We start from the raw sequence: 82,818 nt of genomic DNA on the forward strand, positions 1-82,818 counted from the left end.
CCTTCATCTCCCGCATTAATTGAGTTATTTGACGATTTACATATTTAAAGAGAATTAATTATGAATAAATTTAATTTAGGAATTTTATCATTGTTATTCATGGCATGTGTTAATCCTGTTGAAGAAACCTCGGAATATACAGTGTTAAAGTTTAATATAACTGGTTTTGAAGAAACTAATAATGATTTATATTTTTCTTCTTCATCAGCCGATTTATCTATAGATAAACCATTTAAAAAAATTTATAAAGCAAATAATAATGAACCAATAGTTGATACATTAAATCTGGAAAATGGTGTGTATTTTGTTGGAGATGGTAATAATTTTATAACCCTTGATATAATTAATGGTAGTAATCTTTCGGTGTCTTATAATATTCAGGATTTTAAAAGTACTTTAGAAATTACTGGAGAAGGGTCAGGACAAAGTAATTACCGTTTTCAAAAAAATCTTAAGAAAGAGAAAGAGTTTTACAAGGAAATGTATAAGCTAAATGAACGAGATTTTCTTGATTTGCAACGTAATGTAAAAAGTGACCTATTAAATTTTATTCAAAGTTTTGAAGGTGTTTCTGAAGACTATAAGGCTAAAGAAATCAGAAATTTACATTTTGAATATTTAACCTATTTGTCTAGATACCAATCATCTCATGCATATTACACGAAAGATGAAAGTTTTAAGGTTTCTGAAGGTTTTTATAAAGATTTTGAAGACTTAAAGTACGATAATGTTCAAGATTTTATTTTTTCAAGAGCTTACCAAGGATTAGTTTTTGATCATTACAAGGAAGTAAGTCTAGAATATTTAGATAGAAATCCAGAAATGGATAAAGATTTAGCTCTTTTACTGGCCTTAAATACCATTTCAGAAGACACCATTAAATATCCATTATTTTATAGGGTGGGTGTTCCTTTTGATACAGAATTCACACAGGAATTAACGCCTTTATACGAAGCTTTGGTAAACGCTTATTCTCAAAGGTTTAAATATTTGGAGATTGAAGAGGTAACACAGGATACTCAATTGGCCAAAGGAATGCCTTCAGCTAAATTTGTCAATTTTGAAAATTTAGGAGGCGGAACCACTTCTCTTGAGGATTTAAAGGGAAGTTACGTTTACATCGATGTCTGGGCGACTTGGTGTGCACCTTGCAAAGACCAAATACCCTTTTTAAAGAAAGCTGAAGAGATATTTCATGATAAGAATATTCAATTTGTAAGTATATCGGTAGATCAATCTAAGGATTATGAAAAACTAAAGAGGGTAGTGAATGATTTAAAATTAAAAGGTATCCAGCTTTATGCTAACGGTGAATGGAAAGACAATGATTTTATGAAGGCATATCGAATTAGTAGTATACCGAGGTTTATATTAATAGGACCAGATGGTAAAATTGTAGATGCAGATGCACCAAGACCATCTACAAGAGACTTTTTTGATTTGCTTGAGCAGTTAGAAACTTTAAAAACAAAGGGGGTAATCCTGTAGAAAATATTTAGATATGATAGGAAGAGTTTTAATCACGCTGGTAATAATGACTGGTTTATTTTCCTGTAAAGCTGAAAAAGAAAATGATTATATCATTTTGCGAGGAAAGGTTTTAAATCCACAGGCTGATGATTTAAAATTGATGAGTTTGGTTTATTCAAATAGTAAATACATTCCAATTAATGAAGATGGAACATTCATCGATACATTACAAGTAGAGGCTGATAATGTTATGCTGTATTACGGAAGTAAGCTAACATACATGTATTTGCAAGCAGGAGATAATATTGAATTAAATTTTGATAACAATAACTATGATGAAACCATAAAGTTTTCAGGAACAGGTGCTGCTTACAATAATTATTTATTAGAGAAGCAAAAGGTTTCAAAAGACATTTTAAAAGAAGTAGGCAACGTTTATTTACTTCCTGAAAATGAATTTAAAAAGAAACAACAAGAGATAGTATCAGCTTCTTTTAGGCTTTTAGAAACTACTCAAGGATTGCCAAGTGAATACATTGATAAAGAGAGGAGAAATATTAGATACAGTTATTTAAGTCGATTAAATGAGTATGAGGGTTCTCACGCCTATTATAGTAAGACTCCGGATTTTAAGGTGTCTGAAGGATTTTTAAAAGAATTTGATGAATTAGATTATAATAATGCTGAAGATTACTTTTTTTCTAGTAATTACGGTAGGTTAGTCGGTAATTATTGTACAAAATTAGCAAAAGAGTTTTCAGATTCTATTGAAATGGATCAAGACGTTGCTTACTTAAAGGCAGTCAATACTCTGTCCAATCAAACCATTAAAAATATCATGTGTTACAAAAGTGCTAAATACGGTATAACTTATACATCCGATTTAGAGGGATATTATGACGAGTATTTAAAAGGCAGTACAGATGAGGTTAATAACAAAGAAATAGAAGAAAGTTATCTGGCTTTACGAGCAGTAGCTAAGGGGCAACCATCACCAAAGTTTGAAGATTATGAAAATTTTGATGGTACAACAACATCTTTAGATGATTTAAAAGGGAAATATGTTTATATAGATGTCTGGGCTACCTGGTGTGGACCATGTAAAGCCGAGATTCCTTATTTAAAAGAAGTAGAAAAGCAATATCACGATAAGAATATAGAGTTTGTAAGCATCTCGGTAGACACTCCGGATAATCGCGATAAATGGAAAGCCATGGTTGAAGAGAAGGAGTTGGGAGGTATTCAGTTATTAGCAGACAATGCCTTTGACTCGAAGTTTGTTCAGGGTTATCTTATAAAAGGGATTCCTCGTTTTATACTATTGGATCCGCAAGGCAATATTGTAACAGCAAATGCCCCAAGACCTTCTAATGAGAAATTGGTGTCGTTATTTGAAGAGTTGAAGTTATAAGTATTGAGTTTATATCTTAATTTTTTTGGTTGAGAATTCATATTTGAGTTAGTTCCCCTTAAGTAAATGTGAATTGTGAAGGGCTGCATCTGCAGCCCTTTTGTGGTTTTTTATTAAAATGATTTAAAACTTGCGGAAAAAAACTGTAACTTTTTTCGTGTTTATGAGTCCTATAAGCATCAATCAAAAAAATCAATCATGAGACAAGATAATCAACTTTTAGTTATAATGCACTTAAGTCAGTTAGTCACTTTAGTATTAGGCTTTGGCAGTCTGCTGGTGCCTTTAGTAATTTGGTTAACCCAAAAAGATAAAGTGTACCAAATGGATGAGCATGGGAAAAATATTGTAAACTTTCAATTGAGTTTAATTGTTTACTGTTTATTATGTATTCCGTTAATGTTGCTTTGTGGTATAGGTATTATTGGTTTTATTATTATCGGTATCATATCGCTTATTTTTCCCATTATTAATGCTATTAAAGCCAGTAACGGTGAAGTTGCAAAATACCCGTTATCTCTTAATTTTATTAGTTAGTTTAGTTAGTTGAGGTAATAAAAAAACGCGCACCATTGGTGAGCGTTTTTCTTTATGTATAAAATTAAAAATCTTAGCTATTCAGCATTACCGGCATAACAAGCATGGTAATTTGCTCGCCTTCATCTAAACCATCAATAGGAGTTAAAATACCCGCACGGTTTGGCATGCTCATCTCTAACTGTACATCGTCTGAATTTAAGTTGTTCAGCATCTCTGTTAAGAAACGCGAGTTGAAACCAATTTGCATATCGTCTCCCTGGTAATCACATGTTAAACGTTCTTCAGCTTTGTTACTGTAGTCGATGTCTTCCGCAGAAATATTTAATTCGGCTCCTGCTATTTTTAAACGAATCTGGTGTGTTGTTTTGTTCGAGAAAATACTAACACGACGTACAGAGTTCGAGAACTGAGTTCTGTCTATCACTAATTTGTTAGGGTTTTCTTTAGGAATTACCGCTTCGTAGTTAGGGTATTTCCCGTCGATTAAACGACAAATTAAAGTTGAGTTTTCAAAGATGAATTTCGCGTTAGAATCGTTGTATTCAATGGTTACATCTTCTTCGCTACCAGCCAGAATACCTTTTAAAAGATTTAATGGTTTTTTAGGCATGATGAATTCAGCAACCTGACTTGCTTTAATATCTTCGCGCGTATATTTTACTAATTTATGGGCATCGGTAGCCACAAAGGTTAAACCTTCGGTAGAGAACTGGAAAAATACTCCGCTCATTACCGGACGTAAATCGTCGTTACCGGCAGCAAAAATGGTTTTACTAATTGCCGTAGCTAAAACATCACCTAAAACAACTGTTTTACTAGGGTCTTCTAAAGTTACTGCCTTAGGGAATTCTTTTCCGCTGGCATAAGCTAAAGCATATTTTCCGTGGTTAGAGCTAATTTCAACGGTGTTGTTATCTTCAATAACAAAAGTTAAAGGCTGCTCAGGGAAGGTTTTAAGCGTATCAAGTAATAAACGTGCTGGAATAGCAACACTACCTTCACTGTTGCTCTCAACTTCAAGCGTAGAGGACATGGTGGTTTCTAAATCACTTGCAGAGACGGTTAATTTAGATTGGTCTAATTCAAATAAAAAGTTATCTAAAATAGGTAAGGTGTTAGAGCTATTAATAACCCCGCCTAAAACTTGTAATTGTTTTAATAAATAAGTACTCGATACTATAAATTTCATGTTTTAACTTTATGGTTTTGGTTGATTACATGCTACCATTACAAATTAATAACTGTGCTTTAGAACACAGCTGTAACATTATGATGCGTTACATGTAAAAGAACTTAGTTTAAGTCTTGAATTATACTACTTACAAATATATTCGTTAGCCCTTAATAAAGGAAACAAACTTATTAACATTTAAGCGCCGTATTTTTTCTTTCTTACGTAATTATAAGTAAAACCAAAGATTGCAAGCAATACAAGTGGTAAGGCAATGTTTATAAGTTGCCATTTGGTTTTTTCGGCGGCTATTTTTTGTTGATTTAAAAAGGCGACATCAATACGTTTAGAACGAATGTTTATCAGGCCGCTATCGTCTAAAAGATAATTCACAGCATTCAATAAAAATTCCTTATTGCCATACTGTTGCCCAGTCCAGCGGTCGAAGCCTAATTCCTGAGGAGCACCTCTAACCACATCATTTTTAATAACATCACCATCAGCAATAACAATCATTTTTGTGGGAACACTGATGTCTTTTTCTTGTTGTAATTTGAAAGGTTTGATACGATTGCTGTAAACCGAAGGAAATTCACCTTCAAGCAACACAGCCAGTGTTTGATTGCCTTTATTGAAAAGCGAAGGGTCCTGTTCTTTGGTGACTAAATCTAAACTGATTTCTCTTGGTGTGCCTTCTAGTTTGGTTAATGGCGCACTTTCTAAAAGAATGGTTTTAGAAACGTCATTTTTTAGGGTGTCAATCTGATTCGCAAAATCGAAACGCACAAGGTTTAAATTGTTAACGATTGGATGATTGCTGTTGTTTGATGCTAACGGCGAATACGGCCATCGTAAATTCTGAAACTGAGAATTACTGCCTTCACCAATGGCTAGGGTGATAGGCGCGGAGTACAATGTACTAGTAATAACCGGGTTAATACGCACACCGTATTTAAAGAAAAAATCGGTTAGGTTTAAATCTCTTGTAACAGCAAAGTTGGTTCCTGTATCATTGTATAAGCTATCTTTTTCCATAATCACGGCATCAACCATCCAAAGGCTTTTTCCGCCGTTCATGGTATATTGGTCTAACACCAGTTTTTCCTGTTCCGAAAAGGCTTCTGTTGGTTTAGCAGCAATAATTAAATCGAAGTCATTTAACTCCTTAAGTGATTTTTGAGGATGGTTTGAAACGCTGTCTAAAGTGAAGGGCGCAATAAAATAGTATTCGCCAAGTTTTTTAATGAAATCGGCAATGTACTTATCTTCTAATTCTTTATTACCTTTTAAAACGGCGATTTTTTGATGTTTTGGTGAAACCAGCTTCTTAAAACCATCGGCGAAAGCATATTCTAAATGCTGAACGGAATTGGTTACTAATTCCTGCTGTGATGCCCCGATTTTGTTTTTTATAAGTGGAATAATAACGGTTTGCTCATTATAGCTGGCCAATGCCCAAGGGAAGATAACAGCCTGAGATGTTTTACCACTTTCCTGAACGCTTAATTGCATAGGCGTTAATCCTCTAGCGGTTAACTGCTGAATGTTTCTTTCGCGTGTCGATTCGTCTTCTAGCGGATTGATGAAGTTGAAAACAATATTGCTGTTTTCGGCAGCGAATTCTTCAAGCAGTTGCTTGGTCTCATTTTGAAGCCTTCTAAATTCCGAAGGAAAATCATCACCCTTTAAAAAAACATCAACAATAATAGGCGATTCAACATTGTCTATAATTTGAATTGCAGCTTCGCTTAAAGTGTATCGGTGGTCTTCGGTTAAATCGAAACGTTTATAAACGTTGCTGCTTACTGCATTTACAAGTATTAAGCCAACAATAAAACCGACGGTATATTTTACTTTTTTATTCAAACTTTGTTTCTAATTGGTATTGGGTGGTACTAACCACTTTATTGTTTTCAAAAATAAGTTCTAAACACTCCTGATTCATATTAAAAGCACCAGGTTTAAATCCTAGGTTATAGTTCCATTTTTCAGGAGAATTAGCTTTAATATGATCATCCCAGCCAAACCATTCACTTTTGCCTAAAAGGGATTCTACTTCTTGTTTGGTTTTTCCTAAAAACAGATGTTTTTCAACTATTTCATTGCTCATTTCGTAGCGTAAGGCTGGTTTGCTTGTCCATGCATTTGAATCGAAATGTTTTTCATGGTGATAGCTTGAAAATATGTTAATTAGTGGGTAAAACACATAGAAATAAATAACCGGAGTTAAAGCTAAAGCTAATAGTAAACTAAGCCATTTACGCTTGTCAATGGTGTTAGTAAATAACCAGGTTAAAGCGAATACTATAATTAAAAATATAACGAACAGGGGCGTTAAAATCATTGTTGTTCTTTGTTAATAGTTAATTTGGTAAGCATAATAAATAATGCTGTAATACTTAAAAAATAGACAATGTCACGAGTGTCTAAAACACCACGACTCATACTTTTATAATGAGAACTCATACCTAATTGATTGATAAAATCACTTGAAGTAAAATCGGCAACACCTTCAAATCCAATATAAAAAACGAAGCATAAAAATACAGCCAGAATAAAAGCAACAATTTGATTACTTGATAAGGTTGACGTAAATATGCCGATTGCTGTGTATGCTGCAATTAAAAATAGTAATCCAAAATAAGAGCCAAGCGTACTTCCTACATCTAAATTACCAACTGGATTTCCTAGTTGGTATATTGTATAAACGTATAAAAGTGTAGGTATTAGAGCAATAAGGATTAATACAAAAGCGCCAAAATATTTCCCTAAAACAATATTAAGATGTGAAACAGGTTTGGTTAGTAAAAGCTCTAAAGTGCCTTGTTTTTTCTCATCCGAAAAACTTCGCATCGTCACTGCTGGAATAAGGAAAATTAAAATCCATGGCGCCAATAAAAAGAAGGATGATAAATCGGCAAAGCCATAATCCAGAATGTTAAATTCGCCCTTAAAAAGCCATAAAAACAAGCTGTTCAGTAATAAAAATATAGCGATAACCAAATAGCCTATTGGTGAGGCAAAAAATGAGTTTATTTCTTTCTTTAAAATGGCGAGCATTTATAATAGTTAAAAGTTAAGTAAAGGTTCTTTTGCAAGGGTAAAATTAACAAGAAAAGTTTCAGAAAGAGATTTACAAATCACCATTTTTACAATTCTTATTAACATCTTTAATTGAGTTTAGGTAGTATCGATTCGGCAATAAAATTAATACTAACGGTATCCATTAGTGATAGTCCCATTAGGGTAGAGGCACTACCAACAGTGGCACTATTACTTTTATACACTGCAATTTCTAAAAAGTTTCCAGAATTAAACACGACCATACCACGACCTTCATCATGACGTTTTTCTTCGGGAATGTCAAAATTCACGATGTCGCTATATTTAAGATAGATTTTTTTGAATTTATGGTTACGCGCCGATATTTCGAAGGCGCGTCCTTTTTGTATAGTTTCAAAAAAGCTTCGTTTAATGTTAGTTACCACATTTCCGTAGTTGTCAATATAAATAACGCTGCCAATAATTTGAGATTTATCGTCATTTACATAAGGAATAACATTCCTAATAGGTTTAATCTTAGAAATGGTTTTGCCGATAACTTCAAGTGTGCCTCCTCGTGCAATATGGCAGGCTACTTTTACAAAAACATCCAGAACAGGAAAGCTGGATTGTATTCTGTCGTGAATATTTATTTCAACAATTTTTTCAGGTGTAATTTCAGAGCAAATCATGCTCATAATACCATTGTTGGCGCAAATAAAATAATGGTCGTCAAGCTTTAGTGCAATGTGTTTATTCTCCTTGTTAATTTCAGAATCAATTCCAATAATATGAATGGATCCTTTTGGAAAACTGGCATAGGCATTTTGAATAATATATGCTGCTTCTAAAATATTAAAGGGGGAAACACCATGTGAGATATCAACAATTCTGGCATCGGGTAATTCTGTATAGATCGCTCCTTTTGTCGCGCCAGTAAAGTAATCTTTCTCCCCAAAATCGGTTGTTAATGTAATAATCGCCATCGGCAAAATTGTTGATATGTTTTTAGTGTTACCTGACTCAAATTTGTTTATTTTTGAGTTGATACAGAGTTTCACAAAACTAATAAATCATTTGGTCTGATTAAATATTATTTTAATTTTATCTCTGTAGTAACCTAAAAATAACCGACGCTTTTGAACGAAATTATTATCGAACTTGAAGAGATCTCTCCAAAGGATTTTTTTGGAGCACAAAACACAAACATCGAACTTCTAAAAAAATATTTTCCAAAGCTTAAAATAGTAGCGCGAGGAAATAAAGTAAAAGCCTTTGGCGATGAAGAATTACTGGAAGAATTCGATCACAGAATCAATATGCTACTCAAGCATTTTGCCAAATACAACAAAATAGACGAAAACACCATCGAGCGCGTATTAACCAGCCAGAGTAGCGATGATTATAATACATCAGAGCAGAGTGGCGAAGTTATTGTTCACGGTGTAGGAGGTAAGCTTATTCGAGCTCAAACCGCCAACCAGCGTAAACTGGTAGAGACCATGCGTAAAAACGACATGGTTTTTGCTATTGGACCTGCAGGAACAGGTAAAACGTATACAGGTGTTGCCTTAGCAGTGCAAGCCCTTAAAAACAAAGAAGTAAAACGTATTATTTTAACACGTCCGGCGGTTGAAGCTGGAGAAAATCTTGGTTTTTTACCAGGAGATTTAAAGGAAAAGCTAGACCCGTATATGCAACCGCTTTACGATGCGTTGCGTGACATGATTCCTGCCGAAAAACTGGCGCTTTATATTGAAAACGGAACTATTCAAATAGCACCTTTAGCTTTTATGCGTGGTCGTACTTTAGATAATGCTTTCGTAATTCTCGATGAAGGTCAGAATACCACTCACGCACAAATGAAAATGTTCTTAACCCGTATGGGTAAAAATGCGAAGTTTTTATTAACCGGAGATCCTGGTCAGATAGATTTACCACGTCGTACCATTTCAGGATTAAAGGAAGCCCTTTTAATCTTAAAGAACGTTGAAGGTGTAGGTATGATTTTCTTGGACGATAAAGACGTTATTCGCCACCGCTTGGTTAAAAAGGTTATTGAGGCTTATAAGAGCATCGAAAACAGAGAATAATTCTTTTTAGTAGCAGTTTCCTGCTGTCGGCAGTCGCTTTTTATGCTTGTTATTTAAATGGATAACAAGCATAAAAGAGCTCCGGCATATGCCTTCATCAGGGCTAGATATAATTTCATATTTTTAAATTGTAATTATCGGGTAAATGCGAACAATTTGATAAATTTGCAGTATCAAAAAAATCAGATATTAAATAAAACCGAATTCGTGGCAAATACAGATAACACCATAATTGACACAAACTTTAATTTTCCTGGACAAAAAAATGTTTATAAAGGAAAAGTTAGAGAAGTATATAACATTAACGACGAGCAATTGGTCATGATTGCTACAGACCGTCTTTCGGCTTTCGACGTGGTGATGCCAAAAGGTATTCCTTACAAAGGGCAAATATTAAATCAGATTGCTACAAAAATGATGAAAGCAACCGAAGATTTAGTGCCAAACTGGTTAACCGCAACTCCGGATCCTAACGTAGCTGTAGGGCATTTATGTGAGCCGTTTAAAGTTGAAATGGTGATTCGTGGCTATATGTCTGGTCATGCAGCTCGAGAGTATAAAGCTGGTAGACGATTACTTTGTGGTGTGCCAATGCCAGAAGGTATGAAAGAAAACGATGCTTTTCCAGAGCCAATTATTACTCCGGCAACAAAAGCAGAAATGGGAGACCATGACGAAGATATTTCTCGTGAAGATATTTTAAAACGCGGTATTGTAAGCGAAGAAGACTATTTGGTTTTAGAAGATTACACCCGTAAATTATTTAAACGTGGTACAGATATCGCTGCAGAGCGTGGATTAATTTTAGTAGATACCAAATACGAATTTGGAAAAACTAAAGACGGTAAAATCGTTTTAATTGATGAAATTCATACGCCAGACTCTTCGCGTTATTTTTATGCTGAAGGGTATCAGGAGCGTCAGGATAAAGGGGAAGCTCAAAAGCAATTAAGTAAAGAGTTTGTTCGGCAGTGGTTAATTAGTAATAATTTTCAAGGTTTAGAAGGACAAACTGTACCTGAAATGAGTGATGAGTATATCACCTCGGTAAGTGACCGTTATATTGAGTTATATGAAAATATTACTGGTGAAACTTTTGTTAAGGCAGATGTAACCAATATTCAGGAACGTATTGAAGCTAACGTTTTAGAATACTTAAAATAATTTATCTCAAATATTGACAAAAAAAGCCCTTTATTAAAAGGGCTTTTTTTTATGGCTTTCTATAAGTTTAATTATCGTTTTTAAGCGCGTTTTTTCGAATTCTGCTTAAAGATTGTGTCGCAATACCTAAGTAACTAGCTAAGTATTTTTGAGGGATTCTGTTAACTAAATCCGGAGTTTCTCTTTGCATGCGATAATAACGCACTTCAGCTGTTTCGGTCATGCTTTCTATAAGGCGTTGTTCGATAAAATCCTGAGCTTCATTAAGCATTTTTCTGGTAAATAGGCGCCAGGAATCCAGTTTAATCAATTCGTTATACTCATCAAGGGTAATTTGCCAAATTACTGATCTTTCTATGGTTTGAGCATTGTCTTTTGTAGGCGTTTGGTTTATAAAACTCATTCGCGATGTCATGCAGTACGGAGCAGCAATAAAAAATTTGGTGATTTCTTGCTTGTTGTTGTTTACAAAATTACGCACCAAGCCTTCTTCTATAAAATAAAAATATTTACAAACTTCACCTTCAGTGACAATTGCTTCATTTTTTTTATAAACCACTCGCTTAAACATTGACTCAATAAGTTCCCAGTCTTCAGCAGGCATAGTCACATATTTTTCAATAAAGGATTTGATATTATTCATAGTGGAGTTGAGAGATGGGTTTGTAATTTGTTATAATTGAGGGTCTTGAGCGGGTGTAATTAAATTTAAATATAGAAATAAAAATTGAATCTAAGAATAATCACTGAGATTTTTCCTTTTTAAACACACCAATGATTTTACTAGAAATACTATAAACAAAATGATTGGTTTTGGCATAATGGAATGAGATAAAACAAACAACCAGTATAAAGGCCAGGGCTCCTAAGATAGCTTCTGTAGGTTCAAGCGATTTATTAAACCAACGTTTTAAACCATAACCGGTAAAGCTTCCGTAGAGTATGATGAAATGAATGACATACATCGATAAGGTTTTCTCACCAATACGAGCAATAATAGATTGCTTTAAAAAGCGTTCCAAACTATAAAAAATTCCGAAAAGAATGAATACGTTTCCTAATCGAATAAATAAATAATTATAGTCGGCACTACGTTTAAGTAATTCAATATCGGTTAAAGTATGTAGTTTTAATAAAGCCCATGTTGAGTGGTACATAAGCAAGTATCCAACAACAAAAAATGTAATAATGGTGAATATTTTAAAGCGACTCCTGTGGGCATGTCTGAAAAATACTGTTGAAATAAATGCACCGAATGCCGAGTATCCGAACCAGGGTAAAATGGTAAATACAGAGCCGTTTATTTTGGTCATATAATTAGCAATGACTAACGGCAGGTTTTCAATAACCAGATTTCTGTAAAGAGGTTCAGAAACAAAACAAAGGCATCCTATAATAGCAAGAATGACTGAAAATAAATAACTGTATTGTTTAAATAGGACATGCAAACAAACCAGTATGATTAAAGATAAACCAATACATTGTAAAACATCAATAACCAAAAAGTAGGTGTTGAAATATCCGCTAAACCAACTTATTAAATTAATACGAAGACTATAACCAATTCCTAGTAGAAGCAGTCCACGAAAAAGGCCTTTTTTTATTCGGGGCTTATCATTTCCCTTTTCATTTGCTCGTAAAAGCAGGTAGGTAAATACCAGACCGGAAATCGTGAAAAAAGTAGGAGCTGTGATACCTCTAAAATAGGACCATATATTATAAGCTGTGTTGGTACTGTCTCTGTAAACCGGGTCCAAAAGCGTATCGATAAAATGACCTTGAAGCATCATTAAAATAGCAAATGCTCTAACGGCATCAATAAAATATAGACGATTAGCTTGCACTGGTATTTGTGATTTGGTTTCGATAAAGATAGCTTTTATTAATTAAATAGAAATAGGGAGCAAATGTATAGCAAAATATAATTATTTGTATGTTTTGGAAGCTTTTAATTAGGATAATGTATTTCATTTAATATATAAGCGTAAAAGGAACAAATATTAATTGCAATTTTCAATGTAAGTATTATATTAGCGGATGTGTGATTTTTTAAGAACTATATAATTTATTGTATTAAATCCTGCAGAATAACCAACTGTAATCTTAAAATGTTATGCATATAATCGTAATAAAATCATTTTTATTAATCTTATATCACCAAATAAACTAAATATAACAACATGTCAAAAAGCAAGGCTAAAGCTTATTGGAAGGAGAATTTAAAATACCTCTTCATCCTGTTAGCTATATGGTTTTTAGTGTCCTATGGAGCTGGAATTTTATTTAAAGATATCCTTAATGAAGTACGCTTGGGAGGCTTTAAATTAGGGTTCTGGTTCGCTCAGCAAGGTTCCATTTATGTATTTGTAATTCTTATTTTCGTTTATGTTCGCCTCATGAACAAACTTGATAAAAAGTATGGTTATGATGGTGAATAGTATCTTGTTGTTAGCGTCTATGGATGTGCAGACCTGGACGTATATTATTGTCGGACTTACTTTTACAATATATATCGGAATTGCTATTTGGACTCGTGCAGGCTCTACTAAAGATTTTTATGTTGCCGGTGGAGGGGTTTCCCCACTAGCCAATGGTATGGCAACTGCTGCAGACTGGATGAGTGCAGCCTCGTTTATTTCTATGGCTGGTATTATTTCTTTTGCAGGCTATGATGGGGCAGTGTACCTAATGGGGTGGACTGGAGGTTATGTGCTTCTGGCGTTATTATTAGCTCCTTATTTACGTAAATTCGGAAAGTTTACCGTGCCAGATTTTATTGGCGATCGTTACTATTCAAATACGGCGCGATTGGTAGGCGTTATTTGTGCGCTTTTAGTGTCGTTTACTTATGTGGCAGGGCAAATGCGTGGTGTCGGTTTAGTGTTTTCTCGATTCCTGGAAGTTGATATCAATACCGGGGTTATGATTGGGATGTTTATCGTTTTATTCTACGCTGTTCTTGGTGGAATGAAAGGGATCACCTATACGCAGGTGGCACAGTATTGCGTGCTTATTTTTGCATTTATGGTACCGGCTATTTTTATATCTATTCAAATGACAGGGAATCCCATTCCGCAACTAGGTTTTGGAGGTACCTTAGCTGATGGTTCCGGAACGTATTTACTGGATAAATTAGATGGATTAAGCACCGAATTAGGTTTTTCCGAATATACCGAAGGTTCAAAATCTATGACCGATGTTTTTGCCATTACTTTGGCTCTAATGGTGGGGACAGCAGGTTTACCTCATGTTATTGTTCGCTTTTTTACAGTAAAGCGTGTTAGTGACGCCCGAAAATCAGCAGGATTAGCGTTATTACTAATTGCTATTTTGTATACCACAGCACCAGCAGTATCGGTATTTGCGAGAACGAATTTAATTGAAACCGTTTCAAACAAACCTTATGCAAGTGTGCCAGAATGGTTTAAAAAATGGGAGCTAACAGGATTGATAACGTTTACAGATAAAAATGAAGATGGCAATATTCAGTATGTTGCCGATAACGATAAAAATGAATTAGTAGTTGATAACGATATTATGGTGTTGGCCAACCCTGAAATTGCCAAGTTACCAAACTGGGTTATTGCTTTGGTTGCTGCCGGTTCGTTGGCAGCGGCATTATCGACAGCTGCCGGGTTGTTGTTAGTGATTTCAGCATCTGTATCTCACGATTTAATTAAGAAGATGGTCAACCCTAATATATCAGAGCAAGGTGAGTTGATAGCAGCACGTTTATCGGCGATTGTAGCTGTTGGAATTGCTGCCTATTTCGGAATTCATCCACCAGGCTTTGTGGCAGCAACAGTGGCTTTGGCTTTTGGTTTGGCAGCAGCCTCATTTTTTCCGGCAATCATTCTTGGTATTTTTTATAAGCGTATGAATAAGGAGGGCGCTATTGCCGGAATGGTTGTGGGGATATCTTCTATGATTTTTTACATGCTGAAATTTAAATTCGGCTGGTTTGGCGGTGGCGGAAAGGACGACTGGTGGTTTGGCATTTCGCCGGAAGGTTTTGGAACCGTGGCTATGGCTTTAAATTTTGTGGTATCTATAATCATAATGAAATTTACACCGGCACCTCCCGAAGATGTTCAGGACATTGTAGAGAACATCAGAATACCAAGCGGGGCGGGAGAAGCAACACATTAAGAGGGAATCAGTTAATGTTTGTCTATAAATAGACGTTGTCTGTAGAAAAAAATAAGTTTAATCACATAAAATATATAATTTAGAGAGTGCCTGAATTTTATAATGAGAGTTTAGGTTTTATTTAAAAATTGCAAAACAAAACATGAGTAATTATCACATAAAACATTTAGAAGAGTATTATCAAGTTTACAGAAAATCGATTAGAGAGCCAGAAAATTTCTGGGAAGAAGTTGCCGAAGAACATTTTATGTGGCGCAAGAAATGGGATAAGGTTTTAAGCTGGGATTTTTCAAAACCAGAAGTAAAATGGTTTGAAGGAGCTCAACTTAACATAACTGAAAACTGTATCGATCGTCACCTAACAACACGAGGAGATAAAACGGCGATTTTATTTGAACCTAATAGTCCTGATGAACCAGCAGAACATATCAGCTATAATCAGCTTTATAAACGTGTAAACAAGTTTGCTAACGTATTAAAGGCCCAAGGAATTAAAAAAGGCGATCGTGTTTGCATCTATTTACCTATGATTCCTGAATTAGCTATTTCTGTATTGGCTTGTGCCAGAATTGGAGCCATTCATTCTGTGGTATTTGCAGGATTTTCATCGACGGCTTTAGCAACCCGAATTAATGATAGTGATTGTAAAATGGTTATAACCAGTGACGGATCGTATCGAGGTGCTAAATCCATCGATTTAAAAGGTATCGTAGATGATGCTTTAGAAGATTGCCCGGGAGTGAAATCGGTTTTAGTGGCGAAGCGTATTCATTCAGAAATCAGTATGACTGAAGGACGTGATTTTTGGCTGCAACCACTTTTAGATGAAGCCTCAGACGAATGTCAGGCAGAAATCATGGATGCTGAAGATCCGTTGTTTATTTTGTATACATCGGGTTCTACAGGTAAACCAAAAGGGATGGTTCACACTACAGCGGGTTATATGGTCTATACGGCATATACATTCAAGAATGTGTTTCAATACAGAGAAGAAGATATTTATTGGTGTACAGCCGACGTGGGGTGGATTACCGGACATAGTTATATTGTTTACGGACCGTTAGCCAACGGTGCCACTTCAGTAATGTTTGAAGGGGTACCAAGTTACCCGGATTTCGGACGTTTTTGGGAAATTGTAGAAAAACATAAAGTCACGCAGTTTTACACGGCGCCAACTGCTATTCGTGCGCTAGCAAAAGAGGGAGTTGGTCATTTAGAAAAATTCGATTTGTCGTCTGTAAAAGTGCTTGGGACAGTTGGAGAACCAATTAATGAGGAAGCATGGCACTGGTACGATGATAATGTAGGAAAGAAAAAAGCACCTATTGTCGATACCTGGTGGCAGACCGAAACCGGAGGTATTATGATTACACCAATTCCATTTGTTACGCCTACAAAACCAACATATGCAACTTTACCTTTTATTGGTATTCAACCTGCATTAATGGATGAAAACGGACAAGAAATTAAAGGAAATCAGGTGGATGGTCGCTTGTGTATCAAATTCCCCTGGCCAAGTATGGCACGTACCATTTGGGGAAATCATCAGCGTTATAAGGAAACCTATTTTTCGGCTTACGATAATAAATACTTTACAGGTGACGGTGCTTTGCGTGATGAAGTAGGATATTATAGAATTACAGGTCGTGTAGATGATGTGATTATTGTATCAGGACATAACTTAGGAACGGCTCCTATTGAAGATGCGATTAATGAGCATCCTGCCGTTTCTGAAAGTGCAATTGTTGGATTCCCGCATGATATTAAAGGAAATGCGCTTTATGGTTATGTAACCTTGAAGGAATTTGGTGAAACCAGAGATCATACCAACCTGCGTAATGAGATCAATCAGTTAATTACTGAGCAAATTGGGCCTATTGCTAAGTTGGATAAAATTCAGTTTACAGCTGGGTTACCAAAAACGCGTTCTGGAAAAATCATGCGTCGTATCTTAAGGAAAATTGCAAGTAAAGACACTTCTAACTTGGGAGATACCAGTACGTTATTGAATCCTGAGGTGGTTCAGGATATTATTGATAATGCGTTATAGCAATTAGAAAATATTTGTAAATAAGGGCGGGTTCGATGAATTTTGAATCCGCTTTTTTTATTTTATCGATTTAGTAAATACCCCCAGTTAAGGTGTTTTTTCTTATCTAAACGGCCTAAGATTTTTAAAAACACCAATGCCGTTATGAGTGCATCTCCAGTAGCCGTGTGCCTGTCTACAGTTGGGACATTCAGTTCTTTGCACAAATAGTCTAAACTGTAAGGCTTAGTATTGTCTTGATAAATAACATGAAGGGAGCGTTTATACAAAACACCGGTATCAATAAATCGGTTTTTTAGTTTACCAAGTCCATACCTGTGTAGTATTTCGTTAATCATGCCTTTGTCAAAACCAGCGTGATGAGCTACCAGAATATCATCTTTTATATATTCTAAAAAGGCTTTTATAGCTTCAAGTTCTGATATTTTATCGACATTGTCCGAACGCATTAACTCATGAATAGCTACTGTTTCAGGCTTGAAAACGTCTTGTCTTAGGTAGAGTTCTAAAGCGTTATTTACATCTATCTTTTTTCCAACAAAAGAAACAGCACCAATTGATAATACACGATCTTCTTTCATATCGAAACCTGTAGTTTCGGTATCAAAAGCAATGAATCTGGTGTTGGAAACAGCGGTGTCTTTTTTATTTTTAAAATGACTTAGGTATGTTTCCCAAAAGTCAGGATAGTTTTTCTTTCTTATAAATAAATCGAATAGCCCCATTACACAAAGTTTTTTAAATCGAACCTTAATGTCAAGGTCTCCTGAATTTCATTAATAGGCTTAAAGCATCGGCGTAGTTTCAGCTGTTCTTCTTTTGTTAAAGTGCCTATTTCAATGAACTTTCCGGAGTTATTATGTAATAACCCTTGTTTAGTTTTAAACTTCGATAAAGCTTTAAAAGCGTAGGAACAGGATTCGTAAAGTTCTTTGTTGTTAGGTTCTAATTCAGCTAACTTTTCGTAACGCTCGTAAGTACTGTTTACGCCTTTTATTCTATTGCTAAGTGTTAGTAATCTGGCGGCGTCAATAAGTGGCATTAAAGCACGACTTTTAATGTTGAATAGGTCTTTTTGGTCTCCATTCTTTTCAACCAAAAATTGTTTGAAGAAGCCTAAAGGTGATGGATTTTTTAAAGCGTCACGACCTAAAAATCTAAAGAAAAGCTGCGTTTTTTCTAAAGTTTCGTATATCGAATCTGATAGACGGCTTGTTAATGTTTCATCCCCATAAACCGGACTAAAATCGAAGAATATAGAAGACAATAAAATAGCCTTTTCGTCGGGGTTTAATATCCAGTTAGTAAACTGATTTTTCCATTCGGTTAGCGATAAACACCATTCCGGATTTCGCGCCATCATATCGGCTTCGCAGTATTCAAAACCAATTTTGTTAAGCGATTTGTTAACGTACTTGGCTAAATCTAAAAAGTAGCTTTTAGTTTCTTCGTATTTATCGGAAGGGACATCTTCGAAAATTATAGCGTTATCCTGATCGGTAAACAAGAGTTGTTCTTTTCTTCCTTGACTACCTAAAGCCATCCAGGCAAATTTAACAGGTGGTTTGGTAGGCATCTTTTTTAATGCAATTTGTACCGCACGATTGCTAACAGCATCATTTACCTGAGCCATTAATTTAATGATGTGTGATAAAGGAATGTTTTGTTCCAGATAACTCTTAATTAAAGTCTCAGCTTTAAGTCGCGCCGTACGTAAGGTTTTGGTACGTTTCGCACGTTTTATTTCCTTCAAAATTACTGCAGGATTATTACCGAGGGTAACTAAAACATCATGATGCGTTAATACACCAATAAGCTTAGAGTTTACCGTACCGTCTTTTGTAATGCATAAATGACCAATACTGTGTTTAATCATTTGTAACTGTCCGTCAGCAACTGTAATATCTTTTTTGCTGGTAATTACCGGAGAACTCATAATGTTGGTCACCTGAGTTTCGATAGGGAATCGGCCCGTTGCAATTTTGTTTTTAATATCGCTATTGGTAATGATTCCTACCGGATGATTTTCATCGTTAATCACAATAATACAGCCAATACGATGCTTGCTCATTGTAATCGCAGCTTCTTTAAGGCAGGAATTAACAGAACAGGTAATTGGGTTTTTAGAGAAATTAGCCGTTTGAAAATTCACCATATCCTGAGACGTATTAGGTAAATAATCGACAAATATTTTACCAGTTTCTTCTGCAGTATATGGGTCGTAGGTATTGGTTGCGAAAGCTGTAATTAAAAACTTTTGAACCTGAGCATTGTCCTGCGTTACCGACTGAAAAACATCAATCGGTATCGCATAAACAATAGATTCTTCGTTTGCAGTAGCGGTAAGTTTATAATTTTCTTTAGCAATAAGCGGTCTTAAACCAAACACATCGCCACCATCACTAATGTTAATAATTTCCTGAGTGTTATTATTTGTGGTGTGGAAAAGGGTAATGGCTCCGTTTCGAGTCATATAAAAATGCTCGTGAAACGAATCACCTTTTTTGAAAAGGCTATCGCCTTTGTCCAGATAAATTATGGAAACTTGTCCAGATATTTTTAATAAGTTATCCGGTTTAATACTATTAAACGGTGGATAGTTTTTAATAAAATCGTTAACGCGTTCTGCAATGGAATTTTTCAAAAGAAAAGGAAAATTTATTTAGTTAAGTTAGGGTTTTTCCGTGTCTATCTTAAAGATAATTGTCTAGATCATTTTAAAGTCCAGCAACAACTCACCTTCAATAGATGCTTGTAAGTGGTCTCCTTTTTTAATTTCACCTGTTCCAGAAGCAGGTGTTCCTGTGAAAATTAAATCACCTGGTTCTAAAGTCATAAACTTAGAGGTGAATGCAATAATATCACTAAAGTTGTAAATCATTAAACTGGTGTTTCCAACTTGTTTTTCTTCTCCGTTAATTTTTAAATAGAAATTAATGTCGTCAAGTTTAGGAAAATTGGCAACGGGTTTAAAACCAGAAATAGGAGCAGCGCCATCAAATCCTTTTCCTAAATCCCAAGGTCCTTTAGTTTCGCGACAAGCGTTAAAAATATCTTTTGCGGTGTAGTCGATACCAACTCCTATTTCAGAGATATACGACGCAGCATCTTCTAAAGCAATGTCTTTACCTTTTTTACCAATTTTTATAACCAATTCAACTTCATAGTTTAACTGGTTTGTGAAACTAGGGTAAACTACATCGGCGTTATCTTTTACAAGGCTTGATTCTGGTTTAGAAAAAATAATCTGATTCCCAGTTTTAACAGCTGCAATTTCTTCTACAGAATTCACATAGTTTTTACCAATAGCTAGTATTTTCATTTTTAGTTTTTGTGTTATAAGTTATGGTGTAAATTTAGTAAAATAAGTGTTGAAAAGCCCTTATTAATCTGCTAGAATTTGTTCAGAATGGGTTGTTGAAAGTATTTTTTTTTGAAGCGTTTTTAAATGGTTAAAAGTTTTTCTAACTTTATGTAATACAATAAAAAAAACAAAGTCAATGAAAATTTCGGACTTGCACGATACAGAGTACAATGCGTTTTATAGAACTTACATAGGAATGATTCCAAAAGACAGGACTTTGTTAGAAGGCTTTGAAAAGGGATTAGAGGAGATTGTGGCGTTTTTTAAAGCCATTCCTGAGGATAAGTTGAATTACGCTTATGCGGAAGATAAATGGAGTGTAAAAGATGTATTTCAGCATATTATAGACACCGAGCGCGTGTTTCAATACCGTTGTTTTTGTATAGCACGCCACGATAAAACCTTGTTGCCGGGTTATGATGAAAATCATTATGCCTTACCAGCTCAGGCGAGCGCAAAAACGCTTGATGCCTTGTTGGAAGAATTCACATCGGTACGACAAAGTTTTATCGTGTTACTAAAATCACTCAGTGTAGCGGATTTACAGCAAGAGGGAAATGCCAATAATTCTCCCATAACCGCACGAGCTGCCGCCTTTGTTGTGTTAGGACATGCCTTATGGCATATGGATGTGATTAAAAACCGATATCTTCAGTAAAGTATTAGTTTCTTGATAACGAATTTCTACGTCTAATAGAAAGGAAAACCAAAACAGACATTATACCGAAAACAGAAAATCCAATAAAAAGAGGAAGTACAGAAGTACTTATGAAATTTCCAATATAATTAGCGATAGGTACGGCTAAAACCGTTGAAATAAACCCATTAATGGCAGCACCTATTCCTGCGATGTGACCCAGGGGTTGCATAGCTAAGGCTCTCAAGTTTCCGAATAAAAAACCCACCGCAAAAAACTGCATGGCAAAAAATCCGACCAGTACATAAACGCTTGGGTTTTTACCCGACCAGAATAACAGAACATATAGCAATGAAATAGCGGCATAAGCTATAGCAGAAATAAATCCAATACGAAACATTCCATATTTAACTACTAAACGGCTATTGAAAAACGTAGCCAAACCAATAGAAATAGCAAGACTGGCGAAGATATACGGAAACATTTCTGCCAGATTATATTGTGTTTCAAAAATTTGTTGCGAGGTACTTAAATACACCATAAACGACCCTGTAATAAATCCGGAAACTAAAGTAAAAGCTACGGCGTCTTTGTGTTTAAAAAATTCAACAGCACCATTGATAAAAAGGTTTAATTTAAGTTTGATACGTTTTTCTTTAGGTAAGGTCTCCGGCTGGCGTTTATAAAGCCAGAACATAATACATATTCCAAATATAAGGTTGAAATAAAAGATAGATCTCCAGCTAAAAAAGTAAGTTAAAAAAGTGCCCAAGGTAGGGGCAATAACAGGAACCAGAATGAAAAACATCACCACAATAGACATGATTTTAGCCATATAATTACCACTGTAAGAATCGCGAATCATAGATAACGAAATACTTCGTGGTGATGATAAGCCTACGCCTTGTAGTATGCGACCAAGAATCATCATTTCAAAATTTTTGGTCGTTACGCAAATAATACTTGCAATAATGAATAGTGTAAAGCCAACATAAATTACAGGCTTGCGACCAAAGCTATCTGATAATGGTCCGAAAATAAGCTGACCGAAACCAATGCCTAAAAAAATCATGGTAATTAGCAACTGATTTTTGTGTGGGTCATCAACATTTAAAGAATGTCCAATTTCGGGTAAGGCGGGCAACAAGGCATCTATGGTTAAGGCGACGATTGACATTAACGAAGCCATTAAAGCCACAAATTCAAATTTGAAAGGTTGGTTGTTTTGCATTAAACAAAGGTATATCTATAAAATAAGTTAAAAATTAATTTAGGTTAATAAAGCTGATTTATATTGTTAAATTTGTATTGAAACCTACAGTAACCTATTGATGAATATAGAACCTCTACTAAATAGCATTAGTAAATACATAAGTTTAAACGATCAGGAAATTGAATATTTTAAGTCTAAAATCTTTATTAGAAAATATTTAAAAGGTCAATATATTGTTCAGCAGGGTGACGTGTGTAAGTATGAATGTTATGTGTTGTCGGGGTGTACAAAAACCTTCTATGTTGATCAGGAAGGACACGAGCATATTATTATGTTTTCAATTGAAGACTGGTGGACTTCCGATATGGGAAGTTTTATTAGTCAGACACCTGCCGATTTTAATGTGCAGTGTTTAGAAAATTCTGAGCTCATCATGATTTCTCACGACGTGGTTGAAGATTTATATCGAGAAATCCCGAAACTGGAACGTTTTTTTAGAAAAATAGTGGAGCGTGCCTTTGTAGCTTCACAAAAACGCATCGTTAGAAACTTCAGTCTAACAGCTAAAGACCAATACCTGTATTTTAGAGAACAGTATCCGCTAATCGAGCAACGCATTCCGCAGTATATGATTGCTTCTTACCTGGGTATAACCAAAGAATTTTTAAGTAAAATTAAAAGTCAGCTTATCTTAGAGCAGTGATTCTTTGAGGAAAACCTCAGTGTTTTAGGGGTTTTTGGTAATGTTAATTTAGTTTAACATCATTTGATAATCTACTTCATTTTTATTCCTGTAGATGTTTCTGAACTTTGTCATGTTCAAAAAAAGGAAATATGCTTAGTTGCAAATTAATTGAAAAGATAAGTTCGGTAAACGATTTAATTCTACAAGGCAAAGCTCTCGAAGCCTTTGATGAATTTTATCACGACGATGTTGTTATGCAGGAAAATAACAACCCCGAAATTGTTGGGAAAGAATTGAATAGAAAAAGAGAAGAAGAATTTTTTAACGCCATTACAGAATTTAGGTGTGCTAAACCTTTAAAAGTAACGGTGGGAGAAAACATTACCATGGTAGAATGGCATTTTGATTATACTCATAAAGATTGGGGGATTAAAAATTATAATCAAATTGCTGTTCAGGAGTGGAAAGACGGAAAAATTATTAAAGAACGATTTTATTACGAATCATAAATCAAATCAAACATTAAATAAAAACAACAATGAAAAAGACAATTAAAAATTTAGCAGTAGTAGCTTTAGTAGCATTTACATCTTTTGCTTTCGCAAACAATGATGTTGAGAAAAAAGCGGTAAAAGTAGAGTCAAGCTCTGTGGTATGGAAAGGGTATAAAGTAACAGGATCTCACGAAGGAACTATTGCTTTACAATCTGGAACTTTATCTTTTGACGGAGATAAATTAGTAGGAGGAGAGTTTGTAATTGATATGGCAACTATTAATACTACAGATTTAGATGGTGAAATGAAAGGAAACTTAGACGGTCACTTAAAATCTGACGATTTCTTTGGTACTGAAAAATACCCAACTGCAAAATTAGTTTTCACTAAAGTAAAAGCTAAGGGTAAAAACTCTTATGCAGTAACAGGAGATTTAACTATTAAAGGAAAAACAGCTCCGGTAACTTTCGATATCTCTATCTACGGAAGCAAAGCAACAGCGTCTTTAAAAGTAGACAGAACTAAATACGATGTACGTTACGGATCAACTAGTTTCTTCGACGATTTAAAAGATAAAGCTATTTACGACGAGTTCGACTTAGTAACAGATTTACAGTTTTAATTAAAAATGAATGCCTCGATGCGCTTTGTGTCGGGGGATTTTTATCAGCTATACAGAGTGACTAATAGCAGAGGATTGGGTGTTCAGAGATGAACACCTTTTCTTTTTTATGAAAAAGCTATCTTTGCATCAAAATAAACAACATGTCTTTTAAAAAATTACTGGAACCTCTTAAGGAAAATTTAAAGCAAAACGAGATTGTAGAACCTAACAATCTGCAATCTAAAATTCTTTCAAAAATTAAAGGAGGAACAAGCATGTTGGTTATAGCGCCAGATAATGCAGGAAAAACAACCAGTATTGTTATAAGCGTTATTAATAAATTAAAGGCAGCTTTCGAAGATGCGCCACGCGCCTTAATTTTTGTAAAAGATAAGCAAGCCGCATTAGACTTAGAAGCGCTTTTTAATACGTATAAGAAAGGAACCGATTTACGCGTGTATTGTGCTTACGACGAGTATGATCTTGAAACACAACGTGAAGATATTTACGTAGGCGTTGATGTTATTATCGGTACCCCAAAACGCATTAATAAACTCTTTTATTTGAATAGCATCAACTTAAAAAAACTACAAATGTTTATTGTTGAAGACGCTGATTTTGTGTTTAAAGGTAACTTAACCTCCGAAATAAATAGAACACCAGAAAGTATAGGAAGATGTCAGTATTTAGTATTTACAGATCGCTACGATGCCCGTTTTGAGCGTTGGGAGGAAACATTCATGTATAATGCCGAAACAGTGATTTTGAAGAAGTAGGTGGGTTTTTTGGTTACGAAATCAACACAACCAAATTTTTATTGATTTTGTTGTAAATTCGAAGCAATGACCTTTTTTCGATCTTAGCGGCTATTTTTTCTTTTCTTTTTTTATTCTTATTTAATACGTTGTTTTTCAAAGAAAAACTGTTTGTATTTTGATTGGAATTTTATAAAATTTAGCGTTCTGTTTTCACTTGATGGAACTTCTAAGTCATATTCAAATTCAAAAGGTGTAGTGCAGTTTTTTATGATTTCTCCTATTTTATTTAAATGTTCTATTCCATTTGAAATGTCTTCTTCGTTGAATTCTTTTATATTGAAAGGTTCATTTACAGAATTTTTTTCTGAATGTGCGAATTTTTTGTTTCTCAAATTATGTAGTTTTTTAAAATAAACTGAAGATTTGAGTTCGGCGATTAATGTAATATTTTTTTGATGAGTATCATTAAATTTTTTTCCGAGGTTATCTTTTAAAGATTCGTTTAACCATATCAATGAAGATATGTTTTCTAAATTATTTTTCCTTCCTTTTTCCAATAGTTTATGGTATTCCATTATGTAACTATATTGAAGTGTTACTTTGAAATATTGAAAGGGATGACTATTTATTAATTCAAGTTCCTTTGAATTAAAGTCTGAGGAATTAAGAAGTTTAGTTTCGGTTAATGAAGTGTTACATAAATAAAATGCCCAATATACATGTTGATAACGTTTCTTTATGTGATCAGGAATATTATTTGGAGGCATATGAGTGATACTGCTATTAAATAGCGTTTGTGTTTATAATATTTATGAAGTTAAATATAAATATAATTCTTACAAAGTTCTAAGCCCTAAAATGCGAATTTTTTTGGTGTTCTTTTATGGCATTTCTCGATAGTAGAATACCAATAAACAGTGAGATAAAAGCACCTACCCAAATACCAGGTACAAAATTTATAAAAAGGAAAAAGTCGTAAGCCCCGTGAAATAGTATAGCCAATAGTAACCCAGCGATATTTAATACTAAACGGTTTTTAGAAAATTTCGCTTTTCCCATATAGTAGCCCATTAAGATACCGAATGTCGCGTGTGCAGGCACAGCTGTAAACGCTCGAACTAAAGCGGTTTGTATACCACCATCCAAAACATATACGATATTTTCGGTAGCCGCAAATCCCATAGAAACCATAACTGCATAGACAATACCATCAAAAGGTTCGTTAAAATCGGCTTTGGTCTGGGCGTAGTATTTTACAATAATGTATTTGCTGAATTCTTCGGTGAAGCCAACCACAAAAAAGGCTTTAATAAACTGTTGAAGAATACTGGTTTTATTGGGTAGAGGTAAAACAATATTAAATCCATAGTACATTATCGAAGTAATCACTATACTTACAATAGCCCCTAAGGCAAATGAAAGGAACAGGAGTTTTGGAGGTTCTTTTTCGTATTTATCTTTTGAATAAATGTAAAGTATAATGATGCATATCGGGGCAATAGCCAACAGGATTAAATTCATTTTATAAATGTTATTAAATGAATTTAATTTATGGTATTCTCTACACTCTCCAAAACCACCTCATAATATCCTTTATTCGATGGCACAAAATGGTTATTGATACCAATATGGTCTATTAGATATTGAAACTCGTCTAACGAAACCAGTTTTAAAGCTTCGACTTCTTCTTCCTGGGGGATTAAAGATTTTAAGGGCTGTTTTAACTCACAAATATAGGTGTGATGAAATTCGTTGTCTGTAATGCCTGTATCATAACTTTGAAAGCATTTAAAGAAGCCAATTTTATGTAAGTCCGATTCGGTAATATTTAAACCTATTTCTTCTTTTGTTTCACGTAAAGCTGCCTGTTCAATAGATTCTCCGGCATCAATATGTCCAGCAACCGAAACATCCCACATCAGGGGACAAATTCTTTTTTTAGCCGAGCGTTGTGAAAGTAGTATTTCACCGTTTTTGGTATAAAACCAGATGTGTACCGTATTGTGAAAATAGCCTTTCTGGTGTATCACCGATTTTAATTCTGAAAGTCCCGTAGGAATACCGTTGTCATCAACAATATCTATATATTCGTCCATCATGATATATAAAAAAGATTCCCGCTTTCGCGGGAATGTATATTAGTTAAAGTAGCTGAATGTTTCGCCGTCTTTAATGTTTAGTAAACTTTCGTAAATTAATTTAATAACGTTTTCAACATCATCTCTGTGAACCATTTCTACAGTCGTGTGCATATAACGTAACGGTAATGAAATTAAAGCAGAAGCCACACCGCCATTACTGTAAGCAAAAGCATCGGTATCGGTTCCGGTAGCACGAGATAAAGCACTACGTTGGAAAGGAATGTCTTTAGCTTCAGCTGTATCGGTAATTAAATCACGTAATTTTTGTTGTACTGCAGGAGCATATGCTATTACAGGACCTTTACCATATTCAATTTCACCCTGAACTTTCTTTTCAATCATAGGTGTTGTGGTATCGTGGGTTACGTCGGTTATAATTGCAGCATTTGGTTTAATGGTATCGGCAATCATTTCGGCTCCGCGTAATCCAATTTCTTCCTGTACAGCATTCACAATGTACAATCCGAAAGGTAGAGTTTTGTTGTTTTCTTTTAGTAAACGTGCTACTTCGGCAATCATAAAACCACCCATACGGTTATCTAAAGCACGACAAACAAATTTATCACCATTTAAAATATGGAATTCATCCGGATAGGTAATTACACAACCAACATGAACACCTAAAGCTTCAACTTCTTCTTTGGTTTTGCATCCACAGTCAATAAAAATATTGTCTGGTTTTGGTGTTTCTTCATTTCCGGATTTTCTGGTGTGAATGGCCGGCCATCCAAAAACGCCTTTTACAATACCGTTTTTAGTATGAATATTAACGACTTTACTTGGTGCAATCTGGTGGTCACTACCACCGTTACGAATGACGTAAATCATTCCGTTTTCAGAAATGTAATTTACATACCATGAAATTTCATCGGCGTGTCCTTCAATAACAACTTTATATTTTGCTTCTGGATTTATAACCCCTACAGCAGTTCCGTAAGTGTCTGTAATAAACTCATCAACATAGGGTTTAAGGTAATCCATCCATAATTTTTGACCTGTCCATTCGTACCCTGTTGGTGCTGCATTATTCAAATATTTTTCTAAGAAGTCGATAGACTTTTCGTTTAGAATACTCGTCTTTGTCATGTTTTAAAAGTTTTGCACTAAAATAAGAATATTAATAGAATTGAGGTGTTATACAAACGGAATATATTTATAGTTTTTAGAGAAATTTCACCAAAGGAATTATTAAAGAAACCTGCTTAAAAAAACGTTTTCAAAATGTAAATTAGTAATTTTGAAAAGCTAATTGCTCCAGAATTTTTATGAAGAATGTTTTAACATACTTAATTTGTTTTTTACCTGTTTTTACGTGGTCTCAAATCAATGAATTTGAACAGGATTCTACCGATGTTACCTATTTAATTATCGATGGTGATTCCATTCCTAAAAAGTCTATCGATTTAGAGGAGGTTTTTCTGTTGAATAAATTGAAATTTGATAACCGTGACGACCGTATCAGATATTTAATTCTTCGTCGTAAAACGTTAAAAGTGTATCCGTATGCAAAAATGGCTGCCGAGCGACTGGATTCTATGAATAAACGATTGGCATCTATAAAGCGAAACCGTGAGAAGAAACGATATACCAAACAGGTTCAAAAATACATTGAAGAAGAGTTTTCTGAAAAGCTGAAGAAATTCTCGCGTACCGAAGGACAAATTCTGGTAAAATTAATACATAGACAAACAGGAACCACGGCTTTCGATTTGGTAAAAGAACTCCGCAGTGGCTGGCGAGCATTTTGGTATAATACTACAGCAAGCATGTTCGATATTTCATTAAAACGTGAGTTCGATCCGGAGAATGTAAAGGAAGATTATTTAATTGAAGATATTCTGTTGCGAAGTTTTCAAAGCGGACAATTAGAAAGACAGGACTCTGCTGTAAAATATAATTTTTACGACTTAACCGATAAGTGGATCAATAATAAAACGCCTGAATAGTATGCGCGTTCAAACTGAATTTGAAGAAAAATTAAATGCAACCTCTCACGCAATAGGTGCTATTTTTGGAGTTGTAGCTTTGGTGATGCTCATTCTTTTTCAAACTAATAAAACAGCTTACAGTTTATTTTCGGTAATAGTTTATGGTTTGTCCATAATTGTTCTGTTTTCTGCTTCTACCTTGTATCATGCTGTAAAGCACGAGAAGAATAAGCATTATTTTAGAATTGTAGATCACATAGGTATTTATCTTTTAATTGCAGGAACCTATACGCCGGTTTTATTAATAACATTAACCAAAAGTCTGGGCTGGCCATTGTTTTGGATTGTCTGGGGAATAGCTGCTTTTGGTGTGGTACTTAAAATCTTTTTTACAGGACGATTCAGTGTGTTTTCAACCTTGTTGTATTTGGTAATGGGGTGGCTTATTGTATTCGATTTTACAAATCTTAGTGAAGCGATGGCTAGTAATGGGATTTTGCTATTGTTTGCAGGCGGATTAGCCTATACCGCAGGTATTATATTTTATGCTATTGAGAAAATACCATATAACCATGTCATCTGGCATTTGTTTGTTTTGGCTGGTGCCATTGGCCATTTTTTTATGATTTTCTTTTACGTAATTTAATATGATTGATATTCAGACTGCTTCGACCCACCAGGATTTTAAGACTATAGAGTCTTTAGCTGATATTATTTGGAGAGAGCATTATATTCCAATCGTTGGTAAGCCCCAAATAGATTACATGCTGGAAAAATTTCAATCGGCTGAAGCCATAAAACAGCAGGCTTTAGAAGGTATGAAGTATTTTACTTTAGTCTATTCAGGAGTACCTGTTGGGTATATTGCTATTAAACCTGAGGAAGGCGTTTTGTTTCTCAGTAAAATTTATGTTTTAAAAGATTACAGAGGTAAGGGAATCGCTAAAAGCGCCATGCAGTTTGTTGAGAATAAGGCAAAGGATTTCGATTTAAAGACTATTCGGTTAACGGTAAATATTAATAACGAAATAGCCATTAAAGCTTACGAGAAATTAGGTTTTATAAATGCAGGACCGATTGTTGCCGATATTGGCAACGGATTCATTATGGATGATTACTTAATGAAAAAGAAGGTAGACTAACCTTCAATAACATCTTTGTATTCTTCAAAAAAGGCCTCAAACAAGGTCATTTTCTCATTAAAAAATTCCATAACTTCCTGCCAGGTGTTTTTGTTATGAATGGATACTTTTTGTTCCAAAGGCACATAAATTCTGGAAATTTCCTTTTCATTATCTAAAAAGAACTGCTCGTCGTAAATAGCTTCAGGCAAGTACTCGTCCAGTAAAATTGATTTTAATGCTTCCAGCTTTTCCCAGTATTTAATGCGGTATTCCAAATCGTCTTCTAGGTCAAGAGCTACCAGAGCTTTTTTGTTGTCGAAGTAAAATTTAAAGCTAAAACCTTTTAGTTTGGTGTTATAAAGTATCCATTTTCTAGGAAACGATTTCCCGAAACTGATCCAAAACTCTTGTTTTAATTTTCTTGATTCTTCTTTACTAAACACTTCTAAAATCTTCTTTTTGTTAGATTAAATAGGCAACAATAACACCTAAAATTATAGAGATAAATTTCGATAAGTTGAATTTATGTCCGTCTGAACTTTCAAATAAAATGGTGGTCGAAATATGAAAAAATACTCCAATTACAATAGCATTAAATACTTGCGAATAATGCGCAACCGCTTCAGATGTTGTTGAAATTAAAGTTCCAAGTGGCGTCATTAAGGCAAACACTAGTAAGAAACCTGCAATTTGTATTTTTTTGTATTCCGATTGTAATAAAAACATGGTAATAATTGCGGCAACAGGAATTTTATGAATTAAAATACCGTAAACCATATCGTTATGATCGTGGATGGCAAAACCTTCTAAAAAGCTATGTAAACACAAACTAATAAATAACGACCACGGGAATGTGGTGTCTTCCTTATGAATATGAACGTGTCCGTGTTCGGCTCCTTTAGAAAATAGCTCTAAAATTAATTGCAGTAAAATACCCGAAACAATATAAACACCAGCCAGTTTAGAGTCTAAATGATGGTAAACTTCAGGCAATAATTCAAATAGGGTAAGGGCTAATAAAAAAGCACCACTAAATGATAATAATAGTTTGGTGTTAATCGATTTTTGTTTGCTGGTTAGTTGAGCTAGAACAAAACCGATAACAACTGCTAAAAAAGGAAATAAAAATTTATTCATTAAATGTATAACGCAATAAAGCGATTTATTTAAAGATCATAACTAAACGTTCAGACGTCTTAGGGCTAAATTTACGTAATTTATAATCACCAAAAACGTCAAGTAAAAATACACCGGCTTCTTCAAAAAGAGCTTCAAAATCAGCCAGAGTAAATGCTTTTACACGTTCCTGAAAATTATAATTTTCACCTTCAGCTGTAAAGCTAATATCCTTTACAATATACCCGTCGTTAACATAGCGTTTCAGGTTAAACGTAATGCCTTCTACTGTTTTGGTTTCTTCAGGCACCAGATTGTCTATGATAAATTCACTGTTCATAAAATCGATAACTCCAAAGCCAAAATCGTTTAAATCTTCTTTAATCGCTTTAATAGTATTCAGGTTATCCTCATCTTTATCAAAATACCCGAAACTGGTAAACAAATTAAAAACGGCATCAAACTTTTTACTAAATGGCTTACACATGTCGTGAACAGCAAAATGCAAACTGTCATTTTCAAACTGTTTCGCAAAAGCAATGCTGTTTTCACTTAAATCGGCACCAGTAACATCGTAACCTAACGAGTTTAAATACACCGCATGACGTCCACGTCCGCAGGCCAGGTCTAAAATGGAGCCGTCTTCCGGAAGGTTTAAATATTCAGTAAGCGTATCCATAAAATGCTGGGCTTCACTGTCGTCTCTGTCTTTGTATAAAATGTGGTAAAATGGTGTATCAAACCACGAAGAAAACCATTGCGTTGTGTCTTTGCTCATAGATGTGTTGTGGGTTCCCCGAAAAAAGTTTCGGGTCAGGCTTTCCGTTATATCTTTTTAATAAGTTCACTCACGGTCACTTATAAAAAAGGATGTCACTTCAATCCTTAACCTAAATTCAGTTTATCATTAAATTCACGCAAAATTACGCTATTTTTGCATTCTATTAAAGAAGAACACACAGTAAGTCTGATAAAAAAATGGGAGAAAATTTTGAAATGGTAGCCAAAACCTTGTTTGGTTTTGAAGATTTGTTAGAAAAGGAACTAACACAACTTGGCGCGCAACACGTTAAAAAGGGTGTGCGAAGTGTGTCGTTTGTTGGTGATAAAGGTTTTATGTATAAAGCAAATCTGGGGTTACGTACGGCGATTAAAATTTTAAAGCCTATTAAAAGTTTTACTGTAAATAGTGAGCAGGAATTGTACAACAAAATGTACGCGATGAACTGGAGCGAATATCTAAAGCCAACAGGAACTTTGGCTATTGACGCAACTATTCACTCCGATTTATTTAAACATTCGCTATTTATTGCTCAAAAAGCAAAAGATGCTATCGTCGATAAATTTAGAGACACTAGCGGACAACGCCCGAATGTAGATTTAAAATTTCCGGATTTAAAAGTAAACGTCCGCATCGATAGAAACCAGTGTACCATATCATTAGATTCTTCTGGAGATTCTTTACATAAACGTGGTTATAAATTAGCAACTAACATTGCGCCAATTAACGAAGTTCTGGCTGCCGGATTAATCATGTTATCGGGCTGGGATGGACAATCAGATTTTATGGACCCGATGTGTGGTAGTGGTACGATGTTAATTGAAGCCGCTATGATTGCTTGTAATATTCCGCCAAATTTAATGCGTAAGGAATTTGCTTTCGAACGCTGGGAAGACTGGGATGTGGATTTGTTTGAAAAGATAGAAGAGTCCTTGCTAAATAAAACGCGTGATTTCCATTATACCATTACAGGTTACGATAAAGCACCAAGTGCAGTAAAAAAAGCTCAGGAAAATATTAAAAATGCCGAGCTTGATGATTTTATTACTGTAAAGCATGAAGATTTCTTTAAAACCCAAAAGGGAGGTGAACGAAAATTGCATATGGTGTTTAATCCGCCTTACGGAGAGCGTTTAAATATCGATTTACAAGAGTTTTACAAAAGCATTGGTGACACTTTAAAACAAAGCTACCCGAATACCGATGCCTGGTTTATAACGAGTAATTTAGATGCCTTAAAGTTTGTAGGTTTACGACCATCGCGTAAAATACAGTTATTTAATGCGAAATTAGATTCGCGTTTAGTGAAATACGAAATTTACGCTGGTAGTAAGAAAGGTAAGTATATGAAGTAATAGAAATGGAAAAAGCTCGGATAAATCATTTTATCCGAGCTTTTTATTTTACATCAACTCTAAATTATTCGATATGTTATCTCGTAGTTCAGATTTGGCATTTACGGCTTCAGCATAACTATTCCATTTGGCGATAACGTTGCTTATTTCACTTATAATAGTATCTGCTTTTTTAATATTCATACTTTTAGCTACGGTTAGTAAATCTTGTCTGTTAATGTCTTTACGTTTGCCATTGACACTCAAAGCATGCTGGCTCACCCAAACACTTCCTGGACGGTAAGCAAAACAAATATCGTAAGCGGGAGCCAGTTCCCAAACGTCGTTTTGCTTTAAACGGAATGCGAAATTTTTAGTGTGATCGTCGCAGTTTTTACCAATAACATTAAATACCATACGTCTGAACATTTGCTCGGCTTGTGGGTAGGGGAGCCTTAACATACGCATGGTTTGAAACAGCTGTTCGTAGCTGTAACTATGCATATCGTTAAAGTCGTAATGTTGTATAGCACACCAGGTTTGAATGTGGTGTTTGGTATCGTTGCCTTCACGATCAAATCGCTTGGTCATAAAATGAGCCCGGTTATTTTCTTCTAAAAGTAGAGATTCCATCATATCAATACCACAATCTATTGCCATATTATAGTATGCCATTTCTATTCTTCCGTATCCCTGACTTTCTCCAAACTGAGCATCGCTAACACCATCAAGTTTAATCAACCAATGTTCAAAGCCTTTTGGAGCGTTGGTTTGTCCGGAACGCACCTGTCCTGTTTTTTTATTGTAAGCAATAATAGCTTTTGGTCTCGCACCACCGGCAGAAGTTCCGATTTTTAGAATGTCGAGCATAGCCTGACGTTCATCTTTATTGATGTTGGTTTCAAAGCCTTCTCGTTTATGGAGCATACGTTGTGCAATATCTACCAGGCTATCAATTTCTACTTCAAACGTGTTTTTATTAGGTTTAAGTTGCGTGGGTTCAAATTCAAGAGCACCCATACCACGAGTACCAATAAAACACAATTGCTCTACAGGATTCATGCTGTTTTCAGGTCGACCTTGCTGTGCTAACCAGCTATTGATAAGTTGATTTCCGTATTTATCAGGCAGTACATCAGCTAAAAGTCCCGGCAAGCCTTTAAATGTATCATATTCATTATGTCTTGATACACGAAGTTCAGGAAACGAAAATATTTGTGTACCAGATTGCGATGGCATTTTAATAGGAGATAGTTCTATGCCTGAAGATTTAAATTCAGGAGTATATTCAAAGCTGGCCAGACCTGTGTCGTCGTTCCATGAAACAGCACCAACTACCTGATTCCATATTTTTACAAAGGCTGTTTTTGTGCTTACCATTCGCTGTCGGTTTGGGGATTTGTGTTTTTATTTCTGGCGCGTTGACGTTTTTGCTTTTCTAATTTAGCTAATTCCAACGGACTGATTTGGTGTTCAATTTTAAAGTTGCTGAAGACATTTAGTGCATCCAAAGCGCGTAAAATTTGAATTAAAGAAGTTAACGAAATGGCTTCGCCTTTCTCAATCTGACTAATGGTCCAGCGGTTTACGCCAGCGGCTTCAGCAATTTGAGCTTGTGTTTTATTTTGATTTAAACGCTGATGCTTTAAATAGCTCCCTATAGCTTCAACAATGGCTTGGTCGCTCATGGAAGTCCAATTTATGTTAGTATTTACCATAATTATTTATTTAAAAACTAATTAATGTTGGTATTTTCTAACTCAAAAATAGTGATTTTAAATTAAATATGAAAGAATTAATATAGTGATGTTGGTAAAAGCCATCTTTAAAACTTAAAAATCCAGTTAATGTTAGTGAAAACCAACAAAACTGGATTTAAAATTTTGAGTAAAATTGAAATTATTCAGGTATCTGCTGACTTAAACAGTGTAGTGTACCAAATCCCCAGATAAAATCGGTTGCCGAAATGCCTATAATCTCCCTGTCAGGGAAACAATCGGCTATAATATTTAATGCTATACGGTCTTTCGAATCATTAAAAGTTGGTACTAAAACCGCTTTATTAATAATTAAAAAGTTGGCATAACTTGCCGGTAAACGAATGCCATCAAAATCTAATCGTTTAGGCATTGGTAAGGTTACAATATTCGGGTTTTTACCATTTTCTAACTTTGATTTCTGTAAGCGTTTTAAATTATCCTGAAGCGGCTTGTAATTTGCATCTTCCGGATTATCTTCAACTACCGTAATAATAGTGTCTTCATTAACAAAACGCGCCAAATCATCAACGTGGCCATGCGTGTCGTCACCTTCAACGCCATTACCTAACCAAATTACGTTGGTAACCCCCAGATATTCCTTAAAAATAGCTTCGTAATCTTCTTTTGTAAACCCTTCGTTTCTAACCTGAATAGTAGGGTGTAGCAGACATTCTTCGGTAGTTAACAAAGTGCCTTTGCCGTTAACATCTATAGCGCCGCCTTCAACAATTACAGGTTTTCCTTTGTAGGTGACTTGTTTAAGCGGAACATTTAAAAAACCAGCTATTTTTTCAGGAACGTGTTTGTCTAATTTAAAATTAGAATATTTTGCCCATCCGTTAAAATTGAAATTTAAAGCCAAGCGTTCAGCACCTTTTTTTACTATAATCGGTCCTGAATCGCGCATCCAGCTACGATTGGTTTTATGTACAATAAATGACACATGTTCCATGTTTACATGTGCCATGTCGAGCATACCGGTAACTTTTTCTTTGAGCTTATCGGTAGCAACAACCACGATAACACCTTCAACAGCAGCTACTTTTTTTATAAACTCGACAAAGGCCCATTGAATGGCTTCGTATTTTCCAGGCCAATCGTTTCCGTTATGCGGAAAACATAATAAAACAGCTTGTTGTTGTTCCCATTCAGCAGGGAAAATCCATTGTTCTGTATTCATTAATCGATGACTCTTTTAGTAATATCTCCGTATTTATCAATTCGGCGATCTCTTAAAAATGGCCAGTTCTGACGTACATTTTCCTGTAAACTTAAGTCTACCTCAGCCATTAAAATTTCTTCCTGATCTACCGATGCCTGAGCTAAAATTTCACCTTGAGGTCCGGCAATAAATGACGATCCCCAGAATTCAATTCCATTAGTGTCTGGTAGATATTTTTCTAATCCAATACGGTTTGCAGCAGCCACATAAACACCGTTAGCTACAGCGTGACCACGCATCACATTCATCCATGCGCCTTGTTGGTTTTCTCCAAATTCGGCCTTTTCCTGTGGATGCCAGCCAATAGCTGTTGGATAAAATAACACTTCGGCTCCTTGTAACGCTGTTAAACGTGCAGCTTCAGGATACCATTGATCCCAGCAAATTAGTGTACCTATATTTCCTTTTTTAGTAGGGAAGGATTTGAATCCGATATCACCTGGTGTGAAGTAGAATTTTTCGTAGAAATGCGGATCGTCCGGGATATGCATTTTGCGGTATAACCCGGCTTCAGAACCATCGGTATCAATAATATAAGCACTATTGTGATAAACACCTGCCATTCTTTTTTCGAAAAACGGCACAATAATAACCACACCAAGCTCTTTTGCTAAGGCGCTAAATGCGTTAAAGGATGTACTGTATAATGGTTCTGCTAACTCAAAATTAGATACATCTTCACTCTGACAAAAATAGTGGCTACTATAAAGTTCGGGTAACGAAATAACTTCTGCTCCTTGATTAGCAGCATCTTTTACCCACTGAATACATTTTTTTAAATTGTTTTCAGGTGTGTTATTCAGGTTTAACTGAATAACCGCAATCTTGTAAGTGTTTTTAGGCATTTTAAACTATGTAATTTTAAACAAAGATATGTATTTTTTAAAAGAAGAAGTTTAAATATTTCTTACGAATTTTATTTGTAAATCTTATTTTGATTGTTTGAAATACAGGGTTTAGATGGTAGTTTGAAATAAAAAATCCCTTATGATTTCTAGTTAAATCATAAGGGATTAATCTTTATATTGTAATAAATCGGCTACTTCTCCTTTTTATAGAGTGGAATTCGATATGATACTGTATAACCATAGCCAACACCTATGCCACTGCTGTCGTAGGTTTTATGAAATCCGGGAATATAAATGTTTTCAAAATTCCCGGGATCAGATTCTGCAACTAAGAATTTAAGTTGTGCGTTAAGCCCTAAATAAAGGTTGGTTAAAACTTCAACTTTTATTCCTAAAATAATTTCACTCCAGAATGCCGTTAATCCGTCATAGGTTCTGGCTTCTGTAGATGAAAAATTGTTCCAGTATTGCGTGGTGTTGTAAACGGTATAATTGTTTAAATCGTGACTAAAGGTACTTCCTCCAACACGAAATCCGAAGTAAATCATATTGTCCATATCCAACCAGTTTACGTACATGTTATAATCAACCCCGCCTTTAATGTAGCCACCTTTTGTATTTACATCAAGATAGTCGTTAACTGTCTTTTTTTCTTCGTATCCCAGTTCTCCCGCGATATATAACTTGCGTTTAATACGGTAATCGGCCGAAATTTCAAATCCGCTGTAATCATCATCGATGGTAGAACGAATCAATTTCCCCAAGTCACCACCAACACGTAAACCATATTTAAGTTTAACTTTTACCGAATCATTAGCAACACTTGCAATACTGTCGTTTTGAGCATTTGCAGAGAAACAAAACAACAGTAAGCACGCGATACTACTAATGATATAAATTGAAATGCGTTGTTGTTTCATCTTCTACAGATTGGTTATCGGTTAATGGTTGTCTGGCTTTAATCCAGTTATCGCTATCTTCTTCTATAGTTAGCGTTACGTTTTTAAATATGGTTTTGTAACCACAGGCACGCGACACATAAACTTCTTCACGACTATAGTTAATAGTAATCATATCGGAGTTACCTTCAACGTAATCATCTGAAGTGTTATCTGGCGTACCATTATTATTTACAGCGTAATCTTTATGTAGGACGAATTGCGTGGTATTGGCATAGGTTTTTAAAGGAAGAGACAAGGTGTTGGTTGAGCTACCAACAGCAATAGCCGGAAGTACAGGGTTGCCTTCATCATCAATACCATACAATACCAAATTGAAAACATTTTTCTTGCTTTCCTGATTGTTTACATCGTAAAAATCGATAATTAAATTTGGTGTTGTAGGGGTGCCATCGGGACAAATATCGTCGCGTTCGCAACTGATGTTTATGCCTATGAAAAGCGCTATAACAACTAAAGAAATAAATTTTAAGTATTTCATTCTTAATTTTAAATAGGTTTCTGAAATTTTGTTTCAGACTGGCAATTTAGGGATTTAAAAATAATTAACGCTTTTCTAATAACACAACATTTTCTACGTGAAATGTTTGTGGGAACATATCCACAGCTTGCGTTTTAACCACTTTGTACATATCATCCATTAAGGCTAAATCTCTGGCTTGTGTTGCACTATTACAACTTACGTAAACTACCCGTTTAGGAGCTATATTTAATATTTGCTGAACCACATCTTTATGCATCCCGTCACGAGGCGGATCGGTAATAATAATATCCGGAACCCCATGGGTATTAATGAAATGCTGATTAAACACGTTTTTCATATCTCCTACAAAAAACTCGCAATTGGTGATATTATTGCGTTCGGCATTTTCTTTAGCTGCTAAAATAGCATCAGGTACCGCTTCAACACCAACCACTTTTTTTGCTTTTCTTGAAACGAATTGCGCAATGGTTCCTGTTCCTGTATATAAATCGTAAACTAGCTCGTCACCGGTTAAGCCAGCAAAATCTCTGGTTATTTTATAAAGTTCGAAGGCTTGTTCGGAATTAGTCTGATAAAACGATTTGGCATTAATTTTAAACTTTAAGCCTTCCATTTCCTCAAAAATATGATCTTCACCTTTATAGCAAATAATCTCCTGGTCGTAAATGGTATCGTTAGCTTTTCCGTTTATAACGTAAAGTAAAGACGTTACTGCAGGGAATGTTTCGGCAATAAAATCTAATAGTAATTCGCGCTTTTCTTTGTCCTCCTGAAAGAATTGAATCAACACCATAATATCTCCGGTAGTCGACGTACGAATCATCATGGTACGTAACAATCCGGTTTGGTTACGGGTGTTAAAAAACTCTAAGCCGTTTTCAATAGCAAAAGTTTTTATCGAATTTCTAATGTCGTTCGAAGGGTCTTGTTGTAATTGACATTTCTTGACGTCAAGAATTTTATCCCACATACCTGGAATATGAAACCCTAAGGCATTTCTATCGCCTAAATCTTCTCCAGACTGGACTTCTTCTAAAGTTAACCAACGGCTATCGCTAAAAGAGAATTCCATTTTATTACGGTAGAAATATTGTTTCGCCGAACCTAAAATAGGAGTAACCTCCGGAAGTTCAATATGTCCTAAACGCGTTAGGTTGTTAGTCACTTCTTTTTGTTTGTAATATAACTGATGTTCGTAAGCCATATCCTGCCACTTACAACCACCACAAACGCCAAAATGCTCACAAGCTGGCTCGGTACGCTTATCTGATAATTTATGAAATACCGTAGCTTTACCTTCGTAATAGGCCTTACGGGCTTTAAAGGTTTGCACATCAACAACATCGCCAGGAACGGCATTAGGTAAAAAAATAACCTTTCCATCTGGTGCTTTGGCAATCGTTTTACCCTTAGCTCCAGCATCTACAACTTCTACGTTTGTAAATATTTGTTTTCTCTTTTTTCTAGACATGCTGCAAAAATAATAATAGCCGGAAATAAAAATTGGTTTATTTTCATTTAGTTTAACAGAAACTGTGTTTTTAAGATAAAAACTGATTGTTAATTAAAGATTTTCTGAAGCAAGTTATATTTATTAATTTGCGAGCCCTAGGGATGATTTCTCTCCCACGCTGAATTTTCGAACACTTCGAAAGGATAAAGGTACAGTAGGAATGGTTATTTTATCAATTTAAATTATATTAAAATGGCTGTTTTAAAAGAATTAACATCGCAGCAAGCAATCGATTTAGAAAACAAGTATGGCGCTCATAATTATCACCCGTTACCAGTGGTGTTAAGTAAAGGAGAGGGTGTTCATGTATGGGACGTTGAAGGTAAACAGTATTACGATTTTTTATCGGCTTACTCGGCCGTTAATCAAGGGCATTGTCACCCGAAAATCATCAATGCTATGGTTGAGCAAGCTAAAGTGCTGACTTTAACTTCCAGAGCCTTTTACAATGATATGCTAGGTAAATATGAAAAGTTTGCCTGCGAGTATTTTGGTTTCGATAAGTTATTACCAATGAATACGGGAGCTGAAGCTGTAGAGACTGCTTTGAAAATCTGTAGAAAATGGGCTTATGAAGTAAAAGGGATTGACGAGAATGAAGCTGAATTAATTGTGTGTGAAAACAATTTTCACGGGAGAACAACTACTATTATTTCATTCTCTAACGATCCTGTTGCTCGTGAAAACTTCGGACCATACACGAAAGGGTTTATTAAAATTGAATACGACAATTTAGAAGCTTTAGAAGAAGCATTAAAAAATAATAGAAATGTTGCAGGTTTTTTAGTTGAGCCTATTCAAGGAGAAGCCGGAGTTTATGTGCCAAGTGAGGGATATTTAGCAAAAGCTAAAGCGTTGTGTGAACAATATAATGTTTTGTTTATTGCAGACGAAGTACAAACAGGAATCGCCCGTACTGGAAAGTTATTAGCGGTAAATCATGAACATGTAACACCAGATATTTTAATTTTAGGTAAAGCTTTAAGTGGAGGGGCTTATCCCGTTAGCGCTGTTTTAGCTAATGATAATGTGATGAAGGTTATTAAACCAGGAAACCACGGTAGTACTTTTGGAGGAAATCCGGTAGCCGCGGCTGTAGCGATAGCGGCATTAGAAGTAGTTCAAGAAGAAAATCTTGCTGAAAGAGCAGAAGAACTAGGGCAGTTATTTAGAAGTGAGTTGAATAAGTATATTGAAACCAGTACTATCACTAAGTTAGTGAGGGGTAAAGGCTTATTAAATGCAGTTGTAATCAATGATAGTGAAGATAGTGATACGGCATGGAATATCTGTTTAGCCTTACGAGATAATGGGTTGTTAGCTAAACCAACACATGGAAATATTATTCGTTTTGCACCACCATTGGTGATGACCAAAGAGCAGTTGTTAGATTGTGTGAGTATAATAACAAAAACACTTAGGCTGTTTGAAAAGTAATATCTTAAATAATAAAAAAAGCGACCTAAATGGTCGCTTTTTATATTTGAAAGTAACCTTTTTTATTGCCCCATAAATTCTTGCATGCGTTCCTGAAGTAATTCCTGATCTCCCATAGCATCCCATCCAAAAGTTGCAATAGCCCAAACAATCATAAGTAAGTAAAGAACACTTAGTACAATACCAACTATGGCTAATATTTTGCCTGTTTTTACATTTGAATATCCTGTATATAATTCTGTGTTTTCTAAATAAAGACTAGTCGCTTTACTAGCTAAGACGAGCGTAATAATACCAACTATTAAACCTACAAAACCATAACAGCAACATGTAAGTATTGATACAATTCCTAAAACTAAAATAAGGGTTGAATTGGGTAGTTTTTGTTGTTCCATTTGAAATGATGTTAAATTGAAAATGTTTTTATAAAAAAGCTTGTGATAATAATTACAGCATTAATAATAGCTAAAATTAAAATGATTCTGTTAGCAGACTTAAAACTCTTAAACAAATTAAAAGCAATTACCGAAAACATAAGAACCAGGGTGTAAATAGCCGGATACATTTTAAACGCAGCAATAAATTCGCCATGAAGCAATAGTGAAAGTGCACGTTGCATACCACAGCCCATACATTCTATACCGAATAATTCCTTATTCAGACAGGGTAACATGTATTCTTCTAAACCTTGCATTTTTAAATGAATTGTATTCAAATTTATAAAAATAAAAGGTTTAAAGGCTTTATTTCGGGTTGTTTATCAGAATTTTTTTGCTAAATACTTGATTACCATTAGAAGTGATTTTTACTATATAAACTCCATTGGATAATGCTTTAGTTGAGTAGGTGTAACTTGAATTTATATTATTAATTACTGAATTTATAACCTGTTTTCCTGAAACATCGAACAATTGAAATTGACTAATGTCTAAGTTGTTAGGGTTTTTAATTTTTAATTGAGCAATAGTGTTGTTTTGAAAAACATCATGTGTTTTAAATATTTCTGAATTAAGGTCTAAGGTGTTTTTAGTGAATGCAATTTCAAATCTATCGGTGTAATTACCTTTTTCAATATTAATATTAAAATCCTGTTGTTTTAAGTCAATATAGGTATTTGTTAATTTGTCATGAACATATATTGGCGTCGTGTCTTCAATATTTTGAATGTCTGTTATGCGAATTCTTAACGACATGGTATTAGCAATCTTTATGCCTAATGGAATTTTCATGGTATCATCATAATTTAAAGCTTGAGCTAAAAAAGCTAAATCTTCAGTTTTCCAATAGGCGTCAGATTTTAAACTTCCACCTATGCTCGTTGTTGTTTCTAATCCGTAATCAAATCCTTGCGTAGCAGAATGATGGAAGGTTTCAACCAGCTGGCGGGTATATTGATTATTAAAATCGATATTTAATCTAAAACGCTTATAATCATTTGGGATTTTTGAAAATTCAGAGATTACTTCCGCTCTTTGTTTCGTATTTGTGGTTTTAAAGAATTTGGTAGAATCTGCCACTGTGTTTTCTTTTTTAAACGCACGATGACTGTTTTTTGCTTTAACATAGCCTGAAGCAGTTCCTTTAACCATAAAACCCTGTCCGATGGGTATATATCTAAAATTCATTAATGATTTTGTAGCAGTGAAATCACTAAAACTATTTATTGTCCCATCTCCATTGTATGTGTTAAATGTAGCTGGTGTAAATGTTATTAAAGCACCGTCGCTACTTATGGTATAACTAGCATAACCACCTTGGTAATCTCTTAGATTATGAGAATTTACATTAGGATTTTGTTCCCAAAATCTTAATGTTCCGTCGATAGTATTTTTGTTTTCTGAATCGTGAATATAAGCCACAGCATCAAGTGCAGAAGGGTATGGGTTTCCTGCCAAAGTGTATTTGTCATGTTCTACTGTTACTCCAATAGTACCTGTGTTGGGTTTACCTCTAAAATCATATTGTTGAGCATTATTAGAACCACTTGTTCCTTTCATTGTAAAGCCTTCTCCGGGATTAATTATTGTTTTTCCCTGAACATGCGACCAACCGTAATAATTGTCTTTGGCAATATATCTCCAAATCCAGTAAGGTTCTATGTTTAGCGGATTAGAGGTTCCGTTATAGTTTGACTTGTGTACATATGTCGCAGGAACAGATTCGGTTAGACTAACTACATCATTTAGTAATGAAATTCCGAATTTGTTGTTGTCACTGCTATTGTTTGTTTCTCCTATGGGAGAACACCAATAGTTATATTCATAAGCATCAACATTACCTTCTTGATACAGGCTTAATTCGCCTTCTCCTGAATTTCTTTCGTTTTCATCACCTTGAATGATTTGAGCTTCGTCTCTTAGGTAGATTTTACTTTCAGTTTCATTAAGGTTTATATCCTTAGTAACGAAAATTACTTCATCTTTAGCGAAAACGTAGTAGTCATTTCTAACCGAAAGTTGAGCATATATCAAATTACAAAACATTAACAAAAAATAGGTGTAATTTTTAATCATGATAATGAGGGGCTTAATAATGTTTTGTAGCAAATATATTATTTTTTATATTTTTTTTAACATTTAATCGATAAAATTTACTTTTAAGCGTGAATTGGATGATAGTTTAAAATTCTAAAATATTAAGAGTGCTTCAAAATTTTAATTTAATTTTGCAAAAAAATAAAGAGTTAATCTAACTCTTTAAGAATGAAAACTTAATCAAGACTTATTTAAAAAAATGAAATACATAAATTATATACTGATTGTTTTAGGAGCTGTAGTGGCTATATACTCGAAAGCAGAGGAAGAACAAAATCAGTATATTTTAATAGCTGGTATTTTAATTTTAATGGCTGGAATTTATAGGATTTCAAAAACGATACCAACTAAAAACAGTGAAGAAAATATGTTTGAAGACAATGAAAATTAAAAACTATGTCGTTTAAGGTAGGTGATAAAGTATTGGTTTTAGACGAGGATATGTCTGGGGTGGTTCAGCAGGTGCAGGGAGATACAGTTTCCATAGAAACTGAAGATGGCTTTTTGTTAAGTTTTCAGGCTTACGAGCTGGTTAAAACCCAGTCCAACAAAACCATAAAAGAAACATTATCTTCTTCAGCAGGTATTGGTCAGGCCATTCAGGAAAAGGAACAATCGAAAAAGCGGACGCAGCAGCCTAAGAAACGCGCTAAAGATCGCTACGAACCAACCATGGAAGTCGATTTACATATACATCAATTAGTGAAGTCCTCGAGAGGTATGACTAATTATGATATGTTGACTTTACAATTAGATACGGCTCGCCGGCAACTGGAATTCGCTATTAATAAACGTATTCAGAAAATTGTATTTATTCACGGCGTAGGTGAAGGCGTTTTAAAAACTGAGCTAGAATACCTTTTCGGTCGCTATAGTAATGTTAAATTTTACGATGCCAATTATCAGAAATACGGACTAGGGGCTACCGAGGTTTATATTTACCAGAACACGACTGATTATTAGTTGAATACAGGTGATAAGGTCTCCGTTTTTAAGCTACTGCTAATTTCAGAATCATCTAAAGTACCGAATTCTAAAACATCAAAAGAAATCACGCTTAAATCAATATCAAATACCGTTAATGTAACGCGGTATTCTTTGGTAATGTTGTGTGCTCTGTATGATGTTGCAGCTACAGATGTGCTTACTTCCGCATTTAAATAATCGGCACCAGCGTCAGGATTTGTAATATCGTTTGCAGGGTTGTTATCCTGAGATTCGTTTTCTTCATCACGGGTATTAACACCATCACCATCATCATCAGCATCTAAATAATCAGGAATACCGTCGCCGTCAGTATCTTGTGCATCCTCTAAATTATCATCACCATTCGGGTCTGGATTCTCATCAATGGTTCTAATGTTATCACCATCGTCATCCAAGTCTAAATAATTTGGAATACCATCGTTATCGGTATCATCATCAGTTAAATCACCATTACCATTTATATCCTCAAGAATAGCAGGAATTCCATCGTTATCATCTTCAGTTAAAACCGTTCTAATGGTCACAGAGCCACTGGTAGCTTCGTAGTCTTCGGTTATTTTAACGTCGCTGTTAGGAATGTCGTTGCAAAACAAATCGCTTGGCAAAGATGAATTGCTATACATTCTGTAATTGAACGTATTTGTTGAAGATAAGCTAAATGTTTCTTCGTAAATATTGTCGTCTCCTAGTGTTAAAATCTCACTAAGGCTGCTTAATTCAGAAATTCTTACAGATAAAGACTCTGAAGGATCATTTTTTGTTTTATAGAATACTAAGCCATTTGTCCCGGTGCAAACCGAAAATTCGTCTTCAAAGTCGAATTCCACATCCAGAACATCGCCATCATCACAAGCCGAATAGGTTAATAAACTCAGGGTAGTTAAAGCAAAAAATATCTTACGCATTCTGTTTGGGTTTTAAGGCAAAAATAAACGAATTGTATTTTATAACGTAGCATATTGTCAATAATTTTATTCTAAGTAATTTTGTGATGAAAAATACAATTATGCAACAGGTTTATTTTGATAATGCAGCAACAACGCCAATGAGAAGCGAGGTTGTAGAAGCGATTTCTGAAGTGATGAGAACAAATTATGGAAATGCATCATCTTCACATAGTTTTGGTCGTTCGGCTAAAGTACTTATAGAGAAAGCAAGAAAAACCATAGCCGGTTATTTAAATTGTTCTGCAGGTGAGATTGTATTTACTTCTGGAGGAACTGAAGCTGATAATCTAATTTTAAGATCAGCCGTTCGTGATTTAAAGGTGAGACATATTGTGACATCTAAAATTGAACATCATGCTGTTTTGCATACGGTTGAAGCTTTAGAAAAAGAATATGGTATTCAGGTAAGTTATGTAAATCTCGATGCGAGTGGTGATATCGATTATCTGCATCTGGAAACTTTGCTTGATGTTGAAAGCAAGACTTTGGTAAGTTTAATGCACATAAATAATGAGATAGGGAATATTACAGATGTTAAACGAATTTCTGATTTATGTAAAACATATGACGCCTTATTTCATAGTGATGCGGTTCAATCCGTTGGTCATTATTCTCTTAATTTAGAGGATGTAAAAGTTGATTTTTTAGCAGCATCAGCTCATAAATTCCATGGTCCTAAAGGAATAGGATTTGTATATGTAAGAAGAGATTCCGGTTTAAAGCCTTCAATTACTGGAGGAGAGCAGGAGCGAGGCTTACGTCCCGGAACTGAGAGTGTGCATAATATCGTGGGTATGGAAACCGCTTTTAAATTGATATGTGATAATCTCAACACTGAGCAGAATTATTTAAAGGAGTTGAAAACGTATTTTATTGAAAAAGCTTCAGTTGTTATCCCAGATGTTTGCTTTAACGGACAATCAGGTAATTTAGACCAAAGCACGAATACCATATTAAATTTACGTTTGCCAAACTCGAAGGTGGATGCGTCTATGATTTTGTTTCAACTGGATTTAAAAGGTATTGCCTGTTCTCGCGGAAGTGCCTGCCAAAGCGGAAGTAGTCAAAAATCGCATGTGCTTTCTGAGATTTTAAATTCTGAAGATTTACAAAAGCCATCGCTTCGTTTTTCGTTTAGTATTTTTAACACTAAAGAAGAAGTAGATTATGTTATAGGTGTTTTAAAGCACTCGTAAGTTGTTGTAAGAAAGATAATTCTTTCTTTATTTGTGTATTTTGACAGTTTTTCTTGTATTTTATCGAATAAGTGTTACTTTTACCTTCCCTAAGTTTTAATTAATTCGATTACAAAATGTTAAAAATTGTCCCTATAGCGCTAACAGCGTTTTGTCTCTCATTTAGTTTAAATGCTCAAATAGGTATTGGTACTACTAGTCCAGACGAATCTTCAATTTTAGATATCTCTTCTGAATCTCAAGGTATGTTAACGCCCAGAATGACTACTGTTCAAAGGGTAGCTATATCTAATCCTGCAAAGGGTTTATTAGTGTTTGATACTAATGAAAATGCATTTTATAATTTCGACGGAACAAATTGGGTAAGACTTATTACAGAAAGTAGTATTAGTGATTATACAGGTTGGGCTGACTATTCCGATGGAGTATATACCGAAGCAAGTCCTTTAAGTTTAACAGCAAATAACAAAATAACATTACCTAATCATGCCAACACTATCAGAGATAGTCAAAAACCAATTGATGTGACTGAATTTTACAATTCTACAAATTCTACTATTACTGGGAGAAATGGAGACGGAATTAATATTGTAATAGAATTTAAGGTTAAACCAACGGTTAACCAAACTACAAAAATTACGGTGTCTGTTGATATAGGTGGAGGTATTGGAGAATTGTATAAAAGAGATTTTATTACTTCAAAAGGTGTTGGAGTTCAACATTATTATTTAAGTTCGTTTAATGCTTATACTTTAGATACATGGGAAGCAAATGGAGGAACTGTAAAAATAGTATCTGATTATGCTTCAGATGTTTATGATATTCGATACATAATAACCAGAACTCATAAGGCGAGATAAGTTTTGTGATTTAAGGTTTTATTTTAAAACTTCATAGTTGTTCTCACATTAAATACTCTTGGTGTTAAATAATTAGGAATACCATATTGTCTTTTAGTATATACATCTCGTACCCAAGTGTTGGTGATGGAATTTTGCACATCGAACATGTTGTAAATTTCGAAACCAAAAGACAGTGCTTTAAATGGTTTTTTCCAGCCACTGTTAAATTGTTTATTTGCATCAACTAAAACAAACTGTAAGCCTAAATCGGCACGTTTATAATCAGGCAATCGGTTTTGGTATTCGTAAACATCGGCATAGCTCGGGGACCCACCTGGTAATCCTGTATTGTATACTAAGTTTAAATACACTTTTAAATTAGGGACGTTTGGTACATAATCCTGAAATAAAGCAGCAAATTTCAGACGTTGATCGGTGGGTCTGGCAATATAACCACGTTCATCGATATTCTCTTCAGTATTTAAATATCCAAAGCTGAACCAAGATTCTGTTCCAGGCACAAATTCACCATTTAAACGCATATCCAGTCCATAAGCATAAGCTTTGGCATTGTTTGAAGCACGGTAGCGAATGCGAACGTTTTCAAGGGTATAGGTGTTAACGTCATTCAGATTTTTATAGTAAGCTTCGGAAGTTAGTTTAAACGGGCGATCCCACATTTTAAAACTGTAATCATTTCCTAATACAATATGATACGATTGTTGAGCTTTAACACTGGGTTGAACCACACCGTTGGCATCACGAAGTTCTCTGTAAAAAGGAGGCTGGTAATATAATCCAGTAGCCACTCTAAACAGCATATCTTTTTTCCAGTCTGGTTTTATTGCAAATTGAGCCCTTGGACTAAAAACAGTTTGGTTTGTTTTTTCAATACCCATACCATTAACCGACCAGTTATGGGCTCTTACTCCAGCATTGTACCAAACATCGCTGGACCCAATAGTGCTACGTTTACTCCATTGTAAATAGGCTTGTATACGGTCTATTTGTGTTTTATTTACGCTTCTTACATTCTGAAAAGCCTCCAATGGTCCTGAATACGCAACATAAGGTTGTTCATTTGGTGATGTTTTTGGCGGACGAATAGAAAACCCTGCCGAATCGATTACTTCCCATTCAATTAATCGGTCGCGAATATCTTCATGGGTATATTTTACAGACCATTCGAATCTATTGTCATTAATCTTATAATCCCCTTTGTGCCCAAAATTACTTATTAAGGCATCTAAATCGTTTCGTCCATGATTTAGCTGACTTCCAATACCGCGGCTATATTCAACTTCACCAAGATTTTCACCACCTATATCCGTATTTACTTCGCCTAATCTGTACTGTGCTAAGATATCAAAATACTCTTCTTCCATGGTATGATAGGTTGAGGCTAATAAATTTAAATTCAAATTATCGTTAGCGAAATAGGTGCCTTTAAAAGCGCCAAAAAAGGTACGATACTGATCTTTTTCCTGTCCTTCGTAAAACACCAAAAGCGCTATAGGGTCGCTAAATGTACCGAAGTTCGTTTGGCGTGTTTCGGGTTGGTAATTGTACTTGTTTATGGAAGCATTTCCTAAAAAGCTTAAATGAAATTTATTTGAGAATTTATAAGTTAAATAGGTTTGAATATCAGCAAACGAAGGCTGATAATTCGTTTCTGTTTCTTTTTCATCTACCAACAAGCTGTTGTCGCGATAACGTATACCAGCGATACCTGTAAACTTTGAATCTTTACTAATGTTTTCAACGGATATGCTTCCGCCTAATAAACTTAAATCTGTATTAACTTCAAATTGATAAGGTGTTTTGTAAGTGATATCTAAAACCGATGATAATTTGTCGCCGTATTTAGCTTGAAATCCACCGGCTGAGAAATCGACGTTTTGTACTAAATCTGTATTCACGAAACTTAATCCTTCCTGTTGCCCTGAACGAATTAAAAACGGTCTGTAAACTTCAATACCATTTACATAAACCAGATTTTCGTCGTAATTACCACCTCGTACAGAATACTGTGTACTCAGTTCATTATTATTGCTAACGCCCGGAAGGGTTAAAAGCAGGTTCTCGACACCGGCGTTTGCTCCCGGGATTTTTCGAATTGTTTCCGGTTTTAAAGTGATAATGCCTTCAACCTCTTTTTGACTTGTATTATTGATAATTACCGTTGCAATTTGCTCGGTTGCTGTATTCATTACCGGGTTGAATTCAAGTATTTCACCATTTTTAAGATGAAATTTGCTTGATACCTTTTTATAAGACAGGTGAGTGAATTCAACCGATATATCTTGATTCGCCGGTATATTAAAAATGTAGAATCCATTATTATTGGTGGTGGTTCCGCTGGTATTCCATTTAATATTTACGTTAGGAATAGGAGTATTGTTATCGTCTAAAATGATTCCTTTTATAGTTGCTGTTTGAGATATACCAGAAATTGATACAATAAAAAACAGAAGGGTAATAACGTAAAATTTGCTTTTCAAAAGTAATTTAGTTTTTTCTATAGAATACAGACTCAAATGTAGAACTATTTCCAACATTATCGGTAACTATAAGTTTGAAATTATTTTTAGTTTCCGTTGAAACATGATCGTTAAAATCGAAAGTTAGTGTTTTGTTTTTATATTCATATTCCATTAAAATCCACTTACCATTTATAGTTGCTCTGTAATTTGAAATTCCAGATCCGGAATCATCAATTTTTAACTTTAAAAAGCGATAGTTGCTTATCCACTGTTCGTTTTTAAAATTAACAGCAGTAATGGTTGGGTTTGTGGTATCTGCCGTTAAGGTATAAGAACCCAAATATTTAGTATTAGCAATTAAAGTATCTCCAACCCGTTTTGTTTCGGTATATATAGGGTAGTTGTTTTTTCTTCCAACCAATCTGGAAATAAACAACTTGTTTTTATCTGCATCATTGAAATGACTGACATTAAAATTAATGTTGAAATTATTCTTAGTCGGAATAATATCTTTATGTAAAGTTAGTGTATCGTTTTTTACATTAAAATCGATATAGAAATTTTCGTAAAATGTATTGGGGTAAAAGTGAACGGCTACGTTTCCAGCTTTTAAATTAGTGCTTTGGTTGGCGTATATATAATAAGGTGTTTTTTCTTCGGTTTTTACAGAAGAGGTTTTGTTGCCTTTAATATTTACTGTAACCCAGGCTTCATTATTTTCAAAATCTAAAATTCGAATTTTATAGATAGAGTTTGTGCTGTCGGCAATAATTAAATTTCCGTTGTTTAACTCCGGGCTATATAAACTTAAGCTATTGTTTTGATTGAATAATTTTTGAACACGATGTTTGGTTTCTGTGTAATGTTCATAATCGATAAGCTGATTAATGTTTCGCGACTCATCAAAAGAAAACGATTGGAAATTGATTTCAAAATTCTGATTACCGTTTAAAAACGATTGAATCTGATAAACACCATTAGAGTTAGCTGCTAAATTTTGTCTGTCGTTGGTTTCAACCCCAATCCCAATAGTTCCGTAGGCTTCAATGTTTTCGGTAGTATAATCACCTGAAGCCAGAGGTATTAATCTAAGTTTTTGTTTTTTGTTTGAATTGTTTACCGTTGAAGAATCGTTTAGCGGATAGGCGTAAACAGACTTAACAGTTGGTTTTGTGGTGTCTGCGACATCAATTCCAAAAAGCATGGGGTTCAATGTATGTTCTTCTTTGTTTCTAATTTCAAAATGCAGGTGTGGTCCGCCAGAACCACCAGTATTTCCACTGTAAGCCACATGCTTTCCTTTTAACACTTTTATTTCGTCGGCGGTAGGGAATAATTCAATTTCATAAGATTCTGCTTCGTATTGATGCTTTTTTACATAAGTTTCAATCTCTGGAGCAAACTTTTGTAAATGTGCGTAAACTGTTGTGTATCCGTTAGGGTGGGTAATATAAAGGGCTTTGCCATAGCCATAATGAGAAATTTTAATACGACTAATAAAACCATCGGCAGCAGAGATAACTCTCAACCCTTCTCGCTGCTGTGTTTTTATATCTAAACCGGAATGAAAGTGGTTTGATCGCAATTCAGCAAAGGTTCCAGAAAGAATTAATGGCACCTCTAAAGGATTGCCAAAATAATCCTGAGGGTAATTATTCTGAGCCTGAGTAATTAAAGAAAAAGTTGTAAGTAGAAATAGGACTAATCGCATAAAAAAGTAGTTGTTGCTAAGTTATAAATTTGGTGTTACACTGCAAAAATAAAAGAAAAATCAAGCCATTACATTGATTTAGAGTATTAACGAGAAATTTCAAATTTTATTAAAAAACAATTGTTATTTATACTAAGGTATGTTAACTTTGTGTAATAAGTATTGAAATTTGCAAATGGGTAATATTGAAGATATTGTAGATTCTTTAGAAAGCAAAATTAGCAAAGTATTACATAGATTAGAGCTTTTAAAGCTTGAAAACTCGAAGCTAAAGGAAGAATTAGTAGCTTCAAGACAAGAGATTTCGGCCCAAAAAGAGCATATTGCAAACTGGGAAGAGAAATATGAAGCTCTTAGAATGGCAAATACAATACTTGGCAGTGACGAAAGTAAAAGAGAAACTAAGCTTAAAATAAATGCTTTAATTAGAGATATAGATCATTGTATTGCTCAGCTCTCAGATTAAACATAAAACAAATCAATGTCAGACAAGCTTAAAATAAAGCTATCTATAGCAAATAGGGTATATCCTTTAAATATTGACCCGAGTCAGGAAGAAGGATTGCGTAAAGCAGCTAAGAATATCGAGGCAATGATTAAGCAATTTGAGCAAAGTTATTCTGTTCGAGATAAGCAAGATGTATTAGCGATGTGTGCATTACAGTTTGCGGCTCAGGTGGAGCAGAAGTCTATTGATAAGGAGCATGTAAACGAACATGTTGAAGATAAATTAAATGCGTTAAACGATTTACTTCAATCTTATTTAGTCTCTTAGCGTTCTTTAAAATAAGTTAAAAATACTGCCTGCATTAGTGATTTTTTTTGATAAACTCAACGTTAATTCTTTAAAAAGGGTGAGTTTAAGTTGTTAAAGCATGCTGCCTTGAGCAGACCCTTGATCAGCTTGTTAACCCTAAACTTGTTTTTAAGGAGTTTATACAAAACTTTATACTGGTGTGGGCTTTTTTATATGTTTAAATCAACTAAAATCAATAATGGATAACTCAATTATATTAATTGCAGGAGGGGGAGTCATAGGGATAGCAATAGGTTTTGTTATTGCTAAGGTATTAGAAAAAAACAATGCATCTAAACTGGTAAAGGAAGCCAAGAAAAGTGCCGGTTTAATTATTAAAGAAGCTAATAGCGAAGGCGAGGCGATAAAAAAAGATAAAATTCTTCAGGCCAAAGAGAAATTTATCGAGCTTAAGTCTGAGCATGAAAAGGTGATTTTATCTCGTGATAAAAAAATGGCGGAAGCCGAGAAACGTACACGTGATAAAGAATCTCAGGTGTCTAGTGAATTAGCTAAAAACAAAAAACTTAACGAAAGTTTAGACGCTAAATTAAAGGATTACGATCACAGACTAGATGTTTTAGATAAAAAACAGGAAGAAATAGATCGCTTACACAAAAGCCAGGTAGAACAACTGGAAGTCATTTCAAGTTTATCGGCTGAAGAAGCTAAGGCACAGTTGGTGGAGTCTTTAAAAGGAGAAGCAAGAAACGATGCGATGGCTTATATTCAAAATGCTTTAGAGGAAGCTAAATTAACGGCTGAGCAGGAAGCTAAGAAAGTCATCATCAACACAATTCAGCGTATTGGTACAGAAGAGGCGGTTGATAACTGTGTGTCTGTATTCAACATTGAATCAGACGACGTTAAAGGACGTATTATTGGTCGTGAAGGTCGTAATATTAGAGCTATTGAAGCAGCTACGGGCGTAGAAATTATTGTAGATGATACACCTGAAGCTATTATTCTTTCTTGTTTTGATGCTGTGCGTCGCGAGGTAGCTCGTTTATCGTTACACAAATTAGTAACTGATGGTCGTATTCACCCGGCGCGTATTGAAGAAGTGGTTCAAAAAACACAGAAACAAATCGAACAGGAGATTATCGAAGTTGGTAAGCGTACAGTTATCGATTTAGGTATTCACAATCTGCACCCTGAATTAATCAAGATGGTAGGTAGAATGAAATACCGTTCGTCTTACGGACAAAACCTGTTACAACACTCGCGTGAAGTTGCTAAACTTTGTGGAGTTATGGCTGCTGAACTTGGTTTAAATCCAAAATTAGCGAAGCGCGCCGGTTTATTACACGATATTGGAAAAGTGCCGGATGCTGAAGCAGATATGGAAACGCCTCATGCTATTTTAGGTATGCAGTGGGCAGAGAAATTCGGAGAGAAAGAAGATGTGTGTAATGCGATTGGAGCACACCATGACGAGATTGAAATGAAATCGTTATTGGCGCCAATTATTCAGGTTTGTGATGCTATCTCAGGAGCAAGACCAGGGGCAAGACGTCAGGTGTTAGATAGCTATATTCAACGTCTTAAAGATCTTGAAGATATTGCTTTCGGATTTAACGGTGTTAAGAAAGCTTATGCTATTCAGGCTGGTAGAGAGTTACGTGTTATTGTTGAAAGTGAAAAAGTAGATGATCAAAAAGCTGCTGATTTATCATTCAACATATCTCAAAAAGTTCAAACTGATATGACTTATCCAGGACAAGTTAAAGTAACGGTTATTAGAGAAACCAGAGCGGTAAATATTGCGAAGTAATTATCGTTTTAATAGATATTAAAAAAAGCCTCAACACATGTTGAGGCTTTTTTATTTTCTGGGATGATACATTTCTACCACTTTAGTTAAATGGCTTTTATCTAAATGCACATAGATTTCGGTGGTTGTAATGCTTTCGTGACCTAGCATGAGTTGAATGGAACGTAAGTCGGCGTTATTTTGTAAAAGATGTGTTGCAAACGAATGTCTGAAGGTATGTGGCGAAATACTTTTCTTTAATCCAATTTTATCAGCTAATTGCTTTATGATGGTAAAAATCATGGCGCGTGTTAATTGTTTGCCACGACGATTTAAAAACAAGGTGTCTTCATGTCCGGGTTGGATAGGTAAATGATTTCTAATTTCACTACGGTAAATATTGATGTATTTTTGAGTGACTTCAACAATTGGAACAAAACGCTGTTTATCACCTTTCCCTGTTACTTTAATAAAACCTTCATCAAAAAATAAGTCAGAAAGTTTTAAATTGATGAGTTCGCTAACTCGTAAACCACAGCCGTAAAGGGTTTCTAAAATGGCCCGGTTACGTTCGCCTTCAGGTTTACTTAAATCTATAGCGCCAATAAGTTTGTCTATTTCTTCTTCAGATAAGGTATCAGGAAGTTTTCGTCCTATTTTTGGAGACTCAATAAGATCTAACGGATTGGTTTCACGGTAATCTTCAAAAACTAGATAATTAAAAAAACTACGTAAACCGGAAATGATTCGAGACTGTGATCTGGCATTGACTAGCTTTGCCGTTTCATAAATAAACTGCTGAATACTTTCCGTTTTTATATCTATAGGAGAAATAGCATCATTATGAGCTTCTAAATACTTTATAAGTTTTCTAATGTCAAGAGAATAATTATCGATAGAGTTTTGAGATAGCCCTCGTTCTATTTTTAAATATAACTGATAATCTTTTAAAGCGTTTTCCCATTTCATGAAGGTAAAAGTAAGGTATTTCTATTTTAAACAAATTGAAGCATGTAAAAATTGTTTTTAATAAAATAAAAAAGCCGGAAGAATACTTCCGACTTTTTTATCTATTCAGAAAGATTAGAATCTCTACTAAATGGTTATTGATTTAATTTTGGTTGATTGTTGGTAATAATTATGAAATTATATTAGAATCTACCAGTAATCATGTTAATTAAATCGATAATCCACCAAACACCTAATCCCATCGCTGTAACAATGAATACAATGTTCCAAAGGATTGGTTTTCCGTAGTACCATCTGTGTCCTGCAGCCCATCCTAAGAAGAACCATAATAAAATACCAATCACTAAATTATCACCTACAGCAGAAGCTATTGGTGTTAAAACTTCAGTGGTTGTCGAACTGCCAGCTAATTCTGTAACTGTTCTTTTTACAGGAAAAGATGCGTAACTAGTAGCGTATGAAACTAAAGTCACTAATAATGTAAGTAAAAATTTAATTTTCATAATTAATCATTTTTATGTTTGTTGATACAATTTAAAAAAAAATCCTGTATCTATCTAATAAACACTTAGTTATTTTCTTTCATAATATATTCTTCTTTTCTTACTTGCTTATTAATTGCAGGAAGGGTTGCGTTTATAAAGGTTTTTTTATATTTCTTAATATTGATTTTTTTTGAAAATGCATTTAATAAAGAAACAATACCCATTTATTTCTTTTAAGAGTTAGCTGTCTTGTAGACCGATAATAACAACAAAAAAAATACTTTATTAACGAAGAAACGTAGGGGCTTGATTTCGAAAGTAAAAACAAGAATAATGTCAGTAAAAATTTAGTTTTAAAAATTAATTATTTTATGTTTGTTAATGTAACCTGTCAAAAAAATTAATATGTTAAGAAACCGCCTTTTATTTTTTATGGTATTAGTTTATCCAATATTTATTAGTGCTCAGGAAGCCTATGAATATATCGGATTTGTTAGAATTAATGATACGGTTAATATTGCTTATAAAGTTTCTTTAACCGAGCAAAAAGGAGAGGTGAAGGGTTATTCGTTAACAGGTATGGGCGGAGAGCATGAAACCCGATCAACTATTCGTGGCGAATATTATGAGGATAAAAAGCAATTAAATTTTAGAGAAACGGGAATTGTTTATACCAAGTCTCCTGTAAATCAGAATGATTTTTGTTTTATAAATACAACAATAGAAAATTTTTCTTTTAAAAAGGACAATAAGATTAAAGCTGATTTTATTGGTTTGTTTCCAGACAATACGAAATGTATTGATGGAGAAATTATGTTGAGCCCTTTAGAAAAAATGGAAGCCAAGTTTGATAAAGTGATGACTAAAATAAATAAGTCGAAGCGTGTGTCAGATAGTATTAAGGAGAAATTGAGCTCTATGAAAATGATGGATTCCCTTAATATGAATATACTTCGTAAAGATCAAACTTTAAGTGTGTTTTCAAAATCCAAGAATGTCTCTTTAATTATTTACGATGGTGGAAAAGAGGATGGCGACAAAATAACCATTTCAGTAAACGGTAAAACCTTGATTTCAAATTTTGAAGCAACTAATAAGTCAAAACAAATTAATCTTGATTTAGCCGAAGGAAAAACGTCTATTGTAATTAATGCTGTTAACGAAGGAAGCATAGCTCCTAATACTGTTATTGTGGAGTTGAAAGATGGAGACAATACCATAAAAGCCATGTCTAATTTAAAGAAAGGTGAGAAGACACAAATAGATTTTTTAAAAATTAAATAAGTACGACATAAACTTAAATGAAAAAGCTAATTATTATTAATGGTCCGAATTTAAACCTATTAGGAAAACGCGAACCAGCCATTTACGGCAGTTTAAGGTTTACCGAGTTTTTCGATACCATTAAAGAGAAATATGAAGGTGTAACATTAGAGTATTACCAATCTAATGTTGAAGGCGAAATTATAAATAAACTGCACGAAGTAGGTTTTAGTTACGATGGTGTCATTTTAAACGCCGGAGCATATACACATACATCAATAGGTATAGGGGATGCTATAAAAGGCATTGAAACACCAGTTGTAGAAGTGCATATTTCTAATACATTTGGTCGAGAGGAATTCAGACATCAATCGTATATTTCTCCTAATGCCAAAGGAGTTATTTTAGGTTTTGGTTTGCAAAGTTATGAGTTAGCTATTCAAAGTTATATTTAGTTCTGTTTAACTTTAAATTGTAGTTTATTTATGATTGTATTGTGAGTTTTTTAACATGATTTACTCTTAGGTTTGTGTTATTAATCATAAAACAAATCAATCATGAAAAGAAACTTACTGCTATTATTCCTATTTTTAGGATTAATTAAATTACAAGCTCAAGAATTAAAAGTCGCAACAAGTTTAGGATCGAATGGTGGAGTAAATAATTTTGCTCTCGCTCTTGACGCAACTTATTTAGTGAATATAAATAAGAATTTAGATTTTGGTTTTACAACTGGAATGTCTTATTGGTTCAAAAGTGATGAATATGACTTGTCTGGTTTAAAGGTTTCAAGAAGAGGTGATATTAAAATGCTTCCAATAGCGTTAAGCAGCCGGTTTAATTTTACTGAAAAGTTAACCTTGGGTTTAGATTTTGGATATGCATTCGCAATAGATTCTCATCCTTATTCCAGTGGTTTTTATTTTGCTCCTAAAGTTCAATATGAACTTTTTAAAAATACTGATATAGTGTTAGCCTATAGGCTGTTCAATATGGATTCTTCAGTTGATGTCGGACCCAATATTGATATGATGTCGTTAGGTGTTGAATTTAAGTTATGAGTAAAAAACTAACACTTCATTTATTTGCTTTTATTGGAGTTTTACAATTAAATGGGCAGAATTTACAAAGTAAAACCTCTATTGAAGATAGTAGTTCTACATTTGAATTAACCAATGATTTTAATATTTTCAGAATTAACAGTAATCTGAATATTCTTCATAAGGCACAAACAGTTGATTTTGGGATCTATTCAAAATTTGAACTGCCAGTTTTGTTAAGGATAAAATTAAGCGAAAAGTGGAAGTTGTTTAGTGGTGCGAATTTAATGTTGTTTAAGGACTGAATGACTGGTATTGATTCGCCTTCATTAAATGCAAACTTTGGTATTGAATATGAGCCTACAAATAATTTGATATTAAATGTTCAATTTAATTATAGACTTTCAAATGATAATCTCATAAAAACAGATTTCACTTCTGGTTCAAGAGAATCATTTACCGTTGGGTCTAAATTAAAATTTTAAAGAAATAAAAAAAGGTTCCAGTAAAACACTGGAACCTTTTTTGTATCTAAAAACCTAATTTTCTGACTTATCTAAAAAGTCTGTATTAGATATGAATTACTTCGTCGTATGCCGCAGCAACAGCTTCCATAACCGCTTCACTCATAGTTGGGTGAGGGTGAACTGCTTTTAATACTTCATGACCTGTAGTTTCTAATTTTCTGGCAACAACAGCTTCAGCAATCATATCGGTAACACCAGCACCAATCATATGGCAACCTAACCATTCACCGTATTTTGCATCAAAAATAACTTTTACAAATCCGTCTTTGTTTCCGCCAGCACTTGCTTTTCCTGAAGCTGAGAATGGGAACTTACCGATTTTAACCTCGTATCCTTTTTCTTTTGCTTGTTTTTCAGTTAAACCAACGCTTGCAATTTCAGGAGTAGCGTAAGTACAACCAGGAATATTTCCGTAGTCTAAAGCTTCAACGTGTTGTCCAGCAATTTTTTCAACACATAAAATACCTTCAGCCGAAGCTACGTGTGCTAAAGCCTGACCAGGAGTAACGTCTCCGATTGCGTAATAACCTGGAATGTTAGTTTGGTAGAAACTGTTTACTAATATTTTATCGCGGTCTACAACAATACCAACATCTTCTAAACCGATGTTTTCAATGTTTGTTTTGATTCCTACAGCACTTAAAATAATGTCTGCTTCTAAAACTTCTTCTCCTTTTGCTGTTTTTACAGTAGCTTTAACACCATCACCAGAAGTATCAACTTTAGTTACTTCAGCAGATGTCATAATATTAATTCCGCTTTTCTTGAATGAACGCTCTAATTGTTTAGATACATCTTCGTCTTCAACAGGAACAATGTTTGGTAAGTACTCAACAATAGTTACTTCAGTTCCCATAGAATTGTAGAAGTATGCAAACTCCACACCAATAGCTCCCGAACCAACAACAATCATTTTCTTTGGTTGTTCAGGTAAAGTCATTGCTTCTCTGTATCCAATTACTTTCTTACCGTCTTGTGGTAAACTTGGTAATTCGCGAGAACGTGCTCCGGTTGCAATAATAATATGGTCTGCACTATATTCAGTTCCGTCTACGTCAACCTTTTTACCAGGTTTAAGAGTTCCGTAACCGTTAATAACATCAATTTTATTCTTTTTCATTAAGAACTGAACACCTTTGCTCATGCCTTCCGCAACACCACGGCTACGTTTTACAACGGCATCAAAATCGTGTTCTGCTTCCTTAACTTTTAGTCCGTAATCTTCAGCATGCTTAAGATACTCAAATACTTGGGCAGATTTTAGTAACGCTTTGGTTGGAATACATCCCCAATTTAAACATACACCACCAAGGTTTTCTTTTTCAACAATGGCAGTTTTAAAACCTAACTGCGATGCTCTAATAGCCGTTACATAACCACCAGGACCACTTCCAAGAACAATAATATCGTATTTACTCATGAGATTTTTTTAATCGTTATTTTTCCGGCTACGAATTTACGAAACCTTATTCATATAAAGAATTTAGAACCCATTAAATTTGTATCTTTTATTACCTTTGTTAGTAAGATTTACTATATGAACATACCCAGAACAAGTTTTCCCCGAGTTGTAATTATAGGTGGTGGTTTTGCAGGCGTATCGTTGGCAAAAAAGTTATCAAAGCAGGAAGTACAGGTGGTTTTGTTAGATAAGCATAATTACCACACGTTTCAACCATTACTATATCAGGTGTCTACCGGCGGACTGGAACCAGATTCTATAGCTTATCCTATTCGTAAAATTCTAAAAGACTTCCCTAATTTTCATTTTAGACTGGCAAATGTTGAAGAAATAAATACAGAAGCTAAAAAAGTAATCACCGATATCGGAACTTTAAAATTCGATTATTTGGTGGTCGCTTCAGGTTCTAAAACCAATTATTTCGGAAATACTGAAATAGAAAAGAACAGTATGGCGATGAAAACCATACCACAATCTTTAAATTTAAGGAGTTTAATTCTTGAAAATTTTGAAGATGCTTTATTGACTTCAGATTTAAATGAACGTAATGCCCTTATGAATTTCGTAATTGTTGGCGGCGGACCAACAGGAGTAGAGTTGGCGGGTGCATTGGCGGAAATTAAGAAAGGGATTCTTCCTAAAGATTATCCCGATTTAGATACACGTATGGCTCAAATTCACATCATTCAATCTGGCGATTGTGTGTTAAAGGGGATGAGTGATAAGGCATCAGCTAAAGCGGAAGACTTTTTAGAAAAACTTGGTGTGCATATCTGGAAAAATGTACGTGTAACCAATTACGACGGGAAAACGGTAACAACAAATTCCGATTTAACTTTTGAGACTGCGACCTTAATCTGGGCAGCAGGTGTGAAAGGAGCAACCATAAAAGGTTTGGATGCTTCTGAATTTATAACCAGAGGAAACCGAATTTTGGTTAATGAGTTTAATCAGGTAAAAGGGTTCAATCATATTTTTGCAGTAGGAGATGTCGCTTTCATGGAAACTGTAGAACACCCTGAGGGATTCCCAATGATGGCGCAGCCGGCTATTCAGCAAGGAAAACAATTAGGCGAAAATCTGTTGCGCTTAATTGAAGGAAAGTCAATGAAACCTTTTGAGTATAAAGACAAAGGAGCTATGGCAACTATTGGTAGAAATAAAGCAGTAGTCGATTTACCAAAGTTTAAATTTCAAGGTATTATTGCCTGGTATGTTTGGATGTTTGTGCATTTGTTTTTTCTTATAGGATTTAGAAACCGAATGGTTGTTTTTATTAACTGGGTTTATAATTATGTGCGTTTCGATAGAGAAGCCAGATTAATTATCACACCATTTAAAAGGACTCTAAAGTCGAAATTCTAATTTCTGTTTTTTCTTATTTCATTGGTAGGAAATGAAATATAGTCATGTAATCTGTTTATTATCAGTTATTTTGAGTAAATTTAAAAAGATTAATTAACCAAAAATTTATTCAAAATGAAAAAACTCGCTATTATCTGCATGATGGTACCCTCACTCATCATGTACTCTCAGACAAAAAAAAACGGAACTATTTACATTGAACATCCTGCCATTAAAGTTGTAGAAGACATGACTAAGGCTTTTGTGGAAGGCGATACTGTTAAAGTTGCCAGTTATTTAGCAGACGATTTTAAGGCCTATAATGGTATGAATACAGACCCCGATAACGAAGGCGTCGATAAAAGCCGATATCTAAAACAAGTGGCCTTTTGGAAAAATAACACCTCTTATTTAAGTATTGAACGAGCTAAGGGAGCCTATCCTGATGCCTTGGAGTATAAAGAATCGGGGTTGTGGGTGCAAACCTGGGATTATTTAAAAGGTGTTCACGACAAAACGGGGGTGAAATTAAATATGCAACTCCACAGGTTATTTGTTATAAATGATGATAACAAAATTAAGATGGTGATTACCTATGACGATGGTACTGTGTTTGATGCTATTGGTCAGGCACGAGACGTAAGAACAAATGGTACAATTTATAATGAGCACGAATACATAAATAAAGTACGTCGTATGGTAAGTGCGCTTGAAAATGCCGATGTAGAAAAAGGCTTTAGTTACTTCACCGAAAATGCTAAATTTTCGAATTTAGATATGGCTGATGGCGAAACTCATACTTTAGCCGAAGAGAAAGAAGGCTTTACAAAAATGCTGGAAGACTGGACTATTGATGCTATTGATGTGGTGGGTTATCCAGATTATTTAGAGTACGAAATTTGGGGAGGCAAAGTCGTGCAATCCTGGTGGAAAGTTAGAATGACGCGTAAAAAAGACGATAAGAAATTTGTGCTACCAATGATGTTGACTCATAATTTTAATGATGACGGCATGATTGTTAGAGAAATAGGATATTACACCATGAAAGCTTTAATGGATTAAAAAAGATTACGAGAATGAAACAGCCTTCAAAATTAAATTTTGAAGGCTGTTTTTATAAATCATCGGTAAAATGCTTTCTTGATTTTTCCTGATTAAATTTTTTAGTATTATATGTTGAAGATTGGCCTTTCGGAATTGATAAAGATTCCCAGTCTTCACCTTTTAATAATTTTCCTAAAAATACAATTTGGCCAATATGGTAAGAGTAATGTGCTAATTGCCGATTGATGGCCTCTAAAACCGTATGTCCTTCATTTCTAATGTAAATAATAGTTTCTAAATCTGGAGTTGTTAGTGGTGTAATCCCTTTAAATAAACAATGCCAGCCACTTTCCCAGGATGCAATCATGTCTTCTTTTGAGGTGTAAGAAGCAATGAATTCATCTTCTCGATTGCGCCACGATTTCTCGCCGTCTTCGGCTAAAAAATTAGTCCAGCGGCTTAACATATTGCCAACCATATGTTTGGCAATAATCGAAATACTATTGGAGTCCTCACTACTTTGCCAGGAAATTTCATCAAAAGTCAGCTGATTAAAGGTTTTGTCTCCCAAACTTTTGTAGTATTCAAACTGCTTAATAATACTGGTTAAATAACTTTCCATAGGTTAAAATTAGGGTTTTATTTCTTCTCAGGAATAAATTTTAATGCCACACCATTAATACAATGGCGTTTTCCTGTGGTATTTCTGGGGCCGTCGTTAAACACATGTCCTAAATGACCCCCACATGTAGCACAATGTTCTTCTGTTCCATATATAGAATGCGAGTCGTTAGAGTAAGCAACATTGCCTTTTATTTCCTGATCGAAACTTGGCCATCCTGTTCCTGAATCAAATTTATTGGCGCTTTTAAAAAGCGGGGTATTGCAGGCTTTACAAACATAAGTCCCTTTTTCGTAGTTTTTATTTAAGGGGCTTGAAAAGGCAGGCTCTGTTCCAGAATTGCGCATCACATGGTATTCCCGTTCAGTTAATTGTTGTTTCCATTCAGTATCTGTTTTAGAAACTTTATAGCTGATTTTGCTTTCTTTTTGAGCGTTGCCGTTACAACTGAATAAAACAATAGATAAGGTAAGAAGCAATATATTTTTCATGAGCTGATGTGTTTTTACAGAAAATCAGTCGAAGGAGATGATTAAAAATAACAGAAGTCTTGTGTATAATTTTTATTTGTTTAAGTGACTTCTAAAAATTGAAAGCGTCTAAAAAGAGAAAGGTACAATTTTTGTACTTTTATACCATATTTAATCCAAATTACGATGAAACTGAAAAAAACACTTATAGCTACAGGAGTAGCCGCGATTGTACTTTCGTGTGCTACAAATCCATTTTCAGGAAAGAAAACGATGGCGTTTGTTTCTAACGATCAATTATTTCCAACGTCTTTTGCACAATACAATCAATTCTTATCAGAGAACAAAGTTGTTACCGGTACAGCCGATGCTAATATGGTAACACGAGTAGGACAAAAGATTGCAAAAGCTGCCGAACGTTATTTAGATGCTAATGGATATCAAGGCTATTTAAATGATTATAAATGGGAGTATAATTTAGTGAATGACGAAACGGTTAACGCCTGGTGTATGCCTGGAGGTAAAATTGTAGTGTATACGGGGATTTTACCGGTAACTAAATCTGAAGCAGGTTTGGCGGCAGTAGTAGGACATGAGGTAGCTCATGCATTGGCAAACCATGGTCAGCAGCGTATGAGTGCAGCTTATGTTCAGCAAGGTGTGGCATTGGCAGGAAATGTAGCCTTATCTGGAGATCAGAAGTCGTTAGATATTTTCAATCAGGCTTACGGCGTTGGTTCTCAGGTAGGTGTGATGTTGCCTTTTAGTCGTTCGCATGAAACAGAAGCTGATGAGATTGGATTATATTTAATGGCTATAGCCGGTTATAATCCAGATGAAGCAGCAGAATTATGGAAACGCATGAATGCGCTAGGCGGTGAGGCACCACCAGAAATGTTAAGTACACACCCGTCAAATGAATCGCGTATTGCTAACTTAACAGCATTGGCACCTAAAGCAAAAGCGGAAGCCGCTAAATTTGGGGTGACGTCATTTAAGTAAAATTTCATCAAGAAGAAGTTAAAAATATTTGTTTACTTTGAGGCTGCTCGTTTTGAGCAGTCTTTTTTATTTAAAAACGATTAAGGTTACTTTATGAAGCAATTAGAAAAAGGAAGTAAGAAACTATTAAATGCGTGGGCTTTTTACGATTGGGCAAATTCGGTTTATAGTTTAGTTATCGCATCGGCTATATTTCCTATTTTTTATGGTGCGCTTTTTAGAATTGCAGACATAGAAAAAGTATCAGTATTTGGAGGTGAAATCTCAAGAGCACCTTTAATTAGTTACACCACATCCTTGGCTTTCGTTTTTATAGCTATTGTAACACCCTTGATTTCTGGAGTTGCCGATTATTTAGGAAATAAGAAGGTTTTCATGAAGTTTTTCTGTTATCTGGGTGGTGTTTCATGTATAGGTTTATATTGGTTTTCATTGGAGCATATTTATTTCAGTCTGGCGTGTTACTTTTTTGGCTTAGTCGGTTTTTGGGTAAGTTTTGCTATTAATAATTCGTATTTACCGGATATAGCGTTCATCAATCAACAAGATAAAATTAGTGCAAAAGGATTTTCATTAGGCTATATAGGAAGCGTAATTTTATTAGGTATAAACTTAATGATGATAATGTTTCCTGAATTTTTTGGATTTGATTTAAGCATATCTGAGGATATAATGAAATCTGGAGATGTAGAAATAATAAAAGAGGCATTAGAAGATGTTAAAAATGAAGCTTCATTTAAGGCTATGAAATATTCATTTATCTCTGTAGGCATTTGGTGGATAGGTTTTAGTCAGTATTCATTTTACTATTTGCCAAAAGGAAACAAAAAGGGAACTGAAAGTCCGAAGAAGAATATCATCTTAAACGGTTTCAAAGAATTAAAATTAGTTTGGAATCAATTGGCTCACAATGTAAAACTGAAGCGTTATTTAGGCGCCTTTTTTGTGTATAGTATGGCAGTTCAAACGGTTATGTTAATCGCTACTTATTTTGGTGAAGAAGAAATCGCCTGGGGAACCGATGCTGAACGTACTATGGGACTAATTGTAAGTATTTTGGTGATTCAAGTGGTTGCTATTTTAGGGGCTGTAGTTACAGCGAGAATTTCAAAAGTGTTTGGAAACATAAAAACCTTAATAGGAATTAATGTGATTTGGGCGATAATTTGTGTGTATGCGTATTACGTTATCACGCCAGTGGATTTCTATATCGCGGCCGGTTTTGTGGGTATTGTTATGGGTGGAATTCAAGCGTTATCAAGATCGACATATTCTAAATTTCTTCCGGAAACTAAAGACACGACGTCGTTTTTTAGTTTTTACGATGTTGCTGAAAAGATAGGTATTATCATTGGAACATTTTTGTACGGTTTTGTAGCACAGTTTACCGGAAGTATGCGTAATGCCGTGTTGTTTTTATTTATATTCTTTTTTGCAGGGATTGTACTCTTGTTTAGAGTACCAAAAGAAGTTGATATGAAATAAGCTTAATTAATAAACATAAAAAAGCCCGAAAGTAAATTTCGGGCTTTTGTTTTTATAAAGAGAATCAAATTATGATTCTGTTGGATTATTTTCAGCTTTTTGAATACTGATATCTAATTCCTGAGTTGTATCGTTTAAATCGATAGCAATGGTATCACCTTCTTCAACATGAGAAGTGATTATTTCTTCAGCAAGTGCATCTTCAATGTATTTTTGGATGGCACGTTTTAAAGGTCTAGCACCGTATTGTTTATCGAAGCCTTTTTCAGCAATATAATCTTTAGCTTTATCACTTAGTTTTAAGATGTATCCTAAATCTTTAATACGAACTAAAAGTTTGCTTAATTCGATATCTATAATCTTGTTGATGTCTTCTTTTTCAAGTGCATTAAACATGATGACATCATCAATTCTGTTTAAGAATTCAGGAGCAAACGATTTTTTCAGTGCGTTTTCAATAACACTCTTCGCATTGGCGTCTTCCTGAGCTTTTTGCGATGATGTTCCGAACCCGATTCCAGTACCAAAATCCTTAAGTTTACGAGCTCCAATGTTTGAAGTCATAATGATGATTGTGTTTCTGAAATCGATTTTACGACCTAGGCTGTCTGTTAAATACCCATCGTCAAGCACCTGAAGTAACATGTTGAATACATCAGGGTGTGCTTTTTCGATTTCGTCTAATAAAATTACAGCATAAGGTTTACGTCTAACTTTTTCAGTTAACTGACCACCTTCTTCGTAACCCACGTATCCTGGAGGTGCTCCAATTAATCTAGAGATGGCAAATTTCTCCATGTATTCGCTCATGTCGATTCTAATTAATGAATCTTCACTGTCAAATAACTCTCTGGATAACACTTTGGCTAACTGTGTTTTACCAACTCCCGTCTGACCTAAAAATATAAATGAACCAATTGGTTTATTCGGATCTTTAAGTCCGGCACGATTACGCTGAATGGCTTTTACAACTTTAGCAACTGCTTCATCCTGACCAATAACTTTACCTTTAATTAAGTTTGGTAAATCGGCAAGTTTATTAATTTCAGTTTGCGCTATTTTGTTTACAGGAATGCCAGTCATCATCGAAACGACGTCGGCAACGTTTTCTTCAGTAACCACTTCGCGATGCTGCTTGGTGTCTTCTTCCCATTTTTCCTGTGCAACAGCTAACTCTTTTTCAATACGTTTTTCATCATCTCTAAGCTTAGCAGCCTCTTCGTATTTCTGTTTTCTTACCACAGCATTTTTGGTTTCCTTAATAGCTTCAAGCTGTTTTTCAAGCTCGATAATTTGTTTAGGAACTTCGATGTTTGTGATGTGAACACGTGAACCAGCCTCATCTAAAGCGTCGATTGCCTTGTCTGGTAAGAAACGCTCCGTCATATAACGGTTTGTTAATTTCACACAGGCTTCAATAGCTTCAGGAGTGTAATCCACATTATGGTGTTCTTCGTATTTTGCTTTAATATTATTTAAAATCTCAATGGTTTCAGAAACACTTGTAGGTTCCACAATTACCTTTTGGAAACGACGCTCTAAAGCACCATCTTTTTCGATATACTGTCTGTATTCATCAAGTGTAGTAGCACCAATACATTGAATTTCACCTCTAGCCAATGCAGGTTTAAACATGTTGGAAGCATCTAGACTTCCGGTTGCACCACCTGCGCCAACAATGGTATGAATTTCGTCGATGAATAAAATAACATCGTCATTTTTTTCTAGCTCGTTCATAACGGCTTTCATACGCTCTTCGAACTGTCCACGGTACTTGGTTCCGGCAACTAAACTTGCCAAATCTAAAGTCACCACTCGTTTATTGAAAAGAATTCTGGACACTTTTCGTTTAATGATTCTAAGCGCTAAACCTTCGGCGATGGCAGATTTACCAACTCCGGGTTCACCAATTAAAAGCGGGTTGTTCTTTTTGCGACGACTTAAAATTTGCGATACACGCTCAATTTCTTTTTCTCTACCAACAACAGGGTCTAGTTTGCCTTCTTCGGCTAAAGCGGTAAGGTCGCGACCGAAGTTGTCTAAAACAGGTGTTTTAGATTTCTTATTGGTTTTACCTGTTGGGCTGTTGAAAATGTCTTTTGACGCATCATCATCAGAACTCGTATCATCTTGAAACGATTCTGCTTTTGGCTCTATATATTCATTATCGTTTGTAATCATAAATTTAAATTGTTCTTTAACATTATCGTAGTCAATTTTTAGCTTATTTAAAAGCTTGGTAGTGGGGTCGTTCTCGTTTCTTAAAATACACAGTAGAAGGTGTGCAGTGTTGATAGAAGAACTTTGAAACAGTTTAGCTTCTAAAAAGGTTGTTTTTAGCGCGCGTTCTGCTTGCCTAGTAAGGTGCAGGTTCTTTTTTTGGTTTGTAGCTGCCGCAATATTAGGGTTCGCAGGACTTAATATTTCAACTTTTCGTCTTAGATGATTTAAATCCACATCTAAAGCGTTTAGAATATTTATAGCCTTACCGTCTCCATCGCGTAATAACCCAAGCATCAAATGTTCGGTGCCAATAAAATCATGACCCAAACGAAGCGCTTCTTCTTTGCTGTAGGCAATTACGTCTTTTACTCTTGGTGAAAAATTATCATCCATAATTATTTCCTTTCTGCATTAAAAATACTAAAACATTTTACTAAAGGCAAAAACTATACCCTAAAATGTGTGAAAGTTGCTAATTGACAAAAAAAACTTCATAAAATCAAAATTTAGCTAATCATTTTTATTAACTAAAAAAAGTGTTAAAATTGTTAATAAAAATACGAAAAAACACAAGAAAAAGTCAGGCCGTGATTGGCGAAATACTTATATTAGCGTGTTTTGAAAAACACATAAAACTTAATTAAATATTTATGGCAGAAGGAGAAAAATTGATCCCTATTAATATTGAAGATGAGATGAAATCGGCTTACATTGATTACTCAATGTCAGTCATTGTGTCACGTGCCTTACCAGATGTTAGAGACGGATTAAAACCGGTACACAGACGTGTATTGTTTGGTATGCATGAGCTTGGTGTTAAATCTAATACAGCATATAAAAAATCAGCTAGAATCGTAGGAGAGGTTTTGGGTAAGTATCACCCGCACGGTGATAGCTCTGTTTACGATACCATGGTGCGTATGGCTCAGGAATGGAGTTTACGTTATATGTTGGTAGACGGACAAGGGAACTTTGGATCTATAGATGGTGATAGTCCTGCAGCAATGCGTTATACCGAAGCACGTATGCGTAAGATATCTGAAGATATGTTAGCAGATATCGACAAAGAAACAGTAGATCATAAATTAAATTTCGACGATACATTACAGGAACCAACGGTTTTACCAACGCGTATTCCAGGACTTTTAGTTAACGGAGCATCTGGTATTGCTGTAGGTATGGCAACAAATATGCCACCTCACAACCTGTCTGAGGTTGTAGATGGAACCATTGCTTACATTAATGATAACAGCATTGAAGTTGATGAGTTAATGAAGCACATAAAAGCACCAGATTTCCCAACAGGAGGAACCATTTACGGTTATGATGGTGTTAAAGAAGCATTCCATACAGGACGTGGAAGAATAGTACTTCGTGGTAAAGCGAATATCGAGGAAGTTCAAGGTCGCGAATGTATTATTGTGACAGAGATTCCTTATCAGGTAAACAAAGCAGAAATGATTAAAAAAACTGCTGATCTGGTAAACGAGAAAAAGCTTGAAGGTATTTCAACCATTCGTGATGAGTCTGATAGAAACGGTATGCGTATTGTTTACGTACTTAAACGCGATGCGATTCCAAATATCGTTTTAAATAAATTATACAAATACACGGCGTTACAATCGTCTTTTAGCGTTAATAACATTGCGTTGGTAAAAGGACGTCCGGAATTATTAAACTTAAAAGATTTAATTTATCATTTCGTAGAGCACAGACATGAAGTAGTTGTAAGACGAACGCAATACGAATTGCGTAAAGCAGAAGAGCGTGCTCATATTTTAGAAGGTTTAATTATTGCTTCAGATAATATTGACGAAGTTATTGCTATCATCAGAGCATCTTCAAATGCAGATGAGGCGAGAGCAAGTTTAATAGAACGCTTCAAACTTTCTGAAATTCAAGCGAAAGCCATTGTTGAGATGCGTCTGCGTCAGTTAACAGGACTGGAGCAAGATAAATTACGTTCAGAATATGACGAATTACTTAAAACAATTGAAGACTTAAAAGATATCCTAGACAAGAAAGAACGTCGTATGGATATTATTAAAGAAGAACTTGAAGTTGTAAAAGAGAAATACGGAGACGAGCGTCGTTCAATTATCGAGTACGCTGGTGGTGATTTAAGTATCGAGGATATGATTGCAGATGAGCAAGTAGTCATTACTATTTCGCATGCTGGTTATATTAAACGTACATCGCTTAACGAATACAAAACTCAAAATAGAGGAGGTGTTGGGCAAAAAGCATCAACAACACGTAATGAAGATTTCTTAGAGCATTTATTTGTAGGAACGAACCACCAGTACATGTTATTCTTCACGCAAAAAGGAAAATGTTTCTGGATGCGCGTTTACGAAATTCCGGAAGGAAGTAAAACTTCTAAAGGGCGTGCCATTCAAAACCTTATCAATATCGAGCAGGACGACAAAGTTATGGCGTTCATCTGTACGCAGGATTTAAAGAATGAAGATTACATCAACAGTCATTATGTTATTATGGCGACTAAGAATGGTCAGGTTAAGAAAACATCTTTAGAACAATATTCTCGTCCGCGTACAAATGGTATCAATGCGATCACTATTAAGGAAGATGATGAATTACTAGAAGCACGTTTAACTACAGGAAACAGCCAGGTTATGCTTGCGCTGAAATCTGGTAAGGCTATTCGTTTCGAGGAAGCTAAAACACGTCCGATGGGTCGTAGTGCTTCAGGGGTTCGAGGTATTACTTTAGCTCATGAAGGAGACGAAGTAATTGGTATGGTAACCATTGAAAACCCACAGGAGGAATCGGTACTTGTAGTGTCTGAAAACGGATATGGTAAACGTACATATATTGATGATCCGGAAGATGGAGAACCAGTTTACAGAATTACAAACAGAGGTGGTAAAGGAGTTAAAACCATTTCTATTACAGAAAAAACAGGACAGCTTGTTGCTATTAAGAGCGTAACAGATAACGATGATTTAATGATTATCAATAAATCTGGAATAGCGATTCGATTAGAAGTTAGCAATCTGCGTGTTATGGGTAGAGCAACCCAAGGTGTTAAGCTTATTAATCTTAAAGGAAAAGATTCTATTGCTGCTGTTGCGAAAGTAATGCACGAAGAAGAGCAGGAAACCGAAGAAGGCGTTGTAGATGCTCAAAATGGTGAAGGTATAGAGGGTGGCACAACTCTTGATATCAACACAACTGAAGAGAATAACAATGATAATTAAATAAAACAAAAATGAAAAAACAGATTATTGTAGCTTTAGCGTTTTCGGTTAGTGCACTTTCATTTGCACAAAAGAAAGAATTGAAGGCAGCGGAAAAAGCTATTAAGGGAACTAATTATGCTGAAGCCAAATCTGCTCTTAAGCAGGTTGAAGCTTATATGCCTTTAGAGGATAAGTATAAAGCAGAATATTATTATTTATATGCTCAAACCCTTTATGCAGGAGGAGCAGGTTCTTTAAGCGATATTGATGAAGCTATAAAAAGCTTAGGAAACATTGATGGGGCTCTTTCAGCCGAAAGTACAGAATTAAAGCAACAAATGATTAATTCTTTACTAACTAAAGGAAATGAGTCTTACGAAGGTAACGACTATGCTAAAGCTTCTCAATACTTTGAGAAAGCTTACCGATTAAGTACAAAGGACACCTTGTTCTTATATTACGCAGCGGCTACAGCAATTAATGTTCAGGATTTCGACAGAGCTTTAAGTATCTATGAAGAATTAAGAGATTTAGGATATACAGGTATTAAAACAGAGTATTTCGCGACTAATGTTGAGACAAATAAAGAAGAAGTTTTCGAAAACAAAAACATGCGTGATATTTCGGTTAAAGCAAAATCTCATAGTAACCCAGGTGATCGTACTACAGAATCTAAAGAGCCAGAAATCGTAAAAAATATCGCTATTATTTATGTGAATAAAGGTGATAACGAAAAAGCGATTGAAGCTATGGCTGCAGCAAGAGCGCAAAGCCCTAACGATGTTAATTTGATTTTAACAGAAGCTAATGTTCACTACAAAATGGGGAACACTGAGAAATTTAAAGCGTTGTTAGAGCAAGCGACTAAAATGGATCCAGCTAACCCGGAGTTACAGTATAACTTAGGAGTTATTGCTTCAGAATCTGGAGAAACTGAACAAGCTAAAGGGTATTATGAAAAAACAATCGAGTTAGATCCTAATTACGTTAATGCATATATCAACCTTTCAGCTTTAGTATTATCAAAAGAAGAAGGTATTATTAAAGAAATGAATGGTTTAGGGAGCTCTAAAAAGGACGATTTACGTTATGATGAGTTAAGACAGCAACGTCAGGATCTTTACCGTGAAGCAGTGCCTTATTTAGAAAAAGCCTTGGCTATTGATAATCAAAACATCAACGCAGCTAAAACATTAATGAATATTTACAGTATTCTTGGTGAAACAGATAAGCATAAAGAAATGCAAGCTAAAGTAGCTGAATTAGAAGGAAACTAATTCATTCAGATACAAACACAAAAAAGCCGCAATTAAATTGCGGCTTTTTTTTATATAATCTTTTTAATGACCCTTAATTTATGGGTGTGCATGCGTTTGTCGACGTTGTAAATTCCCGTATGATCTAATCGGTCAATTCTAACCTTTCCGTGGGCATGAATAATGTAATTATCGCTCATAATTAATCCTACATGGGTAATAACACCTTCCTGATTATCAAAAAATGCTAAATCACCAGGTTCGCTTTCTTCAATAAAACTTAAAGGTTCGCCTTGTGTAGCCTGTTGCGAAGCGTCACGTAATAATTTATAGCCGTTAAGCTTGTAAACCATTTGTGTAAATCCGGAACAGTCTATTCCAAATGGTGTTTTTCCTCCCCATAAATACGGTGAGTTTAAGTATAGGAAAGCAGTTTCTATAAGGTTGTTTTTTGAAATTTTCCCAGAAACCGTATTGCCGTCATGAGTGTGATTTAATAGTGATAACCCATTTAATGATGATCCCAGTAAAATGGGGTGCAACTGGTGTTGCGGGTCTTCAATAAATTCAACTAAATCTATCGATAATCTTGGTGTTTCGCGTTGCAGGTGGTTATAAGCTTCAGCAGATATTTCTACATACTGTTTGCTATCAATCCAACCTTCATATTTATCGAAAGATAATCTTATTTTACTCCAGTTTTTGCGTTGTTCCAACACTTTAAAAAAGTCACCGTATAATACCTGAGAAACAAGTTCGCTGGCATCTGAAGGTTCTCTTCTTAAAGGGACAATGCTTAAATTACAAATTCCGTATTGCATTAAACTTAATTACGTTCTATAATAATTGCAGATGCGCCACCGCCACCGTTACAAATAGCAGCTGCGCCAATTTTAGCATCGTTTTGTTCTAAGACATTTAATAATGTAATAATGATTCTAACGCCCGAACATCCCAGTGGATGTCCTAAAGAAACGGCACCGCCATTGACGTTAACTTTAGAATCGTTAAGACCAAGAAGTTTCATGTTAGCTAAACCAACCACAGAAAATGCTTCGTTAAACTCAAAATAATCTACATCATCAATACTGATATTTGCCTTGCTCAGTGCTTTAGGAAGTGCTTTAGCAGGAGCAGTTGTAAACCATTCTGGCTCGTGAGCGGCATCGGCATAGCTTTTTATAGTAGCAAGAGGTGTTAATCCTAACTCCATAGCTTTGTCTTTACTCATTAAGATAACAGCGCCAGCGCCATCATTTATGGTTGAGGCATTTGCAGCTGTTACTGTTCCTTCTTTTGTGAATGCCGGACGTAGCTGTGGAATTTTATCCAGATTTACGTTGGTGTATTCTTCATCCTTTGAAACAATAAGCGCATCACCACGACGCTGAGGCACTTCAACAGGAACCACTTCGTTACCAAATTTTCCAGCCTCCCATGCTGCGGCAGAACGTTTATAAGATTGAATAGCGAAAGCATCTTGTTCTTCGCGTGTAAAGTTGTATTCAGTGGCACAAGCATCAGCACAAACACCCATTGCGTGTTCGTCGTAAGCGTCAACCAAACCATCTTTTTGCATGCCATCAACTAAAGTTGCAGGTCCGAATTTAGTACCTGTTCTTGCATGTAAATAATGCGGTATTAAACTCATGTTTTCCATACCACCGGCAACAACAATTTCGACATCACCAAGGGCGATGGCCTGAGCACCTTGCATTACAGCTTTCATACCACTTGCACATACTTTATTAACTGTTGTACAAGGTACAGTATTGGGGATTCCGGCATAAATAGCTGCCTGTCTGGCTGGTGCCTGACCCGTTCCTGCCTGTACCACATTACCCATTAGCACTTCATCTACCAACTCGGGTTTTAAACCAATTTTGTCTAAAGCGCCTTTTATGGCAATGGCACCTAATCGGGGTGCTGGAACTGTAGATAAAGCCCCTAAAAAGCTACCAATAGGGGTTCTGGCTGCAGAAACGATTACAACTTCTTTATTCATTATTTACTGTTTGTCTTATTACCTGCGAAATTAATCATTTTTTAGTAAATAGGGGAAGGATTCATTTATTATAAAAGTTATTGAAGTTTATAATTTTATTACATTTGATTTACTTATCACTTTAAATGAAAGACTTAATAAATAAACTCTACAAAAACCACTCCTTGATTTACAAAGGGTTACTGTTTTTGTGTACATCGTTTTTAATTGTTTATCTGTTTCCGAAAAGCGGAAAATTCAGATATAATTTTGAAAAAGGAAAACCCTGGCAGTCTGAAAATTTATATGCACCATTCGATTTTGCGATAAAAAAGACAGATGAAGAAATTGCTTTTGAAAAACAGAATATTATTGATAATTCGGTATTGTATTTTGATATTGATAATTCGGTTGAATCTAAAGTAAAAAACTTATACAAGGAGCAGTTTAAAAAAGTCTTTACAGATTCTTTGCCGGTAAAGGCATTTCAAACGGTTTATAATGCCGGAATAGATATCATTGACGAACTTTATAGTTATGGTATTCTTAATGAATCTTACGATTATGCCGACACCAGAATTATTACTTTATTAGCAGATCGTACAAAAAAGCAAGACGGTTTCTTTGGCGATTTAATTAAGCTGGATGCTGTTAGTCCCATTATTAGTAAAGTTTTAGAAAGCAGGGAGCTTCAAGCTTATAAAACGAATTTTACATCGCTGTTTTTTGATATTGTTGAACCGAACTTAACCTTCGATAAATCGTTTACCGATAAAGCTTTAGAGGAAGAGTTAGGGAAAATAGCTTATACACGAGGAAGTATAGAAAAAGAAACCTTGATTATTTCAAAAGGAGAAGTTATTGAGGGAGATAAGTATCAGGTTTTGAAATCACTTGAATCGGAATACGAGTCGCAAGTCTGGACCAAATCTAATTACAACTGGATTATTTTTGCATATACGCTACTTGTAGCTTTGGCGTTGTTGATGCTGTTGCTATTCTTAAGAAAATACCGTGTTGAAGTTTTTGAGAACAATAACAAAGTAACCTTTATTTTCTTTAATGTGTTCTTGATGGTGTTTATGACGACGCTTGTTGTAAATTACAATTCAGAGTTTGTATATGTGGTTCCTATCTGTATTTTACCACTTATTTTAAAAGCCTTTTTCGATGCTCGATTGGGTATGTTTACGCATGTTATTACTGTCTTACTTTTAGGTTTTATTGTTCCGAATAGTTATGAGTATACCTTTCTTCAAATTATAGCGGGTATCGTTACCATTTTAACGGTTTCAGAGCTTTATAAACGCGCTAACTTGTTTATTTCTGTAGGACAGATCACTTTGATTTATATCGTGGCTTATTTTGCCTTTTTCTTAATTCACGAAGGAAGCATTGAAACCATCAAGTGGGAAATGTTTAAATGGTTTCTTTTAGGTGGATTAGCTACTTTGTTTGTTCAGCCATTAATTTATGCTTACGAACGTATTTTTGGTCTGGTGTCAGACGTGTCGCTTTTAGAGCTGTCTGATACGAATTCTAAATTGCTAAAAGAGCTGTCCAATAAAGCACCGGGAACATTTCATCATTCTTTGAATGTAGCAAATTTGGCAGAAGTATCAGCAAACGAAATTCATGCCAACGCCATGCTGGTTAGGGTAGGAGCTTTATATCACGATATTGGTAAAATGAAAAATCCAACCTATTTCACCGAAAATCAATCGACAGGGATTAATCCGCATGATGAGTTGTCTCCAAAGGAAAGTGCTCGTATTATTATAGATCATGTGATTAATGGTATTGAAATAGCCAAGAAGAATAATTTGCCCGATCGCGTTATCGATTTTATACGTTCGCATCATGGAACGAATCTGGTTTATTATTTCTACATGAAAGAGAAAAAGGAATTCGAGGAAACAGGAAGAGAACCAGATTTGACTGATTTTAGTTATCCGGGACCAAAACCTTTCAGTAAGGAAACAGCCATTCTTATGATGTGTGATAGTATCGAGGCCGCTTCCAAAAGTTTAAAGGAACCAACCTCAACAAAAATTGATGCTTTTGTTGAAAACATCATAGATAAGCAGATTGAAGATGGCCAATTTTTAAATGCGGACATAACTTTTAAAGAAATTCAAAAAATAAAAAAAGTGCTAAAACGCAAGCTTGCAAATATTTACCATTTGAGAATCGAATATCCTGAATAATTTTCAAAAAAAAGTGCAAAAAATGTTTGTGAGAATCTCAAGTATCGCTTACATTTGCAACCGCAAAAACGAATAACTTTTGCGAAGTTCATAATTAAAAGTTTAGGAGAGGTGCCAGAGTGGTAATGGAGCAGATTGCTAATCTGTCGACGGGTAACTGTCGCCAGGGTTCGAGTCCCTGTCTCTCCGCAAATTAAATATTTCTTTTAAGAATACCGGTTAAAGAAATATAACATACACCTCGGGGTGTAGCGTAGCCCGGTTATCGCGCCTGCTTTGGGAGCAGGAGGTCGCAGGTTCGAATCCTGCCACCCCGACAAAATTGAAATATTGAAAACTAAATAAATATTAAATAAATGATTTTCAGGAGTTTAATATTTTTTAGTTTCAATTGAAATCATTTGAATTCAATGCTAAAGATGTCCTATAGGGTGTCCTATTTAATTCAAATGAATTTCGTAAATTGTCTTTCCTACGGGACTTTCCAGAGATTTGACTTTCACTTTAATCATTGTTTAACTAAAGTGAAATGTAATGAAAACCACAAAATCATTTAGTATTGGCTTTTGGCTGAAAAAGACAGCAATCAAAAGTGACGGACAAATTCCAATTTATGCACGTATTCGTGTGGATGGTGTTGGATCAGATATCAGTATTAAGCGTACAACCTTTGAATCTCATTGGTGTTCAGAATCCTCAAGACTTAATCCAAGGGTTAAAGGTGCGCAGAGTATAAACATGTATTTAGATGATGTTTATGCTGATTTAATGGATTGCCATAGACAACTGTACGGTGAAGGTCGCCCGATTACGTCTCAAAAAATTAAACTTCGTTATTTAGGAAAAGACAAAACCTTTGAAAAGTTATCGGACATTATAAGGTATCACAAAGAGGTTGAAGCTCCAAAACTATCTCAAGGCACCTTAAAAAACTATGGAGCAACAGAAAAGTATCTTAAGCGATTTATTGAGCATCAATATAAAACTTCAGATATTCAATTACAATTTATAGATTATCTCTTTATAGTAGATTTTGAAAACTACCTAAGAACATGTAAGCCACTTAGATCTTCACAGCCTTTAAATAATAATGGGGTAATGAAACATATGGAACGGTTTCAGAAGCTCGTAAACATTGCGGTTAAATTTGGATGTTTTACAGCAAACCCTTTTAATTTATACGGGTTAAAGTATGATGATTATGATAGTGCTTTTTTGGAAATAAAAGAACTGAATAAACTAAAAGTTGTTAAACTGAAGGAATCAGGATTGCTTCTTGTTAGAGATTTGTTTTTGTTTTCTTGCTATACAGGTTTAACCTATACCGAGGTTGAACTACTTAAAAAAGAAGATATAGTTGAGGGTGTTGATGGTGATTTATGGATAGATATTAAAAGAAAGAAAACTAAAACTACGGTTAAAGTGCCTTTATTACCCCAAGCCAACGAAATTTTAGAGCGTTATAGTCATTATCCAAACCAAGTTAACCAAAACAGGCTTTTACCGGTTATATCAAATCAAAAGGTTAATAAATATTTAAAAACCATTGCAACAGTCGTAGGAATTAATAAGCATTTAACCTTTCATGTAGCTAGGCATACTTTCGCTACAACAATTACTTTGCTTAATGATGTTCCTTTTGAAACGGTATCAAAACTTTTGGGTCATACTAAATTATCAACCACTCAAAAATATGCTAGGGTGATTGAAAAGAAAATAAGTAAAGATATGGGGAAATTAAAAGATGTACTAAAAAGGGAAGAAATTAAACAGAATCATTATATAGGATCAAATGTGGTTAGTTTAAGGATAGTTTAAGAGGTGTTTATAGCCTTCTAAGTAGACTGTCACAGGTTCGAATCCTGTCGCGATCACAAGTATTTAAAGGCTTCTCAAATATGGGGAGCCTTTCTTGTTTTTGATTTGCACAAAATTTATAAAATTAATGTTGATTTTCGAAGTTACTCTTTATTCATTGGTTTCATTCTCTTGATCGATAATGATCATTTCTACATCATGAATAAAAAATTTAGTTTTATAGGATTCCATTTTAATACCTCCATCATAATGAATTAAATTATAGTTTTTAATCATATTATTTGTCATAATTTGTATCTGTAATTCAATGGTTTCCTGATCTTTTTTGGAAGCTTTATTTTTTTCAATTGATTTAATTTTTAATGCATTTAAGTCTTCTTTTAATTTATTTAAATCTTCTGTTGTCATAGTTTTAGTTTATTTAATTGAAAAGTTTGCTTTTTCTCCTTTTAGAAATGATATTTTAAAATCTAAAATTTCATTATATCCTTTTTTATAGATTACTTTAACAGAATTTTCTATATCAGTGTAATTTTGCCTATTGATTTTATGCCAAAGAACTGCCACATGCCCTTCTTTATTTCTGAAAACTTTTGCTATTTTCAAACCTTTTTCAAAATCTGATTTGTTATCTGGAGTGATAATTTCAAAAATATTATCAATTAGGGAATTCAGTGAATAGGTGTCATGTGGGTTTAATTGATTTGAATCAATTATTGTTTTAAACTTTGTTGGTTTATTAGGGTTAAAAGGAGACTGTTTTTTTACTTTATTTATGCAGTAATTGTTTTTTAAAAATAGAGCTTTTAAGAGTAATTCTGTTCCAATACCAATGAATAACCTTTTTTGGATATTTCTTGCCATAAGTTTATAAGGTTCTTGAATAGAAATGTCTTTTGTTAAGATTTTAGCGGAATTTTCGAAATAGAAGTCGGCCATTAATTTAAATGTTCTCCAGTCCGATTTTTCAAAAACTTTGGAGTATTGGCTTTTTATTTCTTCTTCAATACTCATTTTTGTTGAGTTTTAATAGTTTTATACAAGTCAGCAATAAGTTTTGCATATTCACTTTTAATTTTACCATTATCAATATCTTCATCTAAAAACACCCTATTTTCTTTAATGTGATTGATTAATTTAGGTGTTATTAATATGTCTATAATTTCATCTTTAATATATTCAATTAGTTTAGTTCCAATTAATTTTACTTTATCTAATTTTTCAATAACAAAATCTACCTGCCTTTTGTTTTTAAATGGCGAGACTATAGAATGTGACGATAAATAAGGGAAATGCTCAAATCCACCTAAATATACATTTTTAACAGAGAGGATATTGCAATAAGGACTTATTGAATAAATATTTTGTCTGTTAGCTAAAGCATAACGATTGGATACTAGATGCTTTAATATCTGAGATCTAGTTTCGTCATCAACACTTACAGGTTCAATTTTATGCAATGTCTTTTTTGTTAAAATGTAAACTGTCCCCGAGTTATTTTTTTTATATATTTTACTTATTTCATAATTATAACGAAGGTATATGTCAAAGTATTGATTAGCCCAGACTATTGCATCTACATTTTCTTTTTCACAGTCTGTTTTTAGTGATTCATAAACTGTTTGTTTAATTTGGAAGTTACGTTCTTTAGAACCGCCAGAAGAATTTCCAGAAACAACAATTAATTTCTCTAGATTAAAAAAGTCTTTTGCATTGATTTCCTCATCCTTATTTGTTATAGATTCAATTAGTAATGTAGGTATTTTTAAATTATTCAGCAAGTTGTGTTTAATTTCTACATTAGGATTATCATTTATTATACATGACATTATGATATGAAAATAAACACAAGATTTTGAAGATTCATCCATTTTGTATTTTCCATAATTTTTCTCAAACAGATCTTTAATTTCTGTAATTACAATTGGAAATATATCGTACAACAATGTTGAATTCAATGAATTCTTTGTTTTGCTTATAAGTTTGTTTCTTGAGAGGCTTAAGATTTTATCTGATTTCGGGCTAAGTAAATTCCACATTAACCCAAAATAATTGGATTTGTAAAAACCGTAAGTATTATCCTTTACAGGTATATCCCTAACATAGTATAAGTTTTTGTAGTGAGGTTGTCGGTATTCTAAGTCAACAGATTCAAATGAACTAATAAAATTAAAAAATATTTCAGTTCCAATAAATCCAGATTCGTATACTATAAAGGGAAGCGAATTTTCTGTTTCATACGAGATTATTTTACTAGTTTGTTCAATGTTTATTTTTGAGTCAACAAGTGTTAAATCTTGTGTTGTAGATTTTTGTTTAACAGTTTTAATTAAGCCATCCTCAAGAAAGTTAATATTTAAGAATTCAATATTACTTAATTCGCTTAATAAGTAATCATGCATTTTGTAAAGGTATATACTTCCTTTATTGTCCGTATAGTAATCATATGAGTCTATTATTTCAAAAGAGAATGAATTTTTAAATATTTCGGCGAATCTTTCTTTATTTATTTTTAGGATTAATCTTGTTCCTTTTTTTATAAGAGGTTCTTTATCAAGGATGGAGCAGTAGTTCTGCTTTTTTGCAGATCTGAAAATTATTTCTTTAGGCGTCTCATTTTCTGCTTTGGTTTGAATAGTAAAACTATCTGTAAGTATGAATAATGATTGGAGGCCGATTCCAAAAGCTCCCGTTGGTTTTAGCCAAAAGGGCAAACTGTCCTTAATGTCAAGGAATGCTTTGTCAAGTTTTCTACTTTCTCCAACCTTTCTCGTCATTCGAATTAAATTTTCTTCAGATATTCCAGTTCCATTATCTTTACACGTAATAGTCAATAGGTTTGAATCATTTTCATCCCAGTCAACACTTAGTAAAATAGGATAGTTTCCGTAAATTTCTTGAGGGATATCATCAGGGAATTTAATATTTGGAATTACATCAAAGTCATCGCCTATATTTGGATATATATTTTTTAAATGGGGTCTTATAATGAAGTCATAGATTCCACTGCAAATGTCTTTCCATATTTGGATTTTTGTTGCGTCAATAGAATTTTGAACAATTTCTCTTATAAACACGAATTCGGCATCATCATATAAAGCTGCTCCCTCAAATATTTCAAATATTCTTTGATTAGATATTGTGAATTTTAAATCTAATAATTCTTGTTTTGGAAGCGACCCTTTGTATAATATTTGAATTTTTCCATTTAAAATAACGGGAGGTAAACCACCTAGTGCTTTTGGAACTATTAAAGCCCATTCTTTACTTTGTTTCTCAACTTCATCAATTAACCAATCAAACCATTGTCTTGCTGTTCTATAAACATCTTCATTTTTACAATGGACTTCCTATATTAGACTGGACATAAAGATGAGAGAAAATGTTAGTTAGTTTTTATCTTAGCAATTATGAGAAGAAAATCTAAACATTACACCTTAGAATTTAAACAAAAAGCAGTCGAGTTAAGTTATGCCAAAGGCAATGTAAAACAAGTATGTGAAGACTTGGATATATTTCCATCAGTACTTTACCGTTGGCGTAGGGAGTTAAAAGATTACGGTAACAACAGTTTCCCTGGCCGTGGTAATCCTAAAATGACCGATGAAGAAAAAGAGATATCTCGATTGAAAAAGGCATTAAAAGAAGCCGAGTTAGAACGAGACATCTTAA

82 protein-coding genes, 2 tRNA genes and 1 other RNA gene (1 of these 85 cut by a window edge) are annotated in these 82,818 nt (G+C 34.6%); 42 read left to right on the top strand and 43 right to left on the bottom strand.

Annotation, left to right across the window (positions count from 1 at the left end; translation table 11 throughout):
- The 4 genes from NO995_RS16645 to NO995_RS16660 form a co-directional block, all read left to right on the top strand.
- Nucleotides 1-48, top strand: partial view of a TlpA disulfide reductase family protein gene (locus NO995_RS16645; RefSeq protein ID WP_258228481.1) — the 3' portion only. Its footprint begins 1,335 nt before the window's first position; only the last 48 of its 1,383 coding nucleotides appear in the window; its start codon lies beyond the left edge, outside the window; the stop codon is at nucleotides 46-48.
- 12 nt (nucleotides 49-60) lie between these two features.
- Nucleotides 61-1,488: a TlpA disulfide reductase family protein gene (locus tag NO995_RS16650; RefSeq protein ID WP_258228482.1), complete on the top strand. Its 1,428-nt coding sequence runs from the start codon at nucleotides 61-63 to the stop codon at nucleotides 1,486-1,488.
- Nucleotides 1,489-1,501: 13 nt separating this feature from the next.
- Entirely contained in the window at nucleotides 1,502-2,881 is a 1,380-nt protein-coding gene (locus NO995_RS16655) for a TlpA disulfide reductase family protein (protein ID WP_258228483.1), read from the top strand.
- A gap of 198 nt (nucleotides 2,882-3,079) precedes the next feature.
- Nucleotides 3,080-3,418, top strand: coding sequence for a DUF4870 domain-containing protein (locus NO995_RS16660; RefSeq protein WP_240573182.1), 339 nt, complete (start codon nucleotides 3,080-3,082; stop codon nucleotides 3,416-3,418).
- A 73-nt stretch (nucleotides 3,419-3,491) separates the two neighbouring features.
- Here NO995_RS16660 and dnaN read toward each other — a convergent pair whose 3' ends face one another.
- The 5 genes from dnaN to NO995_RS16685 all read right to left on the bottom strand — a co-directional run bounded on the left by dnaN (nucleotide 3,492) and on the right by NO995_RS16685 (nucleotide 8,620).
- A complete protein-coding gene (dnaN, locus tag NO995_RS16665; RefSeq protein WP_240573181.1) occupies nucleotides 3,492-4,610 on the bottom strand; it encodes a DNA polymerase III subunit beta in 1,119 nt (372 codons plus the stop codon).
- A gap of 180 nt (nucleotides 4,611-4,790) precedes the next feature.
- Nucleotides 4,791-6,458, bottom strand: coding sequence for a gliding motility-associated ABC transporter substrate-binding protein GldG (gldG, locus tag NO995_RS16670; RefSeq protein ID WP_258228484.1), 1,668 nt, complete (start codon nucleotides 6,456-6,458; stop codon nucleotides 4,791-4,793).
- The gene (locus NO995_RS16675; protein ID WP_258228485.1) at nucleotides 6,451-6,936 is read right to left on the bottom strand and encodes a hypothetical protein; all 486 of its coding nucleotides are present in this window, start codon (nucleotides 6,934-6,936) and stop codon (nucleotides 6,451-6,453) included. Before NO995_RS16675 ends, gldG begins: the two co-directional genes overlap by 8 nt.
- Nucleotides 6,933-7,652, bottom strand: a complete 720-nt coding sequence (gene gldF, locus NO995_RS16680) for a gliding motility-associated ABC transporter permease subunit GldF (protein ID WP_258228486.1) — start codon at nucleotides 7,650-7,652, stop codon at nucleotides 6,933-6,935. The genes NO995_RS16675 and gldF overlap by 4 nt, the downstream gene beginning before the upstream one ends.
- 110 nt (nucleotides 7,653-7,762) lie before the next feature.
- Nucleotides 7,763-8,620 (bottom strand): S-adenosyl-l-methionine hydroxide adenosyltransferase family protein, encoded by an 858-nt coding sequence (locus NO995_RS16685; protein WP_258228487.1) that lies wholly within the window; start codon nucleotides 8,618-8,620, stop codon nucleotides 7,763-7,765.
- 153 nt (nucleotides 8,621-8,773) lie between these two features.
- Here NO995_RS16685 and NO995_RS16690 point away from each other — a divergent pair, with 153 nt between their 5' ends.
- Together NO995_RS16690 and NO995_RS16695 are read left to right on the top strand one after the other, a co-directional pair.
- The gene (locus NO995_RS16690) at nucleotides 8,774-9,727 is read left to right on the top strand and encodes a PhoH family protein (protein ID WP_240573176.1); all 954 of its coding nucleotides are present in this window, start codon (nucleotides 8,774-8,776) and stop codon (nucleotides 9,725-9,727) included.
- Nucleotides 9,728-9,934: 207 nt separating this feature from the next.
- On the top strand, nucleotides 9,935-10,891 hold the full coding sequence (locus tag NO995_RS16695; RefSeq protein WP_258228488.1) for a phosphoribosylaminoimidazolesuccinocarboxamide synthase: 957 nt from the start codon (nucleotides 9,935-9,937) through the stop codon (nucleotides 10,889-10,891).
- A 67-nt stretch (nucleotides 10,892-10,958) separates the two neighbouring features.
- Here NO995_RS16695 and NO995_RS16700 read toward each other — a convergent pair whose 3' ends face one another.
- Together NO995_RS16700 and NO995_RS16705 are read right to left on the bottom strand one after the other, a co-directional pair.
- The gene (locus NO995_RS16700; RefSeq protein WP_240573174.1) at nucleotides 10,959-11,534 is read right to left on the bottom strand and encodes a Crp/Fnr family transcriptional regulator; all 576 of its coding nucleotides are present in this window, start codon (nucleotides 11,532-11,534) and stop codon (nucleotides 10,959-10,961) included.
- Nucleotides 11,535-11,634: 100 nt separating this feature from the next.
- Nucleotides 11,635-12,735: a heparan-alpha-glucosaminide N-acetyltransferase domain-containing protein gene (locus NO995_RS16705; protein ID WP_240573173.1), complete on the bottom strand. Its 1,101-nt coding sequence runs from the start codon at nucleotides 12,733-12,735 to the stop codon at nucleotides 11,635-11,637.
- Between the two features lie 336 nt (nucleotides 12,736-13,071).
- Here NO995_RS16705 and NO995_RS16710 point away from each other — a divergent pair, with 336 nt between their 5' ends.
- The 3 genes from NO995_RS16710 to acs all read left to right on the top strand — a co-directional run bounded on the left by NO995_RS16710 (nucleotide 13,072) and on the right by acs (nucleotide 17,090).
- Nucleotides 13,072-13,329 (top strand): DUF4212 domain-containing protein, encoded by a 258-nt coding sequence (locus NO995_RS16710; RefSeq protein ID WP_258228489.1) that lies wholly within the window; start codon nucleotides 13,072-13,074, stop codon nucleotides 13,327-13,329.
- 19 nt (nucleotides 13,330-13,348) lie between these two features.
- Nucleotides 13,349-15,040, top strand: a complete 1,692-nt coding sequence (locus tag NO995_RS16715; RefSeq protein ID WP_258228548.1) for a sodium:solute symporter family protein — start codon at nucleotides 13,349-13,351, stop codon at nucleotides 15,038-15,040.
- A 142-nt stretch (nucleotides 15,041-15,182) separates the two neighbouring features.
- Entirely contained in the window at nucleotides 15,183-17,090 is a 1,908-nt protein-coding gene (gene acs / locus NO995_RS16720; protein WP_258228490.1) for an acetate--CoA ligase, read from the top strand.
- Between the two features lie 62 nt (nucleotides 17,091-17,152).
- On the opposite strand, the gene NO995_RS16725 is transcribed toward acs, so the two are convergent.
- The 3 genes from NO995_RS16725 to NO995_RS16735 all read right to left on the bottom strand — a co-directional run bounded on the left by NO995_RS16725 (nucleotide 17,153) and on the right by NO995_RS16735 (nucleotide 20,412).
- Nucleotides 17,153-17,815, bottom strand: coding sequence for a 3'-5' exonuclease (locus NO995_RS16725; protein ID WP_258228491.1), 663 nt, complete (start codon nucleotides 17,813-17,815; stop codon nucleotides 17,153-17,155).
- Complete coding sequence (locus NO995_RS16730; RefSeq protein ID WP_258228492.1) at nucleotides 17,815-19,734, bottom strand: DUF294 nucleotidyltransferase-like domain-containing protein; 1,920 nt, start codon at nucleotides 19,732-19,734, stop codon at nucleotides 17,815-17,817. The genes NO995_RS16725 and NO995_RS16730 overlap by 1 nt, the downstream gene beginning before the upstream one ends.
- A 63-nt stretch (nucleotides 19,735-19,797) precedes the next feature.
- Nucleotides 19,798-20,412, bottom strand: coding sequence for a fumarylacetoacetate hydrolase family protein (locus NO995_RS16735; RefSeq protein ID WP_258228493.1), 615 nt, complete (start codon nucleotides 20,410-20,412; stop codon nucleotides 19,798-19,800).
- A 178-nt stretch (nucleotides 20,413-20,590) separates the two neighbouring features.
- Between NO995_RS16735 and NO995_RS16740 the strand changes: the two genes are divergently transcribed.
- Nucleotides 20,591-21,112, top strand: a complete 522-nt coding sequence (locus NO995_RS16740) for a DinB family protein (RefSeq protein WP_258228494.1) — start codon at nucleotides 20,591-20,593, stop codon at nucleotides 21,110-21,112.
- A gap of 4 nt (nucleotides 21,113-21,116) precedes the next feature.
- On the opposite strand, the gene NO995_RS16745 is transcribed toward NO995_RS16740, so the two are convergent.
- Nucleotides 21,117-22,322 carry a multidrug effflux MFS transporter gene (locus NO995_RS16745; RefSeq protein WP_258228495.1) on the bottom strand — a complete coding sequence of 402 codons (1,206 nt, stop codon included), beginning with the start codon at nucleotides 22,320-22,322 and terminating at the stop codon, nucleotides 21,117-21,119.
- A gap of 100 nt (nucleotides 22,323-22,422) precedes the next feature.
- Between NO995_RS16745 and NO995_RS16750 the strand changes: the two genes are divergently transcribed.
- From NO995_RS16750 to NO995_RS16765, 4 genes are all read left to right on the top strand, one after another.
- Entirely contained in the window at nucleotides 22,423-23,007 is a 585-nt protein-coding gene (locus tag NO995_RS16750) for a Crp/Fnr family transcriptional regulator (protein WP_258228496.1), read from the top strand.
- A gap of 131 nt (nucleotides 23,008-23,138) precedes the next feature.
- Nucleotides 23,139-23,498, top strand: a complete 360-nt coding sequence (locus NO995_RS16755; RefSeq protein ID WP_258228497.1) for a nuclear transport factor 2 family protein — start codon at nucleotides 23,139-23,141, stop codon at nucleotides 23,496-23,498.
- A 29-nt stretch (nucleotides 23,499-23,527) separates the two neighbouring features.
- On the top strand, nucleotides 23,528-24,106 hold the full coding sequence (locus tag NO995_RS16760) for a YceI family protein (RefSeq protein ID WP_258228498.1): 579 nt from the start codon (nucleotides 23,528-23,530) through the stop codon (nucleotides 24,104-24,106).
- 143 nt (nucleotides 24,107-24,249) lie between these two features.
- Complete coding sequence (locus NO995_RS16765; protein WP_258228499.1) at nucleotides 24,250-24,864, top strand: DEAD/DEAH box helicase; 615 nt, start codon at nucleotides 24,250-24,252, stop codon at nucleotides 24,862-24,864.
- 116 nt (nucleotides 24,865-24,980) lie between these two features.
- Here NO995_RS16765 and NO995_RS16770 read toward each other — a convergent pair whose 3' ends face one another.
- From NO995_RS16770 to NO995_RS16785, 4 genes are all read right to left on the bottom strand, one after another.
- Entirely contained in the window at nucleotides 24,981-25,613 is a 633-nt protein-coding gene (locus NO995_RS16770; RefSeq protein ID WP_258228500.1) for a hypothetical protein, read from the bottom strand.
- Nucleotides 25,614-25,692: 79 nt separating this feature from the next.
- Complete coding sequence (locus NO995_RS16775; RefSeq protein ID WP_258228501.1) at nucleotides 25,693-26,367, bottom strand: PrsW family intramembrane metalloprotease; 675 nt, start codon at nucleotides 26,365-26,367, stop codon at nucleotides 25,693-25,695.
- A 23-nt stretch (nucleotides 26,368-26,390) separates the two neighbouring features.
- Complete coding sequence (locus tag NO995_RS16780; RefSeq protein ID WP_308813201.1) at nucleotides 26,391-26,945, bottom strand: NUDIX domain-containing protein; 555 nt, start codon at nucleotides 26,943-26,945, stop codon at nucleotides 26,391-26,393.
- 39 nt (nucleotides 26,946-26,984) lie between these two features.
- On the bottom strand, nucleotides 26,985-28,073 hold the full coding sequence (locus tag NO995_RS16785) for a M42 family metallopeptidase (RefSeq protein ID WP_258228502.1): 1,089 nt from the start codon (nucleotides 28,071-28,073) through the stop codon (nucleotides 26,985-26,987).
- Nucleotides 28,074-28,252: 179 nt separating this feature from the next.
- Here NO995_RS16785 and NO995_RS16790 point away from each other — a divergent pair, with 179 nt between their 5' ends.
- From NO995_RS16790 to NO995_RS16800, 3 genes are read left to right on the top strand one after another with little or no spacing between them, the layout of a single operon-like run.
- Nucleotides 28,253-28,933 carry a DUF4294 domain-containing protein gene (locus NO995_RS16790; RefSeq protein ID WP_258228503.1) on the top strand — a complete coding sequence of 227 codons (681 nt, stop codon included), beginning with the start codon at nucleotides 28,253-28,255 and terminating at the stop codon, nucleotides 28,931-28,933.
- 1 nt (nucleotide 28,934) lies between these two features.
- On the top strand, nucleotides 28,935-29,561 hold the full coding sequence (locus NO995_RS16795; protein ID WP_258228504.1) for a hemolysin III family protein: 627 nt from the start codon (nucleotides 28,935-28,937) through the stop codon (nucleotides 29,559-29,561).
- Nucleotide 29,562: 1 nt separating this feature from the next.
- Nucleotides 29,563-30,057 (top strand): GNAT family N-acetyltransferase, encoded by a 495-nt coding sequence (locus NO995_RS16800; RefSeq protein WP_258228505.1) that lies wholly within the window; start codon nucleotides 29,563-29,565, stop codon nucleotides 30,055-30,057.
- On the opposite strand, the gene NO995_RS16805 is transcribed toward NO995_RS16800, so the two are convergent.
- The 3 genes from NO995_RS16805 to NO995_RS16815 are packed head-to-tail and all read right to left on the bottom strand — an operon-like array spanning nucleotide 30,054 to nucleotide 31,933.
- Entirely contained in the window at nucleotides 30,054-30,482 is a 429-nt protein-coding gene (locus tag NO995_RS16805; RefSeq protein ID WP_240573147.1) for a DUF4268 domain-containing protein, read from the bottom strand. The genes NO995_RS16800 and NO995_RS16805 overlap by 4 nt on opposite strands.
- A gap of 19 nt (nucleotides 30,483-30,501) precedes the next feature.
- Entirely contained in the window at nucleotides 30,502-31,176 is a 675-nt protein-coding gene (locus NO995_RS16810; RefSeq protein WP_240573146.1) for a ZIP family metal transporter, read from the bottom strand.
- A 25-nt stretch (nucleotides 31,177-31,201) separates the two neighbouring features.
- Nucleotides 31,202-31,933, bottom strand: a complete 732-nt coding sequence (locus NO995_RS16815) for a cyclopropane-fatty-acyl-phospholipid synthase family protein (RefSeq protein ID WP_258228506.1) — start codon at nucleotides 31,931-31,933, stop codon at nucleotides 31,202-31,204.
- Between the two features lie 200 nt (nucleotides 31,934-32,133).
- Between NO995_RS16815 and NO995_RS16820 the strand changes: the two genes are divergently transcribed.
- Nucleotides 32,134-33,291, top strand: coding sequence for a class I SAM-dependent RNA methyltransferase (locus NO995_RS16820; protein ID WP_258228507.1), 1,158 nt, complete (start codon nucleotides 32,134-32,136; stop codon nucleotides 33,289-33,291).
- 48 nt (nucleotides 33,292-33,339) lie between these two features.
- Here NO995_RS16820 and NO995_RS16825 read toward each other — a convergent pair whose 3' ends face one another.
- The 7 genes from NO995_RS16825 to rlmD form a co-directional block, all read right to left on the bottom strand.
- A complete protein-coding gene (locus NO995_RS16825) occupies nucleotides 33,340-34,650 on the bottom strand; it encodes a type II toxin-antitoxin system HipA family toxin (RefSeq protein WP_258228508.1) in 1,311 nt (436 codons plus the stop codon).
- Nucleotides 34,644-34,988 (bottom strand): helix-turn-helix domain-containing protein, encoded by a 345-nt coding sequence (locus NO995_RS16830; RefSeq protein WP_258228509.1) that lies wholly within the window; start codon nucleotides 34,986-34,988, stop codon nucleotides 34,644-34,646. Before NO995_RS16830 ends, NO995_RS16825 begins: the two co-directional genes overlap by 7 nt.
- A 181-nt stretch (nucleotides 34,989-35,169) precedes the next feature.
- Nucleotides 35,170-36,210, bottom strand: a complete 1,041-nt coding sequence (locus tag NO995_RS16835) for an agmatine/peptidylarginine deiminase (RefSeq protein ID WP_258228510.1) — start codon at nucleotides 36,208-36,210, stop codon at nucleotides 35,170-35,172.
- The gene (locus NO995_RS16840; RefSeq protein WP_258228511.1) at nucleotides 36,210-37,097 is read right to left on the bottom strand and encodes a carbon-nitrogen hydrolase; all 888 of its coding nucleotides are present in this window, start codon (nucleotides 37,095-37,097) and stop codon (nucleotides 36,210-36,212) included. Before NO995_RS16840 ends, NO995_RS16835 begins: the two co-directional genes overlap by 1 nt.
- A gap of 194 nt (nucleotides 37,098-37,291) precedes the next feature.
- Nucleotides 37,292-38,020, bottom strand: coding sequence for a DUF6048 family protein (locus NO995_RS16845; protein ID WP_258228512.1), 729 nt, complete (start codon nucleotides 38,018-38,020; stop codon nucleotides 37,292-37,294).
- Nucleotides 37,986-38,540: a DUF6452 family protein gene (locus NO995_RS16850; protein WP_258228513.1), complete on the bottom strand. Its 555-nt coding sequence runs from the start codon at nucleotides 38,538-38,540 to the stop codon at nucleotides 37,986-37,988. Before NO995_RS16850 ends, NO995_RS16845 begins: the two co-directional genes overlap by 35 nt.
- A 64-nt stretch (nucleotides 38,541-38,604) precedes the next feature.
- Nucleotides 38,605-40,014 carry a 23S rRNA (uracil(1939)-C(5))-methyltransferase RlmD gene (gene rlmD, locus NO995_RS16855; RefSeq protein ID WP_258228514.1) on the bottom strand — a complete coding sequence of 470 codons (1,410 nt, stop codon included), beginning with the start codon at nucleotides 40,012-40,014 and terminating at the stop codon, nucleotides 38,605-38,607.
- Nucleotides 40,015-40,248: 234 nt separating this feature from the next.
- Here rlmD and rocD point away from each other — a divergent pair, with 234 nt between their 5' ends.
- Nucleotides 40,249-41,493 (top strand): ornithine--oxo-acid transaminase, encoded by a 1,245-nt coding sequence (rocD, locus tag NO995_RS16860; RefSeq protein WP_258228515.1) that lies wholly within the window; start codon nucleotides 40,249-40,251, stop codon nucleotides 41,491-41,493.
- A 62-nt stretch (nucleotides 41,494-41,555) separates the two neighbouring features.
- Here the strand turns inward: rocD and NO995_RS16865 are convergent, their stop codons facing one another.
- From NO995_RS16865 to NO995_RS16875, 3 genes are read right to left on the bottom strand one after another with little or no spacing between them, the layout of a single operon-like run.
- The gene (locus tag NO995_RS16865; RefSeq protein WP_258228516.1) at nucleotides 41,556-41,888 is read right to left on the bottom strand and encodes a CCC motif membrane protein; all 333 of its coding nucleotides are present in this window, start codon (nucleotides 41,886-41,888) and stop codon (nucleotides 41,556-41,558) included.
- 11 nt (nucleotides 41,889-41,899) lie between these two features.
- Nucleotides 41,900-42,208: a DUF2752 domain-containing protein gene (locus NO995_RS16870; RefSeq protein WP_308813202.1), complete on the bottom strand. Its 309-nt coding sequence runs from the start codon at nucleotides 42,206-42,208 to the stop codon at nucleotides 41,900-41,902.
- Nucleotides 42,209-42,236: 28 nt separating this feature from the next.
- The gene (locus NO995_RS16875) at nucleotides 42,237-44,006 is read right to left on the bottom strand and encodes a T9SS type A sorting domain-containing protein (RefSeq protein WP_258228517.1); all 1,770 of its coding nucleotides are present in this window, start codon (nucleotides 44,004-44,006) and stop codon (nucleotides 42,237-42,239) included.
- 220 nt (nucleotides 44,007-44,226) lie between these two features.
- Between NO995_RS16875 and NO995_RS16880 the strand changes: the two genes are divergently transcribed.
- Both NO995_RS16880 and NO995_RS16885 read left to right on the top strand, forming a co-directional pair.
- Nucleotides 44,227-44,418: a hypothetical protein gene (locus NO995_RS16880; RefSeq protein ID WP_258228518.1), complete on the top strand. Its 192-nt coding sequence runs from the start codon at nucleotides 44,227-44,229 to the stop codon at nucleotides 44,416-44,418.
- Between the two features lie 5 nt (nucleotides 44,419-44,423).
- Complete coding sequence (locus NO995_RS16885; protein ID WP_258228519.1) at nucleotides 44,424-44,990, top strand: Smr/MutS family protein; 567 nt, start codon at nucleotides 44,424-44,426, stop codon at nucleotides 44,988-44,990.
- Here NO995_RS16885 and NO995_RS16890 read toward each other — a convergent pair.
- Nucleotides 44,987-45,919 carry a hypothetical protein gene (locus NO995_RS16890; protein ID WP_258228520.1) on the bottom strand — a complete coding sequence of 311 codons (933 nt, stop codon included), beginning with the start codon at nucleotides 45,917-45,919 and terminating at the stop codon, nucleotides 44,987-44,989. The genes NO995_RS16885 and NO995_RS16890 overlap by 4 nt on opposite strands.
- Before the next feature lie 101 nt (nucleotides 45,920-46,020).
- Here NO995_RS16890 and NO995_RS16895 point away from each other — a divergent pair, with 101 nt between their 5' ends.
- Nucleotides 46,021-47,157 (top strand): cysteine desulfurase family protein, encoded by a 1,137-nt coding sequence (locus NO995_RS16895; protein ID WP_258228551.1) that lies wholly within the window; start codon nucleotides 46,021-46,023, stop codon nucleotides 47,155-47,157.
- Between the two features lie 116 nt (nucleotides 47,158-47,273).
- On the top strand, nucleotides 47,274-48,017 hold the full coding sequence (locus tag NO995_RS16900) for a hypothetical protein (protein WP_258228521.1): 744 nt from the start codon (nucleotides 47,274-47,276) through the stop codon (nucleotides 48,015-48,017).
- Between the two features lie 23 nt (nucleotides 48,018-48,040).
- On the opposite strand, the gene NO995_RS16905 is transcribed toward NO995_RS16900, so the two are convergent.
- Nucleotides 48,041-50,557: a TonB-dependent siderophore receptor gene (locus NO995_RS16905; protein ID WP_258228522.1), complete on the bottom strand. Its 2,517-nt coding sequence runs from the start codon at nucleotides 50,555-50,557 to the stop codon at nucleotides 48,041-48,043.
- Entirely contained in the window at nucleotides 50,508-52,193 is a 1,686-nt protein-coding gene (locus tag NO995_RS16910; RefSeq protein ID WP_258228523.1) for a M23 family metallopeptidase, read from the bottom strand. Before NO995_RS16910 ends, NO995_RS16905 begins: the two co-directional genes overlap by 50 nt.
- A 175-nt stretch (nucleotides 52,194-52,368) precedes the next feature.
- Between NO995_RS16910 and NO995_RS16915 the strand changes: the two genes are divergently transcribed.
- The 4 genes from NO995_RS16915 to rny all read left to right on the top strand — a co-directional run bounded on the left by NO995_RS16915 (nucleotide 52,369) and on the right by rny (nucleotide 54,763).
- A complete protein-coding gene (locus NO995_RS16915) occupies nucleotides 52,369-52,659 on the top strand; it encodes a hypothetical protein (protein WP_240573114.1) in 291 nt (96 codons plus the stop codon).
- Between the two features lie 15 nt (nucleotides 52,660-52,674).
- Nucleotides 52,675-52,968 (top strand): cell division protein ZapA, encoded by a 294-nt coding sequence (locus NO995_RS16920; protein ID WP_240573112.1) that lies wholly within the window; start codon nucleotides 52,675-52,677, stop codon nucleotides 52,966-52,968.
- A gap of 54 nt (nucleotides 52,969-53,022) precedes the next feature.
- Nucleotides 53,023-53,129, top strand: a non-coding RNA gene (ssrS, locus tag NO995_RS16925) — 6S RNA.
- A 59-nt stretch (nucleotides 53,130-53,188) separates the two neighbouring features.
- Nucleotides 53,189-54,763, top strand: a complete 1,575-nt coding sequence (gene rny, locus NO995_RS16930; RefSeq protein ID WP_240573111.1) for a ribonuclease Y — start codon at nucleotides 53,189-53,191, stop codon at nucleotides 54,761-54,763.
- A gap of 51 nt (nucleotides 54,764-54,814) precedes the next feature.
- On the opposite strand, the gene xerD is transcribed toward rny, so the two are convergent.
- From xerD to NO995_RS16945, 3 genes are all read right to left on the bottom strand, one after another.
- Complete coding sequence (gene xerD, locus NO995_RS16935; RefSeq protein ID WP_258228524.1) at nucleotides 54,815-55,711, bottom strand: site-specific tyrosine recombinase XerD; 897 nt, start codon at nucleotides 55,709-55,711, stop codon at nucleotides 54,815-54,817.
- A 182-nt stretch (nucleotides 55,712-55,893) separates the two neighbouring features.
- Complete coding sequence (locus NO995_RS16940) at nucleotides 55,894-56,214, bottom strand: TM2 domain-containing protein (protein ID WP_240573108.1); 321 nt, start codon at nucleotides 56,212-56,214, stop codon at nucleotides 55,894-55,896.
- A gap of 65 nt (nucleotides 56,215-56,279) precedes the next feature.
- Nucleotides 56,280-56,420, bottom strand: a complete 141-nt coding sequence (locus tag NO995_RS16945) for a hypothetical protein (protein ID WP_258228525.1) — start codon at nucleotides 56,418-56,420, stop codon at nucleotides 56,280-56,282.
- Nucleotides 56,421-56,628: 208 nt separating this feature from the next.
- On the opposite strand from NO995_RS16945, the gene NO995_RS16950 reads away from it, so the two are divergent.
- From NO995_RS16950 to NO995_RS16965, 4 genes are all read left to right on the top strand, one after another.
- Nucleotides 56,629-57,480 carry a hypothetical protein gene (locus NO995_RS16950; RefSeq protein WP_258228526.1) on the top strand — a complete coding sequence of 284 codons (852 nt, stop codon included), beginning with the start codon at nucleotides 56,629-56,631 and terminating at the stop codon, nucleotides 57,478-57,480.
- 17 nt (nucleotides 57,481-57,497) lie between these two features.
- Nucleotides 57,498-57,914: a type II 3-dehydroquinate dehydratase gene (gene aroQ, locus NO995_RS16955; protein WP_258228527.1), complete on the top strand. Its 417-nt coding sequence runs from the start codon at nucleotides 57,498-57,500 to the stop codon at nucleotides 57,912-57,914.
- 102 nt (nucleotides 57,915-58,016) lie between these two features.
- A complete protein-coding gene (locus NO995_RS16960) occupies nucleotides 58,017-58,520 on the top strand; it encodes a hypothetical protein (protein ID WP_258228528.1) in 504 nt (167 codons plus the stop codon).
- Nucleotides 58,517-58,804, top strand: a complete 288-nt coding sequence (locus tag NO995_RS16965) for a hypothetical protein (protein ID WP_258228529.1) — start codon at nucleotides 58,517-58,519, stop codon at nucleotides 58,802-58,804. The genes NO995_RS16960 and NO995_RS16965 overlap by 4 nt, the downstream gene beginning before the upstream one ends.
- Before the next feature lie 265 nt (nucleotides 58,805-59,069).
- Here NO995_RS16965 and lpdA read toward each other — a convergent pair whose 3' ends face one another.
- Complete coding sequence (lpdA, locus tag NO995_RS16970; RefSeq protein WP_240573102.1) at nucleotides 59,070-60,446, bottom strand: dihydrolipoyl dehydrogenase; 1,377 nt, start codon at nucleotides 60,444-60,446, stop codon at nucleotides 59,070-59,072.
- A gap of 117 nt (nucleotides 60,447-60,563) precedes the next feature.
- Here lpdA and NO995_RS16975 point away from each other — a divergent pair, with 117 nt between their 5' ends.
- Together NO995_RS16975 and NO995_RS16980 are read left to right on the top strand one after the other, a co-directional pair.
- Nucleotides 60,564-61,853, top strand: a complete 1,290-nt coding sequence (locus tag NO995_RS16975) for an NAD(P)/FAD-dependent oxidoreductase (RefSeq protein WP_258228530.1) — start codon at nucleotides 60,564-60,566, stop codon at nucleotides 61,851-61,853.
- 114 nt (nucleotides 61,854-61,967) lie between these two features.
- The gene (locus NO995_RS16980; protein ID WP_258228531.1) at nucleotides 61,968-62,894 is read left to right on the top strand and encodes a nuclear transport factor 2 family protein; all 927 of its coding nucleotides are present in this window, start codon (nucleotides 61,968-61,970) and stop codon (nucleotides 62,892-62,894) included.
- Between the two features lie 52 nt (nucleotides 62,895-62,946).
- On the opposite strand, the gene NO995_RS16985 is transcribed toward NO995_RS16980, so the two are convergent.
- Both NO995_RS16985 and msrB read right to left on the bottom strand, forming a co-directional pair.
- On the bottom strand, nucleotides 62,947-63,498 hold the full coding sequence (locus tag NO995_RS16985; protein ID WP_258228532.1) for a DUF1572 domain-containing protein: 552 nt from the start codon (nucleotides 63,496-63,498) through the stop codon (nucleotides 62,947-62,949).
- Nucleotides 63,499-63,515: 17 nt separating this feature from the next.
- Nucleotides 63,516-63,989: a peptide-methionine (R)-S-oxide reductase MsrB gene (gene msrB / locus NO995_RS16990; protein ID WP_258228533.1), complete on the bottom strand. Its 474-nt coding sequence runs from the start codon at nucleotides 63,987-63,989 to the stop codon at nucleotides 63,516-63,518.
- A gap of 165 nt (nucleotides 63,990-64,154) precedes the next feature.
- Between msrB and NO995_RS16995 the strand changes: the two genes are divergently transcribed.
- Both NO995_RS16995 and NO995_RS17000 read left to right on the top strand, forming a co-directional pair.
- Complete coding sequence (locus NO995_RS16995) at nucleotides 64,155-64,970, top strand: M48 family metallopeptidase (protein WP_258228534.1); 816 nt, start codon at nucleotides 64,155-64,157, stop codon at nucleotides 64,968-64,970.
- Nucleotides 64,971-65,063: 93 nt separating this feature from the next.
- Nucleotides 65,064-66,455, top strand: coding sequence for an MFS transporter (locus NO995_RS17000; protein ID WP_258228535.1), 1,392 nt, complete (start codon nucleotides 65,064-65,066; stop codon nucleotides 66,453-66,455).
- 69 nt (nucleotides 66,456-66,524) lie between these two features.
- Here the strand turns inward: NO995_RS17000 and NO995_RS17005 are convergent, their stop codons facing one another.
- Complete coding sequence (locus NO995_RS17005) at nucleotides 66,525-69,071, bottom strand: ATP-dependent Clp protease ATP-binding subunit (RefSeq protein WP_240573092.1); 2,547 nt, start codon at nucleotides 69,069-69,071, stop codon at nucleotides 66,525-66,527.
- Nucleotides 69,072-69,328: 257 nt separating this feature from the next.
- Here NO995_RS17005 and gyrA point away from each other — a divergent pair, with 257 nt between their 5' ends.
- The gene (gene gyrA, locus NO995_RS17010; protein WP_240573090.1) at nucleotides 69,329-71,899 is read left to right on the top strand and encodes a DNA gyrase subunit A; all 2,571 of its coding nucleotides are present in this window, start codon (nucleotides 69,329-69,331) and stop codon (nucleotides 71,897-71,899) included.
- 11 nt (nucleotides 71,900-71,910) lie between these two features.
- The gene (locus NO995_RS17015) at nucleotides 71,911-73,158 is read left to right on the top strand and encodes a tetratricopeptide repeat protein (protein WP_240573089.1); all 1,248 of its coding nucleotides are present in this window, start codon (nucleotides 71,911-71,913) and stop codon (nucleotides 73,156-73,158) included.
- A 50-nt stretch (nucleotides 73,159-73,208) separates the two neighbouring features.
- Here NO995_RS17015 and NO995_RS17020 read toward each other — a convergent pair whose 3' ends face one another.
- Both NO995_RS17020 and NO995_RS17025 read right to left on the bottom strand, forming a co-directional pair.
- Nucleotides 73,209-73,958 (bottom strand): C40 family peptidase, encoded by a 750-nt coding sequence (locus NO995_RS17020; RefSeq protein WP_258228536.1) that lies wholly within the window; start codon nucleotides 73,956-73,958, stop codon nucleotides 73,209-73,211.
- A 5-nt stretch (nucleotides 73,959-73,963) separates the two neighbouring features.
- Nucleotides 73,964-75,142, bottom strand: coding sequence for an acetyl-CoA C-acyltransferase (locus NO995_RS17025; protein WP_258228537.1), 1,179 nt, complete (start codon nucleotides 75,140-75,142; stop codon nucleotides 73,964-73,966).
- A 125-nt stretch (nucleotides 75,143-75,267) separates the two neighbouring features.
- On the opposite strand from NO995_RS17025, the gene NO995_RS17030 reads away from it, so the two are divergent.
- The 4 genes from NO995_RS17030 to NO995_RS17045 all read left to right on the top strand — a co-directional run bounded on the left by NO995_RS17030 (nucleotide 75,268) and on the right by NO995_RS17045 (nucleotide 79,146).
- A complete protein-coding gene (locus NO995_RS17030; RefSeq protein ID WP_258228538.1) occupies nucleotides 75,268-77,328 on the top strand; it encodes an HD family phosphohydrolase in 2,061 nt (686 codons plus the stop codon).
- A gap of 105 nt (nucleotides 77,329-77,433) precedes the next feature.
- Nucleotides 77,434-77,517: transfer RNA gene (locus tag NO995_RS17035), tRNA-Ser, on the top strand.
- A gap of 53 nt (nucleotides 77,518-77,570) precedes the next feature.
- Nucleotides 77,571-77,645: transfer RNA gene (locus tag NO995_RS17040), tRNA-Pro, on the top strand.
- Nucleotides 77,646-77,862: 217 nt separating this feature from the next.
- Nucleotides 77,863-79,146 (top strand): site-specific integrase, encoded by a 1,284-nt coding sequence (locus NO995_RS17045; protein WP_258228539.1) that lies wholly within the window; start codon nucleotides 77,863-77,865, stop codon nucleotides 79,144-79,146.
- A 150-nt stretch (nucleotides 79,147-79,296) separates the two neighbouring features.
- On the opposite strand, the gene NO995_RS17050 is transcribed toward NO995_RS17045, so the two are convergent.
- Genes NO995_RS17050 through NO995_RS17060 form a run of 3 tightly spaced genes read right to left on the bottom strand, consistent with a single transcriptional unit; the run spans nucleotide 79,297 to nucleotide 82,223 of the window.
- A complete protein-coding gene (locus tag NO995_RS17050) occupies nucleotides 79,297-79,554 on the bottom strand; it encodes a hypothetical protein (RefSeq protein ID WP_258228540.1) in 258 nt (85 codons plus the stop codon).
- 9 nt (nucleotides 79,555-79,563) lie between these two features.
- A complete protein-coding gene (locus tag NO995_RS17055; protein ID WP_258228541.1) occupies nucleotides 79,564-80,160 on the bottom strand; it encodes a hypothetical protein in 597 nt (198 codons plus the stop codon).
- Nucleotides 80,157-82,223, bottom strand: a complete 2,067-nt coding sequence (locus tag NO995_RS17060) for an ATP-binding protein (protein ID WP_258228542.1) — start codon at nucleotides 82,221-82,223, stop codon at nucleotides 80,157-80,159. The genes NO995_RS17055 and NO995_RS17060 overlap by 4 nt, the downstream gene beginning before the upstream one ends.
- A 333-nt stretch (nucleotides 82,224-82,556) precedes the next feature.
- Between NO995_RS17060 and NO995_RS17065 the strand changes: the two genes are divergently transcribed.
- The coding region (locus tag NO995_RS17065; RefSeq protein WP_258228011.1) for a transposase at nucleotides 82,557-82,818 on the top strand (262 nt) is incomplete at its 3' end.

It is taken from the genome of Aestuariibaculum sp. M13, from assembly GCF_024723255.1.
Taxonomy (GTDB): Bacteria; Bacteroidota; Bacteroidia; order Flavobacteriales; family Flavobacteriaceae; genus Aestuariibaculum; species Aestuariibaculum lutulentum.

Coding starts and splice junctions, on each gene's coding strand:
- NO995_RS16650 (WP_258228482.1), top strand. CDS start 61: ATGAATAAATTTAATTTAGGAATTTTATCATTGTTATTCATGGCATGT.
- NO995_RS16655 (WP_258228483.1), top strand. CDS start 1,502: ATGATAGGAAGAGTTTTAATCACGCTGGTAATAATGACTGGTTTATTT.
- NO995_RS16660 (WP_240573182.1), top strand. CDS start 3,080: ATGAGACAAGATAATCAACTTTTAGTTATAATGCACTTAAGTCAGTTA.
- dnaN (WP_240573181.1), bottom strand. CDS start 4,610: ATGAAATTTATAGTATCGAGTACTTATTTATTAAAACAATTACAAGTT.
- NO995_RS16675 (WP_258228485.1), bottom strand. CDS start 6,936: ATGATTTTAACGCCCCTGTTCGTTATATTTTTAATTATAGTATTCGCT.
- gldF (WP_258228486.1), bottom strand. CDS start 7,652: ATGCTCGCCATTTTAAAGAAAGAAATAAACTCATTTTTTGCCTCACCA.
- NO995_RS16685 (WP_258228487.1), bottom strand. CDS start 8,620: ATGGCGATTATTACATTAACAACCGATTTTGGGGAGAAAGATTACTTT.
- NO995_RS16700 (WP_240573174.1), bottom strand. CDS start 11,534: ATGAATAATATCAAATCCTTTATTGAAAAATATGTGACTATGCCTGCT.
- NO995_RS16710 (WP_258228489.1), top strand. CDS start 13,072: ATGTCAAAAAGCAAGGCTAAAGCTTATTGGAAGGAGAATTTAAAATAC.
- NO995_RS16715 (WP_258228548.1), top strand. CDS start 13,349: ATGGATGTGCAGACCTGGACGTATATTATTGTCGGACTTACTTTTACA.
- acs (WP_258228490.1), top strand. CDS start 15,183: ATGAGTAATTATCACATAAAACATTTAGAAGAGTATTATCAAGTTTAC.
- NO995_RS16725 (WP_258228491.1), bottom strand. CDS start 17,815: ATGGGGCTATTCGATTTATTTATAAGAAAGAAAAACTATCCTGACTTT.
- NO995_RS16735 (WP_258228493.1), bottom strand. CDS start 20,412: ATGAAAATACTAGCTATTGGTAAAAACTATGTGAATTCTGTAGAAGAA.
- NO995_RS16740 (WP_258228494.1), top strand. CDS start 20,591: ATGAAAATTTCGGACTTGCACGATACAGAGTACAATGCGTTTTATAGA.
- NO995_RS16745 (WP_258228495.1), bottom strand. CDS start 22,322: ATGCAAAACAACCAACCTTTCAAATTTGAATTTGTGGCTTTAATGGCT.
- NO995_RS16750 (WP_258228496.1), top strand. CDS start 22,423: ATGAATATAGAACCTCTACTAAATAGCATTAGTAAATACATAAGTTTA.
- NO995_RS16755 (WP_258228497.1), top strand. CDS start 23,139: ATGCTTAGTTGCAAATTAATTGAAAAGATAAGTTCGGTAAACGATTTA.
- NO995_RS16760 (WP_258228498.1), top strand. CDS start 23,528: ATGAAAAAGACAATTAAAAATTTAGCAGTAGTAGCTTTAGTAGCATTT.
- NO995_RS16765 (WP_258228499.1), top strand. CDS start 24,250: ATGTCTTTTAAAAAATTACTGGAACCTCTTAAGGAAAATTTAAAGCAA.
- NO995_RS16770 (WP_258228500.1), bottom strand. CDS start 25,613: ATGCCTCCAAATAATATTCCTGATCACATAAAGAAACGTTATCAACAT.
- NO995_RS16775 (WP_258228501.1), bottom strand. CDS start 26,367: ATGAATTTAATCCTGTTGGCTATTGCCCCGATATGCATCATTATACTT.
- NO995_RS16780 (WP_308813201.1), bottom strand. CDS start 26,945: ATGATGGACGAATATATAGATATTGTTGATGACAACGGTATTCCTACG.
- NO995_RS16785 (WP_258228502.1), bottom strand. CDS start 28,073: ATGACAAAGACGAGTATTCTAAACGAAAAGTCTATCGACTTCTTAGAA.
- NO995_RS16790 (WP_258228503.1), top strand. CDS start 28,253: ATGAAGAATGTTTTAACATACTTAATTTGTTTTTTACCTGTTTTTACG.
- NO995_RS16795 (WP_258228504.1), top strand. CDS start 28,935: ATGCGCGTTCAAACTGAATTTGAAGAAAAATTAAATGCAACCTCTCAC.
- NO995_RS16800 (WP_258228505.1), top strand. CDS start 29,563: ATGATTGATATTCAGACTGCTTCGACCCACCAGGATTTTAAGACTATA.
- NO995_RS16810 (WP_240573146.1), bottom strand. CDS start 31,176: ATGAATAAATTTTTATTTCCTTTTTTAGCAGTTGTTATCGGTTTTGTT.
- NO995_RS16815 (WP_258228506.1), bottom strand. CDS start 31,933: ATGAGCAAAGACACAACGCAATGGTTTTCTTCGTGGTTTGATACACCA.
- NO995_RS16820 (WP_258228507.1), top strand. CDS start 32,134: ATGGGAGAAAATTTTGAAATGGTAGCCAAAACCTTGTTTGGTTTTGAA.
- NO995_RS16825 (WP_258228508.1), bottom strand. CDS start 34,650: ATGGTAAGCACAAAAACAGCCTTTGTAAAAATATGGAATCAGGTAGTT.
- NO995_RS16830 (WP_258228509.1), bottom strand. CDS start 34,988: ATGGTAAATACTAACATAAATTGGACTTCCATGAGCGACCAAGCCATT.
- NO995_RS16835 (WP_258228510.1), bottom strand. CDS start 36,210: ATGAATACAGAACAATGGATTTTCCCTGCTGAATGGGAACAACAACAA.
- NO995_RS16840 (WP_258228511.1), bottom strand. CDS start 37,097: ATGCCTAAAAACACTTACAAGATTGCGGTTATTCAGTTAAACCTGAAT.
- NO995_RS16845 (WP_258228512.1), bottom strand. CDS start 38,020: ATGAAACAACAACGCATTTCAATTTATATCATTAGTAGTATCGCGTGC.
- NO995_RS16850 (WP_258228513.1), bottom strand. CDS start 38,540: ATGAAATACTTAAAATTTATTTCTTTAGTTGTTATAGCGCTTTTCATA.
- rlmD (WP_258228514.1), bottom strand. CDS start 40,014: ATGTCTAGAAAAAAGAGAAAACAAATATTTACAAACGTAGAAGTTGTA.
- rocD (WP_258228515.1), top strand. CDS start 40,249: ATGGCTGTTTTAAAAGAATTAACATCGCAGCAAGCAATCGATTTAGAA.
- NO995_RS16865 (WP_258228516.1), bottom strand. CDS start 41,888: ATGGAACAACAAAAACTACCCAATTCAACCCTTATTTTAGTTTTAGGA.
- NO995_RS16875 (WP_258228517.1), bottom strand. CDS start 44,006: ATGATTAAAAATTACACCTATTTTTTGTTAATGTTTTGTAATTTGATA.
- NO995_RS16880 (WP_258228518.1), top strand. CDS start 44,227: ATGAAATACATAAATTATATACTGATTGTTTTAGGAGCTGTAGTGGCT.
- NO995_RS16885 (WP_258228519.1), top strand. CDS start 44,424: ATGTCGTTTAAGGTAGGTGATAAAGTATTGGTTTTAGACGAGGATATG.
- NO995_RS16890 (WP_258228520.1), bottom strand. CDS start 45,919: ATGCGTAAGATATTTTTTGCTTTAACTACCCTGAGTTTATTAACCTAT.
- NO995_RS16895 (WP_258228551.1), top strand. CDS start 46,021: ATGCAACAGGTTTATTTTGATAATGCAGCAACAACGCCAATGAGAAGC.
- NO995_RS16900 (WP_258228521.1), top strand. CDS start 47,274: ATGTTAAAAATTGTCCCTATAGCGCTAACAGCGTTTTGTCTCTCATTT.
- NO995_RS16905 (WP_258228522.1), bottom strand. CDS start 50,557: ATGTTGGAAATAGTTCTACATTTGAGTCTGTATTCTATAGAAAAAACT.
- NO995_RS16910 (WP_258228523.1), bottom strand. CDS start 52,193: ATGCGATTAGTCCTATTTCTACTTACAACTTTTTCTTTAATTACTCAG.
- NO995_RS16915 (WP_240573114.1), top strand. CDS start 52,369: ATGGGTAATATTGAAGATATTGTAGATTCTTTAGAAAGCAAAATTAGC.
- NO995_RS16920 (WP_240573112.1), top strand. CDS start 52,675: ATGTCAGACAAGCTTAAAATAAAGCTATCTATAGCAAATAGGGTATAT.
- rny (WP_240573111.1), top strand. CDS start 53,189: ATGGATAACTCAATTATATTAATTGCAGGAGGGGGAGTCATAGGGATA.
- xerD (WP_258228524.1), bottom strand. CDS start 55,711: ATGAAATGGGAAAACGCTTTAAAAGATTATCAGTTATATTTAAAAATA.
- NO995_RS16940 (WP_240573108.1), bottom strand. CDS start 56,214: ATGAAAATTAAATTTTTACTTACATTATTAGTGACTTTAGTTTCATAC.
- NO995_RS16945 (WP_258228525.1), bottom strand. CDS start 56,420: ATGGGTATTGTTTCTTTATTAAATGCATTTTCAAAAAAAATCAATATT.
- NO995_RS16950 (WP_258228526.1), top strand. CDS start 56,629: ATGGTATTAGTTTATCCAATATTTATTAGTGCTCAGGAAGCCTATGAA.
- aroQ (WP_258228527.1), top strand. CDS start 57,498: ATGAAAAAGCTAATTATTATTAATGGTCCGAATTTAAACCTATTAGGA.
- NO995_RS16960 (WP_258228528.1), top strand. CDS start 58,017: ATGAAAAGAAACTTACTGCTATTATTCCTATTTTTAGGATTAATTAAA.
- NO995_RS16965 (WP_258228529.1), top strand. CDS start 58,517: ATGAGTAAAAAACTAACACTTCATTTATTTGCTTTTATTGGAGTTTTA.
- lpdA (WP_240573102.1), bottom strand. CDS start 60,446: ATGAGTAAATACGATATTATTGTTCTTGGAAGTGGTCCTGGTGGTTAT.
- NO995_RS16975 (WP_258228530.1), top strand. CDS start 60,564: ATGAACATACCCAGAACAAGTTTTCCCCGAGTTGTAATTATAGGTGGT.
- NO995_RS16980 (WP_258228531.1), top strand. CDS start 61,968: ATGAAAAAACTCGCTATTATCTGCATGATGGTACCCTCACTCATCATG.
- NO995_RS16985 (WP_258228532.1), bottom strand. CDS start 63,498: ATGGAAAGTTATTTAACCAGTATTATTAAGCAGTTTGAATACTACAAA.
- msrB (WP_258228533.1), bottom strand. CDS start 63,989: ATGAAAAATATATTGCTTCTTACCTTATCTATTGTTTTATTCAGTTGT.
- NO995_RS16995 (WP_258228534.1), top strand. CDS start 64,155: ATGAAACTGAAAAAAACACTTATAGCTACAGGAGTAGCCGCGATTGTA.
- NO995_RS17000 (WP_258228535.1), top strand. CDS start 65,064: ATGAAGCAATTAGAAAAAGGAAGTAAGAAACTATTAAATGCGTGGGCT.
- NO995_RS17005 (WP_240573092.1), bottom strand. CDS start 69,071: ATGGATGATAATTTTTCACCAAGAGTAAAAGACGTAATTGCCTACAGC.
- gyrA (WP_240573090.1), top strand. CDS start 69,329: ATGGCAGAAGGAGAAAAATTGATCCCTATTAATATTGAAGATGAGATG.
- NO995_RS17015 (WP_240573089.1), top strand. CDS start 71,911: ATGAAAAAACAGATTATTGTAGCTTTAGCGTTTTCGGTTAGTGCACTT.
- NO995_RS17020 (WP_258228536.1), bottom strand. CDS start 73,958: ATGCAATACGGAATTTGTAATTTAAGCATTGTCCCTTTAAGAAGAGAA.
- NO995_RS17025 (WP_258228537.1), bottom strand. CDS start 75,142: ATGAATAAAGAAGTTGTAATCGTTTCTGCAGCCAGAACCCCTATTGGT.
- NO995_RS17030 (WP_258228538.1), top strand. CDS start 75,268: ATGAAAGACTTAATAAATAAACTCTACAAAAACCACTCCTTGATTTAC.
- NO995_RS17045 (WP_258228539.1), top strand. CDS start 77,863: ATGAAAACCACAAAATCATTTAGTATTGGCTTTTGGCTGAAAAAGACA.
- NO995_RS17050 (WP_258228540.1), bottom strand. CDS start 79,554: ATGACAACAGAAGATTTAAATAAATTAAAAGAAGACTTAAATGCATTA.
- NO995_RS17055 (WP_258228541.1), bottom strand. CDS start 80,160: ATGAGTATTGAAGAAGAAATAAAAAGCCAATACTCCAAAGTTTTTGAA.